Source organism: Lysinibacillus sphaericus, assembly GCF_005217585.1.
Lineage (GTDB): Bacteria > Bacillota > Bacilli > Bacillales_A > Planococcaceae > Lysinibacillus > Lysinibacillus sphaericus.
Genome location: NZ_SZPT01000004.1, coordinates 1 through 115343, shown reverse-complemented (window position 1 = coordinate 115343; position 115343 = coordinate 1). Strand labels below are relative to the sequence as shown.

The window sequence follows — 115343 nt, the reverse complement described above, 5'->3', positions numbered from 1 at the left end:
AGATAGTGGCTTAAGTAATACGGCTCAAGCTACTATTACTGTGAGTGAAGTGAATGATGAACCAATCGCGACAGATGATACACTATCAGTGAAAGAAAATGCTAAAGCTAAAATCATCACGTTTGCTGAGCTGCTTGCTAATGATAAAGCAGGTCCAGAAAACGAAAACAATCAAAAACTTAGCATGAAATCTGTTGATAATGCAGTAGGCGGAACGGTAACGATTGAAAATGATGAAATTAAGTTTGCCTTTGAAAAGGATTTTAAAGGTCAAGGGAGCTTTAACTATACAATTGTAGATGATGGTACAACTTCTGGATTAATTGATCCGAAAGAAGCAACAGGAAATGTCGTTTTTTCTGTACAAGAAAACCAAATACCTACTGTCAATGAACCGATTGCAAATCAACAAGGTATTGCAGGTGGCGATGTTATCTCCTTGGACTTGTCAAATACGTTTAAGGACTTAGATAATGATTCTTTGACATTATCCGCAACCTCAAATAAAGAAGCAATTGCAACAGTTTCAATCAAAGATAATAATTTAAAAATTAACCCATTATCAGCCGGCCAAGCTACTATTACTGTGACTGCTGAAGACGACTTTGGAGGCAAAGTTACAACTGATTTTGAAATAACGGTTGTACAACAATATACTGTTACTTTTGAAGTGAATGGCGGTAGTAAAGTACAAGCGCAAAAAGTAAAAGTAGGAGCTGTCGCTACAAAACCAAGCGAAAATCCAACAAAAGCTGGATACACTTTTGGCGGTTGGTATATGGATCGTGAACTGACGAAGGTGTTTGATTTTACAAAAGGTATAGTAGGCAATACAACGGTCTATGCGAAGTGGGAAGTGATATCTAGTGGTGATGGTGGTTCTTCTAGTACTCCGTCAACGTCGGAACCTACTCCAAAGCCGACTCCTACAGAAGATGTAAAAGTACTTGTTAATGGTAAAGAAGAGGCCATTGGTAAAGCGACAAGCACACAGGTAGGAAATCAAAAAGTAATGACGGTAACGGTAGATTCTAAAAAGTTACAGGAAAAACTAGCGGCAGAAGGTAAAAAAGCAGTTGTGACTATTCCTGTAAACAAGGATGCTGATATCATTATTGGAGAATTAAATGCTCAAATGGTAAAAAATATGCAGAATGAGCAAGCATTAGTAGTTATTCAAACACCAACAGCTTCTTACACATTGCCAGCTTCACAAATCAATATAGATGCAATTTCTACAGAAATAGGAAAAGATATTTCACTTGAAGACATTAAAGTACAAATCGAAATTGCGAAGCCTACAAACGATATGGTGAAGTTTGTAGAAAATGTGGCACAACAAGGTAATTTCTCTTTAATGGTTGCACCTATTGAATTTACTGTAAAAGCGGTAAGTACTATAAAAACGGTTGATATTACAAGCTTCAACGCTTATGTTCAACGAACAATAACGATACCAAAAGACGTGGAAGCAAGCAAAATTACAACGGCTATCGTCGTTAAACAAGACGGCACAGCACAACATGTACCGACAAAAGTGATACAAAAAGAAGGAAAGTACTATGCGGTTATTAATAGTTTAACAAATAGTACGTATGCTCTTGTTTGGAATCCTATTGAATTTACCGATGTGGCTAATCATTGGTCAAAAGAGGCTGTGAATAATCTTGGCTCTCGAATGATTATTAATGGAGTACGTGAGGGCATATTTGCACCTAATCAAGATATAACACGTGCACAATTTGCTGCTATTATAGTCCGTGCGCTCGGTTTAAAAACAGATGACCTTACTAGTCATTATGCAGATGTAACAACAGATGCATGGTATGCAAGCTATATCAATGCTGCAAGTGAATACAAGCTTATTCAAGGTTACAGCAATGGTCACTTTGGACCGAATGATAAAATTACACGTCAGCAAGCAATGACAATTTTAGCGCGTGCTTTGTTGTTAACTGATATAGATACAACGATTTCAGAGCAAGAAGCGGCAACTATTTTAGCTGCGTTTATAGATGAAGGACAAATTGCTGAATATGCTAAATCTCCTATTGCAGTTGCAGTAAAAACAGGTTTAGTAACAGGTAAGGCAAATAAAACAATCGCGCCAACTGCTAATATTTCGCGTGCAGAAGTAGCGGTAATAATCGAACGCTTCTTAAAGAAAGCAGAGCTTATTAATTCAAAGTAATAGACAATAATATAGGGCACTTCTATTTATCATGAATAGAATGTGCCCTGTGTTTATTTTTATTTGTCGTTGGATAGAGCCGTAAATCATAGCTTAGCGAGCTACTTACGTCTTGACGTCCACCATTTTTCAAGCAACTGTCCAATTTATTTCACATCTGCTAGATTTTAAAATTGATTTTAATAACCCCTGTTTCTTTTAAGGCGAACAATAAGATGATAACAAATGGCCCTACAAGTAAGCCGATGATACCAAATAGTTGTAGACCGACAAACATCGCTATTAATGTTGGCAGAGGAGATAAACCAATATGTGCGCCCATTACTTTAGGCTCGACAGTTCGACGAATAATTAATAAAATAGCTGCAAGAACAAAGAGCTTAATGGCAATCGATGTATTCCCCATCAACAGGTGGTAAGTTCCCCAAGGCGCTAAAATAATAATGGAGCCGAGGAACGGGATAACATCAATAATCCAAATAATAAAAGTCATTGTTAGCGCAAATTTTGGTTGAATAAGGAGTAATCCAATAAATGTAACTCCGGCAATGATAAAGCTAACAAGAACTTGTGCCTTCATAAAACCGAAAAATGCATCTTTTAAACGATTCGTAATAATTTTTAATTTCTTTTCTGTTGATGGCTTTAAATATTTATAAGTTATCTGTTTTAATTTAGGTAAATCGAGCATAAATAAAAATAGAGCAATCATATAAACGAGAAGACTAATAAAGAGGCTTGGAATTTGTGAAAAGAAGGTCGTAACTTTGGTATAATTAAAGAAGTTTAAAAAAGATTCTTCAATTTTCTTAATAAAGTCGGTTGCCGTTTTTTGAAGTGAGGAACTCACTTCAGTAGGAAAGTCTTCTGTATATTTTGAAATATTCTCTTGCATATGCCCCCACATCTCAGATAGCTTAGAAATATAGTAAGGTGCTTGTTTGGAAATGGAAATTATTTGCGACATTAGTTGGGTAATAGTAAAGTAACAGATAATAGAAATAAAAATAACACTTACTATGTATATAAACGCAACAGCTATTTTCCGAGACATTTTCCATTTTCGTTTAAAAAACATGACAATGGGTTCCAATAAAAAAGCTGTAATACCCGCTAATAGTATGGGCACGGAAACTGGTATGATAAAATATGCAGCTACTAGTAGGCATATAATCGCTAGCGTTCGTATAATCAACTTTCGAGTTATAGATCTATTCATAAGCTCTCCTTTTTATCATTAATTTAAGTACAGTGTAACACAATAAAATTAAAATTTAAAAACGTTCTGAAAGTAATGAAGGTAGGGATAAATCATGGAAAAAGAGATTTTAGAGCTTTTTAGTAATTTAACAGAGCGTGACCGTGAAATTGAATACGAGTCTTATAGAAAATTGATGAAGATTGTGCAAGAACCAGTTGATTGGACATATGCAGTTTGGGAACAACTTGTTAAAGCCCTTACATATAATAATGGACATGCGCGTGCGCGTGCTGCACAGTTTTTATGTGCATTAGCAGCAAAGAGTGATCCAGAAGAGCGTGTTCTTGATGATTTTCTAAAAATCTGGGCAGTGACGTATGATGAAAGTAAAGTAACAGCAAGACAGGCATTACAAGCAATCTGGCAAATTGGGCTTGCTGGACAGGTTCAAAGAGATTTAATTGTTTCTTATTTAGCGAAAAGGTTCCAAACTTGTATGGATGAAAAACAACCAACACTTATTCGTTATGATATAATTGTCTCTTTTAAGAAGTTATTTGATGCTACTAATGATCATAAACTATTGGATATTGCGATGAGGTTAATTGAAGAAGAGCAAGATACAAAATGTAAAAAGAAATATAAAACAGCCATCCGTTAACATAGCGAGATGGCTATTTTTATGGTGAGCGAGTTATTTTGAAGAAAGAAAAGTTATTGTTATAATGAAAAAAACAGTATTTTTGATTCATATAAATATAGGTCTTATTTACTTATATGGAATTTAGTATGCAATAGTTACTAAATTTCTAAAAAGCGACAAAACCATTTGTTGAGGAATAAGCAACATAATTATTCACGCAATATACAGGGTGAGGGGTTATAGTTGGTCATTCTATATAAAAAATAGTAACTAGAAAGGGTCGAGATAATGGGTATTTATAATTATTTAGTAAAGAAGCCAAACGGTGAAATTTTATCAATGGAAACATATCGTGGAAAGACGATGCTAATTGTCAACACAGCTAACCAATGTGATTTTACATATCAATTCGAAGATTTACAGAAAATGTATGATAAATATGGCGAGAATAATTTCGTTGTGCTTGGTTTCCCTTGTAATCAATTTGGAGAACAAAACCCAGAAGATGGAGCAAAGACGATTAAACTTTGTCAAATTAACTACGGGGTAACGTTCCCAATCTTTGAAATAGTTCAGGTAAATGGCGAAGGGACACATCCATTATTCAATTATTTAAAGCACGAAGTAGATTTTCGTGAATTCGGCAAAGCCAATATGCAGGAAAAGATGTTAGCAGAATCAATTATCCAAATTGCTCCTAGCTTTTTAGATGGGCGTAATATTCGTTGGAACTTTACGAAATTTTTAGTAGATAATCAAGGTAATATAGTGGAACGCTTCGAACCAACCGATTCCCAACTAGATATTGAGCAAGCAATTGAAAAAATTTTATAGCTAGCTCTTTTAGTCAGAATTATTAGGAAAGAATAACGAATAGCTGGTCATGATGTAGAAATAGTGCTAAGTAGTGTGTGGATATATTCGATTATGCTTCAATTTCATAACTATTTTTTTAAATCCATATATGATAAACTGCTATTCAAGTGAATAATTCTTGCAGAATAATGGTGCTAATTTAGCATAATCGGGAATTCGGTGTAAGACCGAAGCTGTTTCCGCAACTGTAAGTACAAAAATCATAATACATGCCACTGTCCAAAGACAACAGGATGGGAAGGCTTTATGAGCGCTACGAAATAAAGGTAGCAAACTGTACGAGCCAGGAGACCGACCGTTATTTAATGTATAAAAACTCTTCGGAAGCTAGGAGGATATACGGCAAATACATTAGCTGTCTTCGTCAGATAACACTATATATGCTATTTTCGTCGTTCCCTAGGGAGCGACGTTTTTTTATGCACCTTTTAAGCAAAATCTGTTCATGAAAGAAAGAAGGGGTTACAGATGAAAAAAGATGCGCGTTATTCTTGTTACCCGTTCATGCGTGAAAAAATATCTACAGTTGATTTTGAAATCCGTACAGATAGTTTAACAACGCATATCGGTGTAGCATTGGCTGCTGTAAAAGCCGAAGAAGTTGAAGTAGTTGGGGCAGATTTATTGACTATTTTGCCAATGGCATATCATGTCAATGGCTCGGTACGCGGCAAACTAGCGGTAACGGAAGAAGATTTATCATGGCTCAGTGATCGTTATGATTTTTATGTAGGACATGTAAAGGAACAAATTCAAAATTTTGTTTTGCCACAAGGCACGGGGGCTGCAACTGCGCTTCACTTATGTCGGAGTGAGGCAAAAAAATCGTACCGTGTGCTACACAAAGTGTCAGAGGAAAGGGAAGTACCGGACATTCTTTTCGACTACTTAGGATTACTAGCTAATGTATTTTTTGTTATGGCTGTTTACATGAATCAACAGGCTGGAATCGCTGAAATCCCGTTTATTAGTAAATCATATCCAATGAAGAAAAAGAAGGAGAATGAATAAAGTGAAAAAACTATTAAAATTCCAATGGCTTACTGTGTTAATGCTTGCGCTTGTATTGACAGGATGCGGCACAGCAGATAAAGCGAAAAATGACGATACATCTAAATCAGACCAACAAGTTGAGCAAAGTGGCTATAAAGTTAAGGATGATCGCGCTGTAGAAGTAGCATTTGATGCAGTACCGAAAACTGTTGTGTCATTACAACCAAGTAACACAGAAATTTTATTTGCACTAGGTGTTGGCGATAAAGTTGTCGGAGCTACAGAATATGATACGTACCCAGAAGAAGCAAAAAACATCGAACGTGTGTCAGATTCAGTGACATTTAATAGCGAACGAATTGTAGCCTTAAAGCCAGATGTTGTCATTGCGTACTCTACAGGAAATGAAGAGACACTAGATGCACTAAAAGGTCTTGAAGATGCAGGTGTAAAAGTATTTGTTATTCAATCAGCTGCATCATTTGAAGATGTTTATGGAGATATTCAACAACTTGCTGAAGTGATGGGTGTACAAGATAAAGGTGAGCAATTAAACAAAGAGATTAAAGCGAAAATTGCTGATGTTCAAGCAAAAGTAAAAAGTGTAGAAACACCAAAAAATGTTTACTTAGAAATTAGCCCAAAACCTGATATTTATACAACAGCAGCTGGTACTTTCCAACAGGAAATTTTAAATGCTGCAAATGTCAACAATGTATTTGGTGACCAAACAGGATGGGTAAAGGTTGCAGAGGAAGATGTTATTGCGAAAAATCCTCAAGTTATTTTAACAACTGTCAACTATGTAAAAGACCCAGTAGGGGAAATTCTAGGACGTGATGGATGGAATACGATTACAGCTATTGAAGATAAAGCAGTAAATGCTATTGATACAGATATTTCAAATCGTCCAGGACCTCGTATCGGGGAAGCTGTTGAGATGGTTGCAAAAGCTGTATATCCTGAGTTATTTAAATAAGGATAAACGGTAAAAACCTTTCATAATAGCTTAGGCAAAAGAGAAAAGAGGCTGGGACATAACCCTAAAATTCTAAATAGAGATACATTGGTTTTGATAAATTTTTGCTAAGAAAATATATAGAACATATTTACTATTATTTCTTTTGCAATGAATAATAAATTAGAAGGGTTCCCTAGTTGTTGGTAGCGGAGGTGGTGACTCTAGCGGGAAAAGCACATTATGTTAGATGCAACAGACCGCGCGTAGCGAGGGTTGCGGCTTACGGTGTGCCCGCAGAAAGCACCGCCGAAGCGGACAATACTGGCGCAGCAAAAAAGTGTTAGATTGACTGTCATCAATCTAACACTTTTTCTCTTTTTTCCATTATTTGTTTTTGCTATGCCGTTGTTGCCTGCTGGCATTTCTTCCTTTGTAGAAAGCATTTGCCTTAGCGGACAATAGCGTGATTCATGTTTTAAAATAAATATAGTTGAATAAATAAGGCATTGGATAATTGGTATTATCTTTGTTTGTTCTATAAAATAGAAGTAGAAATGATTGCTAACATAAGGGAGGCGTAGTGGATGACACAGTTTGACATGAAAGTTATTCCGTTTGAGGCAGTCTTGAATTTCCGCGACATGGGTGGCTATAAGACGAGGGATGGTCGTATCGTAAAGAATGGCTTACTATATCGTTCAGCTGCACTTGGTAAGATGACACAAGCGGATAAGGTGCGCTTTGAAACATTAGGGGTAAAAACAATTTTTGATTACCGAGATGAACACGAGGCACGAAATAACCCTAATCCAACATTCAAGGATGCAAAGTATATTCAAATTCCTGCAAAGGGAAATCATGCGTTTGAGATGCCAACAAATACTGGTGGTCACAATTTTTATAAAGTTGTAAGTCCTGAGATGTTTCGAGATTTTTATGCACAAATGCCATTTAACAATGTATCATTTAAAAAATTAATGGCAACAATCCAAAATCCAGATAATCTAGGTCTAGTTCATCATTGTGCAGTAGGCAAAGATCGAACAGGTATTGGAGGAGCTCTTATTTTGCTAGCATTAGATGTGCCAGAGGAAACCATTATGCAAGACTATTTAGAAACAAATATTTACTTACGCCCAATGGTAGAGCGCATGGCACAGGCAATCCAAGATACTTTTAATGATTATGAATTACAGCAGTTTCACGCACTAATGTCAGCTCGCGAGGATTATTTGCAAGCCGCCTTTGATGCTATGGATAGTAAATACGGTTCAAAAAACGTATTTTTAGAGCAAGAATTTGGCTTAACAACAGAAAAACGACAGCAATTACAAGAATATTGCTTATGTTAATAAGACACCCTTTCACGCCATGCAGTGAGAGGGATTTTTTTGTAGCTATTCAATTATTTTTGTATTACCTATCCTATACAACAAGCCAATCTGTGATAAGATACAATAGATTTTTATGTAATGGATAGAGAGAAGTGAAGTAGTTGGGACATGCGATGAGAGAGAAACATTCAACCGACCAGTTTAGTTTATTTCATTTAACATGGCCGATCTTTTTGGAAGTTTTTTTATTTATGTTAATGGGATTAGCCGATACATTGATGTTAAGTGCTTTGTCGGATAATGCAGTTTCAGGTGTTGGTGCTGCCAATCAATATATTCATATTGCGATATTAATACTTGAAGTGGTGGGCAATGGTGCTGCCATTGTTGTATCGCAATATTTAGGTTCGAAACGCTATTTAGAGGCTACAAAAATTTCGGCATTAGCAGTTACGATGAACGTAATTGTTGGGCTTATTATGAGTATGATTTTTTTCTTCGGCTCAAGCCATTTAATGACGATGATGAATTTAAAGGGCGATGTTTTGCAATATGCGCAAAGCTATTTAGTCATTATAGGTAGTTTTATTTTTTTACAGGCTATTATTAATGCGTTAGCAGCCATTATTCGTGTCCATGGTTGGACGAAACAGACCATGTACGTTTCGCTTGGAATGAATGTTATTCATGTCTTCTTAAATTACGGATTAATCTTTGGGAATTTTGGACTGCCGGAATTAGGTGTTAAGGGCGCTGCGATTTCCTCCATTATTAGCAGGGGACTGGCGGTACTTGTTTTTTCGTGGCTGTTGTATCAGGTGATGGAGATCCGTGTGAAGATAGAATACTATTTCACCTATTCAAAAGAATATGTCCGAAAAATTTTAAATATCGGTTTACCATCTGCTTTTGAGCAAGTGCTCTACCAATTTTGCCAAATTGTCTTCCTTTATTACGCAACCTATATAGGTGCTGAGACGCTTGCAGCAAGGCAATATGCCATGAATATTTCAATGTTTACATATTTATTTGCAGTTGCAATCGGTACAGGGACGGCGATTATTATAGGTCGATATGTGGGGGCAGGTAAAAAAGATGAGGCCTATCATCAATTATGGGTAAGCGTGCGCTCAGCTTTTATTTTCACGATACTGATGGTGAGTGTTGTTACAATTTTCCGTACGCAGTTCATGAGCCTATTTACAGATAATCCAGAGATTATCGCAATCGGCGGATCTGTTTTAGCATTAAGTATATTGTTAGAAACAGGTCGTACAATGAATATCGTCGTTATTAATTCATTACGTGCTTCAGGTGATGCAAGGTTTCCTGTTAAAATCGGATTTTTATCAATGGTATGCATGAGTTTGCCGCTGGGCTATTTATTTGTATTTGTTTTAGATTGGGGATTAGTAGGAATTTGGTTAGCTATTTCAGCAGATGAATGGATGCGTGCTATTATCGTATACTTTAGGTGGAAAAGTAGAAAATGGGAGCGTTTTGCCATTGTTTCGCCAACAGAAAAAAGGAGGGAAATATAGTGGGGGCCATTTCTAAACGAGCTGCAGGAGCGGCATTAATAAATGCAAATATTGAGCTATTTGCTTGTCCAATTTGTCAGGAGTCCATGCAAGTGTATGAGCAAGGGAGGTTGACATGTACAGCAAACCATTCTTTTGATATCGCCAAGCAAGGCTATGTCAATATGCTAACGCATGGAGCAACCTCTAAATATAGCAAGGATCTTTTTGAATCCCGCAAAAAGATAATTGATAGTGGGGTGTACGATCCTCTAGAGGAGAAAATAGCAGAATTAATAGGACAAGCAAAAACGGTGCTGGATACCGGCTGTGGAGAGGGTTCGCATTTAGCTCGCATACTGTCTGAAAGAGATAGTATCGGTGTAGGCATTGATATTGCAAAAGAGGGAATCCTTGCTGCTGCTCGCCATTACCCAGAGCAAATTTGGTGTGTAGGAGATTTAGCGAAAAGTCCCTTTGCTAAGCATAGCTTCGATGTCATATTAAATATTTTGTCCCCAGCAAATTATGAAGAATTTAAACGGCTACTTACAACTGGAGGATGCGTTGTAAAAGTGGTTCCGCAAAGTGGTTATTTGCAACAATTACGAGCGCAGCTTTACGCTGATTCGACTAAAGAAACGTACTCCAATGAGCAAACGGTCGAACGCTTTCGTGAATGTTTTACAAAGGCTACAGTAGAACGCATTACTTATACGGTTCCACTTGCTGCAATGCTTGTACCAGCATTGCTTGAAATGACGCCAATGGGCTGGCATAAAGCACAGCAAACAGCAGTGGACGTCAGTGAAATAACGATTGATGTTGATATCTTAATCGGTCAGGTCTAAATTAGAGCGATTTGACTTGGACAATTGCGGTATACAGCACTTTTCGATTACAATAGTAATAACTATTGAATAAGGTAGGAATAAAACAGTGTATAAATTTACGGCAAATCTTGTCAAATTAATATTAAAATTAACAGGTTCAAAGGCTCGTGTATATGATGCGCATAACTTACCAAAGGAAGGTGGGTTTATTATTGCGTGTACACATACAGGCTATGTGGATATATTAAATTTAGGTGTTGCGGTCATGCCTCGTGAAATTCACTTTATGGCGAAAAAGCAATTGTTTGATATCAAAGGGCTAGGATGGCTTATTAATCATTTAAATGCCTTTCCTGTTGATCGTGATAATCCCGGGCCAAGTGTAATCAAAATTCCCTCACAGTTGCTGAAAGAGGGAAAAATTGTTGGGATTTTCCCATCAGGTACTCGTAATTCAGAAGGAACAGATTTAAAGCAGGGTGCTATCACCATAGCACAACTGTCCAAAACTCAAATCGTTCCAGCCGCTTACGTTGGAGCGCGAAATGCTGGCGATGTCTTTAAACGAGGAAAGGGTTATCTTATCTATGGAGAGCCGTTTTATGTGACAGGGAAAGGAAAAGAAGGTCGTGAGGAATTTACACACCATCTTGAGCATGAGTTAATTGCTTTAACAGAAGAATTGAATAAACGCATTGCAGCAGATAAAAAATAATACAGTAAGCACTCAGAATCTCGTTGATTTTGGGTGCTTTGTCGTAGGAGGCTCTTAACTCGATTTAGCTAAGGTCAAGTCGAATCAAGTTAAGAGCCCTGGCGGATGTCATAGATTTTTTGGAGGAGGTTTTCGAGCATGCTCGAAAAAAATTTGGACGCAATTACGACAAGGGGTAATTGAATTTATGATACATGTACTATTCGTTTGCCTAGGAAATATTTGTCGCTCACCAATGGCTGAGGCAGTCATGCGAGATTTAATAGAAAAAGCACAGTTGACCGACAAAATCGACGTAGATTCCGCTGCAACAAGCTCATGGCATATCGGTGAGCCACCCCACCGTGGAACACAAGACAAGTTACGAGAATATGGTATAGCGACAAAGGGAATGCAAGGAAGACAGCTACAAAAACATGATTTTGATCAATTTGATTATATTGTAGGGATGGATGAAAATAATGTTCGTAATATTTTTACGATGCTAGGTAATCCAGATTCACCGAAGATTTTTCGTTTTTTAGATTTAACGGACCATCAAATGGATGTACCTGATCCATACTATACAGGTGATTTTCAGGAAACTTATGATCTAGTATTAGAGGGCTGTCAGGCATTATTAGAAAAAATTAAGTTTGACAACAAGTTATAGGCACTAGCTTCACGATTATTTTTGTCTTAAAATGGTAAATATTATGTAATTTCCCCATGTGAAAAGATTACCTTAAACATTGGCATATCTAGCTTTGAAGGCATCAATATGTTATTATTTGCAGAGTAAAGATACGAAAAGTATTTAAATACCATTTGCAGATGTGTAAATGTGCATCTATGATTTTTATAAACTTTATTTTTGAAAGAGAGTGGAAACAATGGGTCGTAAGTGGAACAATATTAAAGAAAAGAAGGCGTCAAAAGACCAAAGCACAAGTCGTGTTAATGCAAAATTCGGTCGCGAAATTTATGTAGCAGCAAAATCAGGCGAACCAGATCCTGAATCAAATCGCGCTCTTAAAGTTGTTCTTGAACGTGCTAAAACTTACAGTGTTCCTAAACATATTATTGAAAAAGCGATCGAAAAAGCAAAAGGTGGCGGTGACGAAAACTTCGACGAATTACGCTACGAAGGTTTTGGACCGGCTGGCACAATGCTAATCGTGGATGCTTTAACAAACAATGTGAACCGTACTGCATCTGATGTACGTGCAGCATTTGGTAAAAACAACGGTAACATGGGTGTAAGTGGTTCTGTTGCGTATATGTTTGATTCAACAGCAGTTATTGGTTTAGAAGGTAAGACAGCAGATGAAGTACTTGAAATTTTAATGGAAGCAGATGTCGATGCTCGTGATATTCTTGAAGAAGAAGATACTGTTATCGTTTATGCTGAGCCAGATCAATTCTTTGCTGCACAAGAAGCGCTGAAGGCGGCAGGTGTTCAAGAATTTACCGTTGCAGAGCTTTCAATGCTTCCTCAAACAGAAGTGACATTAACAGGTGACGATATAGCAAAATTTGAAAAACTAATTGATGCTTTAGAAGATTTAGATGATGTACAAAACGTTTACCATAACGCAGATTTAGGTGAATAGTTTTTATTATCAGTCAGGCCAGTAGCAAACCTTTGCTACTGGTTTTTACTTATGCTTTTTGCGTAGGCTCGGAAAATGGGCACAGATAAGCAAATGTGGAAATTTATTAAGGGGGAGAATTGTGCAAACCTTATTAGCAATCGTTATTTTTTTAGTGACGTTATTTTTAGTCATTGTGCAACCACGTAAATTATCTATTGGCTGGTCCGCCTGTATTGGTGCAGCATTTGCCTTAATGTTGGGCGTTGTAACATGGCATGATGTTGTGGCGGTAACTGACATTGTGTGGAATGCTACATTATCATTTATAGGCATTATTATTATTTCTCTGATTTTGGATGAAATCGGATTTTTTGAATGGGCTGCATTACATATGGCACGACTTGCAAGAGGTAGTGGTATTCGTTTATTCATCTATATAGGTTGCTTAGGAGCGATTGTTTCAGCACTATTTGCGAACGATGGTGCAGCATTGATATTAACGCCAATCGTATTAGCGATGGTAAGAAAGTTAAACTTAACAGAGCAAAAGGTTTTTCCGTTTATTATTGCAAGTGGATTTATAGCAGATACAACATCGTTACCACTGGTGATTAGTAATTTAACAAATATTGTATCAGCGGATTTTTTTGATATTGGCTTTATAGAATATGCGGTGCATATGGTAGTGCCGAATATCGTTTCTTTAATAGCTAGTATACTCGTGCTATATGTTTTTTTCAGAAAGGCTATTCCGAAGCAGTACTCGATGGAGGCGGTGGTTCAACCAACTGTTGCCATTCGAGATAAAAAATTATTCCACATCTCGTGGTACGTTATAGCAATATTATTAATTGGGTTTTTATTTAGTGAATATTTTATTATTCCAGTGTCATTTATTTTATGTAGTGTTGCGCTAATTTTTTTATGGTTGGCACAGAGAAGTAAAAATATTGATACGCAGAGGGTTATGAAAGGTGCCCCGTGGAGTATAGTGTTCTTTTCAATAGGAATGTACGTAGTCGTTTATGGTTTGAAAAATGTAGGGCTTACGGGGTTGTTAGCCGATGTGTTAGAACATGCCGTTCAGCAAGGCTTATTTGTAGCGACACTAACGATGGGATTTGTAGCAGCCATTTTGTCAGCCGTTATGAATAATTTGCCGACGGTGATGATAGATGCTTTAGCTATTGCTGAAACAAGTGCGACAGGAACAATCAAAGCAGGACTTATTTATGCTAATGTAATAGGCACAAACCTAGGGCCGAAAATAACACCGATTGGTTCCTTAGCTACATTGTTATGGCTTCATATATTGGCGCAAAAAGGCATTAAAATCAGTTGGGGTCAGTACTTTAAGATAGGTATTATCCTAACGATCCCGACACTGCTTGTTACATTACTCGCATTATGCGCTTGGCTAGCAATAATATTATAGTATTAAAGTCAAAATAGTTGAAAAAATAAATTTTTAGGTAATAATTAGTTATTATACTAGCAAAATGAAGAAGGAAAGTGTGCCAAAATATGAGCAGAGCAAATAAGTTAAGTAATAAAATTATTTTAATTTCATTAATGACATTAGTCGCTTTATTAATTGGTTTTATCGTCACGACGATTTACACAGCAAAATCATCTGTAAATAAAACAATGGGGTCACAGGCAGTAGCGGTAGCAGAAAACATTGCAAAACAGTTAAATGCGGATGATTATATTGAGCTTTCGAAAAAACCATCGGAGTCTAAACTTTACTGGGAGCTAAGAGAGCAATTAAACGATTTACGAGAAAAAAATGGCGTGCTTTATGCTTATACATTTGCGGTACCAAAGGAAGATCAGAAAGTAAGATTTTTAGTTGATGGTATGCCTAAAGATGACCAAGAAAATGCAGGTGCTATCAATTCGGAATCATCTTCTACTTACTATAAGGATCTTGAAAAAGTAATGGCTACAGGTAGCTATTATTCCGCAATATTACATAGTAGTGACTTTGGAGATTATTTATCGGGTACGGTGCCATTAAAAGATGAATCCGGTACGATTGTTGCCTTTGTTGGTGTAGATATTGATGCAACACAAGTAAGTGGCGTAACGAATACGGTATTAACTTCAGTTTTACCAGCCCTTATTGCGATTATGTTCGTATTAACGGTGGTTGGAATGGTCATCATGTATCGTTATATTAACCGTTCATTAAAACCACTCAGTTCTTTAGGGGAAGCAGCTGAATACTTTGCACGTGGTGATATTGTTCAAGCAACGGAAGCAGTCGAGAAATTACAGTTTAAAGGTAAAAATGAAATTGCCGTTTTCGCCAATGCTTTTAAGGAATCGTTGATAAAATTAAAAGACACTTTCCAAACGATTCAACTTCGCACGGTTGCTTTACGAGAGGTTGTTGGCAAAATAGATGCTACTTCACAGCAGGTTGAAGCATCAAACTCAAAAATTGCAGACCGTATTATTGAAATTGCGGCAGGTAGTGAACAGCACCAGCAAAACAATAATGAGGTTTTGTTAACAATGAATGAAATGTCCATTGGCATCCAACGTTTAGCTGATACAACTTCCGAAATCGCTGAGTCTTCCAGTGCAATGACGGGATTAGTAGAGTCCAATGTAAACCATTCTCAAGAGGTTATTTCGCAAATCCAAAATGTTGAATCTTCTGTGTTGCGTACAGCAGGACATGTTGAAGAGATGGGCAATAAATTCCGTTCAATTGAAGATATGGTGCTAGTCATTACCAATATTGCCGATCAAACAAACCTACTTGCATTAAATGCTGCTATTGAAGCGGCGAGAGCTGGGGAAGCTGGAAAAGGCTTTGCAGTAGTAGCAGATGAAGTACGTAAGTTGGCTGAAATGTCTAAGACTTCTGCTGATGATATTCAAAAACATTTAGTAAGCTTTAAAGATATTACGGACCGTGCTCTTTCTGAAATGGCACAAAGTACGGAAGATGTGCAAGCGGGGAATGAAGCGGTGCAACAAATTGGTACAAGCCTTTCACAAATTTTACAATCGGTTGCAATGGTTAACAATAAAATTCAAGATGACTCTGCAGTAATCGAAGAAATGTCAGCCGGTTCAGAAGAAATCTTAGCGACGATAGAGCAAATGCAAAATATTGCGCAGCAAAGTGCCTTAGGTACGAAAGAAGTTGCAACTGCTTCAGATTTACAGGTGGCAATGGTTTCAGAATTAAATGAAGTAGTAGAAATTTTGGAACGCACATCTAAAGAGGTAATTGAAGCGATTAATACATTTAAATTATAAAGAATATCAAAAAACTATTTTTCTACTCATTGTATCCCTGTAGAAAGATAGTTTTTTTTCTGTGGGAAAAATGTGTATATTAGCATATTTAAACGAAAAGGTGAGTATTCTACACATTTATTGTGAAATACATATTGTGTAAACTATAAAACCATTCCATAATATAGATTAATATTAATGCTTTAAATGAACGAAGTAAAAAGGGGTGTAAAGCATGAAATTTTTACGTTCAATACAGGGGAAATTAATTATCGTTTCAATGGCATTACTAATAGTGCCGAGCTTAATCATTGGTATAGTCAGTTATGGGAAAGCAAAGGATGGTATGGAAGGTTTAGGCGAACAAGTTATTCAAAATAGTGTTGAGTCTACTTTACAATTAATCGAACTTGCAAATGAAAGTGTAGAAAAAGGTGACATCCCTTTGGAGGTTGCGCAGGAAAGAGTACGAGAAGCGCTGCTTGGTCCAAAGGATAGTGAGGGAAAACGACCAATTAATTATCCTGGAAATCTAGGAGAGTATGGTTATATCTATGTTTTAGACGACAAAGGAACATTAACTACACATCCTACTCGCGAAGGGGATAACTTGTGGGATGATCAAGATAGCAGTGGAAAGTATTTTATTCGTGATGTAACCGAGCGAGCATTACAAGGCGGTGGCTTTACGGAATATGAGTTTACACTTCCAGGTCAGGACGTATTAGCGGATAAAATCATCTATTCTGCAAAAGATCCACATTGGGGATGGATTGTCGCATCTGGTACATATATGCAAGATTTTAATAAGGAAGCTAATTCATTGTTATTGGTTATTGGTCTAACATTATTGGGTGCCATTATTATTGGTACCGTCATTGTAATTTTTGTGTCTAGACATTTGGCTTTACCAGTTAAAAACTTATCGAAGCGTGTCCATGAAGTGGCACAAGGTAATTTAACCGTTGAAATTGAAAACCTACAACGATCAGATGAAATTGGTCAATTGAATACTGGTTTTAATGATATGGTAGATCAATTAAAGACACTAATTACAGATGTTGAGGAGGCCATTGTCGAAATTCAATCGACTTCGTCCAATTTAACAGCCGTTGCAGAGGAAACAAATGCTTACGGTGATGAAATTGTCAAAGCGATTAATGAGGTATCAAGAGGGGCAGTGAAACAAGCATCAGACGCAGAGGATACAAATCGTACAGCGATTGCATTTGCACAGCAAATTGTAGAGCTACATGATAAAAATGAATTAATGTTGGATGCTTCTCAAAAAATGAAGCAGTCCAATGAAGAAGGGCTTGTGAATTTAAACAGTTTGAAACACAAATCACAAGAATCTTCTGCGCTTATTAACAGTGTTCAAACAGTGTTCAATAGCTTAATTGTTAAAGTAAGAGAAATTGAAGGTATTGTGGGCACAATCAATGAAATTTCCGATCAAACGAATCTTCTTGCATTAAATGCATCGATTGAAGCAGCGCGTGCTGGTGAGCATGGCAAAGGCTTTGCTGTAGTAGCGGAGGAAGTACGTAAGCTAGCAGATCAAACATCTGTTGCAACAGATTTGGTACGCACGACGTTACGAGGTATTGAAAGTGAAACGAACTTAGTAAATGATGAGATGCAAAAAACAAATATCATTGTCCGTGAGCAAAATAATTCAGTTAGTATGATGGAATCTTCATTTAATGAGATAGAAGCGTCTGTCGGAGAGATTATAGTAAATATTGGAGAGATGACGGCGGGCGTAGAATATTTAAATAGCTCTAAGGAAGATATTATGCAATCGATTGAAAGTATCGCGCTGATTAGTGAGAAAAATGCAGCTTCCTCAGAAGAAGTCACAGCATCAGTTGACGAGCAACAGAGAGCTATTCAGCTTATTAGCGAATCATCTAATGATTTAACAGACGAAATTTCAGCATTACAGGAATCTATTCAACGTTTTACAATAAGATAACCATTTAGAGGCTGGGACATAACTAAAAAAATTAAAGAAACGAGGAAAGCTGTTCATAAATTTTTGCTATATGGAGAACTAGCTAACTTAGCTATTCTTGCTTTTGCAATAAATAAAAATTTAGTAGGGTTCACTAGTAGTTAGTAGCGGAGGCGGTGACTCCTCCGGGACGCACGCAGCGTAAGACGCTGGCATTCCGCGCGTTAGCTAGGGTTGCGGCTTACGTGTGCTGAGCGGAAAGCACCGCCGAAGCGGACAACGGCGCAGCAAAAAATGTGTTAGATTGATGGCAGTCAATCTAACACATTTTCTCTTTTGTACAAGCATCTTTTTTATAGGCAAGACGTTGTTAGTATAAAGGGGTGTTGCATATGAAAAGGTGGATAGTGGGAGGCATCATAATTGTTGTTTGTATAGGTAGTGCTCTTTATATATGGTTAGGACAAGAAATGAAACGAGGCACACAGCCAGTTGCAGATGGAACAGCACCATATGTTATCGTGCTTGGAGCAAAAGTAAAGCCAGGTGGTGTGTTATCACTATCTTTAAAAAGTAGATTGGAAGAGGCTGTAACCTATCTCAATCAATACCCGCATGTTAAGGTAATCGTCTCGGGTGGACAGGGAACAGATGAGGATAGAACAGAGGCATCATCAATGTTTACCTACCTAGAAGACAATGGCATTGAAGCTGAACGAATTTTAATGGAAGAGCAATCCACATCGACATATGAAAACTTATTATTTTCAAAAGAATTACTACCAGCAGGGACAAAGCAAATTACGATTGTGTCGAATGATTTCCATTTACAACGAGCGAAGTATTTAGCGAATAAGCTTGATTTAGAGGCAGATGTCGTTGTTGCCAAAACCCCAAAATCTGTGGAAGCGAAGTTAACACTACGGGAAAGAGCTGCATTATTAAAAACATATATCATTGGTCATTAATGATATATTTACTTTCTTTCCATTATATATTTGGCATATAATAGAAATATAATGAGTAAACGACAGAAAGAGGGTACTTCTATGACAACGTTTAAAGATTATGTATACAGCCGTCCGAACGTGGAGGCGATGAAAGAGCAACAGTTAGCTTTAATCGAGCAATTTAAAGAAGCACAATCGGTTGAGGCACAAAGCGAACTAATTGAAAAATTAAATGAACTGAGTAATGAATATGCGACAATGGCAAACCTCGTCTACATTCGAGCATCGATTGATACCCACGATTCATTTTACCAAGAAGAACGTGATTATTTTGATGAAGTAGGCCCTGAGCTTGAAGAAATCACAACCGAATATTATAAAGCATTAATCGCTTCACCATTCCGCGAGCAGTTAGAAGAAAAATGGGGGCAACAGTTATTTGATTTAGCATCCTATCAAATTAAAGGATTTTCACCGAAAGTCATTGATTTAATGCAAAAGGAGAACAAACTAGTATCAGAATATAATAAACTAGTTGCTTCAGCACAGATTGACTTTAACGGTGAAACATTAACGCTAGCACAGTTAGGACCTTATACAGAATCGACAGATCGAGCAATGCGTAAGGCTGCTACAGAAGCTCGTTTTGGCTTTTTTGCTGAGCATGAAGCGGAATTTGATCGCTTATATGATGAGCTAGTTAAAGTGCGTCATGAAATTGCTGTAAAATTAGGCTATAAAAATTATGTAGAGCTTGGCTATATCCGTATGAACCGAATTGATTATAATGCTGAAATGGTCAAGAAATTCCGTGACCAAGTACGTGATTTAATCGTGCCAGTTGCAACAAAACTATTTGAGCGTCAAGCAAAGCGAATCGGGATTTCAGACTTAAAATTTTATGATGAAGCTTTAAACTTCTTAACAGGTAATGCTACGCCAAAGGGTGATGCAAATTGGATAGTGGCAAACGGTAAAAAAATGTATGAAGAACTATCTCCTGAAACGGGTGAATTTTTCAACTTTATGATTGACCATGACCTAATGGATTTAGTTGCGAAAAAGGGGAAAGAAAGTGGCGGCTATTGTACGTTTATTGAAAATTATCATTCGCCGTTTATTTTCTCGAACTTTAACGGTACATCAGGTGATATTGATGTGTTAACACATGAGGCTGGACATGCCTTCCAAGTATTCTCAAGCCGTGATATTGGCATCCCAGAATATTTATGGCCAACATATGAATCATGCGAAATCCATTCGATGAGTATGGAGTTTTTCACATGGCCTTGGATGGAATTATTCTTCAAAGAAGACACGGAGAAATATAAATTTACACATTTAAGCAGTGGCTTATTATTTCTTCCTTACGGTGTTGCTGTTGATGAATTCCAACATGTTATTTACGAAAATCCAGAGATGACACCTGCTGAGCGTAAAGCTGCATGGAAAAAAATCGAGCAAACCTATTTACCACACCGTGACTATGATGGTAATAGCTATTTAGAGTCAGGTGGTATATGGCAACGTCAGGCACATATTTATGCAAGCCCGTTCTATTATATCGACTACACGTTAGCGCAAATTTGTGCGTTCCAATTTTGGAAACGTTCACGTGAAGAGTTTGACGCAGCATGGAAGGATTATATCCATTTATGTGGCTTAGGCGGTTCCATGTCATTTACAAAGCTTGTGAAGGAAGCGGGCTTAATTTCTCCGTTTGAGGATGGCTGTGTAGAATCAGTAATCGGTGTGATTGAGGACTACTTAAATTCAGTGGATGATACAAAGTTGTAGATGTTAGATAGAAACTGTGCAGAGCTAATATAGTGGCTCTATAAGAAATTAGCAAGTGTTAGATTGATTGCAATCAATCTAACACTTTTTTGCTACGCCGTTATTGCCCGCGTCTTACGCTTTGTGCGTTCTGAGCAGGAGTCACCGCCTTCGCTACCAACAACTAGTGAACCCTTCTAATTTTTTATTTATTGCAAAAGCAAGAATATGTTTTCTATAAAAATTGTCCAAGATAAGTTGTTTTTTTGCTTGTTATCTATGTAATCGATACTAGGATACTTGCGAAATGGTTAATATATAAGTAGTATTTTCAGTAACTGTGATAAAAGGAAGTGAAGAAAGTGACGAGGAAGGTATGGTTCCAGGTAGGTATAGGGATTTTACTAGTTTTACTAATACTTAAATATTTTATAGAGATTCATTGGATTTTCACACCGCTTGCTATGATTTTAAAAGCGATTTTTGTGCCGTTACTACTTGGGGGTGTGTTGTATTATGTGACCGAGCCAATTCAACGTTTTTTAGAAAAGCGTAGATGGCCAAGGTGGTCGAGTATTTTAACAATTGTCGTTGGACTGATTGCCATAGTGGTCGGCTTTGGTTGGATTATTGGTAATCCGATTGCTACCCAGCTTAATAATCTGGCAAAAAATGCACCGATGATTAGTTCAAGCATTCAAGAGGCCGCTGATTATGTATTCAAAAATAAAGATAATTTCCCACCACAATTAAAAGATTTTATTGATTATCTTGCTAATTCTGTACAGGACATTGCGGTGGTAGCAAGTAAATGGCTTGTATCATTTATCCAATCACTGGTGTCAGTTTCTTTACTAGCGATTTTAATTCCATTTTTCTTCATTTTTATGTTGAAGGACCATGAGAAATTTGCGCCTTCCATTTATAAATATTTTACTGGTGAGCGTCGTGAATGGATTAAAAAGACATTAAGTGAGATAGATGATGTATTACGTAGCTATATTCAAGGGCAACTACAAATCAGTTTTTTACTAGCACTTATTATGTATGTTGGGTATTTAATAATTGGCTTAGAGTATTCATTATTGCTTGTGATTTTTGCCTTCTTTATGAATATGATTCCGTTTATTGGACCGTGGATTGCTCTTGCACCAGCAGTTATTGTAGCCGTAATTCAAGATCCGATGCTTGTTGTGTGGGTAAGCGTCGTTACACTTATTGCACAGCAGATTGATAGTAACTTTATTACACCGAATGTTATGGGGAAATCGCTTGATATCCATCCGTTAACAGTTATTACGATTATTTTAGCAGCCGGTAATATAGCAGGCTTTATTGGGATTATTATTGCCGTACCATTCTATGCGGTACTAAAGGTAATTGTTTCGAATATTTATGATGAACGAAATGCGATAAAGAAAAAGGCTACGAAGTCAGTATAGGGGTCGAATAAAAAGTGGAACAAGAAATTGTTAAAGTTTTTAATGAGCAGCATGAACAAATTGGAACGGCAACACGAGCAGAAGTACATGAGAAGGGCTTGTGGCATGAGACATTTCACTGCTGGCTTGTCAACGAGAACTATATTTATTTCCAAATCCGTAGTGGGCAAAAGAAGGATTATCCAGGGCTGCTAGATATAACAGCAGCAGGGCATTTACTAGCAGTTGAGACAGTGGAAGCAGGCATCCGCGAAGTAAAAGAAGAATTAGGGTTAACAATTAATATTCAAGACATCGTCAAAATGGGGATGACATCTTGTAGCATCGTATCTGAAAATATGATAGATAATGAATTTTGTCATGTCTATTTGTACCCGTTTGAAGATAATTGGGATGCATTTGAGCTGCAATATGAGGAAGTTTCGGGTGTTGTTCGAGCACAGCTTGATGAAGCGGAAGCATTCTTTTTAGGGAAAACTGGCACGCTAAATATTGAGGGGTATGAATATTTCCCTGATGGGCAACGAGCTCGACTCGTGCGTCCTGTCAGTACAGCACAATTTGTGCCGTATCGTGAGCTGTATGTGGCGGATGTTATTGGCTTTGCCAAAAGTGCAATGTACAATCGATAGTAAAGTCACCAGCCATGAATAACGATTAGAAAATGGCCATCGGTATGTATGGCATATAGCATGATGTATGCTTTACGCTCATAAAGATAACTTCGAAATGAATTGAAGTTATGTTTATGAGCATTTTATGTCTATCTGTTAATTTATGTAGAAAATAAGCTATACTTGTATTTACAATGAAAGAAAAGGAGCATATATATGCTAACATTTGAACAAAAACAAGCGATAATTGAATCGTTTTCCGAATTAACGAAAAAAGAAATTTCGATGAAACGAGTGAATTATCATTATATGGACAGTTTGTTTGAAAAGACGATTGTCGTAGAAAAATTGCACCCAAATGGCAATGGTTTTGTCTTTGTAGGAGATTTATTGCGCTACGAAAATGAAGCAAATGATAAAGGACTAGTCAATATTCGCGATTATGATGAGCACCAGTTGCGTGCCATTATTGAAGATGCCATTACTTATTTAGGTGAGGAACAAGAAGCGGAAGAACCTATTATTGAAACTTGGCGTAATCGTGAAGGCGATCAATTAGAGCTTGCGTTTGAGCAACGTTCTTGGAATGTTTATCATCGAGAAAATTTAGAAGAAGCCTTTGGCACATATGATGCTGCAAAAGAATACTTACTAGAAGAAGGCTTTCGTAAAAAGAACTAAGTAATATGGGGGAAACGACATGAGTGGTAAAAAATTGGTAGGTATTGTAATTGTTGTTTTAGTCATTGCATGTTTATTTTCAGTTTTTACGATTCAAAATTTTTATAAAAATAATCAAGAACAGCCAAATAGTGAGAATCGTGAAATAAATAAGTCAAAAAGTTTGAATTTAATATTACCACAGGCTACAATTATCTCGAATTCAAGATAATTGAAAGGTGATGGGTTTATGCAACATTTATTTCATAAAGGTACAGATGAAACCAAGCCAACCTTATTGTTATTACATGGTACAGGTGGGGATGAGCATTCTTTAATCAGTCTTGCAAAGGAAATTGATGCAACAGCCAATATTTTAAGTGTACGAGGTAATGTATTAGAAAACGGTATGCCTCGTTTTTTCCGTCGCTTAGCTGAAGGTGTTTTTGATATAGAAGATTTAATCTTCCGTACACAAGAATTACAAAGCTTTTTGGTAACAGCAGCAGAGGAGTATGGTTTTGATCGTACGCGCATTGTAGCGATTGGTTATTCAAATGGGGCAAACATTGCTGCAAGTTTATTATTCCACTTTGAAGATGCATTGGCAGGGGCAATTTTGCATCATCCAATGGTGCCAAGACGTGGCATCGAACTACCTGCGCTTCCTAATATTCCGGTATTTATAGCAGCAGGAACCAATGATCCGATGTGTACTGCACAAGAATCAGAAGATTTGGAGTCGCTGTTATCGAAAGCGGGTGCTCATGTAACGACAGCATGGTTTAACTACGGACATCAGCTCACAATGCCGGAAGTAGAAGCGGCAAGAGCGTGGTATCAACAAAATTTTTAAACGTAAAATCCGAGAACAATGTAACTATATGTTCTCGGATTTTTTGTGTGTATCATTACTTTTTCTTAGCAAATGGTAGCCACCAGTTCCAATCACCAAATAGCTTCATAAGGCTCGGTACCAGCATAAGGCGAATAATGGTCGCGTCAATCGCTATGGCAATCGCAATACCAACACCGATTTGCTTTACAGGCATGACATCAGTAAAAGCAAATGCCCCTGTAATAACAATCATAATAAGTGCAGCAGATGTAATGATACGGCTAGTAGATGTTAGCCCATCCACTGTTGCACGTGTATTATCTGCACCTTTTTGATATTCTTCCTGTATGCGAGAGATTAAAAATACTTCATAGTCCATACTTAAACCGAAGACAAGGCAAAATACGATAACTGGAATAATAAGGACGATTGTTCCAGCCTCTATTCCAAAATGCCCATATTGGAAAATATAAACCAGTATGCCGAACGCTGAAGATAACCCGATTATATTCATAATGATTGCCTTGAGAGGAATTAAAATGGAACGGAAGGCAAGCATCAAAATAAAGAACGTTGACACGATAATGATTAAAACCGCAAATATTATTTTACTAGCAATTTCATCAAAAATTTCTTGATTAAATTTCCCTTGTCCACCTAGTTTGAAGTCAACATTTAAATCCTTGTCCATCCACGTTCTGGCGAATTGTTGTGCAGCGGAGGACGAACCAGCTACATTTAATGTAATCGGAATAAATAGCTGTGTATCCTTTGAAAAGGTATTAATGATTGGTTTTAATTGTTCTGCCACTTGTGGCGTTTTCAAGGAAGCTGTTAATTCCTCTGGTGATTTCATTTGGGCTGCTGTATAAATCGTTGAGACTTCATCAACGAGCGGATCGTTAAGCAGTTTTTCTTGTATATCAAAAAGTAGCTTGCGTCCTTGCTCGTTCTCCCAGCCATCTTGGCGTTCAGCAAGTAAATACAAAACGGATGTATCACCAAGCCCAAACGTTTCATCCAATTTATCGTAAGCTGCTCGGGCATCGTATTTGGGTGGTAAAGAATCTACTTGAGGTATAGCAAGTTTAATATCCTTTAACGGAATCATCCCGATACCAAGTAACAATAAAGCAACAATAACAATGGATACAGGTCGCTTCATAACAAAGCCGGCAAAACTGTGCCAACGATTCGTGCCACCTGGCTTTACACGTAATATGCGCCATTTATTTAGGCGATCTCCTAACACCATCATTGTCGCAGGTAATAAAGTGAGACCTGAAAGCACGGCGAACAATACGACAATTGTGCCACCTAAGGCAATATTGCGGAAGATTTCTACATCAATGACAATCATGGCACCAAGACCAATCATGACACAAACAGCAGAAAAAATAATAGAACGACCTGCTGTTTGGATAGCAATTTGTATAGCTTCGGCAATGCTAGAATGGTTACGCTCTTCACGATAGCGATTAATAAATAGCAGAGCGAAATCAATACTAAGGGCAAGTCCAAGCATTGGTACAATATTTAACACAAAAATGGATAAATTAACGCTACCACTTAGTAACGTCAACAGCCCGAATGCTGTGACAACGGTAACAACTCCGATTAAAATTGGTAAAATCGCAGCTACAACAGTACCAAAAGCAAGTAATAGCACAACAATAGCGATTGGTAAACCAATGGCTTCAGCGGATGCTAAGTCCTTTTGGCTGGCTTCATTAATATCCTCCGAAATCACAGGGCCACCTGTCACACTGATACCTTCTTCTTCAACTAAAGCACGAACCTCTTTGACGATAGCTGGCAAATTATCAATGTTATTTTTAAAATGTACCATGGCATAGGAAATGCCATTCTTTTGTAAAGTAGAATCATCCAATGGTGACTGAATGGAATGAACTTCTTCAATGTCCTCTAGCTTTTGTAGAGTGTTTTCGATTTTTTGATTGCTTGTTTGATCAAAAACAACCATGATTGTTTCTGCAGGTAAGTCGAATGTTTTGGCTAGTTCATTTGTGACATAGGTATGATCAGCTTCAACAAAAAAGCCATCTCCATGCAGTTTGCTAGGAAGCTGTATAGCAAACACAGCCATTGCGATAAAAATAACAATCCAAATGGCAACGATAGCTTTCGCATGTGCAGTGATAAAAGCTGAAAAATTTTTCATAACGATAAAGCATCCCCCTTTTAAACTAGTGTAAAGGATGTGTCACTTTTTGTCGTGTGACAAAGTAGAAAATCCTGCTCGCAATAAATGGCGTGAGAATTGTAAGAGAATTGTGTGAGTGCCTGTCACCAAAAAACGGCACTTTCTGGGAGCAGAGAGTGCCGTGAATTCTAAAAGAATAAAGATAATATAAAGTATATAACGGATGCCATTACAGCTGATATTGGCATTGTAATAATCCAAGTGGTTACAATTTTTCGTGCCATTCCCCAGTTAACACCACGAACTCGTTGTGCTGAACCAACACCCATGATGGATGAAGAAATAACGTGTGTTGTGGATACTGGTAAGTGTACTAATGTCGCACCGAAAATAACAGTAGCAGAAGCTAAGTCAGCTGCAACGCCATTTACAGGACGGATTTTCATAATTTTACCGCCGACCGTTTTAATAATTTTATAGCCACCAATAGAAGTACCAAGACCCATAGCGGTTGCAGCCGCTGCTCGAATCCAAAAAGGAATTTCATCCCCAGTATGCAAGCCACCTGCAATTAACGCCATAGTCATAATACCCATTGCTTTTTGGGCATCATTTGTACCGTGCGTAAACGATTGGATAGCCGCTGTAAAAATTTGCATTGTCCGGAAGCCTTTATTCGTACGATATAAATTTAAGTTTTTAAACCATAGTTTAAACAGCGTCATCATAAGAAAGCCGGCACAAATTGCAATGAGTGGTGACAATACTAATGCCATAATGATTTTTGTAAAACCGCCATAATTAAGGACGCTAAAGCCTGCAGAAGCAACTGCTGCGCCGGCAATTGAACCGATTAATGTATGTGAAGAACTTGATGGGATACCAAAGTACCAAGTAAGTAGGTTCCATATAATAGCTGAAATTAATGCGGCTAATATAACGACAGAACCAGTTGTATCTCCTTCAAAAGCATTTAAAGAGAATGGATCAACAATATCTTTTGTTAGCGCTTTTGCGACACCCACGAAAGTAATAGCACCGATAAAGTTCATCGTCGCTGCCATAATAATGGCAACACGTGGGGGTAATGCTCTTGTGGAAACCGAAGTTGCGATAGCATTTGCTGTATCATGGAAACCATTAATAAAGTCAAATGTTAGGGCAAAGATGACGACCAATACGGTTAGTATAATGATTGTATTCATTGTATTTGACCCACTCCTAGTTACGCGTTACGCATGATAATTGTTTCCATTGTGTTGGCAACGTTTTGACAATAATCAGCGATATCCTCAAGTTGTTCATAAATATCTTTAAACTTAATGATGCGGATTGGATCTTTTTCATTTAAAAATAATTGCTTAATAGAAGTTCTTTGTACTTCGTCGCATTCACGCTCATAGTCTTTTATTAGAATGGCATGTGGGCGCATGCCAATAAGATTCTTTTTCTTTAACTCTTCAGTTGCTTTAACAATTTCGTCGGCACTTTTAGAAATATAGCCTAAGAAAATGCGCATTGATTCGTCAACTTCTGTTAAGGAGAACATTTCGAAGTGGGCGATACAATGCTCCGTACCATCTAACACATCGTCCATACGAATAGCGAATTCTAAAATATCTTCTCGTTCGATCGGTGTCATAAATGATTTGTTTAGCATTACGATTAGTTCATGAATGAGTTTATCGCCAGCTGTTTCGTAATTTTTCATTGTAATGCTAATCTCTTTTAAGTCAGCTACACTTGTTATACGAAAATCATTTGCGTAATGTACGGCCTCTCTCATATTTTCAGCAATTTTATGCAATGCTACAAAGAAAGGGTCTTGTTTTTTTGAGTTAAGCATGTAAATAGAATCCTCCTGGATATAGATAAAATAAACGACCTTTAAACTTTACTATCATAACAAAATCTTACGTTTATCTACATAAAATTTATCTTTCCTACACAAAACTTTACAATCCTGTAATATACATTTTGTTCACAAATATTAAGTGTTAGGGTGTGTTTTTTTATATTAATACAGTATAAATGCCTATATAACAAAGAATTTATTAATTTTAAAAATCTGTTTAGTACAGAGGAACCTCTTTTGAAGACCTCATTATCACAAGCGATTGATTTTGAATTGTAAAGGAATTGTAAAGATAGATATCTTAACATTTCTTAGTGTTCCCTATTTTCTTAAGAATATCTTCATTTTTATCCTTCGTTAATATTAAGAATTGTTTTCTACAATAGAGAAGTAAGAGAAAGGGGCGTCAAGTCAAAAATGATTCAAGTCGAGAACTTACAACATACATTTTTAATTGGGAAAAAGGGTAAGGAAAAACATGTACCTGTATTAAAGGGCGTAAATTTTGAAGTGAAAAAAGGAGAGATTGTCGCAATTGTGGGCAAGAGTGGCTCTGGAAAATCAACATTGCTACAAATTTTAGCCGGGTTTATGAAAGCTGAACAAGGCTCTATTCGTGTGAATGGGCAACAAACAGAGAAACTCACTGAAACAGAAAGTGCAGCGTTTCGTTTGCGCCAGTTCGGATTTATCTTTCAAAACTTTCAACTTATGCCGGGTTTAACTGCATTTGAGAATATAGAGTTACCTTTGAAATTACAAGGTGCAAGCAAAGCTATTCGTAAAGAAAAAGTGAAAAAATTAATGGACAAAGTCGGATTATCGGCAGTAGCCGACCATTACCCAAATGAATTATCAGGCGGTCAGCAACAACGTGTAAGTATTGCAAGAGCGTTGATTACCAATCCTCCTATTTTGCTAGCGGACGAGCCAACAGGGAGTCTAGACTCTGAAACAGAGCAGGATATTTTACTCCTTATTCAAAGTTTAAATCGTGAGCTAGGCTTAACATTTGTCATTATTACGCACGATGAAGAAGTGGCAACAATTGCTCATCGTCGTTTCCGTATGTATGACGGCGAGCTTGTGAAGGAGGATGAATAACATGATATGGAAAGACCAATTGGATTTTGTTATCCAACATATTAAGAAAAATAAATTACGCGTATTTATGACCGTGCTGGCTGCAACAATGGGTTGTGCATTTTTAATTGTCCTTGCATCCGTAGGGTTTGGGCTACAGGATTCAATTCGTAACGAGATACTATCAGATGAAAATATAACTAAAATTCAAGTATATGATGGCTCACAATTTACAGAGCAACAGAAAGATGAAATCAAGTCTATCGAGCATGTTAAAACAGTACTTGAAACGAGTACAGTTAATGCAAGTGCGCACTCATATTTTGAAGATCGTGATACAAATTCAAGTCTAGTTATAACGACTATGTCAGATTTTAAAAGTGTAACTGGGAAACTTGCAAAAGGGAAGTTCCCAACAAAGCCAAATGAGATTATTGTAGGATACCATTTTGCTCAAACATTATTAAATGATGCAGAACGAGATGTCATTAAAGAAAAAAACAAAAAGGCTGAAATAGAAGGCACATACTATGATGGTAGTGAAGAAGGATATAAAAAATCTTTAATTGGTAAAGAAATTGAATTATCTTTAGCTTCCAATTCCAATGGAGCGTCTGAAACTGAAAAGGTGAAATATACAATAGTTGGTGTGACAAAAAAACCTTCTTATGATTGGATGATTGACAATACAGTCTATATGGATTCAGCGCAAAAAGCAGCGATAGGAAGTACCCTTGCAGCATTAGATAAAGTAGCAGTAGATGAAGTATTTAATACGGAATTCAATATTTATGCGAATAGTCTAGAAAATGTTAAGCCTATTTTAGAAAAGTTAAAAGACAAGGGCTATAGCGTGTTCTCTGTGACGGAACAATTGGATCAAATGGATGTATTTTTCCTTGTGTTGAAAATTGGTTTAATTTTTGTTGGGACAATTGCAGTGTTAATCGCCTCTATTGGGATATTCAATACGATGACAATGGCGGTTACAGAGCGTACACGTGAGATTGGGGTATTGAAGGCAATTGGCGCTAGTCCAAAGTTGATTCAACGACTCTTTTTAATGGAAAGCACATTTATTGGTATTTTAGGTACCGTTATTGCAGTTATTATTTCATATGTCATTAGCTTTACAGCAAATGCAGTTTTACCGTTAATTTTAAAAGTGGCGACTGGTGAAGATGCTTTTAGTTCATCAGATATTACATTTTCACTTATCCCATGGCAACTTGTTATCATTGCGTCTGCCATCAGTATTGGTGTGGCGATGATTTCAGGCTACCGACCAGCTCGTAAAGCAACGAAGATAGATGTTATTCAAGCATTACGACAAGAGTTATAAAAAGAACCCGAGGCACATAATGCGCCTCGGGTTTTCATAATTTACAAATAAGATGTTAGTTCATTTGCTAAAAATGGCTTTGCATTCAACAGGGTTACAAAGGCATCATACTTAGCGCGTTGTTGTGCGCTCGGCTTTTTGCCAGTATAATAAGCGCGAATTAGAATGTTTTTTGGTGTGTTCTCCATATCAATAAATTCCAACAACTGTGCTTCATAACCAACAAGTGATAAAATCTCAGCGCGAATGGAATCAGTCGCGAGAGCTGCAAAACGTTCGCGGACAAGGCCGTGCTGTAACATGACATCGAGTGCCGGTGTATCAAGTTGACGGTTTAGCTCATGTTGACAACAAGGGACACTTAATATGACACTTGCGCCCCATTTCACTGCGCGTGATAATGCCATATCTGTTGCAACATCACACGCGTGTAGAGTTACGACCATGTCTACATTCGATTCATCGTTATAATCATTAATATCCCCAACTAAAAATTCAAGTTGCTCGTAGCCTAAATCTTGTGCAATACGAGAGCATTCCTCGATTACCTCTTTTTTTAAATCTAAGCCAGTAACGCGAATATCCAACCCTTTTTCAATTTTTAAGTAATGATACAAGGCAAACGTCAAATAGGATTTTCCTGAACCAAAATCTAAAATACGGACTTGGCGATTTTTGGGTAAATAGGCTAAGGCATCGTCGATAAATTCAATGAAGCGATTAATTTGCTTGAATTTATCGTATTTTTGTTTTTTTACTTTTCCTTCTTCGCTTTGTACACCTAAACGAATTAAAAAAGGATAAGGCGTGGACTCATCAAGTAAATAGTTTTTCTTACGATTATGTGATAAGTTTACTTGCTTCGGAGTAGCGGCTTTATCTGATTTCCATAAAACTTTATTTTTTTTCGATAGTTGCACGTGTACTTTTTCTTCTTTAAAGTCGATATGTGCTTGACGGAAGTCAGCAAAGAATAGTTCAAATTTAGGCGGAAAATCGGCTAATAGGACATTCTCATGTTTTAAAATACGCTCATATTGGTATTCAATTTGTATATGATAAGCTTCTTTCAACATGATGGGCTTTAGTTTAATACGCTTTATTTCATTAGATTTCATTCGTGGTTGACTAATTGTAGCCGCAACGAGTTGTTGTTGGGAAATTTGGTCTAGAAGCAGTGTTTTCATTTCTTCAAATGTCATTTGTTTCGCCTTCTTTGTTGTGTAATAGATGGCATTAGTGTAACACAATTTTCTTCACGTTGTTTTTCATTTCAAATAATCGGTAAATCGAATATTCAGAAAATGGATTTTTGTTTTTGAACATTTTACGGTATATTAATAGTGAAAAGTATTCTATGCAAAAAAATAATGTTCAAAAGGAGGAATGCTTATGTCAGATAATACTTATCAGCTAATCGCTATTATCATTTATATGATTGTCATGCTCGGAATCGGGTGGTATGCATTCGTTAAAACTTCAAATTTAACAGATTATATGCTAGGTGGTCGATCCTTAGGGCCTGCTGTTACAGCGTTGAGTGCAGGTGCGGCAGATATGTCAGGTTGGCTTTTAATGGGGCTTCCGGGGGCAATTTATGCTTCAGGACTTGTTGAAGCATGGATCGCCATCGGGTTAACAATAGGAGCTTATTTGAATTGGATGTTTGTCGCACCAAGATTACGGGTTTATACGCAAGTTTCAAATGACTCAATTACAATACCGAGTTATTTAGATAATCGCTTACGTGATCATACAAGATTAATCAGAATTGCTTCAGGACTCATTATTCTATTGTTTTTCACATTCTATGTTTCCTCAGGTATGGTAGCTGGCGGTAAGTTTTTTGACAGCTCATTTGGCTACGAATATCATACAGGTTTATTGATTGTATCAGGCGTAGTTGTTGCTTATACATTGTTTGGTGGTTTCCTAGCGGTGAGTTATACGGACTTTTTACAAGGTCTTATTATGTTTTTAGCACTGATTACAGTACCTTTATTTGGGCTATTTTTAACGGGTGGTCTTAGTGAAACAGTAGAATCCATTAAAACGGTAAACCCAGAACATTTAAGTTTATTACCAGCATCAGCGACAGCTGCAGCGATTATTTCATCGCTTGCATGGGGGTTAGGATACTTTGGGCAACCCCATATAATCGTGCGTTTTATGGCGATTAGTTCTGTAAAGGAAACGAAACAGGCTCGTCGCATCGGTATTGGTTGGATGATTTTAAGTCTTATTGGTGCCCTTGCAACTGCATTAGTAGGTGTAGCGTACTATCAACAAAATGCAGGGGAATTAAAAGACGCTGAAACGGTCTTTATTGTACTTGGTCAAATTTTATTCCATCCATTTATCGCGGGTATTATGTTGGCTGCTATTCTAGCTGCAATTATGAGTACCATTTCATCGCAATTAATTGTCACTTCTTCAGCTCTCGTTGAAGATATTTACAAGGCGTTATTTAATAAAACAGCAAACGATAAACATTATGTGTTTATTGGGCGTATGGCAGTTTTAGTAGTAGCTATTATTGCGGCAATATTGGCTTGGAATCCTGAAAATTCTATTTTAAATTTAGTAGGCTTTGCTTGGGCTGGCTTCGGGGCTGCATTTGGTCCAATTATCTTATTATCATTGTATTGGAAGCGATTGACGAATTACGGAGCGCTCAGTGGAATGGTGACAGGTGCGGCAACAGCCTTTATATGGGGTAAAATAAAGCTGCTTTCAACTACTTTATACGAAATCGTGCCAGGATTCCTTGTTTGTTTAATAGTAGCCGTTGTTGTAAGTATGGTGACTTATAAGAGAAATGCAGAAATCGAGGAAGAATTCGATCGTACTGAAACATTGTTAAAAAAAGAGCGAGGATAAGTTGATAAGAGTAAGCTAAAGTTAGTTTACTTATTTCTAATTAAACATAGTTTATCTACATTAAAGCATGCGCCCAATTTTCTAGTCTAGGGCGCATTTGTTTTTTTATAATGAGCAGACTATTTTTGATGATTCGACGTTGAAGTATGTGTATAAATAACGCTGCGGTGGAAGGTATCTTTGCCGACTAAAAGACACAGTTTAGGGCATTATATGGTAAGATGAAGAAAATTTGTTGTAGCAACACCAAGGCGTTGGTGGGAGGATTGTGAATGGATAAATTGAAAGAAGTAGATGTATTGTTAGAAAAGGCCATATTAGTTGGTGTTAATTTACGTAATGATAAGCATTTTGAGTATTCGATGGAGGAGCTTACAAATTTAGCTGAAGCTTTAAATGTGGAAGTGGTAGGTATCGTCACGCAAAATTTAGAGCGAGTCACACCATCTCATTATGTCGGGACAGGTAAAATCGAAGAGATAAAAAGTTTTTATGAAGAAGCACAAGCTAATCTTGTGATTTTTAATGATGAATTATCACCTTCACAAATCCGTAATTTAGAGCGCGATTTAGAGACGAAAGTCATTGATCGGACGATGTTAATTTTAGATATTTTTGGACGCCGTGCCAAAACACGTGAAGCACAAATGCAAGTTGAGCTGGCGCAACTTCAATATATGCTTCCACGTTTAGTCGGTTTACATGCTTCCCTAAGCCGACAAGGTGGTGGTACTGGTGGCGGTTTTAAAAACCGTGGAGCAGGTGAGACCAAACTTGAGTTAGATCGACGAAAAATTGAAGATCAAATTTCTAAAATAAAAAAAGAACTCGAGCAAGTAAAGGAGCAACGAGAAACCCAACGAAAACAAAGAAGAAAAAATGCTGTACCTGTTGTATCCATTGTGGGCTATACGAATGCTGGTAAATCAACGATTATGAACCAGCTCCTTGCTAAAATTGGACAAGAGGATCATAAACAAGTATTTGAGAAGGATATGCTATTTGCTACACTCGAAACGTCTGTCCGTTATATTGAATTACACGATAAGAAATCTTTTTTATTAACAGATACAGTTGGCTTTGTTAGTAAGTTACCGCATCATCTAGTAAAAGCGTTTCGTTCTACATTAGAAGAAGCGCGGGATGCAGATTTATTGCTCCACGTTGTGGATGTTTCAAATGCAGAACATGGCTTTATGATGGATGTTACAAATGAAACGTTAAAGGCGGTTGGAGTGGAAGGAATCCCTACTATTTATGTATATAATAAAGCGGACTTAGCAAATGTGCCGTACCCTGTTATCAGTGGGGACAATATTTGGATTTCTGCTAAGCAAGGCAATGGATTAGATGAACTTTTACAAATAATACGTCAGCATATTTTTTCCGATTATGTAACTTGTAAAATGCTTATTCCATATGAGCAAGGAAATATTGTTTCTTATTTAAATGAAAATGCGACGATTTATGAAACGGCATATGAAGAAGCGGGCACATTATTAAAGCTTGAAGTAAAAGAAGCCGATTATGCAAAATATCAACATTTTGTTGTTAAATAACATAGAGTTAAAATATAAGTAAGCCAACACGTAGCTAGAAAAGTTGCCTAGCTTATTTCTATGGAAATGACACATATAACAGAATAAAGCTTGTGCGTTCAGATAAGGTCGCCATGTACCTTGTGATAACTCACAGTAATTGGAAAAAATGGGCTTTGAAAAAATTACAATCAATGGTGACTCTCGCCATTGATTTTTTTATTTGCAATAAATAAATTATTTTCTGATTATATAGTATTTTAAAATATTATATTTATATTTTATTTTTTTGATAAAGCAAAAAGTGCGAAAACGTAGATATTTCAATATATTTAAGAAAATATCAACTAATCAATCTGAATATAGAGAAAACTGATAAATTTTCAACATTTTTTAAAACTCTTGATAAAGTGATAAAAACGCTTTAGTATGATGAAACATAGTTTTTTATCCTTACTAATGGGTAATAATATTTTTAAGGAATAATAAAATGGGAGAGGATATTGTTATGTCTACTAAAGATGAAATTGTAAAATCCGTCCCTCAAAATGGTTTTGTCGGACACCCTAAGGGGCTCTTTACATTATTTTTCACAGAATTTTGGGAACGTTTTTCATACTACGGGATGCGAGCGATTCTAATTTTCTTCATGTATTATGAATTAAATGAAGGTGGATTAGGTCTTGATCGCGGTACAGCGAACTCCATTATGGCCATATATGGTTCCCTTGTTTATATGTCGGGTATTATTGGTGGCTGGATAGCCGATCGACTTTTAGGTACACGTAAAACGATTTTTTATGGTGGCGTATTAATTATGATTGGTCACTTCCTGCTAGCATTCCCTGGCGGTGTGACAATGTTATTTGCGTCGATGGCGTTTATTGTTATCGGTACTGGTTTATTAAAACCGAATGTCTCAAGTATTGTAGGGGATATTTATGCTGAAACAGATAGTCGTCGTGATGCAGGATTCTCGATTTTCTATATGGGCATTAATATGGGTGCATTCATTGCGCCGTTTATTGTCGGAACAATTGGACAAAAGTATAGCTTCCATTTAGGCTTTAGTTTAGCAGCCGTTGGTATGTTAATTGGTTTAATTGTTTTTAAAGTAACAGAGAAAAAATATCTAGGATTAGCGGGCTTACAAGTAAATAACCCGTTAAAACCAGAAGAACGTAAAAAAGTCTTTACACAAATTGCTATTGTAGCGCTAGTTATTCTTGTCTTAGGTGGTATCGGCATTAAAACTGGTGTACTAACAATGAATGTCTTTAGTTTACTTATTACTATACTTGGTGTACTTATTCCAACAGCTTTCTTTATTTATATGTACCGCAGTGAGAAAACAACGAAAGATGAGAAATCTCGTCTTCTGGCATACATTCCGCTGTTTTTAGCGGCAGTTATGTTTTGGGCTATTCAAGAGCAAGGTGCAACAATCCTTGCGACGTATGCAGATGAGCGTACACAATTAAATCTTGGTGGCTTCCAGTTGGAATCATCTTGGTTCCAATCATTAAATCCTTTATTTGTTATTACATTATCACCACTATTTGCGATGTTATGGCTAAAATGGGGCGATAAGCAACCATCCACACCACGTAAATTTTCTTATTCACTATTTTTTGCAGGACTATCATTTTTAGTGATGATGATTCCGGCACATCTATCTGGTGGACAAGCTTTAGTTAGTCCGTTGTGGTTAGTATTATCATTCTTTTTAGTAGTAGTTGGGGAATTATTATTATCTCCTGTAGGTCTGTCTGCAACAACGAAATTAGCTCCACAAGCTTTTGCCGCACAAACAATGTCATTGTGGTTTTTAACTAGTGCTGCGGCTCAAGCGATTAACGCTCAACTTGTTAAGGTATATGAGGTTGTAAGTGAATTCACATATTTCGGATTTTTAGGATCATTGTCAATTCTTATTGGCATACTCTTATTAGTACTTTCACCGATTATTTCTAAAGCGATGCGAGGCATTAATTAGTTGAATATGCTGGGATAATAGAGAAAAGTGTTAGATTGACTGTCATCAATCTAGCACTTTTTTGTTATGGCGTTGTTGTCTGCTACGGTGGTGCTTTCCATGGGCACATCGTCAGTTGTTACAAAACTAAAAGGCATTACTACGCATCTTTTTTGTCTTTTGTGTAGTCTATTAGCTAGAAGATAATTTAATTTTCTGTAGAATAGGACTATTTTTCGTTATAATAATCTTACTAGTAACAATTTTAAGGGGTTGGTTGTCATGAAAGAAGCATTGGATCGTTTGAGGCCAAGATTAATGGAGATTTTCACGTATTTACATGCACACCCAGAAATAAGCTGGAAAGAGGTAGAGACAACAAATTATATTGTTGATCTGTTGACGCGTGAAGGATTTTCCCCACAACGCTTTAAAAATTGTACAGGGCTTTATGTTGATATCGGCAAGGGAAATCCAAAAGTGGGTTTACGTACGGATATAGATGCATTATGGCAAGAAGTAGATGGTGAGTTTAGAGCGAATCATTCCTGTGGGCATGATGGTCATATGACAATGGCAATTGGTGCACTCTTACTTTTGAAAGAGCAATCTCAGTTATTAAAAGGAACAGTACGTGTTATTTTTCAGCCAGCTGAAGAAAAAGGAACGGGCGCACTAGCTGTTCTAAAAGAAGGTATTATTGATGATTTAGATTATTTATTTGGCGTCCATTTAAGACCTGTCCATGAGCTTGAAGATGGTACATACTGTGCAGCGTTGTATCACGGCGCATCCCGTTTACTTGAAGGGGAAATTATAGGTGAGGACGCCCATGCAGCAAGACCGCATCTTGGTGTTAATGCAATTGAAGTTGGGGCAACGATAATAGAGGATTTACGCACTATTCATACAGATCCAATGGTGCCTGTCTCTATTAAGATGACAAAATTTCAAGCTGGAGGAGATTCGGGCAATATTATTCCGGGAAGAGCTGCCTTTACAATTGATATCAGGGCACAACGTAACGATGTCATGGAGACACTCGCTTTAGGTGTCAAGCGTGTAATCGATTCTTCAAAAATATTGCATAAAGTGCAAATTGAATTACAGACAGTTGCTAATATTGTTGCTGCTGAGGTAGATACGACGGCTCAATATATTATGGAACAAGCTATTGTAAAGGCTGCTGGCCTGTCTAATTTACGTAAGCCTGTACATACCCCAGGAGGAGAGGATTTTCACCATTATGCGGTGCAACGTCCGCACTTAAAATCAACTATGCTTGGTCTAGGTTGCGGATTAACACCAGGGTTACATCATCCAAAAATGAAATTTAAACAGGCAAGACTTGTAACAGGAGTGGAAATTCTTACAAACGCTGTATTAGGAGCATTAAAACTAGAACCATAAAGGAGGCATCAGAACATGTTAAAAAACGTTGTTATTAAAAAAATGATGACACCTGCGGAGATTGCTGAGGTGCAATACTTAAATGCTGAAATTTGGGGGAGTCAAGCAATTCCATCGCATCAAATGTTAGCGGCTGTACAAAACGGTGGATTATTGCTTGGTGCTTTTCTTGAAAGTCGGCTAATTGGTTTTAATTACTGCTTTGTAGGCTATTTGGACGGAAAAATGTATTTACACTCACACATGATTGGTGTTGAAAAAACATATCGTGAACAAGGTGTAGGAGAACTATTGAAGCATGCTCAACAAGAGTATGCACGAGAGAATGGATTTCAACTAGTTCGTTGGTTAATTGATCCATTAGAAGCGCGCTTAGCAAATTTATCGTTTTTAAAGCTTAGTGCTTTTAGTGATCAGTATGAGGTAGATTATTATGGGCCACTGCAAGACGATTTTAATGATGGACTACCTTCGGACAGGATTGCAGTCGAATGGTGGATTGAGCGCAATCATGCAGACGATAGTTTAGATGAGCTAGAAGAAGTGGCAGAACAAATAACATCGTGGACGTTGACAGTCGACGGATTGCCTGTGCTCGATAAAGAGGGTGAATTCGATAGTAAGCAACAATTTTATAAGGATGCTTATTTAGTACCAATCCCACAGCATCTGCAAAAGATGAAAATAGAGAGTCCTAAATTAGCAGAAGATTGGCGTTATAAGATGCGTACCATTTTAACAACCTTTTTTGAGCAAGAATATGCAATCGTTCGTGTGAAAAAGCATAAAGAATATGTTCATTTTTATCTGTTGGTCAGACGCTCTTTATTGGCTTTATAATGATGGATAAGGAGTGACGTTTGTGAGAATAGAAGAGATTACAATTAGACATTTAAAAATGCCAATGAAAGCACCGTTCACAACGAGCTTTGGTACTGTTGCTGAAAAAGAGCTATTGCTTTTAGAGGTGAAGGATGCAAGTGGCACGATTGGATGGGGTGAGACAGTTGCTTTTGTAGCACCGTGGTATACAGAGGAAACACTAAAAACGACGTGGCATATGTTAGAGGACTTTTTAATGCCCGCTTTGCTACATAAAGACATTGCACATCCGGATGAGGTTAGTGCCTTGTTCGCCACTATTCGGCGTAATGGTATGGCTAAAGCCTCGATTGAAGGTGCAGTGTGGGACATTTATGCTCAGCAAACAAAGCAATCTCTTGCACATGCATTAGGTGGAAGCAAGGACCTTATTGATGTAGGCATTAGTGTAGGTATTCAATCTAGTACGGATAAGCTATTAGAGCTAATAAAGGTCTATGTGGAAAAAGGCTATAAACGGGTAAAAGTAAAAATAAAACCGGGCTACGATGTCGAAGTCATTCGTGCTATTCGTGCTGCATTTCCTAATCTGCCTTTAATGGCGGATGCAAACTCAGCGTATACATTAAATGACATTGAAGTGTTACAACAGTTGGATGCATTTAATCTGCTAATGATTGAGCAACCACTTGCAGCAGACGATATTATCGATCATGCCAAGCTTCAAAAACAGTTGAAAACACCAATCTGCTTAGATGAAAGCATTACATCATTAGAGGATGCAAGGAAAGCAATTGAGCTAGGTAGCTGCGGTGTAATTAATATTAAAATTGGACGTGTAGGCGGCATAACAGAAGCCAAAAAAATACATGACTATTGCCAACAACATGCTATTCCTGTTTGGTGTGGGGGCATGTTAGAAGCGGGAATCGGACGAGCACATAATATCGCTTTAACAGCGCTTTCTAATTTTGTTCTACCGGGTGATACCGCAGGTTCTAGCCATTATTGGTACGAGGATATTGTAACACCCGAAATCGTAGTGGAAGATGGGCATATTCGTGTGCCACAGAGCATCGGAATTGGCTATCAGCCGAATTTAGAAATTATTGATAAATTAACAATTAGCAAAAAAGTCTATAAAGGGTAATAGGGCTTGGCTTATTTTCCATCATGATTGTTAGTATTGCATAAATAGTCGAGGAGAGAAGTGATTGAAAAAGAGCTTACAAATCGGCGGTGCTTATGTAGGAATTATCGTCGGTGCGGGGTTTGCATCAGGACAAGAAATCATTCAGTATTTCACGAGTTATGGCAATAAGGGGATTTTAGGTGCTCTTTTAGCGACACTATGGTTTGCCTTTGTGGGAATGTGTACAGCACAAATTAGTTCGAGGTTGCAGACAACGTCCCATAAGGATTTGATTTATCAAATTTCAGGGAATACGATTGGTTTTTTAATGGACTTTGTTCTATCGCTATTTTTGTTTGGTGTATCAGTTATTATGTTTGCTGGTGCTGGCGCTACGTTTGAGCAAATGTTTGGACTACCCGTATGGCTGGGGAGCATTTGTATGATTGCCCTCACCATGATGACAGTAATGATGAATGTAAAAAGCATTATTAATATTATTGCAATTGCAACGCCTTATTTATTAGCTGTTGTTACGATTATTGCAGTCTATTCAATAGCTACGATGGATTTATCGTTTGCGGAGCAAGCAACAATAGCAGAACAGCAATTACAAACATCCTCTAAAAGCTGGTGGGTAACGGCGTTGCTCTATATGTCTTTTAATATCGGCGTATGCTTCTCGCTCCTTACAGTGATGTGTGGCGCAATCCGTAATGAACGAATTGCAGGTATGGGTGGCATTATTGGGGGACTGTTGTTAGGCGCGCTCATTCTACTTATTCATTTTTCTCTTCTAGCTAAAATGAACGTTATTGTCGGATTGGATATTCCAATGTTAGCATTGGCGAATGAAATTCATCCAATCGTAGGTTTATTAATGTCATTTTCATTATTAGGGATGATTTACAATACGGCGGTAGGGATGTTTTATTCGTTTACGGTACGATTTTTTAAACCAACAAAGCCTAGCTTTAAAGTTGCTGTAATTTTTATGGGTGGTTTAGGATTTTTGGCAAGCTTAGTGGGCTTTACGACACTTGTATCAAAATTATATGCAGTGATGGGCTATGTAGGATTTATTTTGGTGGGGTCTATTATTTTTGCGTGGTTACGAGGCATAAGACGAGTAGTGTAAATATAAGGTAATTGAGAAGGATAAGCTATGCCATTCTCAATTACTTTTTTATTTTGGAAGAACTTGAGGGTTGGGGAGCTCGTTGAAATGCATCGAAAAATAAGTCGTTTAGCCAATATTATTGTTGAAAAATCAAAGTTTTCAAGTATTTCCAACTAAAACGAGAACAATTCTCAATAGTTGGTTGACTGATAATAGAAAGATGCTTATAATGAGAATCGTGAGTAATGATAATCATTTTCATCCGATAATTAATTACAAGCAAAAATGAATCTACCGGGGATTACAATGAAAATAAGATATCTTTTAACAGCAACTGTTGTGTTGTCTATTGTGTCGCTATTTATTGGTGTAGTAAATATTAAACCAAGTGACTTATTAGACTTCGGTTCAGAAGAAACTAGACTATTTATTATTAGTCGTGTACCAAGACTTGTAGCAATTTTGCTAGCAGGTGCAGGTATGAGTATTGCTGGTTTAATTATGCAAAGCTTAAGTAGGAATAAGTTCGTGTCACCAACTACAGCAGGAACTTTAGATGCTACGAAATTAGGTGTCCTAATTTCAATGATGTTTTTTACAAATGTCACGTACTTCCAAAAAATTTCCTTCGCTTTCATATTTGCTTTAGCCGGCACATTATTGTTTATGCAAATATTAAATCGAATAAAGTTTAAAGATGCGATTTTTATACCGCTTATTGGCTTAATGTTCGGAAATATTCTTTCGTCGATTACGACATTCTTTGCGTATAAGGCAGATATAATTCAAAACATTACTGCATGGTTACAAGGAGATTTCTCTTTAATAATGAAAGGTCGTTATGAGCTTTTATACATAAGTGTACCTGTTCTAATTTTAGCTTACATTTATGCGAATCGTTTCACAGTGGCTGGAATGGGTGAAGATTTTGCAAAAAATCTTGGTCTTTCCTATAAATTCGTTGTGAATTTAGGTCTAGTGTTAGTAGCACTCGTAACAACTACGGTGGTATTAACTGTTGGTATGATTCCTTTCCTTGGATTAATTATTCCAAATATCATATCGCTATTCAAAGGGGATAACCTTGCAAAGACATTACCACATACAGCATTACTCGGAATGTCATTCCTATTATTATGTGATATTTTAGGACGCGTCTTGATTTTCCCTTACGAAATTCCGATTAGTATGACGGTCGGCGTCATCGGAAGTGCCATCTTCCTATTTATGTTGTTTAGGGGGAGAGCATATGCGTAACCGTACCAAAATGTTGATATTACTAGGATTAGCAGTAATTGCTATGTTACTGTATGTCTTTTATGAACTAAATGGGAACTATCATTATGCGTTCCCTCGTCGCCTCATTAAAGTGGTGGCGATGGCATTAACGGGAATTGCCATTGCGTATTCCACAGTGGTATTCCAAACGATTACACATAATCGGATATTAACACCAAGTGTTATGGGACTTGATGCGTTATATATGATGGTGCAAACAATTATTTATTACTTCTTTGGTTCTATGTCCATATTCGTTATTAATGCGCAATATAATTTCATGTTAGCTGTTACAGCTATGGTAATTTTTGCACTTATTTTCTATCGGGTATTGTTCAAAGAAGGGAAACGACCGATTTACTTCCTACTGCTTGTCGGAATGATCGTCGGAACGTTTTTAGGAAGTGTCACAACATTCTTCCAAGTATTAATTGATCCTAATGAGTTCTTAAGCTTACAAAGTAAAATGTTCGCCAGCTTTAATAATGTGAATTCAGATTTAGTATGGTTAGCAGGTTTTGTGATTGTCGGAACTTTTATATACGGATGGCGCCATATGAGCCAGCTCGATGTGATGTCCCTTGGTCGTGATACAGCGATAAACCTAGGAGTACCTTATGATAAGCTTGTACAGCGCATGCTTATTCTATCTTCTATATTAATTGCCGTTTCTACAGCTCTTGTTGGGCCTATTACATTCTTTGGCTTAATCGTAGCGAATTTATCGTATCAGTTTTTCAAGACGTACAAGCACTCTGTGTTAATCGCAGGCTCTTGTGTGATGAGTATTGTTGCTTTAGTCGGTGGACAGTGGATGGTCGAGCGTATTTTTAACTTCGATACAACACTTAGCGTCATTATAAACTTTGTAGGTGGTGTGTACTTCATCTACTTATTATTGAAGGAAAGTAGGTCAGCAGGATGATCCAAGTAAAAGAGATTTCTAAGTTTTTTGGGAAAAAGCCGGTCATTCAAGATGTTAGTGTAGACGTTGCACCAGGAAAAATTACGTCTTTTATCGGACCAAATGGTGCAGGTAAATCAACATTGCTTTCAATGGTAAGCCGTTTACTGAATGCAGACACTGGAGAAGTACTACTGGATAAATCGGATGTGCGTCGCTGGAAATCCGATGACTTTGCAAAGCGTGTATCGATTTTAAAGCAATCAAACTACATGAATGTACGTCTAACAATACGCGAACTTGTATCATTTGGTCGTTTTCCTTATTCAAAAGGGAACCTAAAACCAGAGGATGAACAAAAAATAGATGAGGCAATACAATATATGAATTTAGACGATATTCAGCATAACTACTTGGATGAATTATCGGGTGGTCAGCGTCAACGGGCATTTATTGCAATGGTCATTGCGCAGGACACCGACTATATTCTATTAGATGAGCCACTTAACAATTTGGACATGAAGCATTCCGTGCAAATCATGAAAATATTGCGTAAGTTGGTCGATGAGTTAGGAAAAACAGTTGTCATTGTTTTACATGATATTAACTTTGCATCTGTCTATTCTGATCATATCGTCGCTTTAAAAAATGGACGTGTTGTAAAAGATGGTCCAACGAATGACATTATTAACTCAGATGCATTAAAGGAAATCTATGATATGGATATCCCTGTTCAAGAGCAGAATGGCTGTCGCATTTGTGTCTATTTTAACTCATAGTAATAATAGATAGTCCTACCTATCTAAAAATATAAAAACAATTAAAGGAGCATTTCACAATGAAAAATTGGAAATTACTTACTGTGCTAATGGCAATGATGCTTTTAGTATTAGCTGCTTGTAGTTCGAAAGAAGAATCAAAAGAAGACGATAAAGGTTCAACAGATAATAAACCTGCTGAAGAGCAAAATGAAGCTGCTTCTGCTTACCCAATCACAATCCCAGGTAGTACAATGGGCGAAAATACATTTGAAGAAGTAACACTTAAAGAACAACCAAAAAATATTGTTGTATTTGACTATGGTTTCCTTGATACTTTAGATGCTTTAGGCGTTGACGTTGCAGGTGTGCCACAACAATCAGTACCTAGTTATTTAAGCAAATATGCTGACACTACGTATGTAAACGTTGGTTCTTTAAAAGAGCCTGATTTTGAAGCAATTTCTTCTATGAGCCCAGACATTATTTTTATTTCTGGTCGTCAAGCGGCTGCTTACGAAGAATTATCTAAAATTGCACCAACTGTATTCGTTGGTGTAGATAACGCGAAATTTATGGAATCATTTAAAACAAACACTGAATTAGCTGGTAAAATTTTCGGTAAAGAGAAAGAAGCTGCTGATGCATTTGCTGCATATGAAGCGAAAGTAGAAGAGATCAAAGCAAAAACTGCTTCATCTGAAGACAAAGCTTTAATCGTTTTAGGTAGTGAAGGTTCATTATCTGCGTATGGTCCTGGTTCACGTTTTGGTGTTATTCATGATGTATTTGGTGTAAAAGCTGTTGATGACACAATTAAAGTTGATACACATGGTGATAACGTAAGCTTTGAGTACGTACGTGAGAAAAACCCAGATATGTTATTCGTAGTTGACCGTGATGCGGCAGTTAACCCTGAAGGTGAGTCTGGTACAAAAGCTGCTATTGAAAATGAAATCGTTAGTGCTACTAACGCTGCTAAGAACGGTAAAATTTTCTATCTAAATCCAGAATATTGGTACCTATCAGGTGGCGGTTTATTATCAGAAACTGCAAAAGCTGACGATATTTTAAAGGCGTTTAACTAATATGTTTGTTCAAATTAAGCGTATGGTCGTTACAGAAGGCAATGCCAATAAGGTTGTAGAGCGTTTTGGAGCTAAAAAGGATGGTCCATCACTACTTGAACAGCAACCAGGTTTTATCGATAAGCAAGTCCTTGTAAAAAAAGTACGTCGTGGCGATGAAGAAGTGCTTATTATGGTTCGTTGGGAATCAGAAGAAGCATGGAAAAATTGGGAGAAGAGCCCTGAGCATATTGCTGGTCATAAAGCAAATGCAGGTAAGCCTAAACCTGACTTTATCATTGAAAGCGGACAAGATGTTTACTATGTAAAAGGTTAATAAGAATGGGAGGTGTCACAAGTAATTTGTGGCACCTCTTTTTGCTTTTTAAGATATAGCAATATGTGTGAAGAAGTAGGGAAGAAAAGGATGGTAGGCAAGAGGGTGACTCTGTTTGTGTCACACCTCACCTCGCCATGAATGAAGGTTGTACTTTAATGTTTAATAGAAGTTTTATTCCAGCTATTGAAGGCTGAAGTAATATTAAAAGAAATACCGCTCTCATTAATGCATAATCCAGTAAAATTAGTCGGACAGTAATAATAAGCTTCACTTGCCTTAGTAACAGAATCGAAAGTCTTTGTAGAGGCAATATAATCTGTATTTGTAACATCAGTTGGTAAGTCTGCATTGTTAACGGTATTACTGCCGATGCTATGGTGATTAAGAGATTGTATTTGCTTTCCTCGAGCATACATAATGCTGCAATGAGGAGCTTTATAAATCATCGGGGTATGAAGATTCAAACCAGAAGTTAAAGGACTCACTAAAGACAATAATAATAAATCGTCATCGGACACTTTTACAATCTTATATTGCGCCATATAGGCATCCATTTTTTGCTGAAAAGTATCTTCAAAACCAGATGTATCACAAATGGAGTTAGATAGAGTAGATTTAAGTTTGTATGCTGCTAAAGTTTCTTGATAAGCTCGTTGCTCTGCTTGAATAATTAGTTGTTCAATAGATTGTTGTTCGTGTGAAGGCTTTTTAATAGTGATTTCTTCTGCCGCTACATAAATCGTGCAGGAAAAAGTTTCTGTAAGTATTAGTATAGTGTTATTTACTCCATTAGCCATTTCAATCACTCCTAATTTGGAGAATTTTAAAATTAACATAAGGCAAAAACTCCAGATTGTGTCACATATATTACAGATGAATTTTACCTACCTTAAGCGTAACATCTGTCAGGACGCCATTTCAATGGTCAGTTAACGCCAAAAAATGGCGGTCACTAGTATTATCCCGCCATTTTTTATACTACTTTTTAGCAAAAAACTGGCGTGCTATTTGAAAATACCGCCATTATTTGGCGGTATATATGTTTTTATTATCAGTGATAGGTAGAAAAGGTGAATACTAATTCATTTAACTCGTAAATGATAGAATTAATTACCAAAAATATATATAATATTGAATAATATAATTAAGGAGGAAGAGGGCTATTGAAGGATATAGATGGACGCATTAATGAATCTTTAGACATAATTATTGAAAATGATGCAATGCTTGGTGATGAATTAAAAACAATGCTTAAAAGCTTTAAAGAAGAAAAAGTAGTTACAGGCTATTCGTTTGGCAAACTATGTTTTTGGCATTATGAAGCATTTGTAGATTGTTTGAATGATGATATTTATAAAGTCGCTGCAGCTATTGAACTTCTAATATTGTCCTATGATATTATTGATGATTTACAGGATAAGGATTCTGATTATATTTGGAGCAAAACACCCGAACTTGCATTAAATGTTGCATTAGCCATGCTCGTTATGTCATCTAAGACTATACATAGCACTACTTTTGAACACAAAAATATGGCCCTTCGATTATTACAAGAATATGCTTTGCGAAGTATTAGTGGCCAGCAGTTAGATGTACTCAATGATTGTCGAGATGAGCAATCATATTTACAAATGATTGACCAAAAATCAGGTTCCCTAACAGCGATGAGTTGTGTTATTGGTGAAGTACTTGCCAAAGGAGAAATGACTGCTGAAATAGAAGAATACGGAAAATATATAGGTATTATTCAACAAATAAAAAATGATATTCAAGGTTTAAAAACATGGGGACCTAAGAATGACCTTATAAATAAAAAATATTCGTTACCAATTATTTATCTAATGTCACAAAATAATAGTGTTTCAAAATATGTGATAAACTATTATAATAAAGATATAGTTACATTTTTGGATAAAAATGCTATAGAAAATGAGCTGAAAAATGGTGGCGCAATACGCTATGCCATTACGATGAAGAACCTCTATAAGCTAAAAGCATTGAATAATCTCGAAAATGTTGCTATAAACAAAGTAGGTAAAGAATACCTAATAAAACTAATGAGATGAGGAGAGATTTTTATGATTAATGTAATTCAGTATCTAGAACAAAACCCTGCATTAGTATCACTGTTAAAAGAACAGAAAGTCGCATTAATTGGTTTTTCAGCAACTGAACAACAGGCTATACTTGACTCATTCGAAGAAGAACTATGCCTACAACAAACAATTTGGAACTAAATATAATTATACGAAAATGGTTTATGCTTGCTATAAGTGTTTACATTCTGCTAGGTTTCTACCTACTATATGTTACTTATAGCAAGCCTTATTTGGGTATAGATATAAAAGAAATAAATGGAAACTGGGTAGTGGAAAAATCATATGGACCATTATTGACTGGGCAAAGAATCTCTGCGAACGATATTATTTTAAACATAGATAATGTTCCAATCGACGCTATTCCTTATGTCAAAGATGATTTTGTTATTAGGGCGGCAAATATGTTAACTATTTTGAAGCCTGATGGTCAAATTATCGATGTTGAGGTAAGTAGTTTAGATTTTACTGACCACTTTTATTTTGTGTTGGTAATCCCAGCGTGTTATTATTTTTTAACATTTTTTATTGTCCTTTATTTGTATTGTAAACAAAAAAACACCTCGCTATTAAGATTGCTTATTTTATTTATGCTATCGGTCTCTATAGCCTATCTAAGTAGCGGTGCATCTGGCAGTCTAAACAGTATAGGTATTATCGTCAATCGAGGGAGTATGCTATTATGTTTAGTATTGTTTTTACATTTTTTGAGAAATTATTTTATTTTTTTAAAGGCAAATTGGATACTTTCTAACAATATTAAATTATTTTATCTACTACCGATTATAGCCATGCTATTTGGCTACATTGGTATTATTTATTATGACTTGCATGATTTCCTTTCAAATATTGTTTTAACTGTTTTCTTAATTTTCCTTATTACTATACTTGGCATTTTATTGCTAAGCTATTTTAAATATAAATCACCTCAGTTGAAAATTTTGTTAAATGGCGTAATGATTCCTTTTCTTCCATTCTTGTTTCTTTATGCAATTCCACTTATATTATTTAATCGATATATTCTTTCCGCTGAAATCAGTGCTTTATTTTTATTGTTGATTCCATTTAGCTTTATTTTTACTCAACTAGCGGAACGATTATTTGATATTGAATATCACATTACAAGACTTCGGTACTATGTAATATTCTCTTTAATATTTACTTTGTGGTTTGCTTTTGGTTTGTATTGGATCGCTGGGAAATTTTTAACGATGACTGTGATATCAGGTATTTCATTGTTTACTTTTTTATCGTTGGTTGTTCTTTTCTACATAAAAGAGAAGGTCGATTATCGCAAGCGTAAAATATTGTTTTCTACTAAAGGTGATTATATACATCAGTTATATATTGCTGTAGATAGAATCGGCAAAACGATTAAATTAGATGAGCTTCTAGAAAGGTTTGCACAAGAGGTTTCACTGCACCTTGAGCTTGAGCATGTATTTGTATTAACCTATGACTATGACACAAATCAATTTACTTCAATGGTTGAGGGAAAGATTCCTATAAATCCTATGTTAATGGAAGATTTAAGATTAGGAGAAATACGGAAACTTGACAAAGTCTATCTAGCTTTCCTCCATCAAGATGCTCATTACAAAAGAGCCTTAGTATTGGGGCATAATAATTCAATTCATTTAAAAGAAGAAGAGCTACTATGGCTCGAGTTGCTCCTGTTATATGTAAATAATTTTATAGAAAATACAAAAATGGTGGAAGAACTGTTAGAGGAACTAAAGCATATGAAGCAAGCAGATGATGGTCAATTACCTTGGCTAAACAAACTACTGTGGTTAAGGTTTGAAGAGGAAAAATATCAATTAGCTCAAGAATTGCATGATACGAACTTACAAGAGCAACTCCATATTGCTCGAGAAATAGATGTCTTAATAAATGCAAAAGATACAGTAGAAATCCAACAAAAACTTGTAAAGATTCATCAACAAATGGTTACATCTTTACACGATTTAAGAGCTTATTGTGAAAATTTGAAACCCCCGCTATTAGACACACTAGGGCTAAATGCAGCCTTAGAAAAACTCATTCGAAAAGTAACAGAAAGAGCTAGTTTTTTGTTAATCTATACAATCGATCGCCTCTATCTAGAGGATGAGCGAATGAACTTAATGATTTACCGTCTATTTCAAGAATTACTCAACAATGCTATGAAACATTCCTATGCGACAACAGTTGAAATTCATCTTAAGGAAATGGACAATGGATTTGAAATCATTTATCAGGATGATGGGGTAGGCTGTAATGTAAATGATATTATAGTGGCAGAATCGATGGGGATTCGTGGTATGCAAGAGCGTGTAAAAGCCTTTAATGGACACTTTTACATGGATACCCATATTAATAAAGGGATGTCTATTAGAATTACAGTAAAAGAAGGAAGTGACACACTTGATAACGATGCTCATAGTGGATGATCACCCAATTGTGTTAGAGGGAACAAAAAATCTATTTAAAGAAAATGAAGATATTTTAGTGGATACAGAAAGTGATGCAACTTCTGTCATTCCAAAAATTAAAAACAAGCCATATGATATTTATCTTATTGATATCAATATGCCTTTAGAAAATGGCATCCATTTAGCTCGAAATATTAAAGCTCTTCAGGTGGATGCGTCGATTATCCTTTATACAGGGGATGATATTACGGATTATTATCCACTCATTTTGGAAAGAAAGATCGAGGGGATTTTAGCGAAGACAGCATCTAAAGAGCAAATATTACGGACGGTTCGAGCCATTGCCAATGGTGAAATTGTGTTACCAAAAAATTTCTTAGATTTTCTTGATAATCGCTTTAAACTGCAGGATGCAAAGCTCGATATACATTTAAATGAAAAAGAAAAGAAAATTTTAAGATTGATTGCTAAAGGGCATACAAATAAAGCAATAGCAATCGAGTTAAATATTCCTCAGCGAACAACTGAAAGATATTTAACACAGTTATTTTCCCTACTCAATGTAGATTCACGTACAGAAGCAGTAAACCTTGCAGAACGAATGAATTTACTCTAGTTTTAGAATGTGGTACAATATATAAAATTATTGTTATATTTTACTATAAAAGGGTATTTTAGGTGAATATCAAGAGGCATTGCCTATAATTAGAATAATTTTCTGTATTTATAATTCTAAATACCTATTATGTGTATTAAACACCGCCATTTTTTGGCGGTGTTTTTGTATTACCGCCAAATCACGCCAAAAAATCTAGCGAAGTCCGCCAAAAAAGTGGCGTAAACACAACATTGAAATGGTGGTATAAGTACTGGTACGCTTAACTTAATCGTGGTTAAGTTTATTTGCCATAGTGCGTAATAGTGTAAGTGTATGGTTCATTAATTAATAAATTACTAATTTGTTTATATAGTAGAAAGTGGATTTTTTTGTAATGTTACTAGCTAGACAGCATATTCAAGATAAAACTTTAATAAAGGTAGGCGTATAATTTGAAAGTAGAACTTGAAAATTTAATCTCTATAGATGAATCTAATAAAGATCAAGTCATTAAAGTTTATAATCGCTATGGTATTTTGGTAGGTGCGCCTGAAATCAGAAAAAGAAATTTGAAGGCATCTTTTAATCCTATTTTTACTTTAAATGAAGATGTGACGTATGAGCAGGTGGCAGCATTATATAAATCATTGGAACATGAATTAGGGATTGTCTCTATTGGAGAACGTTTTTACTTTGATTTTTCGGTGAGCGAATATGAACAAGCGCCATTATTTACTTTAAATTCTACGGGGAATTCCCCAGAGATGTTTGTAGATGATAAAGGGACTTTATTTTCTATCAGTACGTATTGTAAGCAGTGTGGTCTAATGGAAAAAGAGCAACTCTCACCATTAGTCATTGATATTTCGCAAATGAAAGATCGTCATTTAGTCCATGTAAGTGGGTACTGGGTAGCTTCCGAAGAATTAGTGGCACTAATGAAGCAAGCTAAAATTGAGGGCTATGAACTATTGGAAGTAATGCATAGCGGATCAGAAGTTGGAAAACAGCCTGCATATCAAATAATCCCAACACAGATAATGCCTGGATGTAGCGCTGAAAGAATTAAACTGTATTTTGCTACTGAACAACCACCTTGCAAATGTGGGTTAAGCGGTGTCATTAATGGTCCTGATATTTATGATCGTAACGATATAATAACTTTAAGTGGTGATGTATTTTATTCTTCTGAATGGAGTCATGATGGCAGATATCTGTACAGAAAAACACTATTTAGTAGAAAGTTCAGGGAGTTAATTATTAATAATCGTATTTCTAGAGAAGTTAGAGGAGAAAAAGATCAAAACTTTGGACCGAAAGATTGGTTATTTGACCCAGTATTATTAAAATAGTCTGAAGAATGAAATATCAGAGGTTTGGAGAGTGCTGATGTTGTTTAGAAAAATACTACCTATAATAGCTATTTTATTTATTGTTGCATTAGCACTTTCAAATTACTTCAATAAATCGGATGAAGCATCTATTCGACTAGCTCGTGATATTAAGTGTTTACTGATGCTATAAATGCCGAAATATATGAATATACTCCTCTATTTCACGTAATTATGGTATGATGTGAAAAAACAATTCGTGAATGTATTTTGAGGTGAAATTTTGATAAAAAAATGGGCATTTCCATTAGCAATAGTAACGCTAATCGCTTTTTTTATGTTGCGGTTAACATATCAGGGTGAGACAATTTTTAATTTTGATACAAAAGTGGCAGACATATTATTTGGTAATCCGTTTATCGAAGCTTTTCATTATATCGGTGAGCCGAGTTTTGTCATTACCGTTGCGCTTATATTAATGGTGTATTTAGCATGGAGGGTAAAAAATTACCGAGGCATGCTATTTGTTTTGTTAACATTTGCAGGAGGTAATGTACTGAATCAATTGCTAAAAAAATGGATTCAACGACCTCGACCAGAAATAGAAGATCAATTAACATCGTTTAGTTTTCCATCAGGACATGCTATGTCAGGCATTTTGTATTTGTTTACCGTTGCTTATTTGTTATCTGAAAATAACAGCAAAGCACGTCAAATACAGCTTTGGGTAGGGGCAATTGCACTGACAATACTTATTGGTCTATCACGTATAGCAGGTGCGCGCCATTTTGCTTCTGATGTACTAGCTGGCTGGTGCGTCGGTTACACATGGTTTATCATTTGTGTACTTTGGTATGAGCGACGTAAACGATTATATAAAAAGAATACTATAAAACAATAGTACTAATGTGAGCAGTACCCTTCAAAGGGTGCTGCTCTTTTTAGTAGTGCTAGTCGAATGACGTGCCTATGAGAAGTGAAGTGGATTTTTACGTAATAGAATAGCGTAATATGGCGTGTGCTTTTGCGGACAGTCCTTTATTGGGACTACTTCCTTTATATGAGAAAATTATTAAGTTTTTGTATAGAATATTTACCTAGTAAAAAAGAATTGCTTCTAGGAAACTTTTAAGCTAAGATGAGTACAATAAGAAAAAGAGAAAAGGAAGAAGGACTTGGAAGGATCAATATTATTCGCCTTAGGGTTAACCCTTTTTGCTGGACTTGCAACAGGAGTAGGGAGCTTAATAGCATTTTTTACATCACGCACAAATACAAAATTTTTATCGATAGCCCTTGGATTTTCCGCTGGTGTTATGATCTATGTATCACTTGTGGAAATATTCGTAAAAGCAAAAGATGCTTTAACGAATGCTTTAGGTACAACTAACGGTTATTGGTTGACGATAGCAGGTTTCTTTGGCGGAATGTTATTTATAGCATTGATTGATAAATTTATTCCAAAATCGACTAATCCCCATGAGGTTAAGCTTGTTGAAGATGTTAATGCCGTAAAACCACAGGTAGATGAAAACCATCTGATGAAGATGGGGGTTTTCACTGCTCTTGCCATTGGGATTCATAATTTCCCTGAAGGTATTGCGACGTTTATGTCCGCAATAAACGATCCGAATGTTGGTATTGCTATTGCAATTGCTGTAGCCATTCATAATATACCAGAGGGAATTGCTGTATCAGTACCTATTTTTTTTGCTACAGGCAATCGTAGAAAAGCGTTTAAACTATCTTTTTTATCAGGGTTAGCAGAGCCTGTTGGTGCGCTAGTAGCATATTTGCTATTAATGCCTTTTTTAACAGACGTCATGTTTGGGATTGTATTTGCCGGTGTTGCCGGAATTATGGTCTTTATATCATTAGATGAGCTACTCCCCGCTGCACAGCGCTACGATGAAACACATTTATCGATGTATGGATTAGTTGCAGGAATGGCTGTAATGGCTATTAGTCTAGTATTATTAGCATAATTAAATGAAAAAGGAATCTAGTCAATGGATATCGGCTAGATTCCTTTTTTTATACTTCTATTAATTTTTTAACTGTTTCCAAGCAATCATAAAAAGTGTTAAATGGCTCATAAGGAACTTGTAAATCTTTACAGTGGTCAAGTAACTGTTCTCTAGCTAATACTAAATCCGCTTGTTTAGCAGCTTCAAAATCAGAAATAGAGTCACCAATAACAATTTTGAAATGATCGGGCTGTGTCACTTTACGCATGACAGTTGGTTTACAGCAACCGCAACTTTGAGTTGTAAACTTTGCACATTGTGCATCGCAGCTATTTGGATAAACAATAGTAATCTGCTCTCCAGAAAAGTCAGCACTATTGCAATAAACCCCTGAAAATGGACCAAACTTTTCAAGCATTGGTTGTATGAAAAAATCGACCCCTCCGCTGACAATATAAAATGGAATATTGTGTTCCTGTGCATAATGAACGAATTCTCTAAAGCCTTCACGAATAACAGCGGTCTCCAGTAAATATTGAATGATGTCATCTTTTTGGTTAGTCGATAATAGTTCAAACATAGCTGTAATGCCGTCTTTAAAGCTTATTGTTTGGGCCATCATCGCCTTCGCAATTTTTTCAGATTGTTCAGGGACAAAATGCGTCATAAGTGAGACGATATTATCTGTTTCGGTTATAGTACCGTCAAAGTCGCAAAATATAATTGGTTTCAAGTTACAGCCTCCTTCAAGAAAAAACGCCTACTTTGAAGTAGACGTTGTAAATTTATATTACTTGTACACCATGCTCATCGGCCTTCGTTAGAATGATATGATGTTCTGGGAATTTTGCTTGCATTGTTGCAACAAAGCCTTCGGCAATAGCAGTAGGGATGATGGAAATTAGTGTTGGACCAGCTCCACTTAATGCTGTACCATAAGCACCATTTGCTTTTGCAGCTTCTTTAATCTCCGCATATTGTGGTATTAATGTTGAACGGAAAGGCTCATGGAACAAATCAGCTTCCATATAGTGACCAGCACGTTCAAAATCTCGAACCATTAACGATGCAGCTAGCATATTTGCATTTGCAGAAGCACGTACTGCATAAGCCCGATCAAATTGTTTTGGTAAGACCGAGCGTGACTCACTCGTTTTCAACTCCACATCAGGGACATAAACAACAAATGAAGCATTGATATCATTGACATGGAAAGTATCTACAATACCGTTTTCATCCATTGAAGATATAGTCAAGCCTCCAAGTACTGAGGCAGTAGCATTATCAGGATGCCCTTCAATCTGAGAAGATAGATTTAACTTGTCTTGCACAGTTAACTTCAAATCGCATAATTGGTTGGCTAGTTCAATACCTGCAACAATAACGGCTGCACTACTGCCCAAACCACGAGCTAAAGGAAGTTCGCTTGCCATTTCAACACGGCAAGTAGGTAAATTCTTCTTATACTGATCAGCGATTTTTTTGGCAATAATGTATAGTAAATGTTGCTCAAGCTCAAATTCACTAGGACCGTTGTCATCGAGATGTATAATCTCCCAACTATCCTGTAGGGAAACATCTAATTTCAAGTAAAGAGACAAGCCGAGTCCAATAGAATCAAAGCCAGGGCCTAAATTGGCTGTGCTCCCAGGAACGGTGATTTGCCACTTTTTACTCATAGTACGCCCTCGATATATTTGCGGATTTCTTCTTCATCATTTTTTAGAGCAACAACGTCTACTGTTGAAACGTTCATTGCCGTGTCAGGATCTTTTAAGCCGTTACCAGTAAAGACTGTCACGACTTTTGAGCCTTTGACAATTTTACCGTTTTCAACAGATTTAATAACACCTGCTAATGATGCAGCTGAACCAGGCTCAACAAAAATGCCTTCCGTTCCTGCAATCAGCTTATAAGCTGCTAAAATTTCTTCGTCTGTTACAGAGTCAATAATGCCGCCAGACTCATCTCGTGCTGCTTCAGCATACTGCCAGCTAGCAGGGTTACCGATACGGATAGCTGTTGCAACTGTTTCTGGGTTAGCGATTGGTTCACCTTTTACAATTGCTGCGGCACCTTCTGCTTCAAAGCCGTACATTTTTGGTAAACCTGAAGCTTTGACATCATTATATTCTTTAAAGCCTTTCCAGTAAGCAGTAATATTTCCTGCGTTACCTACTGGAATGCATAAATAGTCTGGAGCAGATCCTAAAGCATCTACAATTTCAAAAGAAGCTGTTTTTTGCCCTTCAATGCGATATGGGTTAACTGAGTTAACAAGTGCTACAGGTGTTGTTTCACTCACTTGACGCACGATGTTTAATGCATCATCGAAATTACCATCAATTTCAATAATTTTTGCACCATACATTGTCGCTTGTGCTAATTTACCAAGGGCTACTTTCCCTTTAGGAATCACAACAATAGATTGGATACCTGCACGTGTTGCATAAGCTGCAGCAGCCGCTGAAGTATTGCCTGTTGAGGCACAAATAACACATTTACTACCATCTTCAATAGCCTTGGCTACGGCAAATACCATACCGCGATCTTTGAAAGAACCAGTTGGATTTGCACCTTCTATTTTACCATACAGCTCAATACCAAGCTGTTTAGAAAGATTAACTAAATGTATAAGAGGCGTATTGCCTTCGTTTAATGTTAGAGCAGGTGTATTTTCTGTTACGGGTAAAAATTGTTTATATTCTTCAATAAGGCCTTTCCACATAACGTAACGATCTCCTTTTGTTCTTATAGAAAGAACAGTTGTTTTTGTATAAGAGACATTTTAACGCAAATGACCATCTATTTTCAATAGCAATTAATAAATTGTCTAAACAATTCGGTCATTTGAATTTTACTTGTCACTTTCTTGAAACAACTGTATAGTAAACTCGTAATGTAAAGTCAAGTGTAAAGACAGGTGGTTAAGATGACAACAATTAAGCAAGAACAATCTATATCACGTAACAAGCTTTTGGGTGTAGCAGGTGTTGGCTGGCTCTTTGATGCAATGGACGTCGGTATTTTATCTTTCGTTATTACAGCGCTCGCGGTAGATTGGGATTTAACTAAAAGTCAGATGGGTTGGATTGGCAGTGTTAATTCTATAGGAATGGCAGTTGGCGCACTCATCTTTGGTATTTTTGCAGATAAAGTCGGTCGTAAGCAAGTGTTCATGTGGACGCTTATATTATTTTCTGTGGCAAGTGGTATTTCGGCATTTACAACAACTTTAATCGCATTTATGGCATTACGCTTTTTAGTAGGGATGGGGCTCGGTGGAGAGCTACCGGTAGCATCTACTCTTGTTTCTGAAAGTGTGGAGGCAAAGGAACGTGGAAGAGTAGTGGTATTACTAGAGAGCTTTTGGGCAGCAGGCTGGCTTATTGCCGCACTGATTTCTTATTTTGTTATCCCGACATGGGGCTGGCGTGTCGCTTTGTTGTTAACAGCAATTCCAGCAGTGTACGCTATATACCTGCGTTGGCATTTACCCGATTCACCACAGTTTACTGCGAAGGCTGAATCTAAAAAACGTAGCATTTTTCTCAACATACGTGATGTATGGTCGAAAAAATATGCCCGTTCGACACTTATGCTATGGGTGCTATGGTTTACAGTAGTATTCTCGTATTACGGTATGTTTTTATGGTTACCGAGTGTAATGGTCGGAAAAGGTTTTGATATGATTACTAGCTTTAAGTATGTGTTGATTATGACTTTAGCTCAGCTTCCGGGTTACTTTACAGCGGCATGGTTTATTGAAAAATTTGGACGCAAATTTGTACTTGTTTCCTATTTAATTGGAACCGCTGTAAGTGCTTTCATTTTTGGTAATGCAGAAACAATGGCGGTGCTATTAACATCTGGGATGCTATTATCATTCTTTAATTTAGGCGCGTGGGGTGCACTCTATGCTTATACACCAGAACAGTACCCAGCCGTTATTCGTGGTACAGGTGCAGGAATGGCTGCCGCAGTTGGACGAATTGGCGGTATTTTTGGTCCATTATTGGTAGGATCATTACTAACAGCAGGCTATGATATCGGTTTTATTTTTGCAATTTTTTGTGGTGCTATCATTATAGGGGTTATTGGTGTCATATTTTTAGGCACAGAAACGAAACAAATGGAACTGGAATAGTAAACATAAGGAAAGTCTTGGGTTCAATTTGAATCCAAGACTTTTTTGAAATCTGCTTTATTAAATACATAAAAATTATGTTTTATTTATTTTTATGCACTTGTTTCTAAAATATGTTAAAATTTCAATTCGTAGATTACTTGTTATCCAACTACTAAGTTGATAAAGATACTTTGGATATGATAAATATAGAGATTTTATGTCATTTTATTATGAACTAGTGCGTTAGTGTGTTAATACATTAAAGATTTTTCTGAAAAGTCATTGTATTCAAATTGCAATCATGATACTGTATTTTTAATCGAATTTAGAGTCAGTAGGGAATAATCTCCATTCGTGATAATTTCTTTGAAAGAAAGGTTGTTAGGAATGAGTATAAATGAAAATATAAAGAAAAGATTTGTAAGACTGTCAAAAGGACAACGTAAAGTTGCGCAATTTGTTATGAGTAATCCAACGGTTGTTATTGCTAATGGGGCAGCTGAAGTAGGTAGACAGGCAAATGTTAGTGAATCAACCGTTATTCGTTTTTGTTATGCGATGGATTTGTCAGGTTATGTGGAGCTACAAGAAGAGATTAGAAGTTATTTAAACTCACAACATGAAAGTGTTCCTCTTCAACCAGCACATACGGCGAGCAAGCAAAGAACTTCAAGCTTTGCTAAAATCATGCAACGTGATATGCAAAACATACAAGATACAATACATCTTGTGAACGATAAGGTGCTTCAAAAAAGCTCTAAATGGATGCATGAAGCAGATACAGTTTATATTTTAGGTACAAGACAAGCAGCCTCTATTGCTAATTGGTTATCGTATACGTTGAAAACTTTACGACCAAATGTAAAGCAACTACGTACAGATTCAGATGATCTCGTTCAACAAATCAACAGCATGAGCGAACGTACTACGTTAATTGTTTTTTCATGTGATAAACATTCCAATGATGTGAAAACGATTGTTGAAATAGCGAAAATGAAAAAAGTGAAAATTATTGCTATTACCGGATCGGCGTTGTCACCAATAAGAGACTATGCAAGTGCCCTATTTGCATTAGGTTTAAAAAATCAATCCTCTTTAGATATGGTACCTGTTCTATTTTCATTTATGCATGCTCTTATTGAGGAAATGGTTAGTCATGATAAAGAGCGATACACTCAATATCAACAATCATATGAACAAGTAGAAAATAACTTATTATTTTTAGATGTAGCAAGAGAAAAGCAAGTATTTTAATCAAGTATAGCGTATAGATGGAGTAATAGGCTCATCTATACGTTTTTGGTTCTAAGGTCTAGAAAAGTAAAAAGATGTCCAACTAAAATATTAGACATCCTTAAAAAACAATTTATAAAATTTTACTTAAACTATATTCAGCCTTGAATGTATCATTCAGTTTAATAGCATTAACGCGAGTTCCTTCGTGTTCAAAGCCTAGTTTTTTAAATAGCTGTAATGCGGCATCATTATGCTCCATAACGGATAATTCGAGGCGAGAGATATTTCTTTGGTTAGCCCAGTCTTCCACTGCCTTCATAAGTGCTGAACCAATCCCTTTTCGTTGGTGTTCTTCTTTCACGGCCAAGTGGACTGAGGCAACATGTTTGGCTTTAGAGTGCTTATAACCATGAATTACTGCATAACCTGCAAACGTGCCATTTAAAATACAAAGCAAAATTGTGCGGTTTTTTAATTGCTTCCAATAAGCTAGGTTTTTTCTAAGTTGTTGTACAGTTAGCTCTAACTCATTTTCAACATTATACAAAAATTCAGTTTGTTGAAGAATTTCTTCTTGTAAAAGAATAAATGCTCTAGCATCTGATGCTTCAATCGCTCGGATTATGTACGCAGAAGTATTTTCGTTATTTTCAGAAATATGATCCGTCGATATTTTCTCCTGTGTGCGAGAAAATGTGACACTTGTGCCTAATTTGACATCTATGACATAATAACCTGCATTTGTCCAAGATAAAAAATGCGTAAGAGGAGGCTTTGTTTTTTTCCACCAGCTCTTATTTAAATAAGCAGCATTGGGTAAGGCTTGTCCCATAATGTTTTCTAATGCGCTAAAGGATAAAGTAATTTCACTTTGCGAAGCCACGTCAAAATAGCTTGCCAAAGGAATATACTTTTTTTCCATCTTCTTTGTCATCACAATCCCCATTCCTGTAATTCCTAAAAATTTTGACTACATGATAATAGCATAAAATTATCGTTTCTTGTATAAAAATCACAACTATCTATCTATCTAAAATAAGGAAATTTATGTTTAACAAAGGAAATCAAAAAAATCCATGGTAAAAAATAGATAAACTATTAAATGGAGTGAAATACTTTTATTATAGTATAGTGTAGCGTTAATGAACAACAACATAGTTTTCAAAAAGAGCGTATGATGAAAGTTATACTTTATATCATGTTCTTTCATAAATTATGTTAAAATAAATGAAAATGTAGAAGTCATTTAGGAGGAAAAGTATTAATGAGCAACGTTTTAGTTTTCGGACATAAAAATCCTGATACAGATACAATTACATCTGCAATTGTATACGCATATTTAAAGCAACAAATAGGAGTAGAAGCTGAAGCAGTACGTCTGGGCGAATTAAATAATGAAACAAAATATGCACTAGACAAATTTGGCTTTGAGGCACCGCGTGTTATTTCTTCTGTAGTAGGGGAAGCGGAAAAGGTTATTCTTGTAGACCATAATGAATTCCAACAATCGGCTGATGGCATTGAGGAAGTACAAATTACAGAGGTAATTGATCACCATCGTATTGCAAACTTCCAAACAGCTGACCCATTGTATTACCGTGCTGAACCAGTTGGTTGTACAGCGACTATTTTAAATAAAATCTTTAAAGAAAATGATGTTGTAATACCAGCAAATATTGCAGGGTTAATGTTATCAGCTATTATTTCTGACACATTACTGTTCAAATCACCAACTTGTACACAACAGGATGTCAAGGCTGCGGAGGAACTTGCAAAAATCGCAGGTGTTGATGCTGCGGACTATGGACTAGCAATGTTAAAAGCAGGCGCTGACCTTTCAGATAAATCTTTAGAGGATCTTTTATCTTTAGATGCAAAAGAGTTCCAGTTTGGTGAATATAAATCTGTCGTTGCCCAAGTGAATGCTGTTGATATTAACGATGTGCTTGGACGACAAGAAGAATTAGAAATTCTTTTAAATAAAAATGTTGCTGACAATGGTTTAGATCTATTCTTCTTCGTTGTAACAGACATTTTAAACAATGATTCAACAGCTGTTGCAATTGGACAAGTAGCAGAAGCGGCAGCAAAAGCATTTGGTGCAGAGCTGACAAACAACCGTGTTGTTTTACCAGGTGTTGTATCTCGTAAAAAACAAATCGTTCCAGTATTAACGGATGCATTAAAATAAAATAGTGTATTGTTCAAACTGAAGAACGAGGTTGGGACAAATAGAAAAAGTGTTAGATTGAATGCCATCAATCTAACACTTTTTTACTATGCCATTGATGTCTGCGTCTTACGTTTTGTGCGTTCACGCTATCATCAACTAGTGCCTTATTAATCAAGTTTTAGTGGTTGAACTGCTGGACCTTCTAACACTTCTCCTTGGGCATTAAAACGGGAGCCATGACAGGGGCAATCCCATGTTTCATCCGCTTCATTCCACTTTGTTTTACAGCCTAAATGCGTACAAGTCGGAGCATTTCCATTTTTAATATAACCTGTGACCAGTTCCTTTGCCACGAAGCCTCCGACTTTCAGCATTTGCATAAACTGCGCACCAAATTTTGTACGTGCAGGCGAATAAAGCGTACTTGCATCGTTGTTCTTCGCAGTACCTGTAATAAGTGAAGACAGTAAATCCCCAGCGACGAATGAATTTGAAATCCCCCATTTGCGATATCCTGTTGCGATAAAGACATTTGGTAAGGACTGCGTAATTTTTCCGACATAAGGTACCATGTCGGGTGTTTCGATATCTTGAGCCGACCATCTATAAAGTGGCTCCTGCCCAAAGTGTACTTTCATTTCATTTTGAATAGCATCGTAAAAGGGCTTCGTATTGGTCGTTTCACCTGCGATATGATTAGCCCCACCGAGAAGTAAATAGTGCTCATCGTTTATAGTAGTCGTTCGAATAGAACGTGAAGGAAAATCAACTGATAGATACTGCCCTTGGTACGTTTCCGTTATTTTACTGGCAACCATATAAGATCGGTTATTTGAAAGCTTTAGGAGTTGTAATCCTTTGAAGGCTTCAATTGGGTAATGCGTGCACAAAACAAGCTTATTATATTGAACCGATATATTTTTTTCGGTATGTAAGTCATTTTGTGCTATCCGTAATTGCTGGACACGTGTGTTTGCATATAGTTTCGCGCCCATTGATAATGCCTCTTTTATAAGAAAGTTACTTACAATTACAGGGTTTATTTGAGCTTGCTGTGATACGCTAAGTGCCTTTGTAATAGGGAAAGGGAGCTCTGTTTCAGAAGTAATCTTTGCCTTTACATTTAATACTTTATAGGCATTCCACTCTTTTAATAATTGTGAGTAGCCTTCTTTTGTTTGACAATACAGGTATGAGTCAACTGGCCGAATGGACTCTTTAGGAAGGAATTGTAATGCTTTCTCTACAGCATGTTGATTTAAATGATAGTAGAGTCTAGCATCGTTTACAGAAAGCTTTTCGAGAAGATTTGCGTAGACTAAGCCATGCTGTGCAGTTAGTTTACCTGTTGAATGACCAGTCGTACCATGACTAAGCTTTGAATTGGCCTCTAGTAGTACAACATCGACACCTGCTTTTGCTAATACATAAGCGGTATATAGTCCAGTCAATCCTCCTCCAATAATACAAACATCACATTTAGTCGAAGCTGTTAAAGATGGCAAGGAAACCGAGTCGGTTGTTGCAAGCCAAAGAGATTGTGTCATACATAACCCTCACAGTGTTTTTACGTTCAGTATGGAGATAGCTTTGAAAATTTATGCAATGAAGCATAAAAATTGCTCGAAGAGAGCATGTGTCGTTACAATGTAGCAAAAGGAGCGTGTTTTTTATGAAAATCGAAATTTGGTCAGATTATGTTTGTCCTTTTTGCTACATTGGCAAAAAACAATTGGAAAAGGCAATTCAGGATACAGGGTTTGAGGGCCAAGTGGAGCTTGTTTATAAAAGCTATCAACTTGACCCGACAACACCAGCGGATACGAATGAGTCTATCTACGAATCTTTGTCTCAGAAATATAGTATGACATTAGAAAAAGCGAAAGAAATGACACAAGGTGTGGCAGCTCGCGCAAAAGAAGTAGGCTTACATTATAATTTTGATCAGATGATGGCAGAAAACACATTAAAAGCACATCGACTTGTGAAATGGGCTGAACAACAGGGTGACGCTAGTGAATTAGTTGAAGCGCTGTTATATGGCTATTTTATCGATGGAAAGCGCATTAGTCATGATGAGGTATTAGTGGCAATCGCAGAACAAGTTGGTTTCAAGCGTGAGGATATTGAAAAGGTTCTTGCTAGTGATGAATTTAAAGGTGATGTGGAAGTAGATATACAGGAAGGGCTTCAGCTTGGTGTACGAGGTGTTCCATTCTTTGTGCTAAATCGTAAATACGGTATTTCAGGAGCACAACCGCAAGAGGTGTTTGAAAATACTTTGCGTAAAGTAGCGGAGGAAGAAGGCTTACAACCAGGGTTAAAGATGGAAGGCTCTGGAGATGCAGGTATTTGTACAGATGATAGTTGTCAGATCTAACTTGCTTCTGTAACCTTTATAAATGTTGAATTGACACAACCAAGTTAAAGGGCTCCGGCTGATGTTCCAGATTTGAAAGAGGAGCGATTCGAGCAAGTTCGAAAAAAATTGGACGCAATTACGCCTAGGCGTAATTGCGTTTGTGCATTTTACTCACAATGATTCAGTCAAAAGTCTGAGGCTCCTAACGTTGACTTTTTATCGGAATTTTTTTATTATAAGGATATATCTTGAATTCGAGATATTAATTTAGGAAACTCAAGGGAGAAATTATATAATGAACGTATTAGTAGTAAAAGCTAACAACCGCCCAGACGGAATTTCAACAAAAATGTACGACACTTTCATGGAAAACGTACAAAATGTAAACGTAACAACATTCGATGTATTTGCTGAAGATATGCCATACTTCGGTCAAGATCTTTTCAATGCATTCGGTAAAGTTCAAAACGGTGAAGAATTATCTGACATTGAATCTCGTCTTTTAGCTGCAAAACAAAAAGCGATGGATGCACTAACTGCAGCAGATGTAGTTGTATTTGCTTTCCCATTATGGAACTTAACAATTCCAGCGACATTACAAACTTTCATTGACTATGTATATCAAGCTGGTTTCACGTTTAAATATGATGAAAACGGTCAATTAGTTAGCCTAATGACTGATAAAAAAGCTGTAATCTTAAATGCTCGTGGTGGTTACTATTCTGCACCAGAAGCACAACCTATGGAAATGTCTGTGAACTACATTAAAAATGTAGTAGGTGGCGTATTCGGTATGGAAATTATTGAAGAAGTTATTATTGAAGGTCATAATGCTTCACAAGATAAAGCAGAAGAGATTATTGCAAACGGCCTAGAAGCAGTTAAAAAAGTAGCAAAATCTCTACAAACTGTAACTGCGTAAGTAATTTATTATAGTGGTTATTAAAAAATGCCAAAATGCTGATTGAAAAGCATTTTGGCATTTTCCTGTTAGTGAAGTGTTCTATTTTAAAACCTCGTATAAATACTTCTTGTCTTCGTTTGTTAAAGGCGGGTCCTCAGATTTAGCTTCAACATTTAAAAAAGATAGACTCAAGAATACTAAGAGTGTAAGAAAAGAACAAAATAAAGTTTTCTTATTTAGCATATTTTTGCCTCCTTTTTTCATTAATTTACTATAAGAATATCGAAAAAATGATATTTTATAAAGGTTTTTGTTGTAGAATTTAGTAGAAAACACTATTTGTAGGAGGTCTAATTATGGAATTACTTCTTGCTTTTTTTTTCTTCAATTCTATTTATTTAATGCCGATTTATGGAATGATATTTTGTTTGAGCCTTGTTAACCTTTTAAAGAAACTTAGTAAAGGTCAAACAGATATTTCGAAAGAACAAATTTTTTTAACAATCTCATTTATAATAATTATTTGGAGTATAAGTGGAGTAACGGCACTATCGTTATCTTAAAATAGTGGAACAACAGATTATGGACAGAAGGAAACAGGCGGTAGTCAATCCAAAAAGGGACTTCAGATGAAAACATACCAATCCTATCTGCTGGTGCTCCTTTCATAGCAATATTGACTATCTTGGTGATACAGAAGGCGGTTTCGGTAAATATTTTTAAAAAATAATGCTGCATATCAAAAGGAGAGCACGATTATTCATCGTAGCTCTCCCTTTTTTGGCGTTCAAATGCTTTGAAGCGAGTACCTTGGAACGGTAGTATGTCAAAGTCATGTTCAGCTAGCTGTCCATAGTTCCGACCATCGAGCTTTAACTCTAAACGTTCCCCACTTTGAACTTCAAATGTTACATAGTAGGAGGTGTGAGCACTAGTATTACCTGAACCGCCCCGTGTGTCTGTCCTTTTTGCAACAATTTTTGATGGTACTGTTAATTCAGGTGAATTATTATTTTTGCCCATTGTCTAATGGCGTTAAGTATAACGAAGGCAAATGTACCGAAGACCATGAAAAAAATTAAGGAAATAATTTAAGGAAAACGAATAGTGGTTGTCGTGTCATTGATGTGCAGCATGCTAATTTTGAAAGTATTCTAAGTAGTATTTACCGTCTAACTGCGTATGAAATGGCAACCTAAAAAGGACTTTAAACATCAAAGTAAACATCAGAATTTGGCTCAAAACGCTGTTATATCAACGTCGAATGTAGAGTTGTCTCACGCGCGATTAGAAGTGATTATGTATCAATTATTAGATGCAGCAATTTCAGCGAGCAGTCAATACATCAAAACGAATCGTCTAGCGTTGTAAAGTACAGATAAAGAAAGCGTATTTTGCAAAAGAACGATTATAGACCTCCTACAAATAGTGTTTTCTACTAATATTCTGTAACAAAATCTTTACAAAATATTATTACTTTTTTAATATTCTCATGTTACCTTATTAAAAAATAAGATGATTCAATAAAAAGGGAGGTAGTAATGATGAGAAAGATTTGGTCTTTAATTATTGCGACAACTTTGATATGCACTGTATTTGGATCACTTAATATTGCTAAAGCAGAAACAAATTTCATGGATAACAAAATTCCAGATAATGAAATTGAGTTTCTGACAGGAAGCACTCTAGATGGTTATAACTATATTGAACTTTCGGAACCCGTAACAGAAAACTATGATGGAGTTTACGAAGTATTAATTGGATACTACATAGAAGAGAACTTAGATGGAATCAAAACACTCGACAATTATAGAGAATATGACACGTATTTAGTTTATGATCAGGGTATAACTCAAAGCTGGTCTTGGTTATCAAGACCATATTTTATTATGAGTATTGCAAGAGGCATGTCTTATAAAAGTTCAACAGAAGTATCAGCTACTATTTCAGGCACATTTAGTAGTGATATTCCGAGTAAGGCTTTACCAAAAGTTAAATCTTCTTTCGGTTTCAGTGCATCGGGCAGCAAAAAAATAACTGAAGAAATTGTTTTATCGGGTCCTGGCGCAGGTTATTCTAGTAGAGATTTTTACTATAAGCAAGGAAGACACATACATAGAGTAAAAATTGTACAAGAACGCAGATCCAATTGGGATGGTGTGTTATGGACTAAAACATACTACGGTAGTGTAGGAAAACCAGCTATAAAATATTATTCAGTTGATAGAAAGTAGGTTCTTAAAGTGATTCAACAGATCGTTAAATGGTTTTTGCTTACTATACTAATAATTTCATCGATCAGTTTTATAATTATTCTTCAATCAAATTATATAGCGGCTGAATTAACCGCTCGTTCGATTCCAATAGCTATTGTAGTAGGTTTGTCTTCATTAGCTGTTGCTATCATGTTTCGAAAATAATATTTACTAGAGTGGCGACAAACTAATTTTCAAGTAGAAAATTAGTAAGGTCTGACACTCTTTTATATTCTTAAAAGCATTTCTTAATGTAAAACACCTCAAGAAACACGGATATTAAAGAGTTTTTAAAATGACCGTTCAATGGCTGTATATTTGATTCAAACCAAAGAAGTAGACAAAGTCAATTTTTTGGACTTTGTTTACATAAGAAATGAACCCCTATCAAAACAAAAAGAGAACGGCTTTTGCTACTCTCAATCTTTTTTTATTTACTTAATTTTTTACTGGCGCTTTTTCCAAAACCCCTATAATTCTTTTATATCGTTTTCCTGTGTCTTTTAATTCTTCCCGAAAAACTTCTGCTACTAAAAAGGGTAACTTTACTTTTCCAACAACAACAATATCACCAGGTTAAATATTTAATTCACGTAAATGTTTAGGGGATATGCCACGTATATTTCTTTGGATATAATTTCAATGCCTCTGATATGAAATCCCGAAAGTGTATTATTCTCCATCTACATTCTCTCCAATCATCAACTTTTATTGATTTTCCTAACGCATGTGCTGATTATACGAACCATTTGACGATTACTTCTATTGATCACATGAAGGCAATCATATTTTGAGATACTTTTTTATACTTCATTCAACGATTAAAACCTTGTGTCATTGCTTTCAAACGCTTATCCAATGTTTCACCATCAAATACGTTTTGTACAAGCTAGCTTTCAGTTTTTGACGAATCATTATATAAAAAGCGCTACTCTTTTTTTTCGTGAAATGGGTGCATTTCACGTAGAAAAGTAATAGTATTATTAGTTAACTAATATATTATCAACTATTAGGAGAGTGAATAGTATGTTAGAGCTTACAAAAAAAGGCAAATATTTCTGAGCTTATTGCAAGTAAAAAGTCGTTAAAAGAGCTTAGGAAACTTTTAAATACACGTGATACATCCATACGAGAAGTATTTAATTCATTAGGGTACTTCTATCGCAACATGATGCCAATTTTCCTAATCAAGATATGACTTTTAATGAAAATCTTTCGTTTTATTATAATTTGAAATCATTAACGAACGTAGAAAATCATTGCATCTTCATTGTTATCTACAACTACTAACTGTTCATTTTCAAATGTATAGGGGATTTGTTTGTCATTCAAATTAGCCAGTAGCTTCTGTAATTCATCTTGTGAAGAAAGAGATAATGTATAGCTAAGTAAACCCGTTGTTTTTTTTGCTGGTACGTGTGCACCGACACCTTGCCATATGTTTACCGCGATATGATGGTGGTAACCTCCAGCAGACATGAATAGTGCGCTATCATGGAAGTTAGTCATAATATCAAAACCAAGTGCATCTATATAGAAGTAAGTTGTTGCGTCATTAATATTGCTCACATTTAAATGCATATGACCTAATACAGTTCCTTTAGGGAAACCTGTCCAAGGACGCTGACGGTCATATAATGCCATCACACCTTCTATATCAACAGCCTCTGTTCCGGTTATAAGTCCACCATGACCATCATTTAGCCATTCAGCACGAGGGCGATCATGATAGATTTCTATACCGTTACCTTCTGGATCATTTAAGTAAAATGCTTCTGAATAAATATGATCACCAGCCCCTGTTATAGGTATACCTGTATTCAACAAGTTGCCAATCACATAAGCTAAGTCTTCTCGAGAAGGAACTAAAATAGCAAAGTGGAATAGACCAGTCGTACGAGGTGGACGAATCTTCACCCCTTCTTCTGTTGACAATACTAAAATAGGTTTTGTATTGCCTGGAATAGAAAATGTCACTTGTGTTGGCGTGCTTTGAAGTACTTGAAGCCCTAGTTTTTTATAGAAATTAGTCATTGTCTCTAATGACTGTACAAGTAAATGTAAATGCTCTAACTCTAATTGTGCATCAATTTTATAGGTCATTGTCAATAAATCCTCCATCTTTAAGTTACTTTTTGTAATTAAATATAAAATAGTAAATATGTTACGTCAAGTAAATAAGTTACTTTAAATTTACTTTTGCTAAATTAATCGTTACAATAGAATACATAAGAGGTGAAAAAATATGAATGAGACAACTTTATGTCCTCGTTTAGCTAAGGCAATGGATTTAATCGGAAAACGCTGGACTGGGCTAATTTTATATCAATTATTAGACGGATCACAGCGCTTTAATGAGATTGAATCGGCATTGCCTGTAAGCGGTCGTTTATTATCTGAACGTTTAAAGGAACTTGAAAAAGAGGGGCTTGTTGAACGAAAAGTATATTCAGAGGTGCCTGTACGTGTAGAATATTCTTTAACAGAAAAAGGTCGAGCATTAGAAGGTGCTATTCGAAATATTGAGTCATGGGCAACTAACTGGCTATAGTAATGGCAAGAATATTTGCGAAGTTAATTTTTGTGCAGTGATATTAGTGTGAAAGTGTCATAAGATGAAGCCCCATCCTATGAAAGTCATATCTTTCGTAGATGATTTTATTGAAGTAATCGGGTAGCTAGAAGGTTCTGGATATACTGATTTGTGCAGCGTATAACTAACTAGGACATGATGCTGCCCGAAAATGCGCAAAAAATACCCTTCATTTTACTTGTCAAATCGAGGTTCTAAATCCATACTAGTGTAGAGTAAGAAGGACGGTAGAAAGGAATTAGCTCTCATGACAAAAGAACAATGGGCTGTGGATTTAGCACAAAACATAAATCCAGCCAATATTAAGCTAGATGAATCATTACAGCAATATACAATGACAAAATTAGGTGGTAAAGCGGATGTTTTTGTTCTCCCTGAAACAGAGGAAGAAGCAATTGCAGTTATTCGCTATGCACATATAAATAATATTCCATTATTGATGTTAGGAAATGGATCCAACATGGTTGTCCGAGATGGAGGCATGCGTGGGATTGTTGTGACATTTTCACATTTAGATAAAATTCAAATTACTGGTGATCATGTTTATGCCCAAAGCGGCGCACTTATTAAAGACGTGTCAAAGCTAGCAGCTGCTTCATCTCTAACAGGTTTTGAATTTGCTTGTGGCATCCCTGGCTCGATTGGTGGAGCGATGGCGATGAATGCAGGCGCTTATGGTGGCGAAATAAAGGATATTATTATTTCTTCTAAAGTACTAACTAAAGAGGGAGATATTTTAATACTATCAAAAGAAGAGCTTGAATTAGGTTACCGTCAAAGTAGCATTGCCAAAAAAGGTTATTATGTACTGTCTTCAGAGTTCCAACTAGCTCAAGGTGTACAGGAAGAAATTGATGCTAAGATTGCCGATTTAACGTTTCAGCGTGAATCAAAGCAACCATTAGAGTACCCTTCAGCAGGCAGTGTTTTTAAACGCCCGCCAGGACACTTTGCAGGCAAGCTTATTCAGGATAGCGGTCTACAAGGTAAAGGGGTCGGTGATGCAGAAGTGTCCACAAAACATGCCGGCTTCATTGTTAATAAAGGAAATGCTACAGCTTCTGACTATATCGCAACGATTGAAATGGTACAACGAGTGGTAAAAGAAAAGTTCGGTATTGATTTAGAAACAGAAGTGAAAATTGTCGGTGACGACTTATAAAAAAATGTCGCTCTTCGCTAATGGCGAAGGGCGTTTTTTTGAGGAGTGTGAACAAATGAAATTTATTTCGTGGAATGTTAATGGTATACGTGCTTGTTTAGGGAAAGGTTTTTTAGATTTTTTTAATAGTATGGATGCGGATTTTTTCTGTATTCAAGAAACAAAATGCCAAGCAGGGCAGGTTGAACTAGCACTCGAAGGATATGAGCAATATTGGAATTACGCGCAAAAGAAAGGCTATTCAGGTACAGCGATTTTTACAAAGCATACACCGCTTGCTGTGCACTACGGTGTGGGGGAGGATGAATCGCAGGATGAGGGGCGAATTGTTACATTGGAGTATGACAACTTTTATGTAGTAAATGTTTATACACCAAATGCTCAACGCGATTTAGCAAGATTACCGCTGCGACTAGAATGGGAGGAACGATTAGCGCTGTATTTAAAAGAACTTGATGCCAAAAAGCCAATTATTTATGGCGGTGATTTAAATGTCGCCCATGCTGAGATTGATTTGAAAAATGCCAAATCGAATATGGGCAATTCAGGATTTACATATGAGGAACGTGCTAAAATGTCTGAGTTATTAGCAAGTGGCTTTGTTGATTCTTTCCGTTATAAGCATCCTGAAGTGACTGATCATTATACTTGGTGGTCTTATATGAATAAAGTCCGTGAACGAAATATCGGATGGCGCATTGACTATTTTATTGTATCAGCGCGTTTAAAGGACCAAATTGAAGTAGCTACTATGCATCCGCATATAATGGGTAGTGATCATTGCCCAATCGAGCTTCAACTAACTATTTAATTGTTTGTGTGCCTGACACCGTATGTCTACACCGTATGTCTAAAAAGACATACGGTTTTTTACTGTTGCCCAAAAGATTCCTTTGTAATCGTATGTAGAAAAAAGATGTGTAATACAGCAAAATTCGCTAAAAAATGAGGTTATTCAGATGGGAGGAAAGGATTTGATACGGCAAATAAAGAATATATTGCATAAGAGGGGGTTGTAAGGTGAGAAAGTTTAAGTGGAAAAAGTGGTTAATGATAATCGCTAGTGTGTTGGCAGTAGTCGCCATAACATCTTTCATTGTCTTTACGTTGTTTATGAATAAGTCAAAACCGATTATTGATGGAGAGCTCACTGTTAACATGCTTGATGAAGATGTGACGGTGACAAGGGATGACAAAGGAGTTCCACATATATTTGCCGAGACAGATGCAGATTTATATCGTGCTCAAGGCTATGTACAGGCGCAGGATCGGCTGTTTCAAATGGATTTAGCACGTAGGCAGGCAAGTGGCCGCCTGTCAGAAATTATTGGTGAGGCAACGATTAATACAGATAAGCATTTCCGTACCTTTAGTTTACGAAATGCGGCTGAAAAATCATTGGCAGCGTATGATGCCGAAAGCAAGCAAGTGCTTGAATGGTTTGCAGAGGGAGTGAACACCTTTATTGAACAGGCAAAGAGCACGAATACGTTAAGTTATGAATTTGCGTTACTAGGTTACGAGCCAGAAGAATGGACGGTTGTAGACTCTTTAACCATAGGAAAATATATGGCATACGATTTAGGGGGCAATTGGAATACACTCGCCTTCCGACATTGGGCTTTACAAAACTTCGATGAAGAAAAGGCGAAGGAGTTATTTATTACGTATCCTGAAAATGCTTCATCGATTATAGAAGCAAATAAAGAAAATCCTGTTTCAGTGGCAGGGCAATTTAATCCTGCATTATTGCCAAATGAATTTAATGGCAGTAATAACTGGGTTGTATCTGGCGATAAAACGAAATCAGGTAAGCCAATACTAGCGGATGATCCGCATTTGGGGTTAAGTACACCATCTATTTGGTATCAAATGCATTTACAATCGCCAGAGCAAAATGTAAGCGGTGTTATATTTGCAGGCATTCCAGGAATTATTTTAGGTCATAACGATGAAATTGCATGGGGTGTAACGAATGTAGGCCCTAATGTACAAGATTTATATATTGAAATGCCAAATCCAGATAATCCAACACAATTCCGTTATGACGGTGAGTGGGAACAAGCTGAGGTGCGCAAAGAACCGATAAAGGTAAAGGATGGCGAAACGGTAGATTTTGAAGTCCTTGTTACACGGCATGGCCCGATTTTGACAGACCTAGTATTTAAAGAAACGGAGCCTTCTGCCCAGTTTTCAATGCAGTGGACAGCTCTACAACCAACCGCTGAATTACGAGCAGTGCTCGGTTTTAATAAGTCTTCCTCTTGGCATGAGTTTGAGCAAGCATTAGAAGATTTTAAAGCACCTGCTCAAAATTTTGTTTTTGCATCTAAGGATGGCACAATCGCTTATAAAGCTAATGGGCAAATTCCATTGAGAAAGCAAGGGGATGGACAATTACCTGTGCCGGGTGATTCAAGTGACTATGGTTGGGAAGGCTTTATTCCGTGGGATGAGTTACCGACTGTTGTTAATCCAGAGGAGGGCTTTATTGCTACTGCCAATAATGAGGTGATTGGTGAGGAATATCCGTATCATATTACGGATTTTTGGGCGCAGCCATATCGCTTTGAACGAATTAAGGAAGTGCTTGAGGCCAATGATTCATTAACGGTTAAAGATATGATGAACTTACAAATGGATCAACATAATTTATATGCTCGCGAATTTTTACCGAATTTATTAGCATCCATCAAAACGATGGATAAGGATAAAAAATATGCAGAGATCATGGCGTTATTAGAAGATTGGAATATGGTGGATGCAAAAGAGTTGGGAGCCCCGTTAGTCTTTCATACGTTAATGGTACAAATACAAGAGGTATTGTTTAAGGAACAGATGCCAGAGGATATGTATAACATGATGTACGGGAAATTCAATATTACGGATCAACTTTTGCGTAAAGCATACGCAGGTGAGAAAAGTATTTGGATAGAAGAGCAAGGTGGTGTTGATGCCACAGTCTTTGAGGCGTTTGAGCGTACTGTTGGAAAAATTGAGGGGCAGTTCGGAAAAAATGTGTCGAAGTGGCAATGGGGTGACTTTCACCAATTAACGTTTGATCACACATTAGGTAGTGCTTCACCGATATTTGCCGCATACTTTAATGCGAAGAAGGTGCCAATTGGTGGCTCGAAGGTGACGGTGCAGGCTGCTGATAATGATTTAGCTGGCAACGTTAATCATGGAGCGTCGTGGCGTTTTGTTGCGGATGTCGGTAATTTGAACTCAGCTTTCCATATCGTCGGACCGGGTCAAAGCGGTCATGTGAAATCGGACTGGTATCAAGATCAGGTGATGGACTGGGCAAATGGAAATTATCACGAAACCTTTGTTAACAAGGAAGCGATTAAAGGTAAAACAGTATTATTAAAGGCACAATAAAAACCCAGCGCAAGCTTTTCTTGCGCTGTTTTTTTTGTGCCAGTCACTCAAACAATTCGAACAATTCAAAATATAATCAAATGCTATTTTCGTGATAGTAATCATATACATTCAAATGCCCATTTGAATATGATGGAATAATATGCTATATTTAAAACAATCAAACGAGTATTTGAATGAGGTGAGGAAATGGCAAAAGAGGTCTGTGAAGTGACGCATGTTAATGAGCAAGCGGTGACAAGGGTTCAACAGCAAATGCCTGATTTATCAGGTGTAGCGAAATTTTTAAAGGCATTATCTGATGAAACAAGACTTAAAATAGCGTATGCCTTAACTGTAGAGAATGAATTATGTGTTTGTGATGTGGCGACAATAATTGGGTCATCTGTAGCGACTGCATCACACCATTTACGTTATTTAAAAGATCATAGTTTAGCGAAATCGCATCGTAAGGGAAAGCAAATGTATTACGCTTTAGCTGACGAACACGTATACCAAATTGTAACGATTGCTTATGAACATGCGAAAGAAGGGATTACTAATGGCAGTAACACCGATTAAGCAAGAATACCGATTGCAAAACTTGTCCTGTGCTAGTTGTGCAGCTAAATTCGAAAAAAATGTAAAAGCGATACCTGACGTACAAGATGCACAAGTCAATTTTGGAGCTTCTAAAATCACGATTGTAGGAGCAGTTAGCGTCAATCAAATTGAAGAAGCAGGAGCATTTGACGGCATTAAAGTTTCACAATCTACGGCTAAAGCAAGTGAAGCAACAATTCCTTTTTATAAGAAGACCGAGAACATATTAGCTAGCGTATCCCTGCTATTCGTTATAGTTGGCTATCTATTATCTTCTGTTCGTGGCGAAGAAGACTTGTTTACGATTGCTATGTTTATCATTGCGATTATTGTTGGAGGCGTAAAGATATTTAAAACAGGCTTACGCAATCTTGCACGATTTGAGTTTGATATGAAGACGCTTATGACTATAGCAATAATTGGTGCTGCGATTATTGGGGAGTGGGAAGAAGCGGCTGTTGTTGTCTTTTTATTTGCAGTTAGTGAAGCACTTGAAGCGTATTCAATGGATAAGGCACGGCAATCAATTCGTCAATTGATGGATATTGCTCCGCCAACTGCCACGATTAAACGAGCGCATGGCGAGCATTACCATGAGATGGAATTAGCAACGGACCAGATTGAAATTGGCGATATTTTAGTCGTGAAACCAGGTCAAAAAATCGCAATGGATGGTATTGTGCTTGCTGGGCTGTCAGCAGTCAATCAGGCTGCTATTACAGGAGAATCGATTCCAGTCAACAAATCAGTAGGTGACGAGGTTTTTGCGGGAACGTTAAATGAAGAAGGTGCATTAGAAGTACGTGTAACGAAACGTGTAGAGGATACAACGATTGCGAAAATAATTCATTTAGTAGAAGAAGCGCAAGCTGAAAAGGCACCTTCGCAACAATTTGTCGATCGTTTTGCGAAATACTATACACCAATCATTATGCTTGTAGCGTTGCTTGTAGCGATTATGCCACCTTTATTTGTAGGGGATTGGCAACACTGGATTTACCAAGGATTAGCAGTGCTTGTGGTTGGTTGTCCTTGTGCGCTTGTTGTTTCTACTCCAGTAGCAATCGTAACCGCTATTGGGAATGCTGCAAGACAAGGCGTTCTAATAAAAGGTGGTATTCATTTAGAGCAACTAGGCCATATAGATGCTATTGCCTTTGATAAAACAGGTACCTTAACAAAGGGCACACCTGCCGTAACAGATATTTACACTCCTACGGAAATGTTAGAGGAAGATGTATTACAACTGGTGGCTGCTGTTGAAAAACAATCGCAACATCCATTAGCTAAAGCTATTTTAAAGGCATTACATGACAAACAACTTCCAGAGCTTATACCTACAGATTTTCAATCCGTAACAGGTAAGGGTGCTTATGCAACAGTGAATGGTCAAAAGGTTTATGTCGGTAGTATGAATTGGATTACAACATTAGCTCCAGTTGATGAAATAATGAAAGAACAGGTTCAAAAACTGCAAAAACAGGGTAAGACCGTAGTAGCGGCTGTTCGAGAAGGGCTCTTTATTGGCATCATAGCAATTGCCGATCAATTACGTACTGAAAGTAAAGAAGTACTGCAAAAGTTAAGTGCTTTAAAGGTGAAACATACTGTGATGCTAACGGGTGATGCAAAATCAACTGCCGAAGCAATTGCCACTACTTTAAGTATGAGTGATGTGCGAGCAGGCTTACTGCCCGCCGAAAAATTATCTGCTATTAAAGACTTACGCACGCAGTACGGAGCAGTTGCGATGGTCGGGGATGGTGTTAATGATGCGCCAGCATTAGCTTCCGCGAATGTAGGTATCGCTATGGGTGGTGCGGGTACAGATGCTGCGTTGGAGACAGCTGATATTGCATTAATGGGCGATGATTTAACAAAACTACCTTATACAATGGCATTAAGCAGAAAAACATTACGAATTATTAAAGAAAATATTATTTTTGCACTAGCCTTAAAATTAATTGCCTTATTGCTCGTGATTCCAGGATGGTTAACATTATGGATTGCCATTTTTGCCGATATGGGCGCAACATTACTCGTTGTCTTTAATTCTTTAAGGCTTATAAAACAAAAGAAATAATAGGTATAATGACGTGATTGGTGTAATTTTGTAGGTAAATAATCGTTGCAATGTATATTTATAATTGTTGTATAGATGCTACTAGCGATTCTTGAAAAGGGCTAAATTTCACGCTATTATTAATTGTGTAAAAATGTAACAATACATTATAAATGAGGCGAAAGTTTTATATGTCAGAACCTATTTTAGTAAATGTTACAGAGGAAATTGTGCGTGGTTTAGTAAGTTTTCTACTGCGAGGACCAGAATACCAAACATTTTGTAAATGTCAAATCTGTGAATTTCAAACAGTGGCTTATGCATTAAATGCATTGCCTAGTAAGTATGTTACATCTAAGGAAGAGCGAGATGAAGCATTTAAAGCCATGAATACTCCTGAGAATATTGAACTGATTAACAGAGAAATTATTCGTGCATTACATGTGGTAAATAAGCATCCTCGACATTAGATAGAGCCCACTTCTACATTGAAGTAGGCTCTATTTATGTTTCAAGGAAGTGTTTATCTTGGTTATGTATTTTCAGTTAACTTTTAAGGCAAGCTTGTAGTAAACTAAAGAGTAAGAATAGGAAAGAGAGGGAATTAGATATGCCAACACCTAGTATGGAGGACCATATCGAACAAATATATTTATTGATTGCTAATAAAGGATATGCTCGTGTGTCTGACATTGCTGAAGCATTATCTGTTCTTCCTTCTTCTGTTACTAAGATGGTTCAAAAATTAGATAAAGATGGTTATTTAGTTTATGAAAAATATCGTGGGCTTACATTGACGCCAAGAGGAGAAAAACTTGGAAAACGTCTTGTGCAGCGACATGAACTGCTAGAGCAATTTTTGCGAATCATTGGTGTAGATGAAGAGCGTATTTACAATGATGTAGAAGGAATTGAGCATCATTTGAGTTGGAATTCAATTGATCGTATTGCAGATCTTGTGCAGGTAATGGAAGAAAATCCAGATATCGCAAAAAAACTAGAAGCATCTAGAACACAACACAATCTATAGAGGGAATAGCTTATTCATAAGGATGTAAGCAGCATTTTGAGACGATCTCTACGTTTCGTTGTGTGATACCCGCGCAAAGTGATGATTGTATGCGGAGCTTATATATTTGCGAAATTGATGGTAAAAGAAAGGAAGACATTATGAACGAATTAAAATCAGGTGAAGTTGTTACTTTAACTGTATTAGAGCAACAAGCATCGAAATGGGTCTTAACAAATGGGGTAGTTGAACTGCCATTAAATGCTTCAGAAGTTACAGAACCATTAGTTGTTGGGGATCGTATTGAAGTATTTTTATTTGCGGATCGCCGTGGTGATTTAGCTGCCACGACTGCTATTCCGGCATTTGCCCAAGGCGAATACGGCTGGGCACGTGTTCTTCGTGTTGTAGAGCGCGAAGGAGCTTTTGTTGATATTGGTACTTCACGAGAAGTGCTGGTTAAAGCGGAGGACCTACCTGCGATAAAAGAAGTATGGCCAGAGCCAGGTGACCATTTATATATGACATTGCGAACAGATCGCAATGGAGATTTATTTGGTCGTTTAGTAACAGAAGAAAAGATTTCAGAGTTATACGAAGGTGCATTTGATGATATGCATAATAAAAATATTACTGCCCGTCCTTATCGTTTATTGCCAGTAGGATCATTTTTACTAGGTGTAGAAAAACCATATCGTATTTTCGTCCATGAATCAGAACGCTATGCAGAACCACGCCTTGGACAAGATGTTGAAGTACGTATTATTGATGTTAAAGAAGATGGCTCGATGAATGGCTCTTTGTTACCTCGTAAACATGAACGTATCACAGGAGACGCGCAGCGAATTTTAAGCTATTTACAGGATGTTGGTGGTAAAATGCCATTTAGCGATAAATCTTCGCCAGATGAAATTAAAGAAATGTTTAATATGAGTAAAGCGTCATTTAAACGTGCACTCGGTACACTTATGAAGGCTGGTAAAGTGAAACAACAAGATGGCTGGACAGAAGAAATTTAACTTGTAGCTTTTATAAATACTAAGGAAATGACGAGAGATAAGCAAAGAAACCTTCTCGTCATTTTTTCGTACTAATAACTGTATGATGACATACATTATACAGGCTAAATGATTTCTAGCGAAAGGGGTCACACAAATTGAAAAAAATATGGGGGAAAATGCTAGTAGCTACGATGCTAGTATTTGGTGTGCTGGCACCAACAACTGGATTTGCAGCAGACAATACCACACCTGACAATGCGACACCAAATGCAATAGATGAAAAACTAGGTGTACCAATTGTGGTGTATGGTGCAAACCTATCCGAAGCGGAAAAAGATTCTGTAAAAAAATCGTTAAAAGTAAATGAAAATCCTGAAGTTGAGGAAATAACAGTATCAGGGAATGACTTAGCTAAATACATTAAAGATAGTAATGCAAGCTCACGTATGTATTCTTCTGCCAAAATTACACGTAAAGATGCCGGTAAAGGATTAGTTATTGAAATCGTCACACCATCAAATATTACACAAGTAACGTCAGAGATGTATGCAAATGCAATGCTGACTGCGGGAATTGAGGATGCGACCGTGCAAGTAGCCGCTCCAAAGGCTGTAACAGGTCATTCTGCGCTTGTTGGTATTTATAAGGCCTATGAGGTAACAACGGGCAAAACGTTAGATATAGAGCGTACGGACGTTGCCAATGAAGAACTATCAGTTGCCACTACAATTGCTGATTCTGCAGGAGTTGATGATGCCAAGGTAGCGGAGTTACTAACAGAAATCAAAAAGCAAATTGCTGAATTAAAGCCAGCAACGCGTGAAGACGTGGAAAAAATCGTCCAAGAGCAGCTAGATAAATTAGAGATTAATTTAAGTGAACAAGATCGTCAGTTACTAGTTGATTTGATGGACAAAATTAGTAAACTAGATATTGATTTTAGTAAATGGTCCGAGCAATTAGATGATATTAGTAATACAATACAAGAAAAATTTGGCTCGCTGATGGAAGATGAAGGCTTCTGGACGAGTGTGAAAAATTTCTTTGCAGATTTAAAAGATACAGTTTCAACATGGTTTAACTAATTGAAAAGCTCTCTGCCTCTTGATGGCAGCAGAGCTTTTTTAATCTGTCCGAACTGTTAAACGAAACGTCGTCTACTATTTTTGTAAAAATGCAAAAAGCTATGGTACTATGAAAAAAAGGAGTGGTGAGAAATGGAATTCCAATTACAAAAAGTAGCGGAAAACAAACTAGCTTTTGTTTATAAGCAAGATGGGGAACAGTTAGCGGAAATTACATGGAAACAAGAAGGTCAAGTAATGGTCATGGATCACACTTATGTATCAGATAAGCTCCGTGGGCAAGGTGTTGCCAAAAAATTATTAGATCGTGCAGCAGATTATGCCCGTGAAAATAATTACAAAATGGTGGCTGTTTGTTCATATGTAGTTGCAGCATTTGAAAAATCTGATGCTTATGACGATGTAAAACAATAAAAATAAAGCAATCTGCTAAATAGCCTAGAGCTACTATGCGGATTGCTTTTTAGGTTTTAAAATAGAACTTTTCCATCTTCGCCATTATAGAAAAACAATACTGTAAATAAGGAATGTTAAAAAGCCTGCGCCACCTACTAAAGAAGCCATGTCTACCCAATCATAAACTAAATCTAAATCTTTCATAAAGAACATCCTCCTATCGTTTGTACTATTTCATTAATTCCCTCATATTGTCAGTGCTAATCATAAAAAAGTACAAAATAATAAAGAAATACGTAAAAATATTCGAATTATGCGATAATATCGACTAGGAGAGTGATTGTGAATGTCTTGGAAAATACAGACGTACGATGAATTAACGACGGAAGAACTGTATAAAATAATTCAGCTAAGAGTAAATGTTTTTATTGTTGAACAACAAACCTGTTATGAGGATTTGGATAACCATGATCAAAACTCTATACATTTATCATATGTTGAAAATGGAAAATTATGCGCCTATGCTCGTATATTACCCCCAGGTGAAAAATTTACAATGGCATCTATTGGTCGCGTAATCACAAGTCAGGAAATGCGGGGTACTGGACTTGGTAAAGATATGATTCGCTTAGCACTAGAGATAATTGAAGACAGATGGTCAGGTTCAGAAGTATTTATTCAGGCACAGGAATATTTAAAAAAGTTTTATAGTTCTTTTGGCTTTCAACAAGTTTCTGCGTCGTATATTTACGATAGCCTGCCACATATAGATATGCTATACCAAGCAAAAAAATAATGTTTAGTCCTCTAAGAATAGGGAAAAGCTATAGTATAAGGCCAGTTTCTATATTTTTAGGAGGGATTTATGATGGCAAAGAATAAAGGGACGGGTGTTGTGCTTGCGGGATTAGCAGGATTTGCAGCATCTTATTTAAGCAAAAAAGAAAACCGTGATAAAGCAATGGATATGTTTAACAGTATGAAAGCTAAGCTAGGATCTTTCATGAATACATCGAATGTGAATATGGATGATCGAGTTGCGGAGCGTATCACAGCCGAAGTAGCAACTGAAGCCGGTACAGCACCTACAAAGCTAGCTTCCAATGAAATGGTTTCTGAAGGTGGAGGACATACAGGCGTTCATTTCTACAATGAAGAAATACAAGAAAAAGAAAAGTAAGGTGCCAGGCACTCAAACAATTTTAAAGTAAAAATCCACGAAGATTCCAGCGAGAACGCACGCGATGTAAGCCGCACCAAGCTGCGCGTTAGCGAGGATTGCGGCTTACGATGTGCCCGCCGGAAAGCGAAGTGGATTTTTACGCTTCAAAAGATAGCACAATGCAAAGCACCAGAATTAGTTAGAAGAAATAGTCCTGCTACTATACGTTTTTAAAAAATAGGAAGTCCGATACTCTACTTAAAGTGATGTATAGGACTGCCTCTTTTTATGTGGCATAAGTGTTACACCAGCAAAGGTGATTAAGACAATGCCTGTAAAGATAAACCCGCTGACTACACCAAGTGATAACCATCCAAGCAATGAGGAGCCTAGTACTACTCCCAATGAGAAAAATGCATAAAAATAGCCATATGCTTTCCCGCGGATTTCAACTGTCGTAGAATCAATTAATAGTGAATTCACAGATGGGAATAACAAACCGAAGCCAATACCGTAACAAATCATCGCTATATAAAGGAAAGTACTCGAATCAGCCTGACTAATCAGTATTTGACTGACGCCCATTAAACCGATACCGAGGGATAATGTTTTTATCGGAGCTACTTTATCAAAAATACGATTTGTCGGCAATATAAAGACAAGGACAGCGACAATACCGAATGCACTCATTAATGTACCACTTAAGCGTGAGTCGAAGCCTAAAGTTTGGACTTTTAAAGGCAATAAATAAGCAATCACACCTTGGGAAAACATTAAAAAGAATGCTCCTGAAAATGCCTTTAACGTACCTATATTATGGAAAAATACACTTATTGGGATATAAGTTTTAGAAGATGTTTTGTCCTTTTTGACATGATTAGCATGTAGTAAAAAGAAAGAAAGGATACCTAACAGTAGCATAAAACTTGCAGTGATATTAAAGACAAAAGGTACACTCGTACGACTTGCTAAAATACCACTAAATGCTGGGCCAACGATAGCCGCAATACCTACAAATGCACCTGAAATGGCACTACCTTTGCCCCGCTTTTCTTGATCGGTGGCATTAGCTAGAAATGTAAAGGCCGCAGGAACAATAAAGCCGGCAACCAATCCATGTATAAAACGAACGATGAGGAGGGCAAGCGGTGCATCTACTAAATTATATAATGTTAATGATAGGCCCGTTGTCAGCAGACCGACAATTAAAATAACAAAGGGTCCTTTACGATCGGTTAAAAAACCCGAAATAATATTCCCGAATGTATTAGAAAGAGAATACATACCAACTGCAAGTCCGGTTAAAAAGGCAGAGGCACCGAGTGATTCTGCATATGTACTCATAACAGGAAGCTGAGTAAATAGGTCAAAAAATGAAAAGAATATAATTAAATAGATAAATTTCTTCATAACTCCTCCGACTACTTATTACGACATAGTGGGTTTATTATACCATTTTCGACAAAAAAAGAACGCCTAATAAGTTTAAAACAACTTATTAGGCGTTCTAGAATTGCTACTATTAAGCTTTAGCAATTTCTTTTTTCATTGTTTTGTTTTTAGCAAGGTTTACGTGCCAAGAAAGAGCCTCTTCTAAAATATGAGGTGTTTGTTGGTTACCTGTTGCTTCTACAGCACGGTTGTAGTAATCCCATAATTGCTCTTTGTAATCAGGGTGTGCACAGTTCTCGATAATTAAAGGTACACGTTCTTTTGGTGCAAGACCACGTAAATCAGCAATACCTTGCTCAGTAACGATTACGTCAACATCGTGTTCTGTATGGTCTACGTGAGAAACCATTGGTACGATTGACGAAATTGCGCCACCTTTTGCATAAGATTTTGTTACAAAAATACCAAGACGAGCGTTACGAGCGAAGTCACCAGAACCGCCGATTCCGTTCATCATTTTTGTACCTGAAACGTGAGTAGAGTTTACGTTACCATAGATATCTAACTCAAGCGCAGTGTTGATTGAGATTAAGCCCAAACGACGGATAAGCTCTGGGTGGTTAGAAATTTCTTGTGGACGTAAGCATAATTTATCTGCATAGTGTTCCATGTTGCCGAATACACGTTTTTGTAGTTCTTCTGAAAGTGTGATAGAAGCTGCAGAAGCGAAATCTACTTTACCAGCATCAATTAAATTAAATACTGCATCTTGTAGTACTTCAGAGTAAACAAATAAGTGTTCGAATTCTGAATCAGCAAAACCGTCAAGTACAGCGTTTGCAACAGAACCTACACCAGATTGAATTGGTGCTAAAGTATTTGTTAAGCGACCAGCTTTGATTTCAGAACGGAAGAAATCAAGTAAAATGTTAGCCATTGTTTGAGTTTCTTCATCTGGAGGCACGATCATTGAAGGTGCATCTGGCTCTTCAGAAATAACAATTGCTTTAATTTTAGCAGGGTCTACTTTAATACCAATCTCACCAAGACGTTGGTTTGGTTTTGTCATTGGAATGACATCACGTTTACCTTGTTCACCAGGAACATAAATATCGTGGATACCGATTAATGATTCTGGGTGAGAAATATTTAATTCTATAATAATATTTTCAGCGTATTGAGCGAAGATTGGTGAGTTACCAACTGAAGTAGTTGGGATAATATAGCCATCTTCAGTAATTGCAGCTGCTTCAATAATTGCATATTTAATTGGTCCGATAATACCTTGACGAACTAACTCAGCGTTGTGAGAAAGGTGAGCATCAACGTACATTACGTTACCAGCGTTGATTTGATTACGAATACCAGCGTCAGCTTGGAATGGTCCGCGTTTACGGATAACGCCAGCTTCAGCTAAATACTTATCTACTTCTGGTCCTAAAGAAGCACCAGTATATACATCAATTTGGAATTTTTCGTTTTTAGCACGTTCCACTAATGCCATAGGAACAACTTTTGCATCCCCAGCACGAGTGAATCCGCTCATACCTACTACATCACCGTCAGAAAGAAGTGCTGCAGCTACATCAGCAGATACGACTTTGCTTTCAAGCTCCTTATTACCTAAGCGTTTTTGAATGATTGCATCCATTAAAAAATCCTCCCCTAAATTTGATGGAAACCGATAACAAAACTAGAAAAAACGTGTAAGAATTTTCTGTTTATTTAGTTGTAGTATGACTCCAACCATTTGATTAATACTATCACCAATTTGTCACAAAAACTTTATAAATAGCATTAAATTAAGTAAACAAAGGAAAATCGAGCGGAAGAATGCTTTTTCGACAGAGAAAACGTTTTAATCTAGCGCTATGTATTATCTAAGCGGTAAATCAAAAAAGTACAGCAAGCCCTCCTTAAGAGGATACTTGCTGTACTAGGGATAATTAGAAGCCTAAAGAACGACGGAAATAACTTGCGTAGCGTTGACTAACCGGAATACGCGTTCCGTCTTTCATAATTAATAAGAAAGTTGAATGTGAATCTGGTTGAATTTCATCAATATAATCGATGTTTACAATGTATGAACGGTGGCATCTAATAAATGAGTCTGGCGCTAAAAATAGCTCTAAATCACTTAAGTTTAAACGGTGATAACCTTCGCGCCCCATTGTTTTAACAAATGTTTTACGTAACTGTGTTTCAAGATAAATCACTTGATCATGTTTAATCGGATACCAACAGTCATCGATTTTAATCGTGATGTAGTTTGTTAAAAATGCTGATGGCTTTTGTGGGAAGATAGCGGTAATGGCACCTTTTGTTTCGCCTTCTTCCATTAAAGGAATACTCATGCCATAGTAAGCAACACCAAATACATCAGGTTCGATATAGGTGCTGATTTTTTGCCCATAGCTTAAAGCTTTGTGTGCAGCTGAGCCTTCTTTGATAGGGTCACCCGGCTTAATTTTTAGATCAACCTTTTTGCTCGGTTGGTAGTACAAGTATTCATTTGTATCAGAAATTGCGATTGAAGTATTCTCAGGGAAAAACTCCTTAATAATCTCCATGATTTCTTCTATTTGCTTTGGATCCACTATTAGCACCTCATTTTAACTTTTAAAAATAGTATTATCATCTATTTTACTACATATTCGTATAAATTATATAGAGAAGATTTCGGAATAAAATAGAGATATGTCGATTGCTACATTAAAAAGATGAAAATTGACTTACATAAAATTCAAGGTATTATAATTAATTACTAATTATTTTTAATATGTATATGGTAAAATTTAAATGTCTATTAATAAGTTTACAAGGTTTCTACGGTATTTATATGATAAATTAGAACTAGGACGATGTATAAAATGTGGTTGAAAGGAAATCGCAAAATATGGTAAAATTCACTGTAAAGTATATTTTTTTTAATACTGGTGTTTAAGTTAGGTTATTTTTAAGCTATATTCAATATATAATTGTGTAATAGGACTCAATTCATATGATAAATAAGTAAATACTTTTTTCTTATTTTGAATTTGTAATTTGATGTCAAATATTGTAATGTAATTCGTGCACTCTGAGGAAAGATGGGGAAGATTATGCAACTACATCAACATTCTATGTCAGAAACGATATCAAAAAGATACTTCCAAGAAATCGATAATATTAATCAATACATCGGTGTAGAAGAATTTTTTAATATTGAGTCAAAATTAATATTTGAAATTTACCATTTAGAATCTGCAAAGGCTAAAAAATCTTTGCATGAATTAATTGATATTCTTTCTATACGTTTTGGCAAGCAGGTCATTAAAATAGTGCGAGGTTATTTTTCCGTTTTGTCGTCGATTGTTGCTCGTAAATTGCTAGACAATCAAGTACCTTCGAAGAAAGCCTTTGCTTTTAATATTGCTTGTAATGATATGATTGAAAATCAGATGAAAGACGCAGAATTTTTGCAATTTGCTGATGATTTAATTGATTTCTTTGTGTATTTTATCGCAGATAGAAAGCAACCGACTTTCCGTCATCAGACAGTCAATAAAGTGATTATGTATATCAATGATGAGTTAGAGAACGATTTAACAGTGGAGAGTATCGCGAATAACTTCCATATTAGTACTAGTCACTTGTCGCGTATTTTCAGAGAACATGTGGGCATTACATTGGTCGAGTATTTAAATGTTCGTCGCGTAGAGGAATCCCAATATTACCTACGACATACGAATAAAAGTATTACATCCATTTCAGACCAATTCCATTTTTGTAATCAGAGTTACTTCACACGTATTTTTAAGAAATACACAGGGGTAACACCTAAACATTTCCGTGATGAGCTGCATCATGAATTTTACCGTTTTGAAATGAACGAGACGGAGATGCAAAACGCTTAATATTGTGGGACAATAAATGGCACTCAATGAATAAGAACCATACTGTAAGATGCGATTGTATTAGCGATGCTAAAGCGCGCATCTTTTTTATGTGAACAAACTACCATTATGTCACGCTTCCGTTAACGCCTAAGCGTATTTGATAAGTAGCGCTTGCTATTTGATAAAGGTAGTCTTAATAAGGTATACTTCACATTAGTTGAAAAATAATAGTAGGTGGAAAAATGAAAAATTTGAAGCTATTATCAATGCTTGGGCTTGTTGTTTTTGTATTAAGTGGCTGTAAAGCAGTTGAGAACAAAGAGGGCTTTTTCTATAGTGTTTTTGTAAAACCTATGGAATTTTTACTGGAGTTTTTCGGAAATGATATTTTTTCAGGTAGCTATGGTTTAGCAATCATCGCTATCACAGTTCTTATCCGTTTAGTCTTAATGCCGATTATGTTGAAAAACTATCGTCAGCAACAACTGATGAAAACGAAAATGGATGCCTTCAAACCTGAAATGGAAGCTGTTCAGAAAAAAATGAAGGAAGCAAAGACAAAAGAAGAACAAATGCAATATCAGCAAGAGATGATGGCATTGTACCAAAAACATGGTGTCAATCCTTTAAATATGGGTTGTTTACCAATGTTAATTCAAATGCCAATCATTATGGGTCTTTACTTCTCAATTTTATATTCTGCCGATGTGAAATCACATATGTTCTTATGGTTTAGCTTAGGTTCACCAGACATTGTGATGACAATAATTGCGGGGATTGTTTATTTGGTACAAGCACGAGTTTCTTTATGGACCGTACCAGAGCAACAAAAAAAGCAAATGAAGATGTTTATTTACATTTCGCCAATTATGATTGTCTTTATTTCTATGTCTTCTATGGCAGCACTACCGCTTTACTGGTCTGTCAGCGGTGCATTACTAATTCTTCAAACGTATATTGGTCGAAAATATTATTCGGAGCATCCCGAAAAAGCAGAATCATAAATGAATGAATGTCGAGGCGCGTTGTAGCCTCGATTTTTTTTAGGAGGAAAACAGCATGAATACAAAATGGGTATCTTCAATTTTAGTTGCAATATTTAGTATTGCGGCTATTGTATGCATTATTATCGGCAATTTTAATTTAGCGGTGCTAGCGATGACAATAATGTTTGCTTTGTCAAATGGCTTTAGAGCGAAGAGTTTTAAGGAGCAAGGATATGTTAAAGAGGCGAAATGGATGAAGTATATGGCAATCTTTTTCTCTATTGCTTCCATTGCGGTACTTATTATTATTTTTACAGAATAAGTGGAAATGCTACACTTAAAAATGTGAACAGTGATAAAATAAAACTATCAAAATATAGTGTATTAACTTGCTTTGGCAGTAGCCTTGCCTAATACGGAAAGTGCTATGTATGTACTGCAAACGATTAGGGCAAACCTTGCTGAAACAAGTTAAATACCTGGTGGTTGTCAAAGATGTAAAAGAACTGTCGAGCCGTTTTGAAAAAATCTTAAAGACATTCCGCCGAGGTGTAATTGATTAAAGGTCTTAGGGTTGCTCAAACTCCCATTGAAACGACCTGATTTTGAAATCTCGTTTTGTTTAGCAACCCTGTATCTACACAAAAGGGGCAAAGAAATGAAAAAAAATCGACTACCACTTATTATTGGCGCTATTATTTCAGCGGCACTGATCGTATCTATTTTTATAGTGATTTACTATAAGAATAATCAAGTCAATGTAGCGTCAGATGAAGAACAACCAGTAGCAGAACAAGGCAAAAAAGACAATCCTACAAAAGAGCAATCAAAAACACCCGAAGTAACTGAACCACAAGAGCAGCCAGACGAAAATGGCTATTACCCAAATCAAGCAATGCCGACAGAGCCTACTTATATTGATGGTATTTTACTGGCTAATAAAAAATATCCACTACCATCCACATTTGCACCAGGTGAAAATCCAGAGGCACGTCAAGCGTTAAATAAGATGTTAGCCCAAGCTAAACAACAGGGCTTTAACTTAGTCGCGTTTAGTGGATATCGTTCTTATGAATATCAAACAACATTATACAATAATTATGTTAAGCGCGATGGTCAAGCTGCAGCAGATCGCTATAGTGCACGCCCAGGTTTTTCCGAGCACCAAACAGGCCTAGCGTTTGATATTGGGGAAGTCGGCAAAGAAGATTTATGGTTGACTGAGGAGTTTGGTGAAACACCTGCTGGGAAATGGCTATTTGAGCATGCTGCAGAATATGGTTTCATTTTACGATTCCCTCAAAATAAAGAACATTTAACAGGCTATATGTATGAATCTTGGCATTATCGCTATGTTGGAATTGACATTGCTAAGAAAATGAAAGAACAGAATGTTACGTTAGAAGAGTATTTAGGGGCTGAATAAACAAAGAGCTTGGAGACAAAACTTCAAGCGAGAACGTACGCAGCGTTACGGTGTGCAATGGGGAAGTAACCACTGTAGCGAACCAGAGCAAAAAGTGGCTGGGACATAAGAGAAAAAGTGTTAGATTGAACCTAATCAATCTAACACTTTTTTGCTATGCTGTTGTTGTCCGCTACGACGGTGCTTTCCGCTCAGCACAGTAAGCCGCAACCCTCTGCTTGCGCGCGTATGCCCGCGTCTTACATTATGTGCTGTTCTGAGCTGGAGTCACCGCCTTCGCTACCAACAACTAGTGAACACTTCTAATTTTTTAAATTGCAAAACGAATGGGTTGTTATAATATCGGTGTTAATAAGCGAGAAATAGATTCTTTAAACTTTATCATGCTGGAACGATTTTGATACATTTCCCAAGTTAATTCTGTGCTATCTAAAATGTCCTTTTCAAATAGCTCAGCTAATTGATGAGAAATTTTAGAATCGTAAATAAAGGCATTTACTTCGAAGTTTAAACTAAAACTTCGAACATCGATATTTGCAGTTCCTACTGTAGATGCTTCATCGTCAATAATAATAGCTTTAGCATGAATAAATCCTTTTTCATAAATATAAACCTTTGCTCCTGCACGTAATAATTGGCCCACGTAAGAGTATGTTGCCCAATAAACAAACATATGGTCCGGCTTATTAGGGATCATAATACGTACATCAATGCCTGATAAAGTAGCAATTTTTATGGCATCTAAAAAACTAATATCAGGAATAAAATAAGGCGTTTGAATATAAATATATCTCTTGGCCATATTAATCAGCTTTAAATAGCCGATTTTTATTTGTTCCCAATCAGAGTCCGGTCCACTGGAAACAATTTGTAAACCGACATCACCTTTTTTCGGGATAGCAGGGAAGTAACGGTCGGAATAACCCATCTTTTGCTGTGCACATGCTTGATTCCAATCTAATAAAAAGCGTGTTTGCAATGGGTGGACAGCGCTTCCTTCAATACGTAAATGTGTATCTCTCCAATAGCCAAATTTCTTTTGAAGTCCAAGGTATTCATCTCCTACATTAAAGCCCCCGATATACCCAATACGACCGTCAATTACTCCTATTTTGCGGTGATTTCTAAAGTTGAGGCGAGGGTTAAGCAGTGGGAATATGGAAGGGAAAAATACTTCTACTTCACCACCTGCTTCAAGAAGTTCCTTGAAATGTCTCCTTTTTACATTACGAGAGCCCATTTCATCATATAAGAGCCTTACTTTGACTCCTTGTTTTGCCTTTTTAATCATTGCGTCAATAAGACGAGTACCTAAATTATCTAAGCGGAAGATGTAATATTGAATATGGATATGATCTTTAGCTGCTTCGATGTCTTTTAATAGCTGTTCAAATTTGTCTGCACCATCGTCAAAAATAGCAAGGTGATTGTCTTGTGTTAATACCGCATTATTCGTTTTTAAATGCATATAAATCATTTCTTTATAATTTTCGGCATTTTCAATACGAAACTCAAACGTATTATCTCGAATGGTGTCTATTTGATAGCTAATCAGATTATCAATCCCAATATCTTTGCGCCCTTCCCAACGAAACAAATGTTTCCTGCGCAGTTGTCTGCCAAGTAGTAAATATAAAATAAATCCAGCTAATGGCAAGAAAAATAGGACAAGAATCCATGCCCATGTAGAACTAGCATCTTTACGCTCTAAAAATATAATTGTCATCGCAGATAAGATATTTACGAATAAAATTAAAGGTACTAGATATTCTACATCTGTAAAAATGCTCATTCCTGCACCCCTTTACTATATTTCACATTATATCTAGTATAGCTTACTTCACAGGTGGAAAGAAAGGACAGTAAGTGATTTGTTATCATCAAAAAAAATTCCTCCCCAAAAAAGCAGGGGCAATGCCTTTGCATTTTGCGACTTTGAGGGCATAGCTAGCAAACAGTAATCGAAATTAGGCAAGCCCCATCACAAAAAAATAGTGCTGGGGCTTGCTCGTTTTGTATTCAGTTTCAAGGCAAGAGGTAAATCAGTTAGCTTATACATAATGTTCCCATTGAAATAGTATATCGCTAAAATCTTGTTGAAGAAGCTTATCACGATTGATAAAGAATTTCCCTACGCCACTATCCGCCCACATAATACCGAACTCATCATTGGAATCTATTTGTAGTAAAAGTACATCATACCGTTGTAGCAGATGAGATTCGTGCCGAATGTCTTCCTCTAAAAAATATGCGTATCCGCCTATTTTAGCGCCAGCTCCTAAAAAATGCTGTAAGTAGATTTCGTGCAAATTAACATCATGGTTTAGGGTACATATTAGACTCGGTAAATAGTGTACAGCTCGATAATCTAAAGCTGAGACAGGTTCCTGTGTAAAGTGGAATTGTAGCGATAACTCTTCTTTAATAGGAAACCAATCATCTGTGGTCACAGCAGGTTTTTCTTGTGTTGGCATTGCTGTTTTTGTTTCTAACGTTGGGTAAAATCGTACTTTATAGAACTGTTGAAAAATGTCTTCCTTATAATGTGCCGCATTGGCAAAAATATTAGATGAAATAAAAAATTGTAAAATACCTTGAGTAGGAAAATCTTGTATTGTTGGTATTTCTGCAAAATTTATTTGAGCTAATAAACGCATCGCTTCACCAGTAATGTCCTTTGGAACTGTTTGATAATAAGGTAAATAAGGTTCACCGGCGAATTTACTTTCTGTTATTGTAGTTGAACGTTTACATGGCGATATAGTGATTGCCGCCAGTAGCGAATCTTCAATTTCAGACCGTAATGGTTCAAGCTCTCTAGGAAGAGAAAAATTGATTGTTTTATTCATGCAGTATCCTCCGAGTTTACGCTTTCAAACATGGATGTCATATAAGTTTAACAAATACATCTGTTTCTATTAGTTACGACATATAGTACGAAAATTATTCAAGCCTTAAAGTTTTATTTGAAGCCTTATAAATAAAGATTAAACTAATCGAGATAATTGCGATAGCTGCAGCAATATAGTAGCCAAGATTAGATTGCATCGTAAATAACCATGTGAAAAATAGAGGCCCGAGAATACGCCCTAAATTATCCATAGAGTAGGAAAGACCTGCTGCTGTCCCATATTGGCCGCCAGATTCTTTGGAGGATAATGACACGACACATGTTCTTGCAAGGGCATTTCCGGCTGTAAAGATACAAAGTGCAAAACCTGCCATTAATAGATTGCCTGTTAAAGTAAATAAAAGCATACCGATTGCTGTAATGATTTGAGCTCCAATGAGCCAAGATGTTTCTGTGCCATTTTTAATGCGACGAACTACGCCACCTTGTATGGCTGCATCTACAAAGCCACTAAACATAAATAAATAACCGATTTGCAAAGGTGTTATTTGTATACGGTCAATTTGAAAAAGCTGGAATGTTGCTTCTACTCCTGCCAGCATAAAAGTCACTAAGAACGAGAACATAAATAAATAACGAACACGGTATTGAAGCATTTTGCCAACACCTTTTGGGACAATTGCTCTTTTTGTTACATCTTTTCGTTTTTCTGGTTCTTTTAAGACGAAAGTTGCATAAATAAATAATAGTGCGATTAAAGCTGCTGATGCGATAAATGGCAATTGCAAGCTATAATTACCTAACATGCCGCCAATTGCAGGACCGAAGATAAAACCTAGACCAATGGACATGCCCATGAAACCCATGTACTTATTACGATCTTCCTCGCTCGACATGTCACCAATAAAACCTGTTACAGCTGTATACAACGCACCTGAGAATAAGCCACCCACGATACGTGATACGTATAACATTGTTAAATGATCAATGAACATCGAAAAAATAATGAAACTGAGACTAAACCCTACCAATCCTGTTAAAATGAGTTGCTTACGACCGACTTTATCAGAAAGCTTTCCCCAAAGTGGTGCGGTAAAAAAACTTGCAAGAGAATACACTGTCAGTAAACCGCCTACATGGATGTTTTGCCAATCGTTTTGTACGATGACCTCTGGTAGGACAGGAATAATGATTCCAAAGCCTAGGTAGACGAGAAACTGTACTGACATTAAGAGTAAAATTGGTTTTATCATTTAATTTCCTGCTTTCTTACAATATTTCAGTATGTATATTCTACCTCTCTTGTTCTTGCTATTACAAGGGTGCGGTAGGAGAAGCATTTGAAACCAAGACAAGGATTGATTTAGTTTATGTTCAGTTATTATTTTGCGTAACCGTTCATCCACAATAGTTATTCCTTCTTTCACTCCCTCTTTTGGTAGAAGTTTGTTCCTGCTGGCTGGTCAAAAATAATGAAGAACAACGAATAGAATTGATTTGATGAGTTAATAATGTATTTATCAAATTCTATTCTATAGTGTATTTTGTTTGCCTAAAAAAGTGACCTTTAAACATAATTTACATTGTAACAAAATTGAAAAATATTAAAGGCGAGTTAAATGGTATGATAGATACAGATAAACTCGTCTGACATCTAACACTTAGAAAAAATGAAACTTTTTTGGAAATAAAACGTTATATAAAATCGAGAAAAGATTGAGGTGGAATGTATGACGAAGGAAGTAGATTTGAAGAAGATTGTTTCGAATTTATCGAAGTTGGGTGTGACAGCTACTGTAACAAAGTCTCGACTTGAACTTTTAAAAGTGCTCACACCACCAACGCAAACTCCGCAAGTTCAAGCTTAACTCGTTTTACAAAAAAGAATGGATAGTTCTCTTTCGAAAGTAAAGAGGCTATCCATTCTTTTTTTATTATTTAAATTTCTTAATCTTCTTCATCGTACGTTGTAAACATGTAAGTACGATAATGGAAACGCATGCTAAAGACTAGCCCGATGGCCAAGGCATTGCCCATTAAAGAACTTCCCCCATAACTTATGAATGGAAGTGGAATACCTGTAATCGGTAGTAGCTGTATTGTCATACCAATGTTTTCGAATACATGGAACGTAATCATCGCGATAATACCTGCACAAACATAAGTTGAAAAAGGGTCTTTCAATAATAATGTTGTTTTAGTTAAATGATAGATTAACAAAAAGAAAATACAGATTACTATACTTGCACCGATAAAACCCCATTCCTCACCGATGACGGTGAAGATGAAGTCCGTATGATTTTCGGCTACGTATACTTCGCGCCCGCGGAAGCCTTTACCGAAGATTTCACCAGACCCAATAGCGTTTAAGGAAGTAATCAAATGGTAACCATCACTCGATGAATAGGAGTATGGATCTAGCCAAGAGTAAATTCTGGCAAACTGGTACGCTTTAAATCCAAATGTTTTCTCTAAAAATTCCTGCATGTAAAGTGCCATCCACAGGAGGCTTCCCCCGACGACAGCGCCACCTAAAAAAGTAGGTAATAAAATTTTCCAAGAGATACCTGCTACAATAACGAGTGCAGCGGTAATCGCAAAGAAAACAAGTGCTGAACCAAGGTCAGGCTGTTTCATAATAATACCAAGTGGTATAATCAACGTTAAAGCGATTTTACCTAGTAAAATGAAGTCAGACTTAATGGATCTTAAAGAGTAGACTTCATGATGCTTACTAATAAGGCGGGCAAGCGCTAAAATGTAAAAAGTTTTCATAAATTCGGAGGGCTGGATATTACCAAGTGGTGTATGGAACCAGCTTTTAGCACCATTCACAGGCTCACCAATTTGGCCTTTACCTTCCGGCATGAAAATAAGCAAAACTAAAAGAGCAATTCCAGCTCCGTACATATACCAAGCCATTTTTTTATATTGATCAGGCTCGAAAAACATAATGACACCGATAATAAATGCACCAATTACATACCATCTTAGTTGCAAAGGTACGTAATTAATACCATATTGTCCGGAAGTTTGAGCGGATGCAATTGCTAATAAACTAATGACAAGAAAAGTGAAAAGTATAAAAGCGAGCGTCCAGTCAAAACGGTTCACGAAATTTCGTTTATTTTCCATAAAAGCCACCTAAAATAAAATAGTTTAAAATCTGCGCACAGACGCATGTCGAACATTAACATTATAACGCAAAAAACAATTTTACGCCTGAGTATATTGTTGTGACGACAAATAGCATAAAATGTTTCAAAAAATGATGTTTAGTTTTATAATAAAGTGAAGAATGGGGTGATGGATGTGGCTAAGAAATTAAAGTCAGCTGAAGATTTTATGTATCATATATATGTTCATATGAATGATGTCGATAAATTTGTTATATTTAGCGGGCTTAAATTCTCGCAATTCGTGGCTGCTTTAGATCCACTGCATCACTTACTTTTACTAAAGCATTCCTATGAAGACGGATCATTTAATATGCATACACAGTTTGATTATATAGCAGATGAGGAAGTTCCTCGTTTTGTAAAAAAAGCTACGGAGTCGAAAGAATTGTGTTGGGTAGATTTTATGGATGAAAAGAGGCTGGATCAGCTGACACCGATGGAACAGGGAGAACTGCTTTACATAAGTCATAAAAAAGAACCGATTACTTCGCCATTTTTTAATAAATTGCAAAATCGGTTTGTGTATTGTTCTTCGGATGTAGAGAAAATGACAAAAATTTATTTTCGCCATTTAAGTGATTCAGATTTGCTCGTCGCTAATGTGTTTAATACGTTAATACGTGAAAAAGAACGAAGCACAGGTTTTTGGCGCCGTAAAGTAAAATCGAGTATTCCTTCTCTTACGCCGGAATTTTTGCGTGCGTATCGCTCCTTTGCTAAAGAGGGCGCATTGTTGTCACTGTATCGCATTGAGAAGCCGAAAGCCGCATATGGTATAGAAATACGTAACCTGTCAGATTATTCCTTTCCAGATGAGGTCTGGGATGATTTAAATACAATTTTGAAAAACGAGCACGATGAATTGATTCATATTATTTAACTATATAGCAGGTATTTCACCAGCTATAAAGGAATGGAACTCAAGAAAGTGATAGTCAGTCATTTTACTTGGGTGACCAACTTTTGAATGAATAAGGCACTCAAATCTCACCGTCCAAATTACGGTGAGATTTTTATGTCATTTGTCAAGCCGTTTCGTGATAAACTAATAATACTCAAGAAGTATGTGGAGGGCACAAAAAATGAAAAAAAGAATCGGTTTATTATACGGCGGAAAGTCAGCGGAGCATGAGGTGTCATTGTCGACGGCGTGCGCAGTCACTGGAGCTTTGAATTTCGAGGAGTATGAGATATATCCGATTTACATTACACCAGATGGGGAATGGCGACGCGGTGAGCGTTTAGAAAAACCCGCAAATTCGATTGAAGAATTGCAATTTGGTGATGATGCCATTATTTTAGAAAATAATATTACAGCGTTTTTAATTGATAAAAACGGGGCAGCGGTCCAATTTGATGTTATTTTCCCTTTACTGCATGGAACAAACGGGGAAGATGGAACTGTACAGGGTTTACTGGAAGTGTTGAATCTTCCGTATGTCGGTAATGGTGTGTTGGCATCATCTGCAGGTATGGATAAAGTGATTATGAAACAGTTGTTTGAAATTGCGGGCTTACCACAAGTGCCATATACGTACTTCATTCGCAGTGAATGGACGAAAGAGCAAGATGCTATTTTAACGCGTTGTGAACAGAAATTGTCTTGGCCAATGTTTGTAAAGCCAGCAAATTTAGGCTCAAGTGTTGGTATTAGTAAAGCTTCGAACCGTGAGGAACTGATTCAAGCAATTGAGGTAGCATTGCAATTCGACCGTAAAATTGTGGTAGAGCAAGGTATTGTAGCACGTGAAATTGAATTAGCTGTACTGGGCAATGATTTTCCAGAAGTATCTGTGCCAGGTGAAATTAAGCCTATGACGGAGTTCTATGATTATGATTCAAAATATAAGGATGGTTCAACAGCATTAATTATTCCTGCTGAACTACCTACAGAAGTTGTGACTAGTTTAAAAGAGCACGCAAAAAGTGCGTTTAAGATTTTAGATGGAAGTGGTTTAGTACGCGCTGATTTCTTTGTCACGGCAGATCATGCCATTTATATTAACGAAGTAAATACAATGCCAGGTTTTACACCTGTTAGTATGTATCCGCTTCTTTGGCAACATACAAACGTAAGTTATCCAGAGCTTATTAATCGACTGATTGCGCTAGCACTTGAGCGCTTTGAAGAAAAACAACAGCTTCACTATAAAAAAGACTGAGTGGGATTATTGTGAAAAAGACATTAAAGGAATTAGCAGCATGGTTAAATGATGAGGTGCCAGCTTTCGGAGATACGATTGTATCTGGTATATCGATTGATACAAGAACAATCTGCCAAGGGGATTTATTTGTGCCATTCCGCGGTGAACAGGCAAATGGTCATAAGTTTGTACAACAAGCTTTTGAAAAAGGAGCGGGTGCTTCGCTTTGGCAAAAAGATGAACCTAACCCGCCCAAAAATGTTCCGTTACTATTTGTGGATGATTCAGAGTTGGCGTTACAGCAAATGGCACGTGCTTATCGTAACGAGCATAAGGCGACCTTTATTGGTATTACAGGATCGAATGGTAAAACATCCACAAAGGATATTTTAGCGGGCACGCTAGCACCGTTTTTTAAAGTACAAAAAACAATTGGTAATTTTAATAATCAACTAGGCTTACCAATTACGATTTTACAGCTCCAAGAGGATACAGAAGTTGCTGTACTTGAAATGGGCATGAGTGGATTTGGGGAAATTGAGTTTTTAACAAAGTTAGCTCGTCCTCATATAACGGTAATTACCAATATCGGTGAGGCACATATGCAAGACCTAGGCTCGCGTGCCGGTATTGCAAAGGCGAAGTTTGAAATTATACAAGGTATGCAAGAGGATGGCGTACTCTTTTATGATGGTGATGAGCCATTATTAAATGAGCTTGTTGCAAAAGAACAAAATTTAAATGCACAGGCGTTTGGTTTAGAACCAGGCGATTTGTTATATGCTGATAATATTGAAGCAACTGCAAGTGGAAGTAGCTTTACAACGCATGGTGCTATTGAAGGGGATTTCTTTATTTCTGTTCTTGGGAAGCATCAGGTGAAAAACACTTTAATTGCCATGCTTATCGCGCAAAAACTAGGTTTAACGGATGAGCAAATCCGTACATCTTTAAAAGACGTAACGTTAACAGATATGCGTATGCAGCAAATACAAGGAAATCAAGGCGCATTATTTATTAATGATGCTTACAATGCTGCACCTACGTCGGTAAAGGCGGCGATTCAGTTTATAGCCACTACAACTATTCGCCCTGAAAAGTGGCTTGTCTTAGGTGATATGCTGGAACTAGGGGATAATGAAAAAAGCTTCCATGAAGAGTTATCATTAGCAATTCATGAAGGTGAAATTGACTATGTGTGCTTGTACGGCCCGCGTATGGCTTTCTTGTATGAGGTGTTGAAAGAACGTTTCGATGCTGACCATTTATTATACGACAAGGATGATTTTGCGCCTATCATTGCAAAGCTTCAACAGGCAACAGAGAAATCCATTGTTTTATTAAAAGGCTCACGTGGGATGAAACTAGAAACAATTTTGCAATCATTTACTTCATGATTTGCGGTTGTTGACATAATGAATTGTTACTTGGGGTAAAAATCCGCTCTGGTTTACAGATGCGCTGATTTTTACCCTTTATTAAAAAAATTGGAAAGCATTTTGTATGCTATTGCTAGTAAAACAGCCACTTTTTGAGGTGAGGGTAATGACGATAGGTGTATTATGTATTCATGGATTTTCGGGTGGTGCTTATGAGGTAGAGCCTTTTACCGTTTATTTACAAGCCAATACAGATTGGCTAATCGAGACGCCTACCTTATCAGGGCATGGAGAAGAACTAAAGATGAAAGGCTTTACCGCACAGCATTGGTTAATGGATGCGGAGTTAGCTTTTCGAGCGCTATCGAAAAAAGTGGATGAAGTGATTGTCGTTGGTTTTTCTATGGGTGGCATTATTGCGTTATATTTAGCGAAACGTTATAAGGTGAAGAAGCTTGTACTGCTTAGTGCTGCAGCTAAATACATTAGCCCTAAGCAGCTTGTTAAAGATTTTAAAATGTTAGCAACTGAAGCGTATCATCGCAACCTTTCGAATAATGAGTTGTTTTTGAGATATCGTCATAAGTTCAACAACGTCCCCTTAGCAGCTACGATTGAATTCATGAAACTTGTCCAAAAGGTAGCGCCGTACTATCAGGACATTAAAATTCCAGTGTATATTGTACAAGGGAAATTAGACGGAATTGTGCCCTATCATACCGCTCAATTTTTGTTTGATCAGCTTGCTTCAACAAATAAAAAGTTGTATTTTTCTAACAATGGCAAACACCATATTTGTCATTGTGAAGATTGTTTTGATTGGTTTACGAAGGTTTTAGCGTTTTTAAAGGATAAGTAAATAGTCAGATTATTACGACTCATGCGTTATCGTTGCATACGTTTGATTCCCGTGATAGACTAGTGTAAGCAATGGATACATTTTGTGCGAAGACTCTTCATAATTTGGTTGAAGAGTACTTTTTTTTGAACATAACGGTTTTATTCTAAGTGAATAATTACGCAGAATCGAACCGCTCGGTAAAGACCGGGCTTTCCTTTTCATATAAGAGCTCTACTTGAAACATTTGTAGAGAGAATTTTTAAGTAACGGAAACGTTCCACAACACAGGCTCGAATTTGCCGACAACTTCATCTGAAAATGTAACCATTTGTCAACTTAAAAGGAAAAAAGGAGATTGAGAAGTTTGACAAATTTTTCAGAATTAAATATTAGTGAATCTACACTACGTTCAGTAAAACGTATGGGATTCGAAGAAGCAACACCAATCCAAGAGGGTACTATTCGTTTTGCCATTGAAGGTCGCGATGTATTAGGTCAAGCGCAAACTGGTACAGGTAAAACTGCCGCTTTTGGTATTCCACTTATCGAGAAAATCGATCCTAAAAACCCTAATATCCAAGCATTAGTAATTGCTCCAACTCGTGAATTAGCGATTCAAGTTTCAGAAGAACTATATAAAGTCGGTTACGACAAGCGTGTGAAATTATTATCAGTTTACGGTGGTCAAGAAATAGGACGTCAAATTCGTGCACTGAAAAATAAACCACAAATTATTGTTGGTACACCAGGTCGTATTTTAGACCATATTAATCGTCGTACTTTAAAACTAGAAGATGTTCAAACACTTGTACTGGACGAAGCAGATGAAATGTTAAACATGGGCTTCATCGATGATATAAATTCAATTTTAGAAAACGTACCTGCTGAGCGCCAAACATTATTATTCTCAGCAACAATGCCACCAGCAATCCGTAAAATCGCTGAGACATTTATGCGTGACCCTGAAATTGTAAAAATTAAAGCAAAAGAATTAACAGTGGATAACATTGATCAATACTTTGTGAAAGCTGCTGAGCGCGAAAAATTCGATGTTTTATCTCGTTTATTAAACGTTCACCAACCAGAATTAGCGATTATCTTTGGACGTACAAAACGCCGTGTTGATGAGCTAGCACAAGCTTTATCAATCCGAGGATATCTTGCTGAAGGAATTCATGGTGATTTAAGCCAAGCAAAACGTATTTCAGTTTTACGTCAATTTAAAGAAAATAAAATTGATATCCTTGTTGCAACAGATGTAGCAGCTCGTGGTCTAGATATTTCAGGCGTTACACACGTGTATAACTTTGATATTCCTCAAGATCCTGAGTCTTACGTTCACCGTATTGGTCGTACTGGCCGTGCCGGAAAATCAGGTCTTGCAGTAACATTTGTAACACCTCGTGAAATGGGCTATTTACGTATTGTTGAAGAAACAACGAAAAAACGTATGACACCACTTCGTCCGCCAACAAATGACGAAGCTTTAGTAGGTCAACAACGTTTAGCTATTGAGACACTTGAAGGTCTTATTGCCAATAATAACTTAGGTGATTATCGTACATTAGCTACAGAAGTACTTGAAAACCATGATGCAATCGATGTAGTAGCAGCTGCATTACGCTCATTAACAAAAGAGCCGGATGATACGCCTGTTACAATTACAGAAGAGCGTCCATTACCAATGCGCCGTGAGCGTTCTGGTGGTGGCGGTGGTGGCCGCGGAGGCGATCGTAATAGCCGTAACAGAAGCGGTGGTGGTCGTAGCTTTGGCGGTAACCGTCGTGAAGGTAGTGGTGGCGATCGTCGCAACAGTGGAGGCCGTCGTGAAGGTGGTCGCCGTGAGGGCGGAGCTCGTCGTGAAGGTGGACAAGGTCGTTCACGTGCACCACGTCGCCATGAAGACTAATTAACTCTAAAACCTTACAGTCAAATTGACTGTAAGGTTTTTTATATTTATAGTTAAATTAATTTATTCGAAATTTTTGGAAGGAAAAGTAAGTATGCGAGATTTCTAAACGGAACGTTGCGACGAAAGCGGCTTATTATAAGCATTAAACTATAGCGCCGTATACTAAAAAGGCGATATACTAGATGTTTAGATGGCGGTTAATTATGATGAAAAGGCTATGGATTTATTTGAAACAAATTAGTATTTGCGTACGTATACATAGGTAATGAAAAGAGGAGGAACAATTTTGAGAGCTGAACCAATTCATCAAATTTCCCGAAAAGGGTTAACAGTATGGCGATTATATGGTGTGTTACAAACATTGCTGTTGTTAGTCATTGCAGCATTGGTTTGTTATGGCACTTATTATTATGAATGGCCTTCATTTATTTATTTTATCGCGATTGCTGTTGTTCTATTAAGTGCATTTTTTTCTGCGTATTTATTCCCGAAAATTCGATGGGAACGCTGGAGATACGAAGTGCGCGAACATGAAATTGAAGTCCAACATGGCTTGTTTGTTGTCAAACGCACATTAATACCAATGGTACGTGTGCAACATGTTGACACGACACAAGGCCCCATTTTAAAAAGATACAGCCTAGGTAATATTTCAATTTCTACAGCCGCCACGGTACATACAATTCCAGCACTGGTCATGGATGAAGCAGATGGACTTCGTGCGCGTATTTCGGAATTAGCAAGGGTGGCGGAAGATGATGTCTAACGAATTGTATCGTTTACACCCCGTATCGGCGATTATCTCTAGTGTCAAAGCACTAAAGAGTATGATCTTACCTGTAGCCATTATCATTATTAGTAATGGCTTTAACTTTTCCTTGAACTTCCGCAGTGAATATTTTTTTGAAACCGTATTACTGTTTGGCGTGTGGGGGGTAGGGGCAGTACTAGCGCTTGTCGGTGGTATTGTAAAGTGGCGTACCTTTGTTTACTGGTTTGAGGATGGTGAACTCAGAGTAAAGTACGGGTTATTCGTCAAAAAGAAGCGTTATATTCCATTTGAGCGCATTCAAAGTTTAAATTACCATGAAGGTATTTTTCATCGGATATTTGGCCTAGTCAAGGTGCAAGTTGAGACAGCAGGCAATAAAGGTGGCAAGCCAGAGGTAGAATTAACAGCTATTCAAAAAATAGCGGCTGATGTTATTGAAGAAGAAATGCGTCGAGCAAAAATACAAATCGCGCAACCACTTGGCGAGGAACTAGCACATGGACAAATAGAAGAAGTGATGGTGCCTGTTATTTATCGTATGTCGATGCGGGATTTACTTGTATTAGCAACGACTTCTGGTGGAATTGGCGTTGTCCTATCAGGTGTTGCAGCGGTCATCTCTCAGTTTTCGGATATTATCCCGTATGAAGAGGTCTTTCATGAAGTGGCAGATATTGTGAAGATTGGCGCATTCTTAGTTGCTTTAATGATCATGTTTGTGTTGATTATTGCGTGGCTACTATCGGTTGTTATAACACTTGTGAATTATTACGATTATACGGTTCGTATTGAAGATGAAAAGTTAATGATTACTAAAGGGTTACTGGAGAAGAAAAGAATTACATTACCATTAAATCGTATACAGGCAATCCGTATAGTTGAAAACCCTTTGCGTCAAATATTTGGTTTTGCTACGGTTGTAGTAGAAAGTGCAGGGGGAAATGGTGAAAAGGGTGGAGATAAGAAAATTGCATTGTTCCCACTGATTAAAAAACAACATTGTGTACAGACGCTCGAACAACTTTTCCCTGAAATGAATTGGCATCCTGAATTTATAAAGGCTCCGAAACGTGCACGTCCATTTTTTTATCGCATTGATTTCATTTGGCTCGTACCGATAATAGGGGCAAGCAGTTATTTCTTATATCCTTACGGGTTATTAGCATTCTTATTAATACCATTAATCATATTCCTTGGTATTTGGCAACATCGAACAGCAGGCTACATGATTGACGGCAAGCAATTGACAATGCAATATCGGATCTTTAGTCGCATTACATTGTTTATGGAGAAAAAACGTATACAATCTATGGAAAGTAGTCAAACGTATTTCCAAAAGCGTAAACAAGTCATGTCGATAAAAGCAACGGTAATGTCAGGAATGGCTGGTATGACAGTTAATGTACCTAGCCTAGAACAACAAGATGCTGAAACTATATTAACTTGGTATGAACATTAAATAGAAAATGATTAGCTAATCTTTGCATAAAAATGTAAGGATTAGCTTTTTTTATGTACAAATCTAGAAAAAATGCGTTTATAATAGAATAAATTGACAAAAAGGGGTGGATTTGATGTTTCGATACAGCATAAATGAGCACACCTATTTAAAAATGTTAGATTTAAATGATGTAGAGGAGTTATTTGCGCTAACAGACCGTTCAAGAGAGACTTTACGTGAGTGGTTACCCTTTGTAGACAATGTCAAGACGGTCAAAGATACAGAACAATTTGTTCGAAATGCAATGCAACAATATGCTGACCATAATGGGATACAGGCTGGAATTTATTATGATGGTAAGCTAGCGGGGGTCATTGGTTATCATCAAGTGAATTGGCAACATAAGTGTACAAGTATTGGCTATTGGTTAGGGAATGAGTTTGTTGGCAATGGGCTTGTGACAAATTCGATGAGGGTATTTATTGATTTTGCTTTCGAATATCTAAAGTTAAATCGCATTGAAGTCCGCGTTGCAGTGGGGAATATACGTAGTCGGACAATTCCTAAAGTGCTAGGATTCAATGAAGAAGGGCGTTTAAGAGATGCTGAATGGCTATACGATCATTATGTAGATCAGGTTGTCTATGGGCTAACCGCAGTAGAATGGAAAAAAATAAAAATGGCGAAAGAGGCTACTGTTGTACTATAATTTCAACGATAGCATGTCAATGACCTTAGAAAAAATGGAATGTTAGGGATGTTAAGCTATAAAAAAGAGGAACAGCCCGCAGTGATTAACACCTCACTGATGGGGTAGCTCCTCTTTTTACAAGCTATTTTCCTGCCATTCTTTGTTTGCGCCAACTTAGAATTCTTGTAGGATGTAGGTAAATAAGTCCGAGTAGGAATCCAGTCACTAAGCCACCTAAATGGGCATAAACATTTACATTAGACTGTAAGAAAGTCATGATGACACTGATGACGATAATCGGCAAAATAAGCTTACGAAGCATTGGCATTGTACGACGCGTGTAGTAGACAAGTGCACCAAACGCACCGAAGATACCAAAAATTGCGCCGCTTGCGCCAAGGCTGGCATAACTACTGTCATTAAGCATAAAGGTTGCCATGTTCCCTACGATACCCGATAATAAATAAATCGTAATGAAGCGTGCTTTGCCTGCAATTTTCTCAAGTTCTGGCCCAAATAAAAACAGGGAGAACATATTAAAGAGCACATGCATAAAGTTCGCATGTAAGAACATCGCAGAGAAAATCCGCCACCATTCACCGCTTTGTATAAGGAAATTGACTTGAATCCCATAGTTCCACAGCAGTTCTCCTATGACTGGAAGAAGTGTTAATACATAAAGAATAAGATTCACTGCTATTAGTGTTGAAACAACAGGATAATAACTTGTATATTGCTTAAAATTTTCTGTTCTACTAAACATAGCTCCACCTCAATTTACAATTATTATACATGGCTTTTTGGAAATAAGAAAAGGAGAAGTTCATATGATTAAAGGAATTGGTCTCGATATTGTAGAAACTGAGCGTATTGTGAAAGCAATGACACGCACAGATAAATTTATGGACCGCATTTTATCAGTTAACGAACGTGCACTATTTACAGCGCATTCTGAATCTCGCAAAATAGAATTTTTAGCAGGGCGATTTGCGGCAAAAGAGGCCTTTTCAAAAGCGCTAGGTACCGGAATAGGGAAAGATTGTGCGCTACAAGATGTTGAAATATTAAGAGGGGAAGCGGGTAACCCTGTTTTATATTTTAAAGGAGAGCTTGTAAAGGGCTTTGTTAGTATTACACATTCTAAGCAATATGCAGCCGCGCAAGTAATATTACTTATGGAATAAAATATATTGCCTTTTCATCAAATGACATAACTGACAAATATGGTTCATATATTGTCGTAGTGGATTTGAAAGAAGAAAGGGTGAAAGCGTGGGCAACCGTTTAGTTACTTGGCTCGTCTTAATTTGTGCGATATTACTTCTGTCGGCGTGTGGTACAGCCTCACAGGAAAAAGTGTTGAAGAAAGTTAATGGTAAGTGGTCAGAGACGAATGGTTATGAGTTAGACGCTAAGATGGAGATTAAATCAGGTGGAGAACCTAGAACATATGATGTTACCGTGTGGCATACTAAACCTGATTTCTATCGAGTGGAAGTAGTGGAAAGTGGGAAAGATGTATCGCAAATGATTGTGCGTAATGCTGATGGAGTTTTTGTGGTTACACCAACATTAAACAAAATGTACAAATTCCAAAGCGATTGGCCAAAGAAAAATAGTCAGGCGTATTTAATCGGAGCATTAGCAGAAGATTTAGCTGAAGATAAAAATTTAGTCATGAAAGAAGAGGACAAAGCATATATATTTGAAGCGGCTACTAGAAATAGTTATAAAAATAGTATGCCTCACCAAGTTATAACGGTAGATAAGAAAACGATGCTTCCTACATCTGTAGTGATTATGAATGATGTCAAAGAAGAGCAAATTCGTATTACATTTAATAATATTAAGCTAGGTGTACAACATGCTGCGAAAGAGTATGCTGTTGAACAATTTACTGAAACAGAAGATTCAAAAGGCGAACAAGCTGCACCTGCAAACAAAGATGCAAAAGATGATAAAGATGCAAAAGGTGAAACGGATGCAAAAGGTCAAGCGGAAGCAGACGGTGAAGCGGATGCTAAAGGTCAAGCAGATGCAAATGGTGAAAAAGAAGCAGTCGGTGCAGAGGTTGAATATCAAGAATTCCAAACGCATTATCCAGTTGTGAATTTTGAAAACACGAAAATGACAAATGAAAAAGCCATTAGTGATAGTGGTATGGAACGAGTTATTTTAACGTTTGAAGGGGATAAAGCGTTTACAGTTATGCAGCAACCAGTTATGAAAGAGTCCTCTATGTTACCAGTTACTTCGCCAGGTGATCCTGTTGACTTAGGATTTACAATTGGCGCGATTACAGATACGTCCATTAGCTGGGAAAAAGATGGCGTCGCATTCTTTGTAGCTTCTAGTAAATTAACACGTGAAGAAATGGTGGAAGTTGCGACTTCCATGACGATAAGTAGTATGAAGTAATTTTTCTAGCTACAGCTTTCTGAAAAGAGAGCTGTAGCTTATTAGGCAATAAAAGAACTTTTTATTTCTAGCAGTTTATGTATAGCAATGTGAAACAGTGGAGATTAATGATCTATAGAAGTATGTTGCATGTTCTACAAAAAGATAAGCTAGTTTTAATAGGAATAAAAAGGGAAAAATTAACATGCTGTCGAATTTATATAATGACATGCACAAGTAGATCATCAATGTATTATCCAAATGGCGGACAAGTAGTATGCTAGAATTTAATGTTATATGGAATTATTCCTATACATAACGGTTTAATAACTAAAAAAGAGGGTATTCTAATGGAGACACAGCAGCATTTTAGACCAACCAAAGCAATTGTAGATTTACAAGCAATCCAACAAAATATAAAAAATTTAAAAGATCTACTCCAACCAAATGTACAAATTATCGCAGTCGTAAAAGCTAATGCCTATGGACATGGGGATATTGCAGTTGCTAAAGCAGCTTTGGAAGCGGGTGCAACAATGCTTGCCGTGGCTACACCAGATGAAGCATTACATATTCGAGCACATTTCGAAGAACCAGACATACTAATATTAGGGGCCTCGCCAGTATCGTTTGCATCCTATGCAGCACAACAACGCATTACTCTTACGGTATTTTCAAGTGAATGGGTACAGCAAGTTGCAACAATGGTAGCAGGGGAAGAAAACCCTTTACAACTACATATTAAGGTAGATAGTGGAATGGGCAGAATTGGTATACGCACCGAAAGCGAATTGTTAGCGCTATACCATACCATCCATTCAACAGATAATGTAGAATTGGATGGCATTTTTACTCATTTTGCAACAGCTGATGAGGAAGACACAGCCTATTTCGATAGCCAAGTAGCGTTATTTGAAAAGCTCATTGCTATATTGCCTGACAAACCTAGACTAGTACATGCATCCAATACAGCAACGGCTTTGGTAAAGGATAATCGTTTACAATATGATGCTGTACGTTATGGTATTTCAATGTATGGTTTAGCACCATCATCTTATGTAGAGGGGATTTTACCATTTCCATTGAAGCCTGCCTTTTCACTTGAGAGTGAGCTTGTCCATGTCAAACAGTTAAAAGCAGGAGATTCAGTAGGTTACGGAGCAACATTCATTGCACAAACAGATATGTGGATTGGGACAATTCCAGTAGGTTATGCAGATGGGGTAATTCGTAAATTAGCAGGACAAGAGGTACTAATAGACGGACAAAGAATGCCTATAGTTGGACGAATTTGCATGGACCAATGTATGGTTGCGCTACCAAAAGCATATGCTATAGGTAAGGAAGTAACGCTCATTGGTCGTCAAGGGCAAGATGAGATTTCAATAGATGAATGGGCAACAAAGCTAGAAACGATTAATTATGAAGTACCATGCATTATTACAGCAAGAGTTCCTCGTATTTACATTTAACTTTGTTTAACCAAGTAGCCCTTCTCTTCATAAAATAAGAGTGAATAGTAATTATTCAATTTTGGTTAAGTTAAATAAGGAGTATAACAAATTTTAGAGGAGTCTTTTATGTAGGCTTATAAAATATGGGTGGAACGCGTAATTTATTACAAGTAGTTTTTTAATGAAAATAATTTTTCAATACATGTAGACAAATTAGGTTAGCGAATTTTTGTCGAAATTAATCTGTGAATGGGAAAGCCAATTCTGTTCGGATTAGTGGATTATGTATAGTGAAATTAAGTAACAAGGCACCAAGTCAATATGACGGATGGTACCAGCACATACTTTCGAAAACCTACAAAATTTTACAACTTGTCCTTCAAATTGTCAGATATTTTGTCATTTCATGTCTTTTCAACAATATCTTTCAATGGTAGAATGGGTAGTAATGAAAAAGTGTATGGTTCCGTTGGAGGTGCTTGCTGTGTACGAGAAAAAGTTAAGAGAAGCTACAATTGCTATTCAAGATAGACTGATTCTACAAACAAAGGAAGTAATTGAAGGTGAATCTTTTGTGCGTATTTTGTCGCGCAAAAATTTAATGCAGGAGCAACCAAATCAAATACGGGAAGCTATGATGAAAGGATATGTTGAGATGTCTCATATTAACCTGATGATTGCAAGTGAATGCTTGCACGCGGAATATGAAGCACAACATACAGTGGAGCGTCTCGTTAGCGGGGGATGACACTTTGAATGTAAAACGTGGTGACGTTTTTTTTGCAGATTTATCGCCGGTAGTTGGATCCGAACAAGGTGGCACTAGGCCGGTATTAATAATTCAAAATGATATTGGAAATCGATTTAGTCCGACTGTCATCATCGCGGCAATTACTGCACAGATTCAAAAAGCAAAATTACCGACACATGTTGAAATAAATGCTGAAAAGTACGGTTTTGAACGTGATTCGGTCATTTTGCTTGAGCAAGTGCGTACAATTGATAAGTCTAGATTGACTGATCGTATTACGCAGCTAGATCATGCAGTAATGGAAAAAGTGGATGGAGCATTGATGATTAGTTTGGGGCTTGTTAAATTTTGATATACATATGTGTATAGAGCATCAGGGATTTTATTTATCCTGATGTTTTTTTAATTTTTTTCATTACAAGCATTATTGCCTTTTAAGTTTGTAGAAAATTGTCGTTGGTTTTTTGTAACTCAAAAAAATAAAATTTATGCGAAGAAAAAAAGTTAATCATGTTTAACATCCGATAGATGCGGGTAAAGAAGAAAAGTCTAATAAATATGGTGGAGGTGGGCTGTATGGACATGGTAGTAAATTTTAAAAAAGATGGCACAAAATTATATGGTTATGTTGAAGGTGAAATTGATACATTTACAGCTTCTGGTCTGCGTGAGGAACTAGAGGCGGTTAAGATTACAGAAGGTATGGAGATTAAATTAGATTTATCGAAAGTGAATTATATGGATAGTACGGGTCTTGGTATTTTAGTAGCTTTTTATAAAAGAGCTTTACGTGAAGAAGGTAAAGTTAAAATTGTAGGCCTATCTAAACGGTTACAAAGATTATTTGAAATTACTGGCTTAAGTGAACTGATGGATATTGAAACTGATAAGAAGGTGGAATTAAGTAATGAAGGAATTTGATTATATTGAGATAAGGGTTCCTGCAAAGCCGCAGTTTGTCAGTGTTATTCGTTTAACGGTTTCTGGATTAGCTAACCGCATAGGGTTTAGCTACGATGATATTGAAGATTTGAAAATCGCCGTTAGTGAAGCGGTGACAAATGTTGTGCACCATGCGTATAAAGATGTTGAAGAAGGCGAAATTGTCATAGGTTGTGCGCTCTATGAAAACAAGTTGGAAATGATGATTGCAGACTATGGGAATAGTTTTAACTTTGAAGAGATTAAAACGAAAATTGGGCCTTATCATCCGGGAGACAGTATTGCGGGGCTAAGAGAGGGCGGTTTAGGGCTTTATTTAATGGAAACTTTAATGGATGAGGTGATGATTAATAACGATGGTGGCGTAACTGTCTTCATGACAAAGTACGTCGCTAGGGAGCAGGTGGAAAAAAATGTCGAAAGAATCACTACATAAATCTTCTACTAAGGAAGATGTATTAAAGTGGATAGAATTGTACCAAGCAACAGAAGATGAAGAAGCTCAAACCAATTTGGTTATTCATTATCGTAATTTAGTAGAGTCCATTGCGCGAAAATATTCATATGGTAAATCTTATTACGATGATATTGTGCAAGTTGGAATGCTCGGGTTACTAGGTGCAATAAGACGTTTTGATGCTACATTTGGTCGCAGTTTTGAGGCCTTTGCAGTACCTACTATTATTGGGGAGATTAAACGATTCTTACGCGATAAAACGTGGGATGTTCATGTACCGAGACGAATTAAAGAAATTGGACCACGTATTAAAACGACTGTAGAATCGTTAACGATAGAGTTCCAACGTTCACCTTCCGTTAAAGAAATTGCAGAGCGTTTAGAGGTACCGGAGGAAGAAGTTTTAGAGGCAATGGAGATGAGCCGAAGCTACCAAGCACTGTCAATGGATCATTCAATCGAATCAGATAATGACGGAAGTACTGTCACGTTATCTGATATTATGGGTAAAGAAGATATAGGTTATGAAATGACCAACAGAAGAATGATTGTTGCAGATGCAATGGAAGTTTTGAATGAGCGAGAAAAACAAATTATTCAGCTTACTTATTTAGAGCAACTGAGCCAAAAAGAAGCGGGAGAACTATTAGGTATTTCTCAAATGCATGTTTCGAGAATTCAAAGAAAAGCAATTAAGAAATTACAGGAGGTCATTCTTGCAAGTGGAAGTGTGCCACTGTAATACCTTTCATTAGGGCGTTTATTACTAGAGGGTTTCATAATCCAATAGCAATAGCGCCTTTTATTTTTGGCTGTCCTTCTTGGTGGATGGACTATCTTTGGTTTTTTATTGAAGTGTAGTGGTAAAATGAAAAGAAAAAAGGTAGTGATAATGTGGAACAAAAACAAATGTACCAGCTTATTGCAAAGGATGTAGCAATTAAACCAAATCAAGCAGAGGCAGTAATAAAATTACTGGATGAAGGTAACACCGTCCCGTTTATTGCGCGCTATCGAAAAGAAGCTACTGGCTCTTTGGATGAGGTACAAATAAAAGCTGTAGAAGATCGTTATCATTACATACAGCAACTTGAACAACGTAAAGAAGAGGTTCTTCGTTTAATTCAAGAACAAGATAAGCTTACGCCAGAGCTGGAACAAGCCATCCAAGTGGCGACGGTATTACAACGTGTTGAAGATTTATATCGCCCATATAAGCAAAAACGACGTACGAAAGCGACTATCGCAAAGGAAAAAGGGTTGGAGCCTCTAGCTGATCTCCTGCTAGAGTATCGTAGTGAAGCGTTAGTCCAATTAGCTCAAGATTTTGTTGATATGGAGAATGTTGCAACAGTGGAAGATGCAATTGCTGGAGCACGTGACATTTTAGCAGAGCGCTTTGCTGATGATGCAAGTATACGGCAGAAAATCCGTACTTTTTCTTGGAAAGAGGGCATGCTGACTACCGCTTTAAAAAATGCGGAACTAGATGAAAAAAAGGTTTTTGAAATGTATTACGAATATGAAGAGCCTGTCAACCGCATTGTTCCTCATCGTATTTTAGCTGTCAATCGTGGGGAGAAGGAGGATGTCTTAAAGGTTGCTATCCAAGTACCGATAGATCGAGTACTGATGATTATGTGGAAAGAGTGGATACCAGCAACAGGTTTCTCACCTGCCATTGCAGAGGTGAAACTTGCAATAGAGGATTCCTATAAACGATTAATTCAACCATCGATTGAGAGAGAGTTACGTAATGAATTAACGGAAAAAGCAGAGGCGCAAGCGATTCATATTTTCTCGGAAAATCTCCGCAATCTTTTACTACAGCCACCGTTAAAAGGTAAGTATGTACTAGGGGTGGATCCTGCCTATCGTACGGGTTGTAAATTAGCTGTTGTTGATGAGACGGGTAAAATGCTAGAAGTTACGGCGATTTACCCACATCCGCCAAAGCCAGATGTAGCAAAATCAAAAGCAGTTGTGAAAGAGATTTTAGCGAAATATCCTATTACAATCATTGCGATTGGTAATGGGACAGCCTCGCGCGAAACTGAGCAATTTATTGCCGATGTTTTAAGTGAAGTGAATACAGATGTGGCCTATGTTATTGTCAACGAAGCCGGTGCATCCGTATATTCAGCGTCGGAGGTTGCGCGTGCTGAGTTTCCTGATTTGCAAGTAGAGCAACGGAGCGCGGTGTCCATTGCACGACGTTTGCAGGACCCATTGTCGGAATTAGTAAAAATTGAGCCAAAGGCAGTAGGTGTTGGACAATATCAGCATGATGTTTCTCAAAAGAAATTATCAGAGTCATTAACATTTATAGTAGAAACAGCGGTTAACCAAGTCGGTGTCGATGTCAATACAGCATCAGCCTCTTTATTGCAATATGTTTCAGGGTTATCGAAAACCGTTGCCGAAAACATTGTAAAAGTACGAGAAGAAAATGGGCAATTCACAACTCGTGCGCAACTGAAGAAAATTCCTCGCCTCGGTGCAAAAACGTATGAGCAAGCAATAGGGTTTTTACGTGTGCCTGAAGCGAAAAATCCATTCGATGCGACAGGTATTCACCCAGAAAGCTACAATATTGCAGAGCAAATTTTAGATGCGGCTCACATAAATAAAAAAGAACTAGGAACACAAAAGGCAGAGGAAGCAATTGCAGCTCTTAATGTTCAAGTGTTAAGTGAAAGTCTAGGGATTGGCGTTGTTACTGTTCAGGATATTGTAGATACTTTAATGAAACCAAGCCGTGACCCACGTGATGCTTTCCCACAACCATTACTTAAAACGGATGTTTTAAAAATGGAAGATTTACAAGTAGGAATGGAATTACAAGGTACTGTACGGAATGTCGTCGATTTTGGTGCATTCGTTGATATTGGTGTAAAACAAGATGGGCTTGTGCATATTTCCAAGTTGCAAAAAAAACGTATTAAACATCCATTAGAGGTTGTGGCATTAGGTGATATTGTCACAGTATGGGTGGAACAAATAGAGGTAAACAAAGGCCGTATTTCATTAACGATGCTTCCTCCAGAAAAACAAATGGTTGAAGTGTAATAATTTCTTACCACACTGTCTATACTGCGCAGTGTGGTATTCTTATTGTTAGAGGTGATGAAATTGAACAATGAGGAACTGCAACAGCTTGTAAGTCGAATTTCATTAGAAAGTTTTCATAAACCCTTTATGCATCGTGCATACTTTAATCCAAGGCTGCGTACAACAGGTGGGCGTTATCTTTTGCAATCCCACCATATTGAAATCAATCCAAAGGCGTTTGAAATATATGGTGTTAGAGAGGTAGAGGGGATCATTCTTCATGAATTATGTCATTACCACTTGCACCTTGAAGGAAAGGGCTATCAACATCGTGATAAAGATTTTCGAGCGTTGTTAAAAAAAGTGAATGCCCCTCGATTTTGTTCAGCGTTGCAAATACCTAAATCTCGTAGCAAAAAACAGCGTCCTCACTATACATATGAATGTATACAATGTCACCAAAGGTATGTTAGAAAAATTAGATTCAATGTGAACAGATACTGTTGTGGCAAGTGTTCAGGGCAATTAAAGATAGTTGAGTAAAAAAACTTTTAAAAAAGGGTTGACGTTTATTCAGCTAATCCCTATAATAGTAAAAGTCGACAAGATAAAGCCGACAACACAATATGATTATTCCGAAGTAGCTCAGTTGGTAGTAGCACCTGACTGTTAATCAGGTTGTCGCAGGTTCGAGTCCTGCCTTCGGAGCCATGGCCCCTTGGTCAAGCGGTTAAGACACCGCCCTTTCACGGCGGTAACACGGGTTCGAATCCCGTAGGGGTCATTTTCATAAATAGATAATTGTAACATTGGTCCCGTGGTGTAGCGGTTAACATGCCTGCCTGTCACGCAGGAGATCGCCGGTTCGATCCCGGTCGGGACCGCCACTTATTGGGGTATAGCCAAGCGGTAAGGCAACGGATTTTGATTCCGTCATGCCTAGGTTCGAATCCTAGTACCCCAGCCATTCATTTCTTAATATGAGCCATTAGCTCAGTTGGTAGAGCATCTGACTTTTAATCAGAGGGTCGAAGGTTCGAGTCCTTCATGGCTCATCTTTTTTAAGAAAAAGGTTGAAAATTCGAATTATCATTGTATAATAAGAAGGTTCCTGTTTTTTGAATGCGGTCGTGGCGGAACGGCAGACGCGCTAGGTTGAGGGCCTAGTGGGGGCAACCCCGTGGAGGTTCAAGTCCTCTCGGCCGCACCAAGTCAGTTCAGTTATTTAACACATGCGCCCGTAGCTCAATTGGATAGAGCGTCTGACTACGGATCAGAAGGTTGTGGGTTCGACTCCTGCCGGGCGCGCCATAATACATTTTAATAATTGCGGGTGTAGTTTAATGGTAAAACCTCAGCCTTCCAAGCTGATGTCGTGAGTTCGATTCTCATCACCCGCTCCAAAAAATATTTAAAAAAATTGTTGACATCATTAACGAAAGATGTTAAGATGTAAAAGTCGCTGAAACAAACGGCAACAAAATGAACCTTGAAAAC

Annotated in this window: 107 protein-coding genes, 8 tRNA genes and 1 riboswitch (1 of these 116 running past the window's edge); of the genes, 93 read left to right on the top strand and 22 right to left on the bottom strand. The window is 37.0% G+C overall.

Annotated elements, in window-relative coordinates; genetic code table 11:
- Nucleotides 1-2191 carry the 3' portion of an S-layer homology domain-containing protein gene (locus FC748_RS16725; RefSeq protein ID WP_108030806.1) on the top strand. Its footprint begins 2027 nt before the window's first position, so 2191 of the gene's 4218 nt are visible here — the last part of the coding sequence; the start codon falls outside the window, past its left edge; its stop codon occupies nucleotides 2189-2191.
- Between the two features lie 160 nt (nucleotides 2192-2351).
- Here the strand turns inward: FC748_RS16725 and ytvI are convergent, their stop codons facing one another.
- Entirely contained in the window at nucleotides 2352-3410 is a 1059-nt protein-coding gene (gene ytvI, locus FC748_RS16720; RefSeq protein ID WP_024364578.1) for a sporulation integral membrane protein YtvI, read from the bottom strand.
- A gap of 94 nt (nucleotides 3411-3504) precedes the next feature.
- Between ytvI and FC748_RS16715 the strand changes: the two genes are divergently transcribed.
- The 20 genes from FC748_RS16715 to FC748_RS16620 all read left to right on the top strand — a co-directional run bounded on the left by FC748_RS16715 (nucleotide 3505) and on the right by FC748_RS16620 (nucleotide 24351).
- On the top strand, nucleotides 3505-4053 hold the full coding sequence (locus FC748_RS16715) for a hypothetical protein (protein ID WP_024364577.1): 549 nt from the start codon (nucleotides 3505-3507) through the stop codon (nucleotides 4051-4053).
- 270 nt (nucleotides 4054-4323) lie between these two features.
- The gene (locus FC748_RS16710; RefSeq protein WP_024364576.1) at nucleotides 4324-4869 is read left to right on the top strand and encodes a glutathione peroxidase; all 546 of its coding nucleotides are present in this window, start codon (nucleotides 4324-4326) and stop codon (nucleotides 4867-4869) included.
- A gap of 154 nt (nucleotides 4870-5023) precedes the next feature.
- Nucleotides 5024-5225, top strand: a riboswitch (cobalamin riboswitch).
- Nucleotides 5226-5379: 154 nt separating this feature from the next.
- Complete coding sequence (locus FC748_RS16705) at nucleotides 5380-5922, top strand: cobalamin adenosyltransferase family protein (RefSeq protein WP_108030807.1); 543 nt, start codon at nucleotides 5380-5382, stop codon at nucleotides 5920-5922.
- A 1-nt stretch (nucleotide 5923) separates the two neighbouring features.
- Nucleotides 5924-6883 (top strand): ABC transporter substrate-binding protein, encoded by a 960-nt coding sequence (locus FC748_RS16700; RefSeq protein ID WP_108030808.1) that lies wholly within the window; start codon nucleotides 5924-5926, stop codon nucleotides 6881-6883.
- A gap of 566 nt (nucleotides 6884-7449) precedes the next feature.
- The gene (locus FC748_RS16695; RefSeq protein ID WP_108030809.1) at nucleotides 7450-8217 is read left to right on the top strand and encodes a tyrosine-protein phosphatase; all 768 of its coding nucleotides are present in this window, start codon (nucleotides 7450-7452) and stop codon (nucleotides 8215-8217) included.
- 155 nt (nucleotides 8218-8372) lie between these two features.
- Complete coding sequence (locus FC748_RS16690) at nucleotides 8373-9740, top strand: MATE family efflux transporter (RefSeq protein ID WP_193768804.1); 1368 nt, start codon at nucleotides 8373-8375, stop codon at nucleotides 9738-9740.
- Nucleotides 9740-10570: a putative RNA methyltransferase gene (locus FC748_RS16685; protein ID WP_108030811.1), complete on the top strand. Its 831-nt coding sequence runs from the start codon at nucleotides 9740-9742 to the stop codon at nucleotides 10568-10570. The genes FC748_RS16690 and FC748_RS16685 overlap by 1 nt, the downstream gene beginning before the upstream one ends.
- Nucleotides 10571-10658: 88 nt before the next feature.
- Entirely contained in the window at nucleotides 10659-11267 is a 609-nt protein-coding gene (locus tag FC748_RS16680; protein WP_024361396.1) for a lysophospholipid acyltransferase family protein, read from the top strand.
- 187 nt (nucleotides 11268-11454) lie between these two features.
- Nucleotides 11455-11919, top strand: coding sequence for a low molecular weight protein-tyrosine-phosphatase (locus FC748_RS16675; RefSeq protein ID WP_108030812.1), 465 nt, complete (start codon nucleotides 11455-11457; stop codon nucleotides 11917-11919).
- Between the two features lie 220 nt (nucleotides 11920-12139).
- A complete protein-coding gene (locus FC748_RS16670; RefSeq protein ID WP_024361394.1) occupies nucleotides 12140-12859 on the top strand; it encodes a YebC/PmpR family DNA-binding transcriptional regulator in 720 nt (239 codons plus the stop codon).
- Nucleotides 12860-12980: 121 nt separating this feature from the next.
- The gene (locus FC748_RS16665) at nucleotides 12981-14276 is read left to right on the top strand and encodes an arsenic transporter (protein ID WP_108030813.1); all 1296 of its coding nucleotides are present in this window, start codon (nucleotides 12981-12983) and stop codon (nucleotides 14274-14276) included.
- Nucleotides 14277-14365: 89 nt separating this feature from the next.
- Entirely contained in the window at nucleotides 14366-16117 is a 1752-nt protein-coding gene (locus FC748_RS16660; protein WP_108030814.1) for a methyl-accepting chemotaxis protein, read from the top strand.
- 214 nt (nucleotides 16118-16331) lie between these two features.
- Nucleotides 16332-18074 (top strand): methyl-accepting chemotaxis protein, encoded by a 1743-nt coding sequence (locus tag FC748_RS16655; protein WP_024361391.1) that lies wholly within the window; start codon nucleotides 16332-16334, stop codon nucleotides 18072-18074.
- 371 nt (nucleotides 18075-18445) lie between these two features.
- Nucleotides 18446-19021 (top strand): YdcF family protein, encoded by a 576-nt coding sequence (locus FC748_RS16650; protein WP_108030815.1) that lies wholly within the window; start codon nucleotides 18446-18448, stop codon nucleotides 19019-19021.
- 81 nt (nucleotides 19022-19102) lie between these two features.
- Complete coding sequence (locus FC748_RS16645) at nucleotides 19103-20800, top strand: M3 family oligoendopeptidase (RefSeq protein ID WP_024361389.1); 1698 nt, start codon at nucleotides 19103-19105, stop codon at nucleotides 20798-20800.
- A 341-nt stretch (nucleotides 20801-21141) separates the two neighbouring features.
- Nucleotides 21142-22221 (top strand): AI-2E family transporter, encoded by a 1080-nt coding sequence (locus tag FC748_RS16640; RefSeq protein ID WP_024361388.1) that lies wholly within the window; start codon nucleotides 21142-21144, stop codon nucleotides 22219-22221.
- A 14-nt stretch (nucleotides 22222-22235) separates the two neighbouring features.
- Nucleotides 22236-22853, top strand: a complete 618-nt coding sequence (locus tag FC748_RS16635; protein WP_024361387.1) for an NUDIX hydrolase — start codon at nucleotides 22236-22238, stop codon at nucleotides 22851-22853.
- Between the two features lie 198 nt (nucleotides 22854-23051).
- Nucleotides 23052-23516: a hypothetical protein gene (locus FC748_RS16630; RefSeq protein ID WP_025220739.1), complete on the top strand. Its 465-nt coding sequence runs from the start codon at nucleotides 23052-23054 to the stop codon at nucleotides 23514-23516.
- A 19-nt stretch (nucleotides 23517-23535) separates the two neighbouring features.
- Nucleotides 23536-23727: a hypothetical protein gene (locus FC748_RS16625; RefSeq protein WP_024361385.1), complete on the top strand. Its 192-nt coding sequence runs from the start codon at nucleotides 23536-23538 to the stop codon at nucleotides 23725-23727.
- A gap of 18 nt (nucleotides 23728-23745) precedes the next feature.
- On the top strand, nucleotides 23746-24351 hold the full coding sequence (locus tag FC748_RS16620; RefSeq protein ID WP_025220738.1) for an alpha/beta hydrolase: 606 nt from the start codon (nucleotides 23746-23748) through the stop codon (nucleotides 24349-24351).
- A 55-nt stretch (nucleotides 24352-24406) separates the two neighbouring features.
- On the opposite strand, the gene FC748_RS16615 is transcribed toward FC748_RS16620, so the two are convergent.
- The 3 genes from FC748_RS16615 to FC748_RS16605 all read right to left on the bottom strand — a co-directional run bounded on the left by FC748_RS16615 (nucleotide 24407) and on the right by FC748_RS16605 (nucleotide 28343).
- Nucleotides 24407-26515: an MMPL family transporter gene (locus tag FC748_RS16615; RefSeq protein WP_108030816.1), complete on the bottom strand. Its 2109-nt coding sequence runs from the start codon at nucleotides 26513-26515 to the stop codon at nucleotides 24407-24409.
- 170 nt (nucleotides 26516-26685) lie between these two features.
- Nucleotides 26686-27702 carry an inorganic phosphate transporter gene (locus FC748_RS16610; RefSeq protein ID WP_024361382.1) on the bottom strand — a complete coding sequence of 339 codons (1017 nt, stop codon included), beginning with the start codon at nucleotides 27700-27702 and terminating at the stop codon, nucleotides 26686-26688.
- A gap of 20 nt (nucleotides 27703-27722) precedes the next feature.
- Nucleotides 27723-28343: a DUF47 domain-containing protein gene (locus FC748_RS16605; protein WP_024361381.1), complete on the bottom strand. Its 621-nt coding sequence runs from the start codon at nucleotides 28341-28343 to the stop codon at nucleotides 27723-27725.
- Between the two features lie 426 nt (nucleotides 28344-28769).
- Here FC748_RS16605 and FC748_RS16600 point away from each other — a divergent pair, with 426 nt between their 5' ends.
- A complete protein-coding gene (locus tag FC748_RS16600) occupies nucleotides 28770-29456 on the top strand; it encodes an ABC transporter ATP-binding protein (protein ID WP_024361380.1) in 687 nt (228 codons plus the stop codon).
- A 1-nt stretch (nucleotide 29457) separates the two neighbouring features.
- Complete coding sequence (locus FC748_RS16595; RefSeq protein WP_108030817.1) at nucleotides 29458-30777, top strand: ABC transporter permease; 1320 nt, start codon at nucleotides 29458-29460, stop codon at nucleotides 30775-30777.
- 41 nt (nucleotides 30778-30818) lie between these two features.
- On the opposite strand, the gene FC748_RS16590 is transcribed toward FC748_RS16595, so the two are convergent.
- Nucleotides 30819-31979: a class I SAM-dependent methyltransferase gene (locus FC748_RS16590; protein WP_108030818.1), complete on the bottom strand. Its 1161-nt coding sequence runs from the start codon at nucleotides 31977-31979 to the stop codon at nucleotides 30819-30821.
- Between the two features lie 190 nt (nucleotides 31980-32169).
- On the opposite strand from FC748_RS16590, the gene putP reads away from it, so the two are divergent.
- From putP to FC748_RS16530, 12 genes are all read left to right on the top strand, one after another.
- On the top strand, nucleotides 32170-33657 hold the full coding sequence (putP, locus tag FC748_RS16585; RefSeq protein ID WP_108030819.1) for a sodium/proline symporter PutP: 1488 nt from the start codon (nucleotides 32170-32172) through the stop codon (nucleotides 33655-33657).
- Between the two features lie 272 nt (nucleotides 33658-33929).
- Nucleotides 33930-35216 (top strand): GTPase HflX, encoded by a 1287-nt coding sequence (gene hflX / locus FC748_RS16580; RefSeq protein WP_024361376.1) that lies wholly within the window; start codon nucleotides 33930-33932, stop codon nucleotides 35214-35216.
- A gap of 487 nt (nucleotides 35217-35703) precedes the next feature.
- On the top strand, nucleotides 35704-37191 hold the full coding sequence (locus FC748_RS16575) for a peptide MFS transporter (RefSeq protein ID WP_024361375.1): 1488 nt from the start codon (nucleotides 35704-35706) through the stop codon (nucleotides 37189-37191).
- 261 nt (nucleotides 37192-37452) lie between these two features.
- Nucleotides 37453-38580, top strand: a complete 1128-nt coding sequence (locus tag FC748_RS16570; RefSeq protein ID WP_024361374.1) for a M20 peptidase aminoacylase family protein — start codon at nucleotides 37453-37455, stop codon at nucleotides 38578-38580.
- 15 nt (nucleotides 38581-38595) lie between these two features.
- Nucleotides 38596-39420 carry a GNAT family N-acetyltransferase gene (locus FC748_RS16565; RefSeq protein WP_025220732.1) on the top strand — a complete coding sequence of 275 codons (825 nt, stop codon included), beginning with the start codon at nucleotides 38596-38598 and terminating at the stop codon, nucleotides 39418-39420.
- 22 nt (nucleotides 39421-39442) lie between these two features.
- On the top strand, nucleotides 39443-40552 hold the full coding sequence (menC, locus tag FC748_RS16560) for an o-succinylbenzoate synthase (protein ID WP_108030820.1): 1110 nt from the start codon (nucleotides 39443-39445) through the stop codon (nucleotides 40550-40552).
- A 64-nt stretch (nucleotides 40553-40616) separates the two neighbouring features.
- Nucleotides 40617-41672 (top strand): YkvI family membrane protein, encoded by a 1056-nt coding sequence (locus tag FC748_RS16555; protein WP_024361371.1) that lies wholly within the window; start codon nucleotides 40617-40619, stop codon nucleotides 41670-41672.
- A gap of 288 nt (nucleotides 41673-41960) precedes the next feature.
- Nucleotides 41961-42911 (top strand): ABC transporter permease, encoded by a 951-nt coding sequence (locus tag FC748_RS16550; protein WP_024361370.1) that lies wholly within the window; start codon nucleotides 41961-41963, stop codon nucleotides 42909-42911.
- The gene (locus FC748_RS16545) at nucleotides 42904-43857 is read left to right on the top strand and encodes an iron chelate uptake ABC transporter family permease subunit (protein ID WP_024361369.1); all 954 of its coding nucleotides are present in this window, start codon (nucleotides 42904-42906) and stop codon (nucleotides 43855-43857) included. The genes FC748_RS16550 and FC748_RS16545 overlap by 8 nt, the downstream gene beginning before the upstream one ends.
- Nucleotides 43854-44615: an iron ABC transporter ATP-binding protein gene (locus FC748_RS16540; protein WP_024361368.1), complete on the top strand. Its 762-nt coding sequence runs from the start codon at nucleotides 43854-43856 to the stop codon at nucleotides 44613-44615. The genes FC748_RS16545 and FC748_RS16540 overlap by 4 nt, the downstream gene beginning before the upstream one ends.
- 59 nt (nucleotides 44616-44674) lie before the next feature.
- A complete protein-coding gene (locus FC748_RS16535) occupies nucleotides 44675-45682 on the top strand; it encodes a siderophore ABC transporter substrate-binding protein (RefSeq protein ID WP_024361367.1) in 1008 nt (335 codons plus the stop codon).
- Nucleotide 45683: 1 nt separating this feature from the next.
- A complete protein-coding gene (locus tag FC748_RS16530; RefSeq protein WP_024361366.1) occupies nucleotides 45684-45998 on the top strand; it encodes an antibiotic biosynthesis monooxygenase family protein in 315 nt (104 codons plus the stop codon).
- Nucleotides 45999-46153: 155 nt separating this feature from the next.
- Here the strand turns inward: FC748_RS16530 and FC748_RS16525 are convergent, their stop codons facing one another.
- Nucleotides 46154-46798, bottom strand: coding sequence for a hypothetical protein (locus tag FC748_RS16525; protein WP_029747106.1), 645 nt, complete (start codon nucleotides 46796-46798; stop codon nucleotides 46154-46156).
- Nucleotides 46799-47164: 366 nt separating this feature from the next.
- Between FC748_RS16525 and FC748_RS16520 the strand changes: the two genes are divergently transcribed.
- From FC748_RS16520 to zupT, 7 genes are all read left to right on the top strand, one after another.
- Complete coding sequence (locus tag FC748_RS16520; protein WP_024361364.1) at nucleotides 47165-48067, top strand: polyprenyl synthetase family protein; 903 nt, start codon at nucleotides 47165-47167, stop codon at nucleotides 48065-48067.
- A gap of 12 nt (nucleotides 48068-48079) precedes the next feature.
- Nucleotides 48080-48238, top strand: coding sequence for a competence pheromone ComX (gene comX, locus FC748_RS16515; protein WP_024361363.1), 159 nt, complete (start codon nucleotides 48080-48082; stop codon nucleotides 48236-48238).
- A gap of 23 nt (nucleotides 48239-48261) precedes the next feature.
- Entirely contained in the window at nucleotides 48262-50529 is a 2268-nt protein-coding gene (locus tag FC748_RS16510) for a sensor histidine kinase (RefSeq protein ID WP_029747105.1), read from the top strand.
- Nucleotides 50513-51127 (top strand): response regulator, encoded by a 615-nt coding sequence (locus tag FC748_RS16505; protein WP_229389892.1) that lies wholly within the window; start codon nucleotides 50513-50515, stop codon nucleotides 51125-51127. The genes FC748_RS16510 and FC748_RS16505 overlap by 17 nt, the downstream gene beginning before the upstream one ends.
- A gap of 434 nt (nucleotides 51128-51561) precedes the next feature.
- A complete protein-coding gene (locus FC748_RS16500) occupies nucleotides 51562-52461 on the top strand; it encodes a hypothetical protein (protein WP_108030821.1) in 900 nt (299 codons plus the stop codon).
- 265 nt (nucleotides 52462-52726) lie between these two features.
- Nucleotides 52727-53341 (top strand): phosphatase PAP2 family protein, encoded by a 615-nt coding sequence (locus tag FC748_RS16495; protein WP_024361359.1) that lies wholly within the window; start codon nucleotides 52727-52729, stop codon nucleotides 53339-53341.
- 274 nt (nucleotides 53342-53615) lie between these two features.
- Nucleotides 53616-54425 (top strand): zinc transporter ZupT, encoded by an 810-nt coding sequence (gene zupT / locus FC748_RS16490; protein ID WP_024361358.1) that lies wholly within the window; start codon nucleotides 53616-53618, stop codon nucleotides 54423-54425.
- Between the two features lie 49 nt (nucleotides 54426-54474).
- Here the strand turns inward: zupT and FC748_RS16485 are convergent, their stop codons facing one another.
- Genes FC748_RS16485 through thrC form a run of 3 tightly spaced genes read right to left on the bottom strand, consistent with a single transcriptional unit; the run spans nucleotide 54475 to nucleotide 57135 of the window.
- Complete coding sequence (locus FC748_RS16485) at nucleotides 54475-55140, bottom strand: 2-hydroxy-3-keto-5-methylthiopentenyl-1-phosphate phosphatase (RefSeq protein WP_108030822.1); 666 nt, start codon at nucleotides 55138-55140, stop codon at nucleotides 54475-54477.
- Between the two features lie 52 nt (nucleotides 55141-55192).
- Entirely contained in the window at nucleotides 55193-56086 is an 894-nt protein-coding gene (gene thrB / locus FC748_RS16480; protein WP_024361356.1) for a homoserine kinase, read from the bottom strand.
- Nucleotides 56083-57135 (bottom strand): threonine synthase, encoded by a 1053-nt coding sequence (gene thrC / locus FC748_RS16475; protein ID WP_024361355.1) that lies wholly within the window; start codon nucleotides 57133-57135, stop codon nucleotides 56083-56085. The genes thrB and thrC overlap by 4 nt, the downstream gene beginning before the upstream one ends.
- A gap of 204 nt (nucleotides 57136-57339) precedes the next feature.
- Between thrC and FC748_RS16470 the strand changes: the two genes are divergently transcribed.
- Nucleotides 57340-58554, top strand: coding sequence for a niacin permease NiaP (locus FC748_RS16470; protein ID WP_024361354.1), 1215 nt, complete (start codon nucleotides 57340-57342; stop codon nucleotides 58552-58554).
- 369 nt (nucleotides 58555-58923) lie between these two features.
- Complete coding sequence (locus FC748_RS16465; protein ID WP_024361353.1) at nucleotides 58924-59790, top strand: MurR/RpiR family transcriptional regulator; 867 nt, start codon at nucleotides 58924-58926, stop codon at nucleotides 59788-59790.
- 112 nt (nucleotides 59791-59902) lie between these two features.
- Here the strand turns inward: FC748_RS16465 and FC748_RS16460 are convergent, their stop codons facing one another.
- Nucleotides 59903-60706: a GNAT family N-acetyltransferase gene (locus tag FC748_RS16460; RefSeq protein WP_024361352.1), complete on the bottom strand. Its 804-nt coding sequence runs from the start codon at nucleotides 60704-60706 to the stop codon at nucleotides 59903-59905.
- A gap of 330 nt (nucleotides 60707-61036) precedes the next feature.
- Here FC748_RS16460 and FC748_RS16455 point away from each other — a divergent pair, with 330 nt between their 5' ends.
- Nucleotides 61037-61963 carry a manganese-dependent inorganic pyrophosphatase gene (locus tag FC748_RS16455; protein ID WP_108030823.1) on the top strand — a complete coding sequence of 309 codons (927 nt, stop codon included), beginning with the start codon at nucleotides 61037-61039 and terminating at the stop codon, nucleotides 61961-61963.
- Nucleotides 61964-62112: 149 nt separating this feature from the next.
- On the opposite strand, the gene FC748_RS16450 is transcribed toward FC748_RS16455, so the two are convergent.
- Entirely contained in the window at nucleotides 62113-63492 is a 1380-nt protein-coding gene (locus FC748_RS16450; RefSeq protein WP_025220723.1) for an FAD-dependent oxidoreductase, read from the bottom strand.
- A gap of 125 nt (nucleotides 63493-63617) precedes the next feature.
- Between FC748_RS16450 and FC748_RS16445 the strand changes: the two genes are divergently transcribed.
- The 3 genes from FC748_RS16445 (at nucleotide 63618) to FC748_RS16435 (ending at nucleotide 65774) form a co-directional block, all read left to right on the top strand.
- Complete coding sequence (locus tag FC748_RS16445; RefSeq protein WP_108030824.1) at nucleotides 63618-64325, top strand: DsbA family oxidoreductase; 708 nt, start codon at nucleotides 63618-63620, stop codon at nucleotides 64323-64325.
- Between the two features lie 277 nt (nucleotides 64326-64602).
- Entirely contained in the window at nucleotides 64603-65229 is a 627-nt protein-coding gene (locus FC748_RS16440) for an FMN-dependent NADH-azoreductase (protein WP_024361348.1), read from the top strand.
- Between the two features lie 338 nt (nucleotides 65230-65567).
- Nucleotides 65568-65774, top strand: a complete 207-nt coding sequence (locus tag FC748_RS16435; RefSeq protein ID WP_069508904.1) for a hypothetical protein — start codon at nucleotides 65568-65570, stop codon at nucleotides 65772-65774.
- A gap of 193 nt (nucleotides 65775-65967) precedes the next feature.
- Here the strand turns inward: FC748_RS16435 and FC748_RS16430 are convergent, their stop codons facing one another.
- On the bottom strand, nucleotides 65968-66234 hold the full coding sequence (locus FC748_RS16430; protein WP_231785224.1) for a DUF2500 domain-containing protein: 267 nt from the start codon (nucleotides 66232-66234) through the stop codon (nucleotides 65968-65970).
- Between the two features lie 521 nt (nucleotides 66235-66755).
- Between FC748_RS16430 and FC748_RS16420 the strand changes: the two genes are divergently transcribed.
- The gene (locus FC748_RS16420; RefSeq protein WP_108030825.1) at nucleotides 66756-67445 is read left to right on the top strand and encodes a hypothetical protein; all 690 of its coding nucleotides are present in this window, start codon (nucleotides 66756-66758) and stop codon (nucleotides 67443-67445) included.
- A 459-nt stretch (nucleotides 67446-67904) separates the two neighbouring features.
- Here FC748_RS16420 and FC748_RS22340 read toward each other — a convergent pair whose 3' ends face one another.
- Together FC748_RS22340 and FC748_RS16405 are read right to left on the bottom strand one after the other, a co-directional pair.
- Entirely contained in the window at nucleotides 67905-68033 is a 129-nt protein-coding gene (locus FC748_RS22340; protein ID WP_227665476.1) for a DUF5839 family protein, read from the bottom strand.
- Nucleotides 68034-68705: 672 nt separating this feature from the next.
- Nucleotides 68706-69569: a VOC family protein gene (locus tag FC748_RS16405; RefSeq protein ID WP_108030826.1), complete on the bottom strand. Its 864-nt coding sequence runs from the start codon at nucleotides 69567-69569 to the stop codon at nucleotides 68706-68708.
- A 142-nt stretch (nucleotides 69570-69711) separates the two neighbouring features.
- Here FC748_RS16405 and FC748_RS16400 point away from each other — a divergent pair, with 142 nt between their 5' ends.
- From FC748_RS16400 to FC748_RS16340, 13 genes are all read left to right on the top strand, one after another.
- The gene (locus FC748_RS16400; protein WP_024361344.1) at nucleotides 69712-70017 is read left to right on the top strand and encodes a winged helix-turn-helix transcriptional regulator; all 306 of its coding nucleotides are present in this window, start codon (nucleotides 69712-69714) and stop codon (nucleotides 70015-70017) included.
- 289 nt (nucleotides 70018-70306) lie between these two features.
- Nucleotides 70307-71221, top strand: a complete 915-nt coding sequence (gene murB / locus FC748_RS16395; RefSeq protein WP_024361343.1) for a UDP-N-acetylmuramate dehydrogenase — start codon at nucleotides 70307-70309, stop codon at nucleotides 71219-71221.
- Between the two features lie 55 nt (nucleotides 71222-71276).
- Nucleotides 71277-72032: an exodeoxyribonuclease III gene (locus tag FC748_RS16390; protein ID WP_024361342.1), complete on the top strand. Its 756-nt coding sequence runs from the start codon at nucleotides 71277-71279 to the stop codon at nucleotides 72030-72032.
- A 239-nt stretch (nucleotides 72033-72271) separates the two neighbouring features.
- Nucleotides 72272-74605 (top strand): penicillin acylase family protein, encoded by a 2334-nt coding sequence (locus FC748_RS16385; protein ID WP_108030838.1) that lies wholly within the window; start codon nucleotides 72272-72274, stop codon nucleotides 74603-74605.
- Nucleotides 74606-74794: 189 nt separating this feature from the next.
- The gene (locus FC748_RS16380) at nucleotides 74795-75166 is read left to right on the top strand and encodes an ArsR/SmtB family transcription factor (RefSeq protein WP_024361340.1); all 372 of its coding nucleotides are present in this window, start codon (nucleotides 74795-74797) and stop codon (nucleotides 75164-75166) included.
- Complete coding sequence (locus FC748_RS16375; protein ID WP_024361339.1) at nucleotides 75147-77270, top strand: heavy metal translocating P-type ATPase; 2124 nt, start codon at nucleotides 75147-75149, stop codon at nucleotides 77268-77270. The genes FC748_RS16380 and FC748_RS16375 overlap by 20 nt, the downstream gene beginning before the upstream one ends.
- A 170-nt stretch (nucleotides 77271-77440) precedes the next feature.
- Nucleotides 77441-77719, top strand: coding sequence for a late competence development ComFB family protein (locus FC748_RS16370; protein ID WP_024361338.1), 279 nt, complete (start codon nucleotides 77441-77443; stop codon nucleotides 77717-77719).
- Between the two features lie 140 nt (nucleotides 77720-77859).
- Nucleotides 77860-78279, top strand: coding sequence for a transcriptional regulator MntR (gene mntR, locus FC748_RS16365; protein WP_024361337.1), 420 nt, complete (start codon nucleotides 77860-77862; stop codon nucleotides 78277-78279).
- Between the two features lie 140 nt (nucleotides 78280-78419).
- Complete coding sequence (locus FC748_RS16360; protein WP_024361336.1) at nucleotides 78420-79277, top strand: CvfB family protein; 858 nt, start codon at nucleotides 78420-78422, stop codon at nucleotides 79275-79277.
- A 137-nt stretch (nucleotides 79278-79414) separates the two neighbouring features.
- Nucleotides 79415-80344, top strand: a complete 930-nt coding sequence (locus FC748_RS16355; RefSeq protein ID WP_108030827.1) for a DUF1002 domain-containing protein — start codon at nucleotides 79415-79417, stop codon at nucleotides 80342-80344.
- 132 nt (nucleotides 80345-80476) lie between these two features.
- On the top strand, nucleotides 80477-80758 hold the full coding sequence (locus FC748_RS16350; RefSeq protein ID WP_025220714.1) for a GNAT family N-acetyltransferase: 282 nt from the start codon (nucleotides 80477-80479) through the stop codon (nucleotides 80756-80758).
- 328 nt (nucleotides 80759-81086) lie between these two features.
- Nucleotides 81087-81536: a GNAT family N-acetyltransferase gene (locus FC748_RS16345; RefSeq protein WP_024361333.1), complete on the top strand. Its 450-nt coding sequence runs from the start codon at nucleotides 81087-81089 to the stop codon at nucleotides 81534-81536.
- Nucleotides 81537-81608: 72 nt separating this feature from the next.
- Nucleotides 81609-81920 carry a YbyB family protein gene (locus tag FC748_RS16340; RefSeq protein ID WP_024361332.1) on the top strand — a complete coding sequence of 104 codons (312 nt, stop codon included), beginning with the start codon at nucleotides 81609-81611 and terminating at the stop codon, nucleotides 81918-81920.
- A 240-nt stretch (nucleotides 81921-82160) separates the two neighbouring features.
- Here the strand turns inward: FC748_RS16340 and FC748_RS16335 are convergent, their stop codons facing one another.
- The 3 genes from FC748_RS16335 to FC748_RS16325 all read right to left on the bottom strand — a co-directional run bounded on the left by FC748_RS16335 (nucleotide 82161) and on the right by FC748_RS16325 (nucleotide 85891).
- Nucleotides 82161-83312, bottom strand: coding sequence for an MFS transporter (locus FC748_RS16335; RefSeq protein WP_108030828.1), 1152 nt, complete (start codon nucleotides 83310-83312; stop codon nucleotides 82161-82163).
- A 112-nt stretch (nucleotides 83313-83424) separates the two neighbouring features.
- Nucleotides 83425-84945: a succinyl-CoA:acetate CoA-transferase ScpC gene (locus tag FC748_RS16330; protein WP_024361330.1), complete on the bottom strand. Its 1521-nt coding sequence runs from the start codon at nucleotides 84943-84945 to the stop codon at nucleotides 83425-83427.
- Between the two features lie 295 nt (nucleotides 84946-85240).
- The gene (locus FC748_RS16325) at nucleotides 85241-85891 is read right to left on the bottom strand and encodes a LytTR family DNA-binding domain-containing protein (RefSeq protein WP_024361329.1); all 651 of its coding nucleotides are present in this window, start codon (nucleotides 85889-85891) and stop codon (nucleotides 85241-85243) included.
- A gap of 504 nt (nucleotides 85892-86395) precedes the next feature.
- On the opposite strand from FC748_RS16325, the gene FC748_RS16320 reads away from it, so the two are divergent.
- From FC748_RS16320 to FC748_RS16305, 4 genes are all read left to right on the top strand, one after another.
- Nucleotides 86396-87190: a helix-turn-helix transcriptional regulator gene (locus FC748_RS16320; protein ID WP_024361328.1), complete on the top strand. Its 795-nt coding sequence runs from the start codon at nucleotides 86396-86398 to the stop codon at nucleotides 87188-87190.
- Between the two features lie 224 nt (nucleotides 87191-87414).
- Nucleotides 87415-88176: a membrane protein insertase YidC gene (gene yidC, locus FC748_RS16315; protein ID WP_025220710.1), complete on the top strand. Its 762-nt coding sequence runs from the start codon at nucleotides 87415-87417 to the stop codon at nucleotides 88174-88176.
- A gap of 55 nt (nucleotides 88177-88231) precedes the next feature.
- Nucleotides 88232-88480, top strand: a complete 249-nt coding sequence (locus FC748_RS16310; protein ID WP_024361326.1) for a hypothetical protein — start codon at nucleotides 88232-88234, stop codon at nucleotides 88478-88480.
- Between the two features lie 336 nt (nucleotides 88481-88816).
- Complete coding sequence (locus FC748_RS16305) at nucleotides 88817-89584, top strand: M15 family metallopeptidase (protein WP_108030829.1); 768 nt, start codon at nucleotides 88817-88819, stop codon at nucleotides 89582-89584.
- A 334-nt stretch (nucleotides 89585-89918) separates the two neighbouring features.
- Here FC748_RS16305 and cls read toward each other — a convergent pair whose 3' ends face one another.
- The 3 genes from cls to FC748_RS16290 all read right to left on the bottom strand — a co-directional run bounded on the left by cls (nucleotide 89919) and on the right by FC748_RS16290 (nucleotide 93688).
- On the bottom strand, nucleotides 89919-91376 hold the full coding sequence (gene cls, locus FC748_RS16300; RefSeq protein WP_024361324.1) for a cardiolipin synthase: 1458 nt from the start codon (nucleotides 91374-91376) through the stop codon (nucleotides 89919-89921).
- A gap of 259 nt (nucleotides 91377-91635) precedes the next feature.
- Nucleotides 91636-92433 carry a YwqG family protein gene (locus FC748_RS16295; protein ID WP_024361323.1) on the bottom strand — a complete coding sequence of 266 codons (798 nt, stop codon included), beginning with the start codon at nucleotides 92431-92433 and terminating at the stop codon, nucleotides 91636-91638.
- Between the two features lie 94 nt (nucleotides 92434-92527).
- Nucleotides 92528-93688 (bottom strand): MFS transporter, encoded by a 1161-nt coding sequence (locus FC748_RS16290; protein ID WP_108030830.1) that lies wholly within the window; start codon nucleotides 93686-93688, stop codon nucleotides 92528-92530.
- 477 nt (nucleotides 93689-94165) lie between these two features.
- On the opposite strand from FC748_RS16290, the gene FC748_RS22145 reads away from it, so the two are divergent.
- Entirely contained in the window at nucleotides 94166-94303 is a 138-nt protein-coding gene (locus FC748_RS22145; RefSeq protein WP_004232019.1) for an Lmo0850 family protein, read from the top strand.
- Between the two features lie 79 nt (nucleotides 94304-94382).
- Here FC748_RS22145 and FC748_RS16285 read toward each other — a convergent pair whose 3' ends face one another.
- A complete protein-coding gene (locus FC748_RS16285) occupies nucleotides 94383-95570 on the bottom strand; it encodes an FtsW/RodA/SpoVE family cell cycle protein (protein ID WP_024361321.1) in 1188 nt (395 codons plus the stop codon).
- Between the two features lie 171 nt (nucleotides 95571-95741).
- On the opposite strand from FC748_RS16285, the gene FC748_RS16280 reads away from it, so the two are divergent.
- The 8 genes from FC748_RS16280 (at nucleotide 95742) to FC748_RS16245 (ending at nucleotide 104812) form a co-directional block, all read left to right on the top strand.
- Nucleotides 95742-96494, top strand: coding sequence for a hypothetical protein (locus FC748_RS16280; RefSeq protein ID WP_029747104.1), 753 nt, complete (start codon nucleotides 95742-95744; stop codon nucleotides 96492-96494).
- A gap of 202 nt (nucleotides 96495-96696) precedes the next feature.
- On the top strand, nucleotides 96697-97776 hold the full coding sequence (locus tag FC748_RS16275; RefSeq protein WP_024361319.1) for a D-alanine--D-alanine ligase: 1080 nt from the start codon (nucleotides 96697-96699) through the stop codon (nucleotides 97774-97776).
- An 11-nt stretch (nucleotides 97777-97787) separates the two neighbouring features.
- Nucleotides 97788-99155 (top strand): UDP-N-acetylmuramoyl-tripeptide--D-alanyl-D-alanine ligase, encoded by a 1368-nt coding sequence (locus FC748_RS16270; protein WP_024361318.1) that lies wholly within the window; start codon nucleotides 97788-97790, stop codon nucleotides 99153-99155.
- A 148-nt stretch (nucleotides 99156-99303) separates the two neighbouring features.
- Entirely contained in the window at nucleotides 99304-99996 is a 693-nt protein-coding gene (locus tag FC748_RS16265; protein WP_024361317.1) for an alpha/beta hydrolase, read from the top strand.
- Nucleotides 99997-100342: 346 nt separating this feature from the next.
- Entirely contained in the window at nucleotides 100343-101887 is a 1545-nt protein-coding gene (cshA, locus tag FC748_RS16260; RefSeq protein WP_024361316.1) for a degradosome RNA helicase CshA, read from the top strand.
- A gap of 289 nt (nucleotides 101888-102176) precedes the next feature.
- On the top strand, nucleotides 102177-102656 hold the full coding sequence (locus tag FC748_RS16255; protein ID WP_024361315.1) for a PH domain-containing protein: 480 nt from the start codon (nucleotides 102177-102179) through the stop codon (nucleotides 102654-102656).
- The gene (locus FC748_RS16250) at nucleotides 102649-104121 is read left to right on the top strand and encodes a PH domain-containing protein (RefSeq protein WP_108030831.1); all 1473 of its coding nucleotides are present in this window, start codon (nucleotides 102649-102651) and stop codon (nucleotides 104119-104121) included. The genes FC748_RS16255 and FC748_RS16250 overlap by 8 nt, the downstream gene beginning before the upstream one ends.
- A gap of 115 nt (nucleotides 104122-104236) precedes the next feature.
- Nucleotides 104237-104812 (top strand): GNAT family N-acetyltransferase, encoded by a 576-nt coding sequence (locus tag FC748_RS16245; RefSeq protein WP_108030832.1) that lies wholly within the window; start codon nucleotides 104237-104239, stop codon nucleotides 104810-104812.
- Between the two features lie 124 nt (nucleotides 104813-104936).
- Here FC748_RS16245 and FC748_RS16240 read toward each other — a convergent pair whose 3' ends face one another.
- Nucleotides 104937-105557 (bottom strand): rhomboid family intramembrane serine protease, encoded by a 621-nt coding sequence (locus tag FC748_RS16240; RefSeq protein ID WP_024361312.1) that lies wholly within the window; start codon nucleotides 105555-105557, stop codon nucleotides 104937-104939.
- Nucleotides 105558-105621: 64 nt separating this feature from the next.
- Between FC748_RS16240 and acpS the strand changes: the two genes are divergently transcribed.
- The 18 genes from acpS to FC748_RS16150 all read left to right on the top strand — a co-directional run bounded on the left by acpS (nucleotide 105622) and on the right by FC748_RS16150 (nucleotide 115249).
- Nucleotides 105622-105978, top strand: a complete 357-nt coding sequence (acpS, locus tag FC748_RS16235) for a holo-ACP synthase (RefSeq protein WP_024361311.1) — start codon at nucleotides 105622-105624, stop codon at nucleotides 105976-105978.
- Nucleotides 105979-106066: 88 nt separating this feature from the next.
- A complete protein-coding gene (locus tag FC748_RS16230; RefSeq protein WP_025220703.1) occupies nucleotides 106067-107212 on the top strand; it encodes a LolA family protein in 1146 nt (381 codons plus the stop codon).
- A 329-nt stretch (nucleotides 107213-107541) separates the two neighbouring features.
- Nucleotides 107542-108663, top strand: a complete 1122-nt coding sequence (gene alr / locus FC748_RS16225; RefSeq protein ID WP_025220702.1) for an alanine racemase — start codon at nucleotides 107542-107544, stop codon at nucleotides 108661-108663.
- Between the two features lie 466 nt (nucleotides 108664-109129).
- Entirely contained in the window at nucleotides 109130-109393 is a 264-nt protein-coding gene (locus FC748_RS16220) for a hypothetical protein (protein WP_080653282.1), read from the top strand.
- A gap of 4 nt (nucleotides 109394-109397) precedes the next feature.
- Nucleotides 109398-109748, top strand: a complete 351-nt coding sequence (locus FC748_RS16215; RefSeq protein ID WP_008177055.1) for a type II toxin-antitoxin system PemK/MazF family toxin — start codon at nucleotides 109398-109400, stop codon at nucleotides 109746-109748.
- A gap of 224 nt (nucleotides 109749-109972) precedes the next feature.
- Complete coding sequence (locus FC748_RS16210) at nucleotides 109973-110317, top strand: STAS domain-containing protein (protein ID WP_024361307.1); 345 nt, start codon at nucleotides 109973-109975, stop codon at nucleotides 110315-110317.
- Complete coding sequence (gene rsbW / locus FC748_RS16205; protein ID WP_024361306.1) at nucleotides 110304-110774, top strand: anti-sigma B factor RsbW; 471 nt, start codon at nucleotides 110304-110306, stop codon at nucleotides 110772-110774. Before FC748_RS16210 ends, rsbW begins: the two co-directional genes overlap by 14 nt.
- Nucleotides 110752-111537 (top strand): RNA polymerase sigma factor SigB, encoded by a 786-nt coding sequence (gene sigB / locus FC748_RS16200; RefSeq protein WP_024361305.1) that lies wholly within the window; start codon nucleotides 110752-110754, stop codon nucleotides 111535-111537. Before rsbW ends, sigB begins: the two co-directional genes overlap by 23 nt.
- A gap of 152 nt (nucleotides 111538-111689) precedes the next feature.
- Complete coding sequence (locus tag FC748_RS16195; RefSeq protein WP_108030833.1) at nucleotides 111690-113864, top strand: Tex family protein; 2175 nt, start codon at nucleotides 111690-111692, stop codon at nucleotides 113862-113864.
- 63 nt (nucleotides 113865-113927) lie between these two features.
- The gene (locus FC748_RS16190) at nucleotides 113928-114389 is read left to right on the top strand and encodes a SprT family protein (RefSeq protein WP_108030834.1); all 462 of its coding nucleotides are present in this window, start codon (nucleotides 113928-113930) and stop codon (nucleotides 114387-114389) included.
- Nucleotides 114390-114480: 91 nt separating this feature from the next.
- Nucleotides 114481-114557, top strand: a tRNA-Asn gene (locus FC748_RS16185).
- Nucleotide 114558: 1 nt separating this feature from the next.
- Nucleotides 114559-114630: transfer RNA gene (locus tag FC748_RS16180), tRNA-Glu, on the top strand.
- A gap of 27 nt (nucleotides 114631-114657) precedes the next feature.
- A tRNA-Asp gene (locus tag FC748_RS16175) sits at nucleotides 114658-114733 on the top strand.
- A gap of 5 nt (nucleotides 114734-114738) precedes the next feature.
- A tRNA-Gln gene (locus FC748_RS16170) sits at nucleotides 114739-114813 on the top strand.
- A gap of 15 nt (nucleotides 114814-114828) precedes the next feature.
- Nucleotides 114829-114901, top strand: a tRNA-Lys gene (locus tag FC748_RS16165).
- A 69-nt stretch (nucleotides 114902-114970) separates the two neighbouring features.
- Nucleotides 114971-115056 (top strand) — tRNA-Leu (locus FC748_RS16160).
- A gap of 24 nt (nucleotides 115057-115080) precedes the next feature.
- Nucleotides 115081-115157, top strand: a tRNA-Arg gene (locus FC748_RS16155).
- A gap of 18 nt (nucleotides 115158-115175) precedes the next feature.
- Nucleotides 115176-115249: transfer RNA gene (locus tag FC748_RS16150), tRNA-Gly, on the top strand.
- Nucleotides 115250-115343: the final 94 nt, after the last annotated feature.

Bases quoted from the DNA above. Each gene is read 5' to 3' on its own strand.
- ytvI (WP_024364578.1), bottom strand. From the start codon at position 3,410: ATGAATAGATCTATAACTCGAAAGTTGATTATACGAACGCTAGCGATT.
- FC748_RS16715 (WP_024364577.1), top strand. From the start codon at position 3,505: ATGGAAAAAGAGATTTTAGAGCTTTTTAGTAATTTAACAGAGCGTGAC.
- FC748_RS16710 (WP_024364576.1), top strand. From the start codon at position 4,324: ATGGGTATTTATAATTATTTAGTAAAGAAGCCAAACGGTGAAATTTTA.
- FC748_RS16705 (WP_108030807.1), top strand. From the start codon at position 5,380: ATGAAAAAAGATGCGCGTTATTCTTGTTACCCGTTCATGCGTGAAAAA.
- FC748_RS16695 (WP_108030809.1), top strand. From the start codon at position 7,450: ATGACACAGTTTGACATGAAAGTTATTCCGTTTGAGGCAGTCTTGAAT.
- FC748_RS16690 (WP_193768804.1), top strand. From the start codon at position 8,373: ATGAGAGAGAAACATTCAACCGACCAGTTTAGTTTATTTCATTTAACA.
- FC748_RS16675 (WP_108030812.1), top strand. From the start codon at position 11,455: ATGATACATGTACTATTCGTTTGCCTAGGAAATATTTGTCGCTCACCA.
- FC748_RS16670 (WP_024361394.1), top strand. From the start codon at position 12,140: ATGGGTCGTAAGTGGAACAATATTAAAGAAAAGAAGGCGTCAAAAGAC.
- FC748_RS16660 (WP_108030814.1), top strand. From the start codon at position 14,366: ATGAGCAGAGCAAATAAGTTAAGTAATAAAATTATTTTAATTTCATTA.
- FC748_RS16655 (WP_024361391.1), top strand. From the start codon at position 16,332: ATGAAATTTTTACGTTCAATACAGGGGAAATTAATTATCGTTTCAATG.
- FC748_RS16650 (WP_108030815.1), top strand. From the start codon at position 18,446: ATGAAAAGGTGGATAGTGGGAGGCATCATAATTGTTGTTTGTATAGGT.
- FC748_RS16645 (WP_024361389.1), top strand. From the start codon at position 19,103: ATGACAACGTTTAAAGATTATGTATACAGCCGTCCGAACGTGGAGGCG.
- FC748_RS16630 (WP_025220739.1), top strand. From the start codon at position 23,052: ATGCTAACATTTGAACAAAAACAAGCGATAATTGAATCGTTTTCCGAA.
- FC748_RS16625 (WP_024361385.1), top strand. From the start codon at position 23,536: ATGAGTGGTAAAAAATTGGTAGGTATTGTAATTGTTGTTTTAGTCATT.
- FC748_RS16620 (WP_025220738.1), top strand. From the start codon at position 23,746: ATGCAACATTTATTTCATAAAGGTACAGATGAAACCAAGCCAACCTTA.
- FC748_RS16615 (WP_108030816.1), bottom strand. From the start codon at position 26,515: ATGAAAAATTTTTCAGCTTTTATCACTGCACATGCGAAAGCTATCGTT.
- FC748_RS16610 (WP_024361382.1), bottom strand. From the start codon at position 27,702: ATGAATACAATCATTATACTAACCGTATTGGTCGTCATCTTTGCCCTA.
- FC748_RS16605 (WP_024361381.1), bottom strand. From the start codon at position 28,343: ATGCTTAACTCAAAAAAACAAGACCCTTTCTTTGTAGCATTGCATAAA.
- FC748_RS16600 (WP_024361380.1), top strand. From the start codon at position 28,770: ATGATTCAAGTCGAGAACTTACAACATACATTTTTAATTGGGAAAAAG.
- FC748_RS16595 (WP_108030817.1), top strand. From the start codon at position 29,458: ATGATATGGAAAGACCAATTGGATTTTGTTATCCAACATATTAAGAAA.
- FC748_RS16590 (WP_108030818.1), bottom strand. From the start codon at position 31,979: ATGACATTTGAAGAAATGAAAACACTGCTTCTAGACCAAATTTCCCAA.
- putP (WP_108030819.1), top strand. From the start codon at position 32,170: ATGTCAGATAATACTTATCAGCTAATCGCTATTATCATTTATATGATT.
- hflX (WP_024361376.1), top strand. From the start codon at position 33,930: ATGGATAAATTGAAAGAAGTAGATGTATTGTTAGAAAAGGCCATATTA.
- FC748_RS16575 (WP_024361375.1), top strand. From the start codon at position 35,704: ATGTCTACTAAAGATGAAATTGTAAAATCCGTCCCTCAAAATGGTTTT.
- FC748_RS16570 (WP_024361374.1), top strand. From the start codon at position 37,453: ATGAAAGAAGCATTGGATCGTTTGAGGCCAAGATTAATGGAGATTTTC.
- FC748_RS16565 (WP_025220732.1), top strand. From the start codon at position 38,596: ATGTTAAAAAACGTTGTTATTAAAAAAATGATGACACCTGCGGAGATT.
- FC748_RS16550 (WP_024361370.1), top strand. From the start codon at position 41,961: ATGAAAATAAGATATCTTTTAACAGCAACTGTTGTGTTGTCTATTGTG.
- FC748_RS16545 (WP_024361369.1), top strand. From the start codon at position 42,904: ATGCGTAACCGTACCAAAATGTTGATATTACTAGGATTAGCAGTAATT.
- FC748_RS16540 (WP_024361368.1), top strand. From the start codon at position 43,854: ATGATCCAAGTAAAAGAGATTTCTAAGTTTTTTGGGAAAAAGCCGGTC.
- FC748_RS16535 (WP_024361367.1), top strand. From the start codon at position 44,675: ATGAAAAATTGGAAATTACTTACTGTGCTAATGGCAATGATGCTTTTA.
- FC748_RS16530 (WP_024361366.1), top strand. From the start codon at position 45,684: ATGTTTGTTCAAATTAAGCGTATGGTCGTTACAGAAGGCAATGCCAAT.
- FC748_RS16525 (WP_029747106.1), bottom strand. From the start codon at position 46,798: ATGGCTAATGGAGTAAATAACACTATACTAATACTTACAGAAACTTTT.
- comX (WP_024361363.1), top strand. From the start codon at position 48,080: ATGATTAATGTAATTCAGTATCTAGAACAAAACCCTGCATTAGTATCA.
- FC748_RS16510 (WP_029747105.1), top strand. From the start codon at position 48,262: ATGCTTGCTATAAGTGTTTACATTCTGCTAGGTTTCTACCTACTATAT.
- FC748_RS16505 (WP_229389892.1), top strand. From the start codon at position 50,513: ATGCTCATAGTGGATGATCACCCAATTGTGTTAGAGGGAACAAAAAAT.
- thrB (WP_024361356.1), bottom strand. From the start codon at position 56,086: ATGAGTAAAAAGTGGCAAATCACCGTTCCTGGGAGCACAGCCAATTTA.
- thrC (WP_024361355.1), bottom strand. From the start codon at position 57,135: ATGTGGAAAGGCCTTATTGAAGAATATAAACAATTTTTACCCGTAACA.
- FC748_RS16470 (WP_024361354.1), top strand. From the start codon at position 57,340: ATGACAACAATTAAGCAAGAACAATCTATATCACGTAACAAGCTTTTG.
- FC748_RS16465 (WP_024361353.1), top strand. From the start codon at position 58,924: ATGAGTATAAATGAAAATATAAAGAAAAGATTTGTAAGACTGTCAAAA.
- FC748_RS16460 (WP_024361352.1), bottom strand. From the start codon at position 60,706: ATGACAAAGAAGATGGAAAAAAAGTATATTCCTTTGGCAAGCTATTTT.
- FC748_RS16455 (WP_108030823.1), top strand. From the start codon at position 61,037: ATGAGCAACGTTTTAGTTTTCGGACATAAAAATCCTGATACAGATACA.
- FC748_RS16450 (WP_025220723.1), bottom strand. From the start codon at position 63,492: ATGACACAATCTCTTTGGCTTGCAACAACCGACTCGGTTTCCTTGCCA.
- FC748_RS16445 (WP_108030824.1), top strand. From the start codon at position 63,618: ATGAAAATCGAAATTTGGTCAGATTATGTTTGTCCTTTTTGCTACATT.
- FC748_RS16440 (WP_024361348.1), top strand. From the start codon at position 64,603: ATGAACGTATTAGTAGTAAAAGCTAACAACCGCCCAGACGGAATTTCA.
- FC748_RS16435 (WP_069508904.1), top strand. From the start codon at position 65,568: ATGGAATTACTTCTTGCTTTTTTTTTCTTCAATTCTATTTATTTAATG.
- FC748_RS16430 (WP_231785224.1), bottom strand. From the start codon at position 66,234: ATGGGCAAAAATAATAATTCACCTGAATTAACAGTACCATCAAAAATT.
- FC748_RS16420 (WP_108030825.1), top strand. From the start codon at position 66,756: ATGAGAAAGATTTGGTCTTTAATTATTGCGACAACTTTGATATGCACT.
- FC748_RS16405 (WP_108030826.1), bottom strand. From the start codon at position 69,569: ATGACCTATAAAATTGATGCACAATTAGAGTTAGAGCATTTACATTTA.
- FC748_RS16400 (WP_024361344.1), top strand. From the start codon at position 69,712: ATGAATGAGACAACTTTATGTCCTCGTTTAGCTAAGGCAATGGATTTA.
- murB (WP_024361343.1), top strand. From the start codon at position 70,307: ATGACAAAAGAACAATGGGCTGTGGATTTAGCACAAAACATAAATCCA.
- FC748_RS16390 (WP_024361342.1), top strand. From the start codon at position 71,277: ATGAAATTTATTTCGTGGAATGTTAATGGTATACGTGCTTGTTTAGGG.
- FC748_RS16385 (WP_108030838.1), top strand. From the start codon at position 72,272: ATGATAATCGCTAGTGTGTTGGCAGTAGTCGCCATAACATCTTTCATT.
- FC748_RS16380 (WP_024361340.1), top strand. From the start codon at position 74,795: ATGGCAAAAGAGGTCTGTGAAGTGACGCATGTTAATGAGCAAGCGGTG.
- FC748_RS16375 (WP_024361339.1), top strand. From the start codon at position 75,147: ATGGCAGTAACACCGATTAAGCAAGAATACCGATTGCAAAACTTGTCC.
- FC748_RS16370 (WP_024361338.1), top strand. From the start codon at position 77,441: ATGTCAGAACCTATTTTAGTAAATGTTACAGAGGAAATTGTGCGTGGT.
- mntR (WP_024361337.1), top strand. From the start codon at position 77,860: ATGCCAACACCTAGTATGGAGGACCATATCGAACAAATATATTTATTG.
- FC748_RS16360 (WP_024361336.1), top strand. From the start codon at position 78,420: ATGAACGAATTAAAATCAGGTGAAGTTGTTACTTTAACTGTATTAGAG.
- FC748_RS16350 (WP_025220714.1), top strand. From the start codon at position 80,477: ATGGAATTCCAATTACAAAAAGTAGCGGAAAACAAACTAGCTTTTGTT.
- FC748_RS16345 (WP_024361333.1), top strand. From the start codon at position 81,087: ATGTCTTGGAAAATACAGACGTACGATGAATTAACGACGGAAGAACTG.
- FC748_RS16340 (WP_024361332.1), top strand. From the start codon at position 81,609: ATGGCAAAGAATAAAGGGACGGGTGTTGTGCTTGCGGGATTAGCAGGA.
- FC748_RS16335 (WP_108030828.1), bottom strand. From the start codon at position 83,312: ATGAAGAAATTTATCTATTTAATTATATTCTTTTCATTTTTTGACCTA.
- FC748_RS16330 (WP_024361330.1), bottom strand. From the start codon at position 84,945: ATGGATGCAATCATTCAAAAACGCTTAGGTAATAAGGAGCTTGAAAGC.
- FC748_RS16320 (WP_024361328.1), top strand. From the start codon at position 86,396: ATGCAACTACATCAACATTCTATGTCAGAAACGATATCAAAAAGATAC.
- yidC (WP_025220710.1), top strand. From the start codon at position 87,415: ATGAAAAATTTGAAGCTATTATCAATGCTTGGGCTTGTTGTTTTTGTA.
- FC748_RS16310 (WP_024361326.1), top strand. From the start codon at position 88,232: ATGAATACAAAATGGGTATCTTCAATTTTAGTTGCAATATTTAGTATT.
- FC748_RS16305 (WP_108030829.1), top strand. From the start codon at position 88,817: ATGAAAAAAAATCGACTACCACTTATTATTGGCGCTATTATTTCAGCG.
- cls (WP_024361324.1), bottom strand. From the start codon at position 91,376: ATGAGCATTTTTACAGATGTAGAATATCTAGTACCTTTAATTTTATTC.
- FC748_RS16295 (WP_024361323.1), bottom strand. From the start codon at position 92,433: ATGAATAAAACAATCAATTTTTCTCTTCCTAGAGAGCTTGAACCATTA.
- FC748_RS16290 (WP_108030830.1), bottom strand. From the start codon at position 93,688: ATGATAAAACCAATTTTACTCTTAATGTCAGTACAGTTTCTCGTCTAC.
- FC748_RS22145 (WP_004232019.1), top strand. From the start codon at position 94,166: ATGACGAAGGAAGTAGATTTGAAGAAGATTGTTTCGAATTTATCGAAG.
- FC748_RS16285 (WP_024361321.1), bottom strand. From the start codon at position 95,570: ATGGAAAATAAACGAAATTTCGTGAACCGTTTTGACTGGACGCTCGCT.
- FC748_RS16280 (WP_029747104.1), top strand. From the start codon at position 95,742: ATGGATGTGGCTAAGAAATTAAAGTCAGCTGAAGATTTTATGTATCAT.
- FC748_RS16275 (WP_024361319.1), top strand. From the start codon at position 96,697: ATGAAAAAAAGAATCGGTTTATTATACGGCGGAAAGTCAGCGGAGCAT.
- FC748_RS16265 (WP_024361317.1), top strand. From the start codon at position 99,304: ATGACGATAGGTGTATTATGTATTCATGGATTTTCGGGTGGTGCTTAT.
- FC748_RS16250 (WP_108030831.1), top strand. From the start codon at position 102,649: ATGTCTAACGAATTGTATCGTTTACACCCCGTATCGGCGATTATCTCT.
- FC748_RS16245 (WP_108030832.1), top strand. From the start codon at position 104,237: ATGTTTCGATACAGCATAAATGAGCACACCTATTTAAAAATGTTAGAT.
- FC748_RS16240 (WP_024361312.1), bottom strand. From the start codon at position 105,557: ATGTTTAGTAGAACAGAAAATTTTAAGCAATATACAAGTTATTATCCT.
- acpS (WP_024361311.1), top strand. From the start codon at position 105,622: ATGATTAAAGGAATTGGTCTCGATATTGTAGAAACTGAGCGTATTGTG.
- alr (WP_025220702.1), top strand. From the start codon at position 107,542: ATGGAGACACAGCAGCATTTTAGACCAACCAAAGCAATTGTAGATTTA.
- FC748_RS16210 (WP_024361307.1), top strand. From the start codon at position 109,973: ATGGACATGGTAGTAAATTTTAAAAAAGATGGCACAAAATTATATGGT.
- rsbW (WP_024361306.1), top strand. From the start codon at position 110,304: ATGAAGGAATTTGATTATATTGAGATAAGGGTTCCTGCAAAGCCGCAG.
- sigB (WP_024361305.1), top strand. From the start codon at position 110,752: ATGTCGAAAGAATCACTACATAAATCTTCTACTAAGGAAGATGTATTA.